The organism is Caballeronia sp. LZ008 (assembly GCF_031451435.1).
GTDB classification, from domain to species: Bacteria; Pseudomonadota; Gammaproteobacteria; order Burkholderiales; family Burkholderiaceae; genus Caballeronia; species Caballeronia zhejiangensis.
Genome location: NZ_JARUXK010000002.1, coordinates 908705 through 1024047, shown reverse-complemented (window position 1 = coordinate 1024047; position 115343 = coordinate 908705). Strand labels below are relative to the sequence as shown.

At 62.2% G+C, this 115343-nt stretch carries 97 protein-coding genes and 1 pseudogene (2 of these 98 running past the window's edge); 38 read left to right on the top strand and 60 right to left on the bottom strand.

What is annotated here, in order from left to right:
- Positions 1-887, top strand: partial view of an MFS transporter gene (locus tag QCE49_RS19000; protein WP_250441592.1) — the 3' portion only. 532 nt of this gene lie to the left of the window's left edge; the window shows 887 of its 1419 coding nt (coding positions 533-1419); its start codon lies off the left edge, out of view; the stop codon is at positions 885-887.
- A gap of 294 nt (positions 888-1181) precedes the next feature.
- On the opposite strand, the gene QCE49_RS18995 is transcribed toward QCE49_RS19000, so the two are convergent.
- From QCE49_RS18995 to QCE49_RS18930, 14 genes and pseudogenes are all read right to left on the bottom strand, one after another.
- Positions 1182-4679, bottom strand: a complete 3498-nt coding sequence (locus QCE49_RS18995) for an ImcF-related family protein (RefSeq protein WP_250457882.1) — start codon at positions 4677-4679, stop codon at positions 1182-1184.
- Entirely contained in the window at positions 4657-5946 is a 1290-nt protein-coding gene (locus tag QCE49_RS18990) for a hypothetical protein (RefSeq protein ID WP_250457855.1), read from the bottom strand. The genes QCE49_RS18995 and QCE49_RS18990 overlap by 23 nt, the downstream gene beginning before the upstream one ends.
- 13 nt (positions 5947-5959) lie before the next feature.
- The gene (locus QCE49_RS18985) at positions 5960-6217 is read right to left on the bottom strand and encodes a PAAR domain-containing protein (RefSeq protein WP_250457854.1); all 258 of its coding nucleotides are present in this window, start codon (positions 6215-6217) and stop codon (positions 5960-5962) included.
- Between the two features lie 65 nt (positions 6218-6282).
- On the bottom strand, positions 6283-6726 hold the full coding sequence (locus QCE49_RS18980; protein ID WP_250457853.1) for a hypothetical protein: 444 nt from the start codon (positions 6724-6726) through the stop codon (positions 6283-6285).
- Between the two features lies 1 nt (position 6727).
- A complete protein-coding gene (locus tag QCE49_RS18975; protein ID WP_250457852.1) occupies positions 6728-7714 on the bottom strand; it encodes a DUF2235 domain-containing protein in 987 nt (328 codons plus the stop codon).
- 93 nt (positions 7715-7807) lie between these two features.
- Positions 7808-8563 carry a hypothetical protein gene (locus QCE49_RS18970; protein WP_250457851.1) on the bottom strand — a complete coding sequence of 252 codons (756 nt, stop codon included), beginning with the start codon at positions 8561-8563 and terminating at the stop codon, positions 7808-7810.
- Positions 8556-9362 carry a DUF3304 domain-containing protein gene (locus tag QCE49_RS18965; RefSeq protein ID WP_250457850.1) on the bottom strand — a complete coding sequence of 269 codons (807 nt, stop codon included), beginning with the start codon at positions 9360-9362 and terminating at the stop codon, positions 8556-8558. Before QCE49_RS18965 ends, QCE49_RS18970 begins: the two co-directional genes overlap by 8 nt.
- Before the next feature lie 55 nt (positions 9363-9417).
- A complete protein-coding gene (locus tag QCE49_RS18960; RefSeq protein ID WP_309806291.1) occupies positions 9418-9645 on the bottom strand; it encodes a hypothetical protein in 228 nt (75 codons plus the stop codon).
- A gap of 201 nt (positions 9646-9846) precedes the next feature.
- On the bottom strand, positions 9847-10230 hold the full coding sequence (locus QCE49_RS18955; RefSeq protein ID WP_309806289.1) for a hypothetical protein: 384 nt from the start codon (positions 10228-10230) through the stop codon (positions 9847-9849).
- A gap of 28 nt (positions 10231-10258) precedes the next feature.
- Positions 10259-11239: a DUF4123 domain-containing protein gene (locus QCE49_RS18950; protein WP_250457849.1), complete on the bottom strand. Its 981-nt coding sequence runs from the start codon at positions 11237-11239 to the stop codon at positions 10259-10261.
- On the bottom strand, positions 11239-13593 hold the full coding sequence (locus QCE49_RS18945) for a type VI secretion system Vgr family protein (protein WP_250457848.1): 2355 nt from the start codon (positions 13591-13593) through the stop codon (positions 11239-11241). Before QCE49_RS18945 ends, QCE49_RS18950 begins: the two co-directional genes overlap by 1 nt.
- A gap of 991 nt (positions 13594-14584) precedes the next feature.
- Positions 14585-16136 (bottom strand): annotated as a pseudogene (gene tssC, locus QCE49_RS18940) (type VI secretion system contractile sheath large subunit).
- Positions 16137-16191: 55 nt separating this feature from the next.
- Positions 16192-16704 (bottom strand): type VI secretion system contractile sheath small subunit, encoded by a 513-nt coding sequence (gene tssB, locus QCE49_RS18935; RefSeq protein WP_250457847.1) that lies wholly within the window; start codon positions 16702-16704, stop codon positions 16192-16194.
- A gap of 195 nt (positions 16705-16899) precedes the next feature.
- Positions 16900-17043: a hypothetical protein gene (locus tag QCE49_RS18930; protein WP_160172869.1), complete on the bottom strand. Its 144-nt coding sequence runs from the start codon at positions 17041-17043 to the stop codon at positions 16900-16902.
- Positions 17044-17194: 151 nt separating this feature from the next.
- Between QCE49_RS18930 and tssK the strand changes: the two genes are divergently transcribed.
- The 6 genes from tssK to tssE all read left to right on the top strand — a co-directional run bounded on the left by tssK (position 17195) and on the right by tssE (position 24766).
- Positions 17195-18547 (top strand): type VI secretion system baseplate subunit TssK, encoded by a 1353-nt coding sequence (tssK, locus tag QCE49_RS18925; protein ID WP_250457838.1) that lies wholly within the window; start codon positions 17195-17197, stop codon positions 18545-18547.
- On the top strand, positions 18544-19272 hold the full coding sequence (gene icmH / locus QCE49_RS18920; RefSeq protein ID WP_250457837.1) for a type IVB secretion system protein IcmH/DotU: 729 nt from the start codon (positions 18544-18546) through the stop codon (positions 19270-19272). The genes tssK and icmH overlap by 4 nt, the downstream gene beginning before the upstream one ends.
- 5 nt (positions 19273-19277) lie before the next feature.
- Positions 19278-20960, top strand: coding sequence for an OmpA family protein (locus tag QCE49_RS18915; RefSeq protein ID WP_250457836.1), 1683 nt, complete (start codon positions 19278-19280; stop codon positions 20958-20960).
- A 98-nt stretch (positions 20961-21058) separates the two neighbouring features.
- The gene (locus QCE49_RS18910) at positions 21059-21544 is read left to right on the top strand and encodes an Hcp family type VI secretion system effector (protein ID WP_008346030.1); all 486 of its coding nucleotides are present in this window, start codon (positions 21059-21061) and stop codon (positions 21542-21544) included.
- 124 nt (positions 21545-21668) lie between these two features.
- Positions 21669-24329, top strand: coding sequence for a type VI secretion system ATPase TssH (gene tssH / locus QCE49_RS18905; RefSeq protein WP_250457835.1), 2661 nt, complete (start codon positions 21669-21671; stop codon positions 24327-24329).
- 11 nt (positions 24330-24340) lie between these two features.
- Positions 24341-24766, top strand: coding sequence for a type VI secretion system baseplate subunit TssE (tssE, locus tag QCE49_RS18900; RefSeq protein ID WP_250457826.1), 426 nt, complete (start codon positions 24341-24343; stop codon positions 24764-24766).
- Positions 24767-24795: 29 nt separating this feature from the next.
- On the opposite strand, the gene QCE49_RS18895 is transcribed toward tssE, so the two are convergent.
- From QCE49_RS18895 to sauS, 4 genes are all read right to left on the bottom strand, one after another.
- Positions 24796-26397, bottom strand: a complete 1602-nt coding sequence (locus QCE49_RS18895) for a tetratricopeptide repeat protein (RefSeq protein ID WP_250457815.1) — start codon at positions 26395-26397, stop codon at positions 24796-24798.
- Between the two features lie 82 nt (positions 26398-26479).
- Entirely contained in the window at positions 26480-27820 is a 1341-nt protein-coding gene (locus QCE49_RS18890) for an MFS transporter (protein WP_250457813.1), read from the bottom strand.
- Between the two features lie 50 nt (positions 27821-27870).
- Positions 27871-29484 (bottom strand): AMP-binding protein, encoded by a 1614-nt coding sequence (locus tag QCE49_RS18885; RefSeq protein ID WP_250457812.1) that lies wholly within the window; start codon positions 29482-29484, stop codon positions 27871-27873.
- A complete protein-coding gene (sauS, locus tag QCE49_RS18880; protein WP_250457799.1) occupies positions 29481-30944 on the bottom strand; it encodes an acylating sulfoacetaldehyde dehydrogenase in 1464 nt (487 codons plus the stop codon). Before sauS ends, QCE49_RS18885 begins: the two co-directional genes overlap by 4 nt.
- Positions 30945-31133: 189 nt before the next feature.
- Between sauS and QCE49_RS18875 the strand changes: the two genes are divergently transcribed.
- Positions 31134-31913: an IclR family transcriptional regulator gene (locus QCE49_RS18875; RefSeq protein WP_008346040.1), complete on the top strand. Its 780-nt coding sequence runs from the start codon at positions 31134-31136 to the stop codon at positions 31911-31913.
- Positions 31914-31955: 42 nt separating this feature from the next.
- Here QCE49_RS18875 and QCE49_RS18870 read toward each other — a convergent pair whose 3' ends face one another.
- The 5 genes from QCE49_RS18870 to QCE49_RS18850 all read right to left on the bottom strand — a co-directional run bounded on the left by QCE49_RS18870 (position 31956) and on the right by QCE49_RS18850 (position 38543).
- On the bottom strand, positions 31956-33395 hold the full coding sequence (locus tag QCE49_RS18870) for an amino acid permease (protein WP_250457793.1): 1440 nt from the start codon (positions 33393-33395) through the stop codon (positions 31956-31958).
- A gap of 84 nt (positions 33396-33479) precedes the next feature.
- Positions 33480-33869: a nuclear transport factor 2 family protein gene (locus tag QCE49_RS18865; protein WP_008346044.1), complete on the bottom strand. Its 390-nt coding sequence runs from the start codon at positions 33867-33869 to the stop codon at positions 33480-33482.
- Positions 33870-33912: 43 nt separating this feature from the next.
- A complete protein-coding gene (locus QCE49_RS18860; RefSeq protein WP_250457792.1) occupies positions 33913-35346 on the bottom strand; it encodes an FAD-binding oxidoreductase in 1434 nt (477 codons plus the stop codon).
- 483 nt (positions 35347-35829) lie between these two features.
- Positions 35830-37560 (bottom strand): cobaltochelatase CobT-related protein, encoded by a 1731-nt coding sequence (locus QCE49_RS18855; protein ID WP_250457791.1) that lies wholly within the window; start codon positions 37558-37560, stop codon positions 35830-35832.
- Entirely contained in the window at positions 37557-38543 is a 987-nt protein-coding gene (locus tag QCE49_RS18850; protein WP_250457790.1) for an AAA family ATPase, read from the bottom strand. The genes QCE49_RS18855 and QCE49_RS18850 overlap by 4 nt, the downstream gene beginning before the upstream one ends.
- A 152-nt stretch (positions 38544-38695) precedes the next feature.
- Between QCE49_RS18850 and QCE49_RS18845 the strand changes: the two genes are divergently transcribed.
- The 7 genes from QCE49_RS18845 to QCE49_RS18815 all read left to right on the top strand — a co-directional run bounded on the left by QCE49_RS18845 (position 38696) and on the right by QCE49_RS18815 (position 47652).
- Entirely contained in the window at positions 38696-39448 is a 753-nt protein-coding gene (locus QCE49_RS18845) for an IclR family transcriptional regulator (protein ID WP_250457880.1), read from the top strand.
- A 122-nt stretch (positions 39449-39570) separates the two neighbouring features.
- Complete coding sequence (locus tag QCE49_RS18840; RefSeq protein WP_250437506.1) at positions 39571-40419, top strand: IclR family transcriptional regulator; 849 nt, start codon at positions 39571-39573, stop codon at positions 40417-40419.
- A gap of 305 nt (positions 40420-40724) precedes the next feature.
- Positions 40725-42491: a sulfoacetaldehyde acetyltransferase gene (xsc, locus tag QCE49_RS18835; RefSeq protein ID WP_051078970.1), complete on the top strand. Its 1767-nt coding sequence runs from the start codon at positions 40725-40727 to the stop codon at positions 42489-42491.
- 65 nt (positions 42492-42556) lie between these two features.
- Positions 42557-43570 (top strand): phosphate acetyltransferase, encoded by a 1014-nt coding sequence (gene pta, locus QCE49_RS18830; protein WP_250457789.1) that lies wholly within the window; start codon positions 42557-42559, stop codon positions 43568-43570.
- Between the two features lie 9 nt (positions 43571-43579).
- Complete coding sequence (locus QCE49_RS18825; protein WP_250441603.1) at positions 43580-44404, top strand: IclR family transcriptional regulator; 825 nt, start codon at positions 43580-43582, stop codon at positions 44402-44404.
- Between the two features lie 218 nt (positions 44405-44622).
- The gene (locus tag QCE49_RS18820) at positions 44623-46296 is read left to right on the top strand and encodes a GMC family oxidoreductase (protein ID WP_250457788.1); all 1674 of its coding nucleotides are present in this window, start codon (positions 44623-44625) and stop codon (positions 46294-46296) included.
- Positions 46297-46338: 42 nt separating this feature from the next.
- Entirely contained in the window at positions 46339-47652 is a 1314-nt protein-coding gene (locus tag QCE49_RS18815) for an MFS transporter (RefSeq protein WP_409017316.1), read from the top strand.
- Positions 47653-47660: 8 nt separating this feature from the next.
- Here the strand turns inward: QCE49_RS18815 and QCE49_RS18810 are convergent, their stop codons facing one another.
- The 4 genes from QCE49_RS18810 to QCE49_RS18795 form a co-directional block, all read right to left on the bottom strand.
- Positions 47661-47894, bottom strand: a complete 234-nt coding sequence (locus QCE49_RS18810) for a hypothetical protein (protein WP_250457786.1) — start codon at positions 47892-47894, stop codon at positions 47661-47663.
- Between the two features lie 162 nt (positions 47895-48056).
- Positions 48057-48683: a dual specificity protein phosphatase family protein gene (locus tag QCE49_RS18805; RefSeq protein ID WP_250457785.1), complete on the bottom strand. Its 627-nt coding sequence runs from the start codon at positions 48681-48683 to the stop codon at positions 48057-48059.
- Entirely contained in the window at positions 48676-49179 is a 504-nt protein-coding gene (locus QCE49_RS18800; RefSeq protein WP_250437516.1) for a hypothetical protein, read from the bottom strand. Before QCE49_RS18800 ends, QCE49_RS18805 begins: the two co-directional genes overlap by 8 nt.
- Positions 49176-50324: an MGDG synthase family glycosyltransferase gene (locus QCE49_RS18795; RefSeq protein WP_250441607.1), complete on the bottom strand. Its 1149-nt coding sequence runs from the start codon at positions 50322-50324 to the stop codon at positions 49176-49178. Before QCE49_RS18795 ends, QCE49_RS18800 begins: the two co-directional genes overlap by 4 nt.
- Positions 50325-50623: 299 nt before the next feature.
- On the opposite strand from QCE49_RS18795, the gene QCE49_RS18790 reads away from it, so the two are divergent.
- The gene (locus tag QCE49_RS18790) at positions 50624-52141 is read left to right on the top strand and encodes a PLP-dependent aminotransferase family protein (RefSeq protein ID WP_008346070.1); all 1518 of its coding nucleotides are present in this window, start codon (positions 50624-50626) and stop codon (positions 52139-52141) included.
- A 10-nt stretch (positions 52142-52151) separates the two neighbouring features.
- Here the strand turns inward: QCE49_RS18790 and QCE49_RS18785 are convergent, their stop codons facing one another.
- The 8 genes from QCE49_RS18785 to QCE49_RS18750 form a co-directional block, all read right to left on the bottom strand.
- Positions 52152-52685: a cytochrome b gene (locus QCE49_RS18785; RefSeq protein WP_008346072.1), complete on the bottom strand. Its 534-nt coding sequence runs from the start codon at positions 52683-52685 to the stop codon at positions 52152-52154.
- Entirely contained in the window at positions 52682-53743 is a 1062-nt protein-coding gene (locus QCE49_RS18780; RefSeq protein WP_008346074.1) for a catalase family peroxidase, read from the bottom strand. Before QCE49_RS18780 ends, QCE49_RS18785 begins: the two co-directional genes overlap by 4 nt.
- 165 nt (positions 53744-53908) lie before the next feature.
- The gene (locus QCE49_RS18775) at positions 53909-54946 is read right to left on the bottom strand and encodes a hypothetical protein (protein ID WP_008346076.1); all 1038 of its coding nucleotides are present in this window, start codon (positions 54944-54946) and stop codon (positions 53909-53911) included.
- Positions 54947-54948: 2 nt separating this feature from the next.
- Positions 54949-56505 (bottom strand): MBOAT family protein, encoded by a 1557-nt coding sequence (locus tag QCE49_RS18770; protein WP_250457783.1) that lies wholly within the window; start codon positions 56503-56505, stop codon positions 54949-54951.
- Positions 56506-56700: 195 nt separating this feature from the next.
- A complete protein-coding gene (locus QCE49_RS18765; RefSeq protein WP_033536923.1) occupies positions 56701-57030 on the bottom strand; it encodes a ribbon-helix-helix domain-containing protein in 330 nt (109 codons plus the stop codon).
- A gap of 90 nt (positions 57031-57120) precedes the next feature.
- A complete protein-coding gene (locus QCE49_RS18760; RefSeq protein ID WP_008346081.1) occupies positions 57121-58704 on the bottom strand; it encodes a GMC family oxidoreductase in 1584 nt (527 codons plus the stop codon).
- A gap of 36 nt (positions 58705-58740) precedes the next feature.
- Entirely contained in the window at positions 58741-59382 is a 642-nt protein-coding gene (locus QCE49_RS18755; RefSeq protein WP_008346083.1) for a twin-arginine translocation signal domain-containing protein, read from the bottom strand.
- A gap of 73 nt (positions 59383-59455) precedes the next feature.
- Positions 59456-59854, bottom strand: a complete 399-nt coding sequence (locus QCE49_RS18750; RefSeq protein WP_250457782.1) for a VOC family protein — start codon at positions 59852-59854, stop codon at positions 59456-59458.
- Positions 59855-60158: 304 nt separating this feature from the next.
- Between QCE49_RS18750 and QCE49_RS18745 the strand changes: the two genes are divergently transcribed.
- From QCE49_RS18745 to QCE49_RS18735, 3 genes are read left to right on the top strand one after another with little or no spacing between them, the layout of a single operon-like run.
- Complete coding sequence (locus QCE49_RS18745; protein WP_008346087.1) at positions 60159-61445, top strand: MFS transporter; 1287 nt, start codon at positions 60159-60161, stop codon at positions 61443-61445.
- A gap of 24 nt (positions 61446-61469) precedes the next feature.
- On the top strand, positions 61470-63884 hold the full coding sequence (locus QCE49_RS18740) for a glycoside hydrolase family 31 protein (protein ID WP_250457781.1): 2415 nt from the start codon (positions 61470-61472) through the stop codon (positions 63882-63884).
- 31 nt (positions 63885-63915) lie between these two features.
- A complete protein-coding gene (locus QCE49_RS18735; protein WP_250457780.1) occupies positions 63916-65106 on the top strand; it encodes a porin in 1191 nt (396 codons plus the stop codon).
- Between the two features lie 11 nt (positions 65107-65117).
- Here the strand turns inward: QCE49_RS18735 and QCE49_RS18730 are convergent, their stop codons facing one another.
- On the bottom strand, positions 65118-66680 hold the full coding sequence (locus tag QCE49_RS18730) for an FAD-dependent oxidoreductase (protein WP_409017302.1): 1563 nt from the start codon (positions 66678-66680) through the stop codon (positions 65118-65120).
- 1 nt (position 66681) lies between these two features.
- Positions 66682-68205, bottom strand: a complete 1524-nt coding sequence (gene glpK, locus QCE49_RS18725) for a glycerol kinase GlpK (protein WP_175980313.1) — start codon at positions 68203-68205, stop codon at positions 66682-66684.
- 224 nt (positions 68206-68429) lie between these two features.
- On the opposite strand from glpK, the gene QCE49_RS18720 reads away from it, so the two are divergent.
- On the top strand, positions 68430-69197 hold the full coding sequence (locus tag QCE49_RS18720) for a DeoR/GlpR family DNA-binding transcription regulator (RefSeq protein ID WP_008346095.1): 768 nt from the start codon (positions 68430-68432) through the stop codon (positions 69195-69197).
- Positions 69198-69296: 99 nt separating this feature from the next.
- Positions 69297-70220, top strand: a complete 924-nt coding sequence (locus QCE49_RS18715) for a DMT family transporter (RefSeq protein ID WP_250457778.1) — start codon at positions 69297-69299, stop codon at positions 70218-70220.
- A gap of 3 nt (positions 70221-70223) precedes the next feature.
- Here QCE49_RS18715 and QCE49_RS18710 read toward each other — a convergent pair whose 3' ends face one another.
- Positions 70224-71966 carry an IlvD/Edd family dehydratase gene (locus tag QCE49_RS18710; RefSeq protein WP_008346097.1) on the bottom strand — a complete coding sequence of 581 codons (1743 nt, stop codon included), beginning with the start codon at positions 71964-71966 and terminating at the stop codon, positions 70224-70226.
- Positions 71967-72291: 325 nt separating this feature from the next.
- On the opposite strand from QCE49_RS18710, the gene QCE49_RS18705 reads away from it, so the two are divergent.
- The 4 genes from QCE49_RS18705 to QCE49_RS18690 are packed head-to-tail and all read left to right on the top strand — an operon-like array spanning position 72292 to position 75962.
- Entirely contained in the window at positions 72292-73398 is a 1107-nt protein-coding gene (locus tag QCE49_RS18705) for a sugar ABC transporter substrate-binding protein (protein ID WP_008346098.1), read from the top strand.
- A complete protein-coding gene (locus QCE49_RS18700; protein WP_008346099.1) occupies positions 73398-74408 on the top strand; it encodes an ABC transporter permease in 1011 nt (336 codons plus the stop codon). Before QCE49_RS18705 ends, QCE49_RS18700 begins: the two co-directional genes overlap by 1 nt.
- Positions 74408-75199, top strand: coding sequence for an ATP-binding cassette domain-containing protein (locus QCE49_RS18695; RefSeq protein ID WP_008346100.1), 792 nt, complete (start codon positions 74408-74410; stop codon positions 75197-75199). Before QCE49_RS18700 ends, QCE49_RS18695 begins: the two co-directional genes overlap by 1 nt.
- A gap of 19 nt (positions 75200-75218) precedes the next feature.
- Positions 75219-75962, top strand: coding sequence for a FadR/GntR family transcriptional regulator (locus tag QCE49_RS18690; RefSeq protein WP_008346102.1), 744 nt, complete (start codon positions 75219-75221; stop codon positions 75960-75962).
- 254 nt (positions 75963-76216) lie between these two features.
- Here the strand turns inward: QCE49_RS18690 and QCE49_RS18685 are convergent, their stop codons facing one another.
- Positions 76217-76630 carry a hypothetical protein gene (locus QCE49_RS18685; protein ID WP_309806273.1) on the bottom strand — a complete coding sequence of 138 codons (414 nt, stop codon included), beginning with the start codon at positions 76628-76630 and terminating at the stop codon, positions 76217-76219.
- A 40-nt stretch (positions 76631-76670) separates the two neighbouring features.
- Between QCE49_RS18685 and QCE49_RS18680 the strand changes: the two genes are divergently transcribed.
- Positions 76671-77579: a lipopolysaccharide biosynthesis protein gene (locus tag QCE49_RS18680; RefSeq protein WP_175980308.1), complete on the top strand. Its 909-nt coding sequence runs from the start codon at positions 76671-76673 to the stop codon at positions 77577-77579.
- Here the strand turns inward: QCE49_RS18680 and QCE49_RS18675 are convergent.
- The 10 genes from QCE49_RS18675 to QCE49_RS18630 all read right to left on the bottom strand — a co-directional run bounded on the left by QCE49_RS18675 (position 77572) and on the right by QCE49_RS18630 (position 86456).
- Complete coding sequence (locus tag QCE49_RS18675) at positions 77572-77892, bottom strand: Rieske 2Fe-2S domain-containing protein (protein WP_008346109.1); 321 nt, start codon at positions 77890-77892, stop codon at positions 77572-77574. The two genes, QCE49_RS18680 and QCE49_RS18675, sit on opposite strands and share 8 nt — an antisense overlap.
- Positions 77889-78707, bottom strand: a complete 819-nt coding sequence (locus QCE49_RS18670) for an intradiol ring-cleavage dioxygenase (RefSeq protein WP_250457776.1) — start codon at positions 78705-78707, stop codon at positions 77889-77891. The genes QCE49_RS18675 and QCE49_RS18670 overlap by 4 nt, the downstream gene beginning before the upstream one ends.
- The gene (locus QCE49_RS18665) at positions 78704-79759 is read right to left on the bottom strand and encodes a maleylacetate reductase (protein ID WP_250437526.1); all 1056 of its coding nucleotides are present in this window, start codon (positions 79757-79759) and stop codon (positions 78704-78706) included. The genes QCE49_RS18670 and QCE49_RS18665 overlap by 4 nt, the downstream gene beginning before the upstream one ends.
- Before the next feature lie 14 nt (positions 79760-79773).
- Positions 79774-81237, bottom strand: coding sequence for an aldehyde dehydrogenase family protein (locus tag QCE49_RS18660; RefSeq protein ID WP_250457775.1), 1464 nt, complete (start codon positions 81235-81237; stop codon positions 79774-79776).
- Positions 81238-81326: 89 nt separating this feature from the next.
- Positions 81327-82322, bottom strand: a complete 996-nt coding sequence (locus tag QCE49_RS18655; RefSeq protein ID WP_033536888.1) for a hypothetical protein — start codon at positions 82320-82322, stop codon at positions 81327-81329.
- A 38-nt stretch (positions 82323-82360) separates the two neighbouring features.
- Positions 82361-82852, bottom strand: coding sequence for a hypothetical protein (locus QCE49_RS18650; RefSeq protein ID WP_033536925.1), 492 nt, complete (start codon positions 82850-82852; stop codon positions 82361-82363).
- 137 nt (positions 82853-82989) lie between these two features.
- Positions 82990-83436 carry a nuclear transport factor 2 family protein gene (locus QCE49_RS18645; RefSeq protein WP_008346123.1) on the bottom strand — a complete coding sequence of 149 codons (447 nt, stop codon included), beginning with the start codon at positions 83434-83436 and terminating at the stop codon, positions 82990-82992.
- Positions 83437-83459: 23 nt separating this feature from the next.
- Positions 83460-83828: a cytochrome c family protein gene (locus tag QCE49_RS18640; RefSeq protein WP_250441622.1), complete on the bottom strand. Its 369-nt coding sequence runs from the start codon at positions 83826-83828 to the stop codon at positions 83460-83462.
- Positions 83829-83833: 5 nt separating this feature from the next.
- Entirely contained in the window at positions 83834-85558 is a 1725-nt protein-coding gene (locus QCE49_RS18635) for an FAD-dependent oxidoreductase (protein ID WP_250437528.1), read from the bottom strand.
- 25 nt (positions 85559-85583) lie between these two features.
- A complete protein-coding gene (locus QCE49_RS18630; protein WP_250437529.1) occupies positions 85584-86456 on the bottom strand; it encodes a transporter in 873 nt (290 codons plus the stop codon).
- A gap of 287 nt (positions 86457-86743) precedes the next feature.
- Here QCE49_RS18630 and QCE49_RS18625 point away from each other — a divergent pair, with 287 nt between their 5' ends.
- Together QCE49_RS18625 and QCE49_RS18620 are read left to right on the top strand one after the other, a co-directional pair.
- A complete protein-coding gene (locus QCE49_RS18625) occupies positions 86744-87589 on the top strand; it encodes an AraC family transcriptional regulator (RefSeq protein WP_250457774.1) in 846 nt (281 codons plus the stop codon).
- Positions 87590-87602: 13 nt separating this feature from the next.
- On the top strand, positions 87603-88568 hold the full coding sequence (locus QCE49_RS18620) for a LysR family transcriptional regulator (RefSeq protein WP_008346131.1): 966 nt from the start codon (positions 87603-87605) through the stop codon (positions 88566-88568).
- A gap of 6 nt (positions 88569-88574) precedes the next feature.
- Here QCE49_RS18620 and QCE49_RS18615 read toward each other — a convergent pair whose 3' ends face one another.
- From QCE49_RS18615 to QCE49_RS18595, 5 genes are all read right to left on the bottom strand, one after another.
- Positions 88575-89495 (bottom strand): AEC family transporter, encoded by a 921-nt coding sequence (locus tag QCE49_RS18615; protein ID WP_008346134.1) that lies wholly within the window; start codon positions 89493-89495, stop codon positions 88575-88577.
- A gap of 119 nt (positions 89496-89614) precedes the next feature.
- Positions 89615-90661 carry a catalase gene (locus QCE49_RS18610; protein WP_250457773.1) on the bottom strand — a complete coding sequence of 349 codons (1047 nt, stop codon included), beginning with the start codon at positions 90659-90661 and terminating at the stop codon, positions 89615-89617.
- A gap of 2 nt (positions 90662-90663) precedes the next feature.
- A complete protein-coding gene (locus QCE49_RS18605) occupies positions 90664-91086 on the bottom strand; it encodes a cytochrome c (RefSeq protein ID WP_008346138.1) in 423 nt (140 codons plus the stop codon).
- A complete protein-coding gene (locus QCE49_RS18600; RefSeq protein ID WP_250441626.1) occupies positions 91083-91448 on the bottom strand; it encodes a hypothetical protein in 366 nt (121 codons plus the stop codon). The genes QCE49_RS18605 and QCE49_RS18600 overlap by 4 nt, the downstream gene beginning before the upstream one ends.
- A gap of 321 nt (positions 91449-91769) precedes the next feature.
- Positions 91770-92039, bottom strand: a complete 270-nt coding sequence (locus tag QCE49_RS18595) for a hypothetical protein (RefSeq protein WP_239295284.1) — start codon at positions 92037-92039, stop codon at positions 91770-91772.
- A 375-nt stretch (positions 92040-92414) separates the two neighbouring features.
- On the opposite strand from QCE49_RS18595, the gene QCE49_RS18590 reads away from it, so the two are divergent.
- Both QCE49_RS18590 and QCE49_RS18585 read left to right on the top strand, forming a co-directional pair.
- Entirely contained in the window at positions 92415-92882 is a 468-nt protein-coding gene (locus QCE49_RS18590; RefSeq protein WP_250457772.1) for a zinc-finger-containing protein, read from the top strand.
- A gap of 31 nt (positions 92883-92913) precedes the next feature.
- The gene (locus QCE49_RS18585; RefSeq protein WP_008346145.1) at positions 92914-93387 is read left to right on the top strand and encodes a hypothetical protein; all 474 of its coding nucleotides are present in this window, start codon (positions 92914-92916) and stop codon (positions 93385-93387) included.
- A gap of 15 nt (positions 93388-93402) precedes the next feature.
- On the opposite strand, the gene QCE49_RS18580 is transcribed toward QCE49_RS18585, so the two are convergent.
- The 3 genes from QCE49_RS18580 to QCE49_RS18570 form a co-directional block, all read right to left on the bottom strand.
- Entirely contained in the window at positions 93403-95451 is a 2049-nt protein-coding gene (locus tag QCE49_RS18580; protein WP_250482053.1) for a TonB-dependent receptor, read from the bottom strand.
- Positions 95452-96908: 1457 nt separating this feature from the next.
- Complete coding sequence (locus QCE49_RS18575) at positions 96909-97886, bottom strand: ParB/RepB/Spo0J family partition protein (protein ID WP_250441628.1); 978 nt, start codon at positions 97884-97886, stop codon at positions 96909-96911.
- Positions 97883-99094, bottom strand: coding sequence for a ParA family protein (locus tag QCE49_RS18570; protein ID WP_033536892.1), 1212 nt, complete (start codon positions 99092-99094; stop codon positions 97883-97885). The genes QCE49_RS18575 and QCE49_RS18570 overlap by 4 nt, the downstream gene beginning before the upstream one ends.
- A 642-nt stretch (positions 99095-99736) precedes the next feature.
- On the opposite strand from QCE49_RS18570, the gene QCE49_RS18565 reads away from it, so the two are divergent.
- A complete protein-coding gene (locus tag QCE49_RS18565) occupies positions 99737-101143 on the top strand; it encodes a replication initiation protein (protein ID WP_008346150.1) in 1407 nt (468 codons plus the stop codon).
- Positions 101144-101167: 24 nt separating this feature from the next.
- Here QCE49_RS18565 and QCE49_RS18560 read toward each other — a convergent pair whose 3' ends face one another.
- On the bottom strand, positions 101168-102334 hold the full coding sequence (locus QCE49_RS18560; RefSeq protein ID WP_008346152.1) for a YbfB/YjiJ family MFS transporter: 1167 nt from the start codon (positions 102332-102334) through the stop codon (positions 101168-101170).
- Between the two features lie 494 nt (positions 102335-102828).
- On the opposite strand from QCE49_RS18560, the gene QCE49_RS18555 reads away from it, so the two are divergent.
- The 3 genes from QCE49_RS18555 to QCE49_RS18545 all read left to right on the top strand — a co-directional run bounded on the left by QCE49_RS18555 (position 102829) and on the right by QCE49_RS18545 (position 106054).
- A complete protein-coding gene (locus QCE49_RS18555; protein WP_175980295.1) occupies positions 102829-104940 on the top strand; it encodes a phosphocholine-specific phospholipase C in 2112 nt (703 codons plus the stop codon).
- Between the two features lie 331 nt (positions 104941-105271).
- Positions 105272-105718, top strand: coding sequence for an NUDIX domain-containing protein (locus QCE49_RS18550; protein WP_051078963.1), 447 nt, complete (start codon positions 105272-105274; stop codon positions 105716-105718).
- A 207-nt stretch (positions 105719-105925) separates the two neighbouring features.
- Positions 105926-106054, top strand: a complete 129-nt coding sequence (locus tag QCE49_RS18545; protein WP_275446092.1) for a hypothetical protein — start codon at positions 105926-105928, stop codon at positions 106052-106054.
- Positions 106055-106065: 11 nt separating this feature from the next.
- Here the strand turns inward: QCE49_RS18545 and QCE49_RS18540 are convergent, their stop codons facing one another.
- Positions 106066-106395 (bottom strand): hypothetical protein, encoded by a 330-nt coding sequence (locus QCE49_RS18540; RefSeq protein ID WP_250457770.1) that lies wholly within the window; start codon positions 106393-106395, stop codon positions 106066-106068.
- 658 nt (positions 106396-107053) lie between these two features.
- Here QCE49_RS18540 and QCE49_RS18535 point away from each other — a divergent pair.
- From QCE49_RS18535 to asnB, 3 genes are all read left to right on the top strand, one after another.
- Entirely contained in the window at positions 107054-108388 is a 1335-nt protein-coding gene (locus tag QCE49_RS18535; protein ID WP_250457769.1) for a hypothetical protein, read from the top strand.
- 215 nt (positions 108389-108603) lie between these two features.
- Positions 108604-109737 carry a glycosyltransferase gene (locus tag QCE49_RS18530; protein WP_250457768.1) on the top strand — a complete coding sequence of 378 codons (1134 nt, stop codon included), beginning with the start codon at positions 108604-108606 and terminating at the stop codon, positions 109735-109737.
- Between the two features lie 46 nt (positions 109738-109783).
- Positions 109784-111805: an asparagine synthase (glutamine-hydrolyzing) gene (asnB, locus tag QCE49_RS18525; protein ID WP_008346159.1), complete on the top strand. Its 2022-nt coding sequence runs from the start codon at positions 109784-109786 to the stop codon at positions 111803-111805.
- 211 nt (positions 111806-112016) lie between these two features.
- Here the strand turns inward: asnB and QCE49_RS18520 are convergent, their stop codons facing one another.
- Positions 112017-113150, bottom strand: coding sequence for a glycosyltransferase (locus QCE49_RS18520; RefSeq protein ID WP_033536894.1), 1134 nt, complete (start codon positions 113148-113150; stop codon positions 112017-112019).
- A gap of 781 nt (positions 113151-113931) precedes the next feature.
- Between QCE49_RS18520 and QCE49_RS18515 the strand changes: the two genes are divergently transcribed.
- Positions 113932-115343, top strand: partial view of a polysaccharide biosynthesis tyrosine autokinase gene (locus tag QCE49_RS18515; protein ID WP_033536895.1) — the 5' portion only. Its footprint extends 829 nt past the window's final position; only the first 1412 of its 2241 coding nucleotides appear in the window; it begins with the start codon at positions 113932-113934; its stop codon lies beyond the right edge, outside the window.

Sequence of the window (115343 nt, the reverse complement as noted above, 5' to 3'; positions counted from 1 at the left end):
TTCCGATCGGCCTGCTTGCATCGAATGCGCTCGGCGCGTGGATCGTGCCGCGATTCGGATGGGAAGCGATGTATTTCATCGGCGGCATTCCGCTCGTGCTGTTCTTCATGTTGCGCGCGCTGGTGCCGGAATCGCCGCGCTGGCTCGGTGAACGCGGCCGCATGAAGGAAGCGGGCGATGCGCTTTCCGCATTCGAAGCGACCGTCAAGCAGCCGTTGCCGCCGCTCGGCAATCTCGCCGAATTCGAAGCGATGGCGAATCGGCATCCGAAGCGGCGCCGTCTCGATCTGATCGGGCCGGCGTATCTGAAGCGCACGATCGCCGTCGCGCTGCTTTGGATGACGTGCGGCGTGCTGCAGTACGGTCTCTCGACGTGGTTGCCGACGATCTACAAGACGGTTTATCACGCGCCGCTGCAGCTTGCGCTGAATCTTGCGGTGGCGGCGTCGGTGCTGGGCGTGATCGGCTCGCTGACGTGCGCGCTGATCGTCGACAAGGTCGGGCGCAAGCCGGTCATCAACTGGTCGTTCGTGTTGTGCGCGGTGTCGCTGGTATGCGCGGGCGTGTTCGTCGCGCAGTCTGTGTATGTGGTTGCGACGTTCTGCGCGCTCGCGCTCGGCTTCATGGCTTGCGGGTTTATCACCGCTTATGTTTATACGCCGGAGTTATATCCGACGAGTATCCGCGCTTTCGGTTGTGGTCTCGGTGGCGCATGGCTCAAGATCGCGGCGATCTTCGCGCCGGCGCTCGTCGGCAAGACGCTGATGGGCGGGAACATGGACATCGCGTTCTATGCGCTCGCGGTCGTGCCGGTCGTCGCGGCGGCGGCGGTGCATTTCATGGGGATCGAGACGAAGGGGAAGGTGCTGGAGCAGTTGGAGGTTTGAGAGGATGGTTGCCCCGCTTTGCGCGGGGCTTTCTCTTTCCTGTTGAGCGGAGGCCAGAGGGGGCCTCGCTCGTTCGGAGGGTTTTCTGAGTTTTTTAGGTGGAACGTCCGGGGCGATCATGCTGCCGATTTAATCGCGGTTAGCGTCGCAAAGTCTGCCTCGTCCGGCGTTTGATCCGCCAGGCTCGAGTGGGGGGCCGCTTTCGGTTGCACAGTTCGATGTATTCGCCGATGGGGCGCTTCGGACCACGCACTCGCGCGTTCCAGATCGGCGTGGACTAACGCGCCGCGTGCATCAGTTCGCCCCCGGTAACGGGACGCCAACCTTCTGCGCGGCAGCCAGCGCACCAGGTGGCAAGGGCGGCGGCGGCTGCCCGGTTGCCTTCTCGGCGAGCGTCTTCGTCACGAAGATGCGCGAGGGCAGTGTGAAGTGACGCAGCGCCAGCACGTCAAGCGGACCCGCGCCCGCTTCGGCGCGCAACTGCACCGAGAGCGAGGACCCCGCGCCCTGGTCCGGCGTCCACGACAGCAGATAGCGCGCATTATCCTGCTGCGAAACTCTCGCGCGCTCGAGCAGCCGGATGAATGCGAAGCGACCCTGCGAGTACATCGTCGAACGCAAGCCGCCTTCCTCAGTCTCCCACTGAAGCTGCGCGTTGTTATCCAGCGCCTGCGCCGGCCATTCGAACGGCACCCATTGTTCCATCTGGTTGAAGTAGTGCAGTTGCTGGCCCGATGAGATCAGCTTCATGTCCGTGATGCCCGGCGTCGCCACGCCTTGCAACTCGAAGCGCACGCGCGCATCGCCCGAAGGAAACAGCACAGTCGCGACGTGGGTGAGCTTGTTGAGCGCCGTGAGGAACGCGGGATCGAGTGTCAGCGTTCCTTGGCTTGCACCTTGCGCGGGCACCCAATGATCGCCTTGAAGCTCGATCACGCCCGCAAGCTGCGTCGAGACGAATTTCGCGATTACGCCGTTGTCCATGCGCATGAAACGCGCCATATCGGGCAGCGAGGCGTCGTTGTTCGAATCCGCAAACGGATAGCGGCCGCCGAACGCGCGGTTCCAGTCGGCGAGAATCGAGGTGCGCCAGATCTCGTTCAGACTCGATGACGCCGGTTGCACAACCACCTGCCACGTTTGATCGAGCGGCGCTTCGAAGAGACGCCCGAAACCCGACCACTGTTCGCCGAGACTCGCCGCCAGACGGCTCGCGTAGTCACGACTGTCGGCGATGTCGGAGGTTTTGCCTTGCAGCACCGCTTGAGCCGCCGCGCGCGACATCGCGTCGGGGTCGGCGCTCGCCATCATCTGCTGCGTCTTCAGGCGCATGGCAGTCACACGCTCCAGATAGCGCGGCAGACTCAGCTCGCCCAAGGCAATCGTTTGCACGGGGGTCTTGCCGTTCGCGGGCGTGGGCGCTGCGAGATCAGCACCGGTCAGGCGCAGAATCGGACCGAAGGCATTGGCCAAGGGCGCCAATGGCTGCTGCGTTTGCTTCGATGGGTCGCGCTCGTCCTTGCCCGCCCATTGCTGCGCTTTCGCGATCAGACTGTCCGAAAGCGATTGCGTCGCGGAGCCCGCGCTTGCCTGGTAGACGATCGCGTTCATCAGTGCAACCAGCGGCGAGCGCTGCGGATCGCCCAACAGCGTCAGTTGATCCACCGTGCCAGACAGCGATGACGCGTTCTGCCAGCGGATGCTGTTCAGAAACTGCGCCCAGGCGCGCGCATAGTCGTCGAAGTAGCGTTGGCGCAGCTCGGCTTTGAGCGTCGAGGGAGCGGTGTTGTCGATCTTCGCGTCGGATAACACCCAGTCGCCGGTGACGGTGCGTTGCTCGCTTGCTTCATCGATCGCCTTCGGGATGCGCTCATCCCACGCGGCGCGGGTGAACACGCCGGGAACGGTGGCGGTCGTGTTGAAGAGGCCTCGGCTCGGGTGGTCGCCCAATAGCGTCGCGAGTGTGATGGGCGGGTACTTCGGCTTCGTTTCCTCGATGATCTGCTGGTAGATCGCATCGGTGGAGTTTTGCAATCCCCGCACGCCGATGATGGTCTGGCGAGTGGCCGCCACGAGCCCGGAATCGGGATCGATCGCAGGCGCCGAAGTCGACGCCCCTGCACGCGTCAGATGGTTCGCGTAGAAGGCGATCACGTGCTGACGCACGTCATCCCATGTGCCCGCGGTCACCGACGCGTTCTGCGGCCGCATCGGTGCATCGGTAGCCACCAACTGCGTGTTCAGGAATGCGGCGTCGGCATGCTCGGGATGCGCGAGCATCAAGTAGGTCTTGAGCGTATCGTAGGCGGCCTGAACCTGCGCGTTGCCGCCACTGGCGATTTCCGCGTCGGAGAGCGAGGCGAGTTGCTGGAGGCGTGCTTCGAGCTTCGCCTTGATCGGCTCGATCAGCACGCGCGAGGCAATGCGCTGATACGCGGGCCACAGGGCGTCGAAAAGTGCGGCGTCGTGGTTCAGGCCGAAACGCGTGAAGAACGGCGCGCCTTCCTTACGATGGAATTCGAGCGTGTCGAGTTGCTTGTCGAGGGCGTCGAGCGCGAGCAGCGCTTGCGTCGGGTCTTGCGTGGACAAAGCTTTGGTTATGGTGGACGCGGCCTCGTGCATGGACGCGCGGTTCGATGCGCCCGAAATTATCGATCCCGATAGCCAGACTGCGGTGGCGGCGACGATCGACCAGGCGGCCGTGGCCGACCAAGAGAACCCGACGCGGCGACCATGGACCTTGCGGCTGTGCGTGGCGATGGCGGTCCATACAGCACGACGCGGCGTTTCGGGAACGCCCCTGCCTTCGCGCGCGGCCTCACGCGGAAATCCCTCCACACTTACCGATTGAGGCAGCGGTAAAAAGAACAGTCCATGCACGTTGCTGCGAACAAAGCTCGAGCGTCTCACGCCCGTCACGAGGTCGGCCAGCGCTCCTTGGAACATCGAGATATGCTGTGAAAGCACCGCGAATGATCGGTCTCTCGGATTCCGTGATACCCGAGCCACACCGACATCTGCCAGGCTATAAGTCAGACGCTGTAACGAGGCGCGGACATCGCCGCCGCTCGGATTGGGACTGGACCACGTAAAACCGATCGCCTCGTTCAAATCGACAGCGTTCTTACCGACTTCCTCCACATTCAGAACATACACAGGTGCAGACCAGCGCAACCCGCGAGCCAATCGCGCGAGCGTTCGGGAAAGCATCTGTGCATCGAACGGTTCGTGACCGCAAGGATCGGCGCGCGTGACAGTGACCACGGCGTCCACCGGACGGCGACTGCGTAGCCGGCGAATGTCAGAAAGACGCTGAGATTCGAAATCGCCGTTCGTTTGTCGCGCATACAGAAGAATGGCTCCGCCCACGCTCGCATAGCCGAATTCAATCAGATCCGGCGCCAAACGTCCGACCAAAGCTTCATCTCCAACGAGCAAAACCCACGACTCAGGATTACGCCAACGCCGGCCGTGTCGCTCGACCAGCCATTGCTTCATCTCTGAGATATCCGCCGCGCCAGACTTCGGCATGGTCCGCGACGCGTCCATCGGCGCCCCGCCGTTCTTCAACACCCAAGTTTTGACAGCCCGATAAGCCGTCGCCGCACGCGACGATTCGTGGTAATTGAGCGCAAGCCACAACACGATAAACACACCGCACAGCGCAACGATGACCGGACCACGACTGTCTACCGAAATGCCAATCCACTGAGGCCGCAGCCAGACCAGCAGCCCCGGCAAGATAACGAGGAACAGCGTGCTGATTAAATCAAGCTTGAATTTCCGAGTCATGCAAAGATTCTTTGTTGTTCGATTCATTGTGGCTGGTCTGCACCACGGCAACACAGGCGCATTCGCCCGACTTGTGGACGATGAGCTGCGGCACGCCCGACCGATTCGCTCTATCCACGCCGCACGCGACGGCGAGCCACCCCGCCGATCGGCCTGCCCGTCCGACCGCGCGATCCAGATCAACCTCCCTCAGTGGCTCCTGCTCCTCCGTTCGCACGCCGACGTGACTGAGGGACGCGTGCAGCGGTCCGACCGACTCGCCGTCCAATCCAGTCATCCACACCGAATCCAGCGACGCAGGATCCGCATTCGCCCAACGCAATGCGTACGTCAATGCGTGATCCAGATTCCCACTCGTCGAACTAAGGGGGCGATGCACCTTTCCGTCAGGTATCAGTTGATGCTGCTCGGCGAGCGCCTGAGAACTCAGGAGCAGACCGACGCCCGCTTCAGCCGACCCATCGGCGGGACGCTCATCCAGCATGCCCTGAAGCGAAACCGAAACAAGCAGAACCGCATAGCGGTGTAACGGTCCCACCGAATCGTCAAGCCATCGATCGATCGTCGTCAGATCGATCGGCACTTTTGCGACCGTCGCTTCCGCTCGACGCAATTCGTGTCGCGCCCAGCTGGCCGTCCAGACCGTCTTGATATCCGCTTCACCGAGATAACCCGATACGTCGAGCACAATGCGCAGCGGAAATTTGTCCGGAAGCGCGTCGAGTCGTTCCGTCAGTTCGTCGAGAAGGCTATCGAAAACCCATGGCAAGAGCAGATCATGGCGCTCCTCGTCATCGGCCGCCAACAATGCCTCCGCAGGTTCGAGCCAGCGCGCCGTGATGGACGCATCCTGCGTGAAATCCGAAGCGTTCGCAGTGAGTGACAACTTCCTGGTTTCGATGTGCGCCATGAGTTCCGCTGTCTCGTCCTCCGTTACGCGAATCGCCGTGCCAAGCACGAACATGGGAATGCTTTCCCGGGCAAACGCTTCCTCACGGTGGCGCTTGCATGCAGCATTCCACGCTTGAACATCCAGACGCCGCCCTTCATACATGCTGAATCGGCGCAACACGATGAACGCGGCGATACCCGCCGGGTAGAGTGCCACGCACATCCAGAACCACGAAGTTTGAGCAGGTTCGTTGCCAGGCCACAGCGTCAGGACCGCGAAAATGCCAGCGATGGTCAAGACGAAGAAGATAACCGTCCAGACAAACCTCGAAGGAGGTTCGTCTGACTCGGGTTCTTCAGGCGGCAGCTCGTTCAAGTCAAGCGCCATTTCAACACTTGCCGCTGTTTGGCAGAGAAGAGATCAACCGGCATCCGCACTCACAACTATCGTTGTGCTGCGCGACTTCAACGCCATTGTCGAACGCGCCCGATGTTGCCGTCGCGATGCGATTGTCGCCATGCTTGGGGCATGTGACGCGATCGTGAAGGCGGGCGACGGGGCGGCCCATGAATACGCAGGTGGACGAACCTTGCGTGACCGCGCCGTCTCCCGTGTGACGGTCGCCCATTCGGATGATGCCTGACATGTCTTGTTTCTCGAGAAAATTGGCACGCGGTCATTGCTCCAGGGGCGTGCAACCACCGCACTGATTCAGATGCGCGCAGGCATTCGCGGAGCTGGGTTCAACCCACGGCTGATCCGCGAAGCGCGGTCCGCATTCTTCTCTACGCGCTCGCGTTCCCTCTCTTCGGCATCGAAGTCCGTTGAGCCGAACATATCAACACCGCGAGTCTGGAAATAAAGCGTGGGCGACAGAACATGATCGTGCCAGCTCGTGAGCATCGTGTCATGCACGAGCAGGTCGAATAACGCCATGACCTTCGGCGGAAGCGGATTCTTGCCACTCAACCCCATCTTCCACGCCTGAACCAGAAGTTCCTGCTCGGGCGTAATCATCGCGCCCATATAGCTCTCGACAAGCGAAGCGCTCAATTCCGAGTCGGCGTCATAGGGCTGCTCCGCGGCTGACGTGCCGGCACGGATTTGCTTCGCTGCACCGGTCATTCCCGCCACGTACGATTCGCGCTGCATCATGTCATCCGATTCGGCCTGGATGCGCTCCCAAACGCCCACGGAGCGGTCTGGCCCTCTCGACACTTGCGTTGCGTAGCGATTCCATCTCGGCTCTAGCCGCCGCATCCATGCGATTCTGTGCTTTGCCCAAAGTAACCGCATCAGGTGTGGGCGTTTGCTTGCGCAAAGCCAGATAGGCCGCCTCTGCGTCCTTACGTTCCTTCAACAGAGCTTCGTGTTGGGTAGCCAAAGCATCGAACTGATTCGTTACCGTGGCGCGGAATTCCGGCGACATGTATCGAACCGCCATCCAGCGCAGGAAGACTTGCATGTGATCGACAAAATTCAGGCGCGGAGCGTAGGGCACGATTTCACGGTAGGCCTTTATTAGCTCCCAGATTTTGTATGTTGTTCGACCATCGGAGATGGGGTTGGCCAAGGTGAATCGCTGGAATGTGTCCCCTTTGAAGCGCGAGAGGTCTTCCATCATATCGAGAGCGACACCATGTGAAAGCGCCTCGTTCAGCATGTCTCGCAAAACCACCCGTTGAAGTTCGGCGCGCGCACCTAACGCGCCGGGAGGCGCACCACCCATAATGTCCTCGCTCGTGCCGGGGTACAGGTATTGAACACCGCGTGTCTTCTCAAGGCTATCCAGCCGCTGGTAAAAACGCAGTTCGTGCGCAGCGGCAAAGTGGACGCAGCGCTGAACGGCCTGCGGTATCGCAAGCGTTTGATCTCCATAGTTCTGTTTGATCCCGTTCACCAACGGCACCATACTGATCAGCGCATTCTCTTCCACGAGCGATGACACCGCGTCCAGCAAGCCGACGAATACTAGTTCAATAGGAATGGTTGCTCCGTTTGGATCCTTCGGAATCCCGTACTCCAGGATCGCTTCGCTCGGGTGCTTGTAGGTCTGACTCAGGTCGTTCAGAAAAGCGCGCGCAAGTACGCAACCGCGGTCCGCACCGAACACGGATACCTTGATGCGTTGAACCTTGGGCATTTTCGATCGGGCGTCCTCAACCGCCTTCTCGAACTGACTCTTCGCCGCAGACAGGCGTGGTTCCACCCCCGTCCCCATGAAACGAGCGACTACCTAGTTATCCCGCAGAAAAGGGACGAAGTCGAAAGAGCACTTGAAAACTTCGGCTGCAATAGCCCCGGCCATTTTCCAAGGATCGCTCTTGAGATCGAAAAGGACGCGACGGCCGCTCGTCTTGAGGTCTTTCTTGATGATGCGGGCGGCGGTTCGGCCGCGATCGATCACCGTTCCCGTCTTGAAGAACCGTAAGACGCGCCCCGCGTTAGTGCGCGTCGCCTTTGCTTGCTTGACAAGTCCGTCGAACGCGTCGACGACTGGCCGATAAGAATGTTCCTCCAGCCCTTTCTTGAATCCATCGGCGATGGCGCTCTTCGGGTCGAATCGCAGCCGGTCAACACCGGCTACTTTCTCCGCAACCGCCTCCGCCTTTGAGACCTGTTCTTTCGCTGCGCTCAACACCTTGCCCTTGATTGCTAATACGATCTGTCCGTCCCTGGCTTCCTTGTTGAGGTTGGTGCCGAGGCCCGAGTAATAAAAGCGATACCAGAATTGGTTCGGTTGTTCCTTACGACGTTCATCTAAGTTGTCCCGATGTGCTTCCCAAAGACGACAGATGTTTGAATACCGCGAAGTCGAGTTGTCGTCGTAGTCGCGATGACGCCCAAACCCGTCAAAAAATAGGCCAATATGAACCACCGCTCCACACGGAATGCAACCGTCGGACGGGTAAGCCCTTGTATTTACGCCGACGGCGTCCAGTACTTCATGTGGTGTTCGATCAGCAGGATCAAGTTGATTTGAGTTAGCCATTCTTCTTTTCGCTTTTCACATGGTCAAATTTGTCGGACTTGATCTCTCGCACAAGAGAGTCCGGCAGCTTCTGCATTGCGTCACCAAAAGCCCCGGGCTTTCCGTCTGTTTCCTTCAAGATGCGCAGTACCGCCGGATGCTCGTCGAACTTCGGATTGACCAAAAACGTGTAGTAGACGTATTGCTCAAGATCGACCGGATCGGTAAAGCGATATTTCGTCCAGCCTTGAGCCGCGACCCGCGCGGTCCGACGATAGGCAGCAGCCCAATCCAAGCCGTCGGGGTTTGCTGCCTGTCCATATTTCGTTTTGAACCAATGATGTACCTCGGTATAGTCGATCCTCGTACCACTCAAATCATTGCGGAACTCAAACTCGATGTGATCGTCCGGATAGAAATGTACTGCCAGAACATCGGCGCCCGTCCTGTCTGATCGACTTACAGGAGGAAGATGCACCGTTGTCACTTTATGTATCTTCTTTACTGGTGCATAGATATCTTTAGAGAACTCCTCCATGTCGTACAGCTCCCAATCAACCGTGAAGTCGGTGCCCTTCAGCTTATAGCAGCAGCTAAGACTCCCTTCTCCAGCACTGGGAGGGAGATCTCCACCTCCGCTTGCCCGATTGCCGTATTTGTCACGAATGACAAAATTCGTGAGGTTGTAAGACGTGTAGTTGAAACCCTCCACACTCAAGCCGCCATAGGTCGGCTCGGAATCGAATGCATCACATCCCGCGATACACATCGCAGCCAGCACGGCAAACGCACCGTGTTTGAGAAACTTTGAATTAGTCATTTTTCCGTTTCTTAATGCCGTCTGTTCGTCACGCGCGGCAAGACGTGAAACCCGTTCAGCCAGTCTCTTTTCCGCTCGTCATACGGTCGAATTTATCGGACTTGATCTCTCGCAGGAGAGACGCAGGCAGCTTCTGCATCGCGCCACCAAAAGCCCCAGACTTTCCATTCGCTTCCTTCAAGATGCGCCGCACCACTGGATGCTCATCGAACTTCGGATTGACGAGCAGTGTGAAATGCACGTACTGCTCCAGATCGGCCGCATCCGTGAAGCGATACTTCATCCAGCCTTGAGCGGCGACCCGTGCGGTTCGACGATATGCGGCAGCCCAATCCAAATTGTCGGGGTTTGCTGCCCTTCCATACTTTGTCTGAAACCAATGGTCTACTGCCGTATAGTCAACCCTTGTCCCGCCTAAGTCACTCCGGAACTCAACCTCCACATGATCATCTGGATAGAAATGCAAGCCGATGATTTTTGTTCCTCATCCACCGGACACTTTCGTTGGTGGCACGTGAACTCTCGTCAACTTGTGCACGGTCTCGATTTGTTCCTGCGCATCCAGCGCCTTGATTGCATCGTCGGCGTCGTACACTTCCCATTCCACTGTGAAATCTGTTCCCTTCAACTTATAGCAACAACTTAATCGGCCTTCACCCGCGCTGGGCGGAAGATCACCTCCACCGCTCGCACGATTTCCGTATTTATCACGAATGGTGAACTCCGTGAGGTTGTAAGGCGTGTAGTTAAAGCCCTCGACACTCAACCCGCCGTAGGTCGGCTCGGAGGAGAATGCATCGCACCCAGCGAGAGAGATCGCAGCGAGCACGAGAAGCGCACGGTATTTGCATAACTTTGAATGGATCATTTTTACCTTTGGTCATCCGACACATTCGTCACGCGTTCTGCAAAGCGTGGGACTCGTCCATCTTCACCACCTCTTGAATAACTTTCCGGTCAAACCCGGTCAAAGCTTCGCGATGCGATATCTCTCCACTCAATGCCCGTCGGAGTCGCTCCTGAATCACCGGATGTTCATCGAACCGAGGCGAAAGCATGATTCCTTTCGACACGTAGTTCAAAAAGTCATCCTTGTCTTTGAGGCGATAGCGGCTTGCGCGCTCGAGTTGCGCGCTCACGCGCCGGTGGAAATCCGCCTCGTCCGGTGCGTCGAGTCGCGATCCGTACATCTCACGCAACTGCATCATGAGCTTGTCCGCGTGGCCGAGCGCGTACAGTTGCGCCTGCTGGTCAGCCGATATCTGAGGCACTTCGTCGGTGTGAGCTTGCACCGTAACCTCGTCATTGCGCCATACGCTCTCGCCGAAGTCCCGGTCGCAATACCAGAGTTCGTGACATGGCGCGATGAACGACTTGGCCTGTGCATCAGTCCATACACTGCGAAGCCGCACGAGAATCCGGTTGTCATAGAAATGCAGAAAGAACTCCCGCTTGTCGGGCGTGACATACCGCGTGTAGTACTTCAAATGGCTGTCGAGTGCTTCCAGCGAGAGAGGCGTCCAAATCCATGTGAGCATGAAGCGCGATTGCCCTTCCATCCAGATGCGCCGAAAGAGGCGACCCGCCAGTTCACGCGGCTGCTCAAGCGCCAGCGGATCCACTTGAATCAGATACGGTGCAATATCCGCATAGGCCGCAATGACGGAACCCCGCCAGAGCGATGACGACTTGACACCTGGAACTTGCATCAAGAGCTTGTCCAGCCCCGGATTGCCCCGAGCATCGGCCAGCAAATAGAGGCTCGAATCGGCTTCTCGATCCGCGAACGGCTGCCACTGGGCGAGCAGGCGAGTACGCCATTGGTCCCACGCCGCGTTTGTGTCGCGGGACACCGGAGCCACATCGATACTGTTCATCACGCCACCTCCGTCATCGCTTCAACACCGCGATGCGCGTACAGCAGGCATTCTTTGCACGGCCCGATCGGCATGTTCGGCATCGGCAGTGACACACTGCCCGGTCCGGTCCAGTTGAAGCTGCCGCACTTCAGCAGAACACTGCCCGGAGCGCCCAACTCGATGTTGCCGCCTTCGATCTTGATATAAGCGCCGCCGCTCGTGAGTGTCATCGCCCCCTTTGAATGCGCCACGATCGAGCCGCCAATGCTATTGAATTGCATATCCTTCGACGACGACAATTCCATGCCACCGGTTCGCGCATGGACCACGATGTCCTGTTTGGCCGCCGTCAGCCGCATACCCTGGGTCTGCGCAAAAAGCGAAACTTGGCGCCCCGCGGCGACGGTGAAGTTGCGCATCACACCGATGTCGGCGTTACCGCCGGCTGTCGCGATCACGTTTTGGTCGGCATTCAGTTGCAAGTGCTCGCCAGAGGTAAGCCCGATGCCTGCGGGGCCGCTCATGAGAACGACGGAGCGCTTCAATCCGTCAAGCGCGTCGCTATACAAGGACTTCTGCTTCTGCAAATCAGCGACGACCGCTTCCGCCGCTTGAACGGCCTGATTCAACGACTCGATGCGCTCGATTGCCCGTTGAAGCTGTTCTCGCGCGCTCTGCATATCCAACTGGGTGCCGGTCGCATTAACCTTGGCTTCAGCGGTGACCAGAACGCCCTTACCGCCTCTCACCGCGATATGCTCATCGCTTCGCAATTCCGCGCCACGCCCGCGCTCCTTGCGCCCCGCATCGACCATATGCCCCAGATTCAACTCACTGGTCTGAAACGGCGTCGTCAGGTGGATATGCTCGATCCCCTCCTTATCCTCCATGCGGAGTTCGTTCTTCGCCGCGGACCGGATGATGTTTCGCGTATTGTTCAGGTTGTTGACCAGGTCCGGATTCAGGCTGTCATGAAGCGATCCCGCTATGACAGGCCTATTCGGATCTTGCGCGGTAAATATCAGCGCCACCTCCGTGCCATGAATCAGCGGCATGTGATGCCCGTAGTCCGGCCCCGCGTACGGCCTCATCATGCGGATTTCACGGCTCGCGCCACCCGGACTCCACTCGTCCAGATCGAACGGCATCTTGACCACGTACAGGCCTTTTTCGCTCAAGTAGCCATAGCGATACGACCCCGGGGAATCCACCCGAGCGGGCCAAATACCCTCGGCCTTCGGCTTTTCGACAGAATCGATATTCGTGCGCCACCGGCGATCCGCCGGAATCGCCCGGAAGGTGTTCCAGTACGAAACGCCCCGACCGCCGCCGCAGCGCATCGACGTGACGAGCAGCCCATTGGGCGCATCCTTCGGATTGACATCCAGCCGGATCACCTCGCCCACTTCGAGCGAGAACGGATTGCCCCGGCCGCGATAGCTGATCTGCGTGGCGATATACGCCTCATGACGCAGACGCGCGATCTGACGACCTTCGTCCAGTGTTTCGTAATGCTCGCCCCAGGTGCCGTCCACGCCGTCGGTGGTCTTGTCAGCCCGCGCAGTGTTCTCCTCCACCAGCAGCTTGACGTCCGCCTGACGATGGTTGTAGTCGTTCAGTTGCACCGCCTCGGGCACGCGCTGCGTGATCGTGCGCAGCGACCGAATCGACTCCGCGCCCGCGCTTTCAAGGCCCGAATGGCTGCGATACGGAACCACGCGCTGCTTTCGGGCATAGGCATCCAGATCGTCTCCGAAGACGATAATCGTGCGATCAGCCTTCTGTTCGAAGCGGAACCAGATGCCGGCTTCGGCGCACAGGCGCTGAATAAAAGCGAACGTAGTCTCGTAGAACTGCGTCTCGTATTCGAAACGCCTATACGTCCCGCGCAGATTCTTGAAATCGAAATCGACGCCCAGGCGATAGTCGTAGTGACGCAAGGTGTCGGTGATAATCTCGACGACCGATTGCTTCTGGAATAATCGACACTTGCGGCCCCGTGCCAATTCCGCAATCCTCGGCACCAACGTGACGCGATACCGCGTTTCATCAGCCGACGTGCCGAGGGTCTCGAACTTGTCGATGACGCCGTGCGTGACACTCGGCGGCGGTGCCTTGCTGAATTGCGTCCAGCGATCTCCGAACATTTGCCGAAGGTACGCCATTTCTGGATCAACAGGGTCGATGGTGAACGTTGCTGGCCGGCCCACGACCTGGTCCATCGGGATGTCGGCCACCGGACTGGTGAACTCGATATGAAATTCATAAAGCTGACTGATGTCAGCTTTTCCCGAGAAGCGAAGCACTGAACAGGACGCTGGATGTGGTCGCAGTACTAAACTATATGCTTGACTTGGTAATATCATCGACACGCGAAATGCTCTCCTTGATATTCCCCACCTGCTCAACGACACGAGCGGACGGTTCAACGACCCGAGGGCTTAGTTGCACAGTTGATTGGCATTCCGAATCTGGCCAGTCTGAATATTCTGCCCCACCAAGTGGTTGCTCGATAGAATTAATCTAACAATTATGACTAGTCTTACGTGGCGCGCTCAAGTGCCCGCTGTGCCAAAATGCAATGGCTGGCGGTCCGGTGCGCGTCATCGCGTACAATTGACGCGCCGGTCGACTGCGTTTCATCAAATTTCGTGTCCGACAGACATCGGCCACCGCGCTCGGTGGCTTGTAGCACAACCCGCTCGATCGTGCGCGTGCGTGCCTTCACCGCGCATTGATGACACCATTCCCCCTTGCGCACCCGAAACCACTCGGCCCCCACACGTGACCCAATGCGCACACCCATTTCACTGGCGTTTTCTTGTCGATGTTCGCCGAGAGGTATCGCCCGCCGTGCGCTCCAACTCATCCTGCGACGGCTTCATGCGACCGACGGGCACGCGCGGCACCAATCGCCGCGTAACACCCCAACGAGAGCCGCCAGCCATGCGTGCCGATTGTCGCAGCGCCAACGCAAGCCCGCCTTGTGTTCTCGACCGTCTGAGAGAGACAAACCCCCTCTCGCTTCAGCCAGCCGACACGCGTCATCGATCGCGTAACGTCGGTGTGCCTCGAGCGCGCTGTAACCGTCGACACGTCTTTGTACCAGACTGAGGCCGCAAGATTTTCGCGCTGGAAGTGTGCGCGCGGCTTCGGCGGCGCCGGTCCATGCCGACGAGCAAGAGCGGTGTGAATCGCGTGATTGTTCTCGCGAGTTCCGCTTCCAGTTCTGCTCGTTCGTCACTCATGGCGCATTCCGGCGCTGTGATTCACGCGTATTCCAGTGCGTCCCCAGACAAAAATGCCGGGACCCCTTAAACGGGAATCCCGGCACACTCAGCACCTACTGGACGAAGCGAAGAATCAGCTCTTCGCTTTCGGCATCTGCGAAACCAGCGACAAGCCGATATCCATGCCTTCCACCTGGAAATGCGGCACGATAAAGAGCTTGATGCGGAAGAAGCCCGGGTTATCTTCGATATCCTCGACCGTCACCTTCGCCTCACGCAGCGGATGCGATGCCTGCAACTCATCGCCCGGATCCTTCATCTCTGTGACGAGACCCTTGATCCAGTTGTTGAGTTCAAGTTCGAGAAGACGCCGGTCCTTGGTCGTGCCGATGTTCTCGCGCTGAATCAGCTTCAGATAATGCGCGATGCGTGAAAGCAGAAAGATATACGGCAGACGCGCATTGATGCGGCTGTTCGCGGTCGCTTCCTTGGTCTCGTATAGCGCAGGCTTCTGCGTCGAATTCGCCGAGAAGAAGCACGCGAAATCGTGATTCTTGTAGAACGACAACGGAATGAAACCGAGGTTCGCGAATTCGAATTCACGCATCTCGGGAATCAGCACTTCGGTCGGGATCTTCGGCTGCACGCCCGTGCCGAGGTCATACAGATGCACCGGAAGATCCTCGACCTTGCCGCCTGCCTGCGGGCCGCGAATCTGCACGCACCAGCCGTTGTTCACGAAGCTGCGCGTCATGTTCGCCGCAAACGCGAACGATGCGTTCACCCACAAAACGATCGTGGTCCGGACCCTTCACCTGCTCTTCGTAGTTGAAGGCGCGCACGGGCGTCGTATCCTTGCCGTACGGCAGACGGCCGAGCACGCGCGGCATCACGAGCCCGACGTAGCGCGCGTCGTCCGTGTCGCGGAAGCTCTTCCACTTGATGTATTCCGCGCGGTCGAAGTAGTTGCCGATATCCTGAATCGCAGCGACCTCCTCCATCGACTTCTTGCCGAAGAAGGCCGGGCCCACCGAGCCGATGAACGGCATGTGCGCGGCCGCCGCCACCTTCGAAATATTGCGCAGCAATGCCACATCCTGCGGCGAGTTGGCGAACTCGAAATCGCTGACCATCGCGCTGATCGGCTGGCCGCCCGGCGTGTCGTACTCTTCGATGTACGTCAGGCGATACAGGCCGCTCTGGATCAATTCCGGCGCGTCCTCGAAGTCCCGCACGAGCGCATCCTTCGATACGTCCAGCACTTCGATGCGCGCGTTCTTGCGAAAATCCGTGCGCGACACGAGCATCTTCAGACCGCGCCAGCGGCCTTCGAGCGCTTGAAATTCGGGGTTGTGCATGACCGAATCGAGTTGCCGGCTGATCTGGCGATCCAACTGACCGATGAAGAAATCGAGCAGCGACTTGTCGAGACGATCCACCGGCTTGCTCGTCTGCGCGACGAGATCGAGAAACGCGCCCATGCCGCGCGCGAGGCGCTCGTCGGCGGATGCTTCGGAAAGCATGTCGTTGTCCCGGAATGCCTCCAGCGGACGCGCCTGCGCCACCGGACTCAGATTGATCTTGTTGCAAAGCGATGCATAGACGCTGTCGCCATACGACTCTTGCGGAGCATCGAGCACGACGGTTTCGCCTGCGGCGCTCGCGCGGACTTCTTTCTTAGTCATTGATTGTCCTGTCTGGGATTCTTGTCGATTGAAGCGTATGGAAGGGTGCCGAGGTTCAGGCGTGGCCTTCCGGCTGCGTCGCCGCGGTGGCGATTTGCGAGAGTTCCCCGCGCAGCTTGTCCGACAGTTCCTTGTTCTTCAGGATCTTTTCGAACTCGCGGCGGAAAGTGCCGTTGTCCAGCAGATTCGACTTCAGATCGCGCAGCAGATTGCGCACGGCGAGCAGTGCCTGCAGTTCCGGAATCTGACGCGCCACCTGCTCCGGCTCGAAATCCTTCATCGAACGGAAAGAAAGGTTGATCGGCAGTTCGGAGCCGTCGTTCGAGAGCGTGTTCTCGGCGGCGAACTTCAGGTCGGGCGCGTAGTCGGCGAGAACGGCGTCGAAATTGTTCTTGTCGATATTGACTTTCTTGCGTTCGGAAAGCGGCGCCTGCTCGCGTCCCGCGCTGAAATCGCCCGCGACCAGCAGCTTGAGCGGCAATTCGACCTTCTTTTGCGCGCCGCCCGTGTGCAGATCGAGCGTGATCGAAACACGGCTTTTGGGAATCTCTCTCTGGAAGCTATCCATCAATAATCCTTAATAAATTGATCAAACCCATCTCGAAACCGAGAAACCACCTTGATTCTTCTTGCGCATATCGAGCGCCGATCAGACTCACGCGCCCAATGTGCCCTTCGGATTTTCGCGGGCATATTAGAACAGGTTTCGCCGCATTCCAAAAGAATCCAACGCTTGCCTAAATAATCGGCACGACACCCGTCCTCATCCGCCATTGCCGTTGATAAACAACGGCTTCGCAGTTTCCCGGATTGACTGCGCATGCTCGCGAAGCGCGCGCGACAGGGATCGAATGAACACTAATTGACAATCGTCACCCTCGCCATCTTCTTCTTGAAAATAGTCCAAGATCCATTTCCGTACATGCAAGTGGTTGTTATCGATCGACTTTCTCCTTGCCACTCTATAAATCCACTATTCATCCAGCAGGTATACGAATCACTTGGCCGACGATAGAATCCGCCCTTACATAAACCAATCAGTATCGCGAAATACATTCATGCGGATCGATAAACCGCTTTGGCACGAAGGCCTGATTCTTACGCAGCAGCATTTTCAACAACAGGAGCGATGGGCGGAATTTGCCCTTCGTCAATTCACGACTGCGGCCCTTGCGCAACCGTGGGGAACGCTCGACGTCGAGGTCGACGAAGACGCGCTCGCCGCTGGCCGTCTCAAGCTCTCGCGCCTCAAGCTGCGTTTTCCCGACGGTACGCCCATCGATACATCGATTGCGCAGCCATTACCCCCTGCGCGCGATCTCACGCAAGGCGCGAGCGCGGATCGGCAAAGCGTGACCGTGCTGGCCGCGCTCGCGCTGCCAGACGCCAACGGCAACAACTGCCGCATGGATGAGGCGGCGCTCACGCGTCCGCGCCGCGCCTACCGCGAGTTCGTCAAGGTCGTCGACACAAACGGCACCGACGAAAGCGAAATCGCCGCGGAACGTCATGCCGTGCGTCTGCTGTTCGATTTCGAGCCGCACGCCGATGACACCGTTTGCGCCATCGCACGCCTCGTCCGTTCCACGAGCGGCCAGTTCCAGCTCGACCGGCGCTACGTGCCGCCTTGCCTGTCGCTGGGCGCGCATGAGCTTCACGTCGAGCGCATCGGCCGGATCGCCGACATCCTGCTGGCGAAGAGCCTCGCCCTCGGCGCGCGGCGCAGCGAGCGCATCGAACAGGTCGCGGAATACGGCGTCGCCGACGTGCAGTTGTTCTGGCTTCTGCATTGCATCCATGCCGCGTGGCCGCAACTCCGATTCCTCGCTTCGAATCCGAACTTGCCGCCCGAGCGCTTGTACACGGTCCTCGCCGAGCTCGCCAGCGCGTTGATGACGTTCTCCACGAGCTCGCAGCTCACGGACATTCCTGCGTACGATCACGTCCGCGCCGACGAAGTCTTTGCGGACATCGAATCGATGATCCGGAACTTGCTGGATGCGATCATCCCGTCGCGTGTCGTGCCGATCGATCTCGCGCACGAGAACGCGACGACGTGGACCGGCCAGATTCTCGACACCCGTATCGCCGATGGCGCCGCCGACTGGTATCTGTCGGTCAATTCGACGCTGCCCGCGTTCGAACTCGTCGAACGCATTCCGCGGCTGTGCAAGATCGGCGCGCCGGACGAGGTCGATCACATCGTCAATTCGGCTCTGGCAGGTATCGCGTTGAAGGCCGTTCAGCGCGTGCCGGCGGCAATTCCCGTGCGCCTCGATAACCAGTACTTCGCGCTCGATGCCGCGAGTCCCGCGCACGCGCGCATGCTGGCCGCGCGTGCATGCCAGATCTATCTGCCGACATCCGTCCCGGATGTCTCGCTCGAACTCTACGCGGTGCTGCGCTCATGAACATGCTGTCCACGTCTTCCGCACACTCGAGCCTCGTCGAGCCGGCTCCGGGCGTCGCGCCGTCGGTCATGACCGGTATCCGCGATCTGCTGCGCGACACCGCGCTCTTCGTCGCGAATCTGTCGACAGGCGGCTCCTCTGCCGAGTTCGCATCGTTGCGTGCGCACTGCAAGTCGATGACCGACGAATTCAGCGCGGCGCTCCATCTCCGAGGCTATCCGGACGAAGTACGCGAGGACGCGGTGAAGGCCCAATGCGCCTTGCTCGACGAAACGGCGCTGCATCATCTCTCCGATGAAGAGAAGCCGCTGTGGTCCGCACAGCCTTTGCAGGTCGAGAGGTTCAAGCAGCACGACGGCGGCGAACGCGTCTTCGAGCGGCTGGAGTTCCGCATGCGCGAACACTCGCCGCAAGTCGATCTGCTCGAGTGTTACGCGGCGATTCTCGGACTGGGCTTTCGCGGCCGATATTCGGGCAATGGCGAGAATCAGCGTCTGGCACTCATCGATGAGTTGAGCGCGCTGATCGCGCGCCTTCGTCCCGAAAGCGAGCGCTCGCTCGTCATCGACCAGCCGGGCCGGCGCTTCGGCAACTGGCTTCGGCGCATCTCGCCGTGGGCCGTCGCCGGAATCGGCTGCGCCGTCGCGCTCCTTACGTGGTTCATCTGGCACGTCACCCTCGACATGCAGCTCGCCGCGCTGATTCCCAACGCAGTCAAGCCGTGAGCGCCATGCAGAGACTGGGTTATCCGGCGCGCACCATCGTCGTCTTCGCGGCGCTGCTCGCGCTCGCCGTGCAGTGGTTCGTGCAGCCGTTCGGCAAGGAATGGATCTGGCTTTCGACGGCAGGCATTGTGATCGTCGCGGCGGCCCTCGTCGGCTGGCGCACGCGACGCCTGTCACGCGCGCGCCGCAGCAGCATGCATGTCCTGAACGCGCTGGGTGCGGCGACCGTCGATATTCCGCTGAACCTGCGCACGCGCATGCCGCTCGTGCTCGTCATGGGCGATGCGCTCGCCTCGCTTTTCGATCACGGCTCGGGCACGCCGCGTCTCGTGCTTATCGGCGATGGCGCGATCTGGCTGCGCGTGGATCGTCCGCAGGATCTGCCCGGCATCGCACTCGCGATGCGCCAGTGGCGCGACGGCCAGGCGCCCGACGGCGTCGTGCTGAGCATTGCGCCCGCGCTCCACGCCGACGCCGATGTGCTCTCGCAAAGCCTGCGCGTGGCGCGCCAGGCGCTCGCCGATGCCTCGCGCATCGTGAGCGTGCGCTTGCCGGGTTATGTCGCGGTGTATCAGCGCCTGACACGTATCGCGTGCAGCGACGCAAACGCGGGACGCCGATGGCACTGTGTGTCGTCGGGGACGCCGCTCGTCGACGCCCGGCGCTTCGAAGCGCTGATCCGCAATGCGGAAGACGATGCCTGCCGCCATGCGGGCGATCATTACGCGTCCGCCCATGCGGCCGCACTGGCATCCATCGTCGGCTGGACGCAGCGCATGGTGTTCGGCACGCTGACCGATCCGCGCCAGCCGGCCACGCCCTGGGCGCTCTACGGCGCAGGCTGGATCGACTGCGGGCCCGCCAGCGACGCACATAAACCGTGGGAGCAGGACGTGCAGATGCAAACGCACATCGCGCCCGCGAGCGTCGATGCAAGCCCGGCTCCGTGGCCGTTGCCGCAATCGCTGATCGAAGCAATGCCCCGCCGCATCGTGACGTCGCCGCGCGTGGCCGCCTTCGCACATGCCATCGGCATCGTGGCACTGGCGGCAGGCGCCGCGATCCTCGGCGCGGGCCGCAACAATGCGGCGCTGCTCGAGCGCCTGCAGGCGGACATGGACCGCTACGCAGCCGTCACGCCGGAGCACGACGCCGCGCGCCGCGACGCGTTGAAGGCGCTCGTCGCCGATCGCGATGAACTGGATCGCTACGCGCGCACGGGCGTGCCGCTCAGACTGTCCTTCGGGCTCTATCGCGGCGCGCAATTGCTGCCGACGTTGAATACCGCCATCGCCAGCTATCAGCCGCCTGCGCCGCCGCCCGCCGTGGTGACGCTCGACAGCATGTCGCTCTTCGACAGCGGCAAGGCGCAACTTAAACCGGGATCGACGCGCGTGCTCGTCGAAGCCGTCGAAATGATCAAGGCGCATCCGGGCAAGCGGATCCTCGTGGCGGGCCATACGGACAACGTGGGCAATGCCGCGAGCAATCTGAAGTTGTCGAACGCGCGCGCCGCGGCTCTGCGCGACTGGCTGATCGAAGCGTCCGGCATACCGGCTACGCAGTTTGCGGTTCAGGGCTACGGCGACACACGCCCCATCGTCGCGAACGACACGCCACAAGGGCGCGCGAAGAACCGTCGCGTGGAAATCACTCTCGTACCGGACACCGCGAACGTCGCGAACTGACATCGTTAATCGAATTCCCGGAGTTCTCTCTTCGGGATCTTGTCGCTCAGGAGTTGTTTTTCTGAGCATTGCTTGGCAGTACCAAAGAGGAGTAGTAAATGGCAATTCCCGCATACATGTGGCTGAAGGATGACGGCGGCGCCGACATCAAGGGTTCCGTCACCGTGCAAGGCCGCGAAGGCAGCGTCGAGATCGTCGAGTTCGGTCATGGCGTGCATATCCCGACCGATGGCAACACCGGCAAGCTCACCGGCACGCGCGTGCACGCGCCGATCACGCTGACCAAGGAAACCGATTCGTCCACGCCGTATCTGTACAAGGCGGTGACGAGCGGCCAGACGCTGAAGTCGGTCGAGATCAAGTGGTACAAGATCGACGACGCGGGCAAGGAGAAGGAATACTTCAACACCAAGCTCGACAACGTCAAGGTCGTCGCGGTCCGTCCGAAGATGCTCGACATCAAGAACCCGGCTTTCGAGAAGCACAACCATCTCGAAGAAGTCGAACTGCGCTACGAGCAGATCACCTGGTCGTTCAAGGACGGCAACATCATCCACAAGGACACGTGGAACGAGCGCGCGTAAGCGCGTGACCCAGCGGCTCATGACAACGTGAGCCGTCGAAGCCAGCCTGCTTGCGGGCTGGCTTTTCTTCTGCAATTCATCCCCACCGTACGCCCTCTTTCATTCACCTCGGCACCGACTTCATATGACAATGCGCGACTCCACTCATCTGCTTCGCCGGCTCAACCAGCACTGCGCCCGCACGCTCGAAGCGGCCGCGAGCCTGTGCCAGACGCGCCTTTCCGACGAAATCACCGTCGAGCATTGGCTGCTGAAGCTCATCGAGGCGGACGAAGGCGACATTCCCGCGATCCTGCGTCACTATGAAATCGATGTCGATGCGATCTGGAACGCACTGCTCGCCGCAATCGACCGCCTGCCGCGCAATCTGCGGGGCATGCCGTCGCTTTCCATCCAGCTCGCGAGCGTGCTTCAGGACGCGTGGCATCTCGCATCGCGCGAGGATATCGACGGTACGATCCGCTCGGCGCATCTGCTGCGCGCGCTCATCGGCGCACCGCATGTCATGCGGACGCAGGACGCGTGGCCGCTTTTTTCGCTTTCCGATGCGCAGATCGAACGGCTCGTGCCGCGTCTCGGACGCGCGTCGTGCGAGAACGCGCCCGCGCAGGAAGACGAAGGCGACGCAAGCGCACCAGTTGCAGATGCTCAAGCGCCCGTCAAGCAGGCGGCCCCGCGCTCGACCGAAGGCCAGGCGCTCGAGCGCTTCGCCATCGACCTGACGGAGAAGGCGCGTCGCGGCGAAATCGATCCGGTGTTCGGCCGCGATCGCGAGATCCAGCAGATGATCGACGTGCTCGTGCGGCGGCGCAAGAACAACCCGATCCTCGTGGGCGAGCCGGGCGTCGGCAAGACGGCACTAGTCGAAGGGCTCGCGCTGCGCATCGCCGAAGGCAGTGTGCCGTCTCTCTTGCGCGACGTGCGCATTCTCACGCTCGACCTCGGGCTGCTGCAAGCCGGTGCGGGCGTGAAAGGCGAATTCGAGCAGCGCCTGAAAAACGTGATCGATGAAGTCAAGGCATCGGCGACGCCGATCGTGCTGTTCATCGACGAAGCCCACACGCTGATCGGCGCGGGCAACTCGGCCGGCGGCTCGGACGCTGCGAACTTGCTGAAGCCTGCACTCGCGCGCGGCGAGTTGCGCACCATCGCCGCGACGACGTGGTCCGAATACAAGGAATACTTCGAGCGGGATGCGGCGCTCGAGCGGCGCTTCCAGATGGTCAAGGTGGAAGAGCCGGACGACGATGCCGCCTGTCTCATGTTGCGTGGCCTCGCGACGCGCTACGCACGGCATCACAACGTGCATATCCGCGACGAAGCGCTCGTTGCGGCAGTCAGACTGTCGCGCCGCTACATCCCCGCGCGCCAGTTGCCGGACAAGGCCGTCGATCTCATCGATACCGCCGCGGCGCGCGTGCGTATGGGTCTCGACGCGCCGCCCGCCGAACTGCAGCGCGCGCGCGCGGTCGTGGCCGCGCTGGAACTCGAAGGCGCAAGCATCGATGCCGACGAACGGGCGGGCATCGACGATACAGCCGCGCATCGCGACGCGCTCCGCGCCTCACTGGCGCAAGCGAAACAGGAACTCGCGGACGTTCAGGCGCGCTACGACCGCGAACTGTCGCTGGTGCGCGCGCTGCTGGAACAACGCGGCGACGGCAAGACGAAGCCGGATGCAGATGCGTTCGCCGCAGCGAAGCACGCCCTCACGGATGCGCAAGGCAAGTCGCCGCTGATCTTCGCCGATGTCGATGCACAGGCCATCGCGCGCGTGGTCGCCGAATGGACGGGCGTGCCGGTCGGCAATCTCGTCGAAGACGAGCTGCTCGATCTGCTCACGCTCGAAGATCAACTGGCGAAGCGCGTGGTCGCGCAAGACGACGCGCTCGGCATGCTCGCGCAAAGCCTGCGCACCGCGAAGGCGGGGCTCAAGAGCGAACATGCGCCGCTCGGCGTGTTCCTGCTGACCGGACCCTCGGGCGTCGGCAAGACGGAGACGGCGCTCGCGCTCGCCGATGTGCTGTTCGGCGGCGAGGCCGCGCTCACCACGATCAACATGTCGGAGTATCAGGAAGCGCACACGGTGTCGCAGTTGAAGGGCTCGCCGCCGGGTTACGTCGGCTATGGCCGCGGCGGCGTTCTGACCGAAGCGGTGCGTCAGCGCCCATATAGCGTCGTGCTGTTGGATGAAGTCGAGAAGGCGCATCGCGACGTGCTCGACATGTTCTATCAGGTGTTCGATCGTGGCTCGATGCGTGACGGCGAAGGTCGGGAAATCGACTTCCGCAACTGCGTGATTCTGATGACGTCCAACCTCGGCTCCGAACAGATTCACGATGCGACCACGGACACGCCCGGCATCGCGCACGCCGCGTTGCTCGACGCCATCCATGATCCGCTCGTGAAGCATTTCCAGCCGGCGCTGCTCGCGCGTTTCCAGACGCTCGTGTTCCGCCCGCTCGACGTAAGCGCGCTCGGCGATATCGTGCGCCTCAAGATCGCGAAGATCGCCGATCGCCTGAAGCGTCAGCACGATGTGACGCTCGCCTGCGAGGAATCGCTGATCGCATCGCTCGCTCAGATGTGCCTGTCGCGCGATTCGGGCGCTCGCAATATCGACGCTTTCCTCGACCAGCGCATTCTGCCGACTGTCTCGCGCGAACTCCTGACGCGCATGGCGAGCGGCGCCGCACCCGCGGAGATTCGTCTCGCCTATTCAGAGGAAGGCAATCTGACGATCGAGTTCATCGATCGCGACTCGTCCGTGCCCGCAACCGCCTGAAGCGAGAAAAGATGCCAGGCCCGTCCCTATATGAAATGCTGCTCGGTCAGATCGACGGCGAACCGCTCAGCGATTTCGATGACCGCACGCTCGAAGTCCTGAGCGTGCAGCAGAACGTGCGACGCATCCTGAACACGCGCGCCGGTGCCCTCAAGCATCTGCCGGACTACGGGCTGCCCGATCTGACCAACCTCTACAAGGCGCTGCCGGCTTCTTCACAGGCGCTGAAGGAGCAGATGGAAGTCGCGCTGCTGAAGTACGAGCCGCGCATCCGCGCGATCGACGTCGCGATGGTCGATACGTCCGAGCCGGGCCTGCAAGTGAGCTTCGAAATGACCTGTCATCTGAAGCGCGCGGGCCTTGTGCGCTTCGGAACGTACTTCGTGCCGCCCGGCGTTTTCCGGCTGGAGCGGCGCGTGCGCGAGGGCAGGATTTGACTCAGCTTGCGCGCGGGCTGATTCGCGCGCTACACCGAAGCCCCCCGCTCGCCGACCAACTCGCGAAGATCGTCCGCGATCCGGCCGATGACCGGCTCCCAGTCATGCAGCTTCTTCTGTCGATACAGACGCACGGTGGGATACCATTCGGTTCGCTCGCCCTGCAGTCCCCAGCGCCACTCCGGCGCGGACGGCAAGATTCCCCACGTCGGCTTGCCGAGCGCGCCAGCGAGATGCAACGGCGAAGAGTCCACCGATATCACGAGATCGAGATGATCGATGAAGCCGGCGGTATCTGCAAAGTCCGTCCACTGAGACGACACGTCGTGCGCGCGAATGCCCGACTGCCTCGTCAAACTGGCGTTCGCCTGGTTCTTCTGCAAAACGAACCATTCGATACCCTCGATCTCCGACAGCGGCTTCAATGCGCGCGCAGGCACGAAGCGGTCAATGCCGCTGAAGTTGTGCGGCCCGCTATACCAGCACAGTCCCACCTTCAGCTTGCCCGCATACGGCTGCATGAAGCTGTCCCAGCGAGCGCGGGCATCAGCTGGCGCCTCGATGTATCCGCGTCGACTGTCGGAGATGGCCGCTGCTGTCTCGTGCACGTATGCGGGCAGCAAGTAGTCGAAGACCCAGTAATCGTAATTCGCGAGTTCGTCCGGCCGCCAGCCAGATGCAACGCTTTGCGCGCCGTCGAGATCGCGAAACAGCCGGTGCAGTTCCGGCCGGCAAACGAAGTGAACCGACGCGCCCGCCGCTGCCAGCCGGCTCGCGTAACGCGCGAGCATCAGATTGTCGCCGACGCCCGCATGGTAGGCGACCAAGATACGCTTGCCTTGCAGCGATTGACCCCGCCACCATTTTGAAAGATACGGGGCAATATCCGGATCAAGCGCAAGAACATACTCATCGCTCGACACCCCTTCGAGCTTGCGCCATCCCTCGCGCTCGCGTCCGAGCAGAATGAGCACGTCCCCAAGCGGACCGAAGGCATCCACTCGGTGCGGTGCAATCTCTTCGGCTCGGCTAAATGCATCCAACGCTTCGAGATAACGGCTCTGCATGTACAGCGCTTTCCCCAACATCAGCCAGATGTCGACGTCGTCGGGAGTCTGCGCGAGCAGCGCGCCCGCACGTTCGATGACCCCGGCATAATCGGAGAGGAATCGTCCGCGAAGATGCAGCGCGCTCTTCTCGTCGGCCCGGATAAGCGCCTGCTTCGCATGGAACCGCATCAGTTCCGGTCGACCAGCGAACAGGTAAATCTGCGCGAGGGCGGAATGTGCGTCGCAGTTGTCGGGATCGAATTCGAGCGCCTCGACAAAGCACTCGATCGCGCTTTCCCGATCCCCGCATTCGTTCAGATAGATGATGCCGCGCTGAACTCGGACGATCGCGTTGTCGGGGTTCCGCGCGATCCATCGCGTACACATTTCCAGCGCGAGAAGCGGCTCACCTAATCGGATGAGGCCATTGGTGGCCTCGATCGCGTAATGAGCCTCGTGAGGTTCGATATCGAACGTCCCGTGCCACAAGGCGATTGCCTGGTCGCGTTTGCCACGCTCGATTGCAGCCTGAGCAGCGCTGGCGAGCGCCGTCGCTCGCTCCCTGATGTCATGCTCCACCATCGCTCTTCCGTCGTTCAATAAGGATGCCGGAGCGTAACAGAGCCGAGCGTCTCAACCGTAACAATGCGACGCGCGAACGCCGCTACTCATGCCACTGCCCCGCCCCTCCCGCGAACGCCGGCACGCCCATTTCCTCGCGACTGCGCGCCGCACGCGCTTCATCGGCTTCCACGGTCTTGCTCGTATCGATGAAAAGCGCCGCGACCGCACCGACCGCGAGCAATCCCGCTGAAATCGTGAACGGCACGTTATAGCTTCCTGTCTGCTGGATCAGATAACCGAACGCGACCGGCGACACCATTCCCGCGATGCCGAAGCCCGTGTTCATCATGCCGCCCGCCGTGCCCGCATACTTGCCCGCGATATCGAGCGGCAACGTCCACAGCACCGGATTCGTGATCTCGAGGAAGAAGAACGATGCCGTCAGGAACCACACCGCCATGATCGGGCTCGGCGCATTGACCATCGGCAGAAGGAAGGCGAGCGACCCGCCCATGCCCACCACGAGAATGCTGCAGCGCGCGAGCCGCAGTTTTCCCGTCATCCTGTAGATGCGGTCCGACAGCACGCCGCCGAGCGTATCGCCGATCACGCCGGCAAGCAGCGGCAATGCGGTGAACAGCGCGAGATGCTTCAAATCGAAGCCGCGCGATTCCTTCAGATACGAAGGCAGCCACGTCAGATACACCCACAGCAGCCAGCCATAGCAAAAGTCGACGAAGGTCACGAGCCACATGCGATGAATCAGCATGCGCCACGGCGTCGGCTGCTTTCTCGAGCGCGCGCATTCTCCCGCGCGATAGCCGATCTCAGCGGTTTCCTCGGGCGTCACGCGGCGGTTTTCATCGGGTGAATTGGTGAAGACGAAGAGATACAGCACCGTCCACGCAAGGCTCGCGATGCCCAGCAGAACGAATGCCTCGCGCCAGCCGCTCGCTGCGACCACGGCAAGCACGAGCGGCGGCGTCACCGCGCCGCCGAGCCGCGCGAAACTATGCGTGATGCCTTGTGCAAAGCCGCGTTCGCGCACCGGCATCCAGAACGTGAAGGCGCGCGTGGCGGTCGGAAACGCGCCGCCCTCGCCGATGCCCAACGCAAGGCGCAACAGCACGAGCATGCCGATGCTGCCCGCGAAGCCCGTCGCGAGCGTCGCCGCGCCCCATATCAACGAGAGCACGGTCAATACGAGCTTCGGGCCGAATCGATCGGCAAGCCATCCGCCGACGATCTGCATCACCGCATACGGATACGCGAACGCGGAGAACACGAGCCCGAGCTGCACGGACGTGAGGCCCATCTCCTGCCGGATCAACGGTCCTGCCACGGCGATGTTCACCCGATCGATGTACGAGATGAAGTACATCAGACACATCACGCCGAGAATGATATGGCGCGTCTTCACGCGCTGACGTTGCTTGTTCACAGTGTCTCCTTCCTTTGGTCCATCTGATGTGCAATATCGAGCCGTGTCAGCTATACGAGCTTCAGGCGCTGCACCTTGCCCGAAGGTCCGCGCGGCAATGCATCGGTGAAGCGGAATTCACGCGGCGTCTTGTAACGGCCGAGTTCGCGCAGACAGTGCGCGCGCAAGTCGGCCACATCGAGCGATGCCGCGCCGCCGTTCGGCACGATGTACGCGACGATGTCCTGGCCATACGCCGCATCGGGCACGCCGACGGCCGCTGCTTCGAGCACGCCGGGATGACGCAGCAGCGCTTCGTCGATCTCGCGCGGCGCGATGTTCTCGCCGCCCTTGATGATCAGTTCCTTCGCGCGTCCATTGATGTAGAAGAAGCCCGCCTCGTCGCGATAACCGAGATCGCCGCTGCGCAGCCATCCGTCTTCCGTGAACGCGTTGCGCGTTTCTTCCGGACGCTTGTAGTAGCCGCTCATCAATTGCTCGCCGCGCAGCACGAGCTCGCCGGTTTCGTTGGGCGCGCACTCACGTCCATCGATGTCGACGATCTTCGCTTCGCCGCCCGAAGGCAAGCCGATACTGCCGATTCGCCTTAACGTTTTGTCATACGGATTACTGAATATCGGCGCGGCGGTCTCCGTCATGCCCATCGTTTCAATGACGCCGATGCGAAAGCGCTTCTCGAACGCCCGATGATGATCGGCCGGTAACGCTGCCGACGCGCTGCGGCAAAATTTCAGCGCCGACAGATCGCAGCCCTCAGCGCCCTCGCCGTTCAGCAGATAAGCGACGATGGTCGGCACCACGTTGATCCATGTGCATCCGAACTGCGATGCCTCGTTCCAGAACGTGCGCGCCGAGAAACGCGGCGTCATCACCGCCGATCCGCCGTGCCACAGTGGCGACAGCAGCGCGACGACGAGACCGTTGATGTGATAGAGCGGCAACGATACGAGCACGCGATCATCATCGGATAGCCGATGTTCGTCGCTGATGTTGCGCATGTTGGCGAGCAGGCTGCGATGACTCAGCAGCACGCCTTTGGGCGCGCCCGTCGTGCCCGACGTGTACATGAGCAGCGCCGTATCGCCGGGATTCATCGCGCCCGCATCGCTCGCGACGATATGCGCGCCGGGCGTTTCGTCGCGCACGAGTCCGATCGTGCGTGACGGAAGCGTCGGGATATCGGGCAAAGCGTTCGCATCGGGCGACGTACGCACCACAGCGACGTCACGGTCCATGCCTTCGCGACGCAACACGTCGATCGCTTCGACGATGGTGTCGTGCGTGTCATCGGCGACGAAGATCGCGCGCGTCTCCGAATGCTCGACGATATAGCGCACCTGCGAAGGCTGACACAACAGATTCAGCGGATTCGCCACCAGGCCGCTATACATCGCCGCCAGCAGCAGCCGCGCGGTCTGAATGCCGTTGCCCATGAAGACGGACACGACATCGCCCGCACGCAGGCCCGCAGCATGAAAACGCTCTTCCAGCGCGAGACATGCTTCGCGCAACGCGCCGAAGGTCAGCATGTCGTCTCCGACCGCGGAGAGCAGGAAGGGTTTGTCCGGCGCGCGTCCGGCGCGAGCGTCGATCAATGCGCGCAACGTGAATGCAACGACCGGCGCACGATCGGAAGGAACGATTCGATCCGCTAGCGCGCTCATCGCCCGATCCTCCTGAAGTAAACGCCGAGCAACGCGTCGACTTCCGGCACGCGCTCCGCAATCCGATACGCGATGCGCGTCACGTTCAGGTATTGCCGATAGCCGAGATTCGCCGAAAAGTTGTTGCCGCCCCAGGTGCCGCATCCCATCGACAGCGAGAACGGCAGGCCGTTGTCGAAGTTGCCGCCGGTCGCGAGGCAGTGCGCCTGATCGACGATCACGCGCGCCACCGGCAATTCAGTGCCGAGCCGGACGGCGAGGGCATCGTCCGCGCCGTGCACGCCGACCGAATGTCCCGCGCCCATGTATTGGTAGATGCCGCGCACGATGCCGATTGCGGCGTCGATGTCGCGCGCGCGATAGACCGTCAGCACGGGCGAGAGCTTTTCGCCGGAGAACGGATACTCGGCGCCGTAGCCGCTCTCCTCGACCATCAAGAACTTCGGCTCGCGCGCCGCGATATCGTCGAGGCCCGCTTCGCGCGCAATGGCCGTCGCCGAGCGCGCGGTGCAGCGCGCCGAGAGCTTGCCGTCGTGCCACATCGCCGCCTGCAACCGCGCCTTCTGCGCAGCGTCGAGCAGCACGCCGCCCTGCCTCGTCAACGCATCGAGCATGCGTGCATGGATCGCGTCTTCGATCACGACACTGTTCTCCGATGAACAACTCGTCGCGTTGTCGAACGTCTTGGACGCGGCAATCTTGCGCGCTGCATCATCGGGAATCGCGCTCGCCGTGACGATCGATGCGACGTTGCCCGCGCCCACGCCGAACGCGGGCGTGCCGCTCGTATGGGCCATGCGGACGTTCGCCTGCGAGCCCGTCGCGACGACGAGATCCGCGAGCTTCATCAACGCGGCGGTCGCGGCCTTGCCGATCGGATGCGGCAACATCTGCACGAGATCGCGATCGAGACCGGCCTTCGCGAACTCCGCATGAATGAACTCGATGAGCAACGCGCACGACGAATAGCCCTTCGGTGAGGGCGCGACGATGACCGCGTTGCCGCACTTGAGCGCGTTGATGATCTTGTTGGCGGGCGTCGCGGCCGGATTCGTCGATGGCGTGATCGCCGCCACGACGCCGACCGCGCGCGCAATTTCGACGATGCCGTGTTCCTCGTCGCGCGCGATCACGCCCGTCGTCGCGACGCCGTGAAGATCGCGCAGCAGGCCGAGCGTCTTGCGATGGTTCTTGCGGAATTTGTCGTCGGCGTTGCCGAGGCCCGTATCGCGCACGGCCAGGTCCGCGAGTTGCCGGTTGCGCTGCGGCTCCATGATGGCCCACGCAGCGGCCGATGCAGCTAAGTCGAGCGTCTCCTGGCCCGCTTGTTCGAAGCGTCGTTGCGCGGCGCGCGCTCGCGTCACGAGCGCGGCAACGATGCGCTCCACATCGGGTTCTGGTTGATTCGGCGCATCGTCGTGAGGACGTGCGAGCGTCGCGCCGCTTGCCATGTGATTCATGCGATAAACCTCGGCTGTTGGAAGATTGAAGGTGCTCTCCAATCTAGTCAGCCGCGTCCGTCGCGCGGTCCCGTTTTCTGGACTAACGCGTGCAGCGATAGCGCGAGCATCGGAAATTCAGCTTTTCGGGACTTTTTAGAGTCCCGAAAACCGGTGTTTTCGACGCACAATGAAATAAAACCGAAAAGTATGCAGACGGAGACAAGCGTGACTTCGAATCAATCGAATGCCGCCGCCGTGCGAGCGTTTCGCGTGCTCGAAACGCTCGCCGAGGCGAATCGCCCGCTTTCCATGACCGAGCTCGTCGATGCATTGGGTCTGCCCAAACAGACCGTGCATCGCATCCTGGTGCAGTTGATGGACGCATGGCTCGTCACGCGCGGCGCAAGCGACAAGCTTTATGAATGCTCGGCGCGCGTGCGTACGCTCGCCATCAACGTGCTGATGCACGCGGGTCCCGCTGCGGCGCGTCATGCGCTATTGGAACAGCTCGTCATGCGCGTCGGCGAAACATGCAATCTGACGATGCTCGCGGGCAACGACGTCGTCTATGTGGATCGCGTCGAAACGGGATGGCCGCTGCGCATGCATCTGCAGCCAGGTTCGCATGTGCCGTTGCATTGCTCCGCAAGCGGCAAGCTGCTGCTGAGCTTTTTGCCGAAGGATCGGCGCGAACGCATGATCGAACGCTTGCCGTTGCGTTCGTATTCGGAGCGCACGATCACCGATCGCGACGCACTGCGCAAGGAGCTCGCATTGACACGCCGCCGCATGCTCGCCATCAACAATCAGGAGCATTTGCAGGGACTCGTTGCGATCGCGGTGCCGGTGATGCTCGATCGCAATCGCGCGTGTGCGGCGATTGCGATTCAGGCGCCGGTGGGGCGCGTGGCGCTCGATCAGTTGCTTGCGTTCGAACCCGATCTGCGCCGTGCTGCGGAAGAAACCGCGAAGACGTTCAAGGATTGAAGGCCGGTTTTCGATTCGGCAAACCGGCCTTTGCTTCAGTGCTTATCGTTCGCTGGTCTGGAGATGCCGCGTCGAGTGATGTTCGTCTTCGACCTCGACTTCCTTGCGGCCGCGCTTGAACACGACATACGCGACGATCAGAATGCCGAGACTCGCGACGCCCAGCCACAGCGGCTTGCGTTGATCGGGAATGAAGGCCATCGCGACGAGAATCGCCATCATCCCGAAGATCGCGAGCCACGTGAGATAGGGAAATCCCCACATGCGTACGCGCAGGTCGCTTACTTCGAAGCTCGTCATACGGCCGCGCAAGCGCAGTTGCGAAAACGCGATCAGCAGATACACGAAGATCGCCACCGTGCCATACGAATTCACGAGGAACGCGAACACCGTATCCGGCGATACATACGACATCACCACCGACACATACCCGAAAACCGTGCCGAGCAGAATGGCGCGCGTCGGCACGCCGCGCTTGTTGACCTTCGCGAGTCCGAGCGGCGCATCGCCGTGACGCGTCAACGCGAACAGCATGCGCGATGCCGCATAGAGGCCCGAGTTCAGCGCGGACAGCACGGCGGTGAGGACGATCGCGTTCATCACGTTGGCTGCGGCGGGCATGCCCATTACTTCGAGCGCGCTGACATAAGGCGTCGCCATCTGATGCGAATTCCACGGCACCAGCGCGACGACGAGCGCCACCGATCCGACATAGAACACGAGCACTCGCGTGATGACGGAATTAGTTGCCTTCGCAACTGCCTTCGCAGGCTCCTTCGCTTCGGCCGCCGCGATCGTGACGATTTCCGCTCCGAAGTAGAAGCCGGTCGCCGCGACCGCGCCTGTCATCACGGGCCCGATGCCCTCCGGCATGAAGCCGCCATGGCCGAGGAACGTCGCGGCGACATCGGTCGTGTGCATCGATGCGGGCCAGAAGCCGCAGACGTACAGGCCGCCGAGAAACAGGAACACGATGATCGCGCCGACCTTGATCGACGAAAACCAGAACTCGAATTCGCCATAACTGCCGACCGAAATGAGATTGGTCAGCGTGAGCACGACGAGCAACACCAGGCTGATCATCCATGCAGGCACATCCGGTATCCAGAACTGCACGAGCTTCGCGCCCGCGACTGCTTCGAGCGCGATCACGATGACCCAGAAGTACCAGTACATCCAGCCCGTCAGGAACCCGGCGAGACGGCCCGGCCCGCGCTGCGTCTTGAACGCGAGCCGCGCATATTCGTAGAACGAGCCGACGGCGGGCATCGCGCAGGCCATCTCGCCGAGCATACGCATGACGAGAACCACGAGGCCGCCCGTGATGAGAAACGAGAGAATCGCCGCGGGTCCGGCCTGCTGGATCACCACGCCGCTCCCGACGAATAGTCCGGCGCCTATGACGCCGCCCAATGCGATCATCGTCATGTGGCGCTGCTTGAGGCCACACTTGAGATCGCTCTGCTCCGTACTCGATTGCATGTCGTCTCCTGATTTGCTTGTATCGATTCGGCGCTCGCCCGCGGGTTCGTTGCCGGCGGGTCGAGGCGTTCGTTCAATGACGCTTCAAAGCGCCGGACGATCCTTTCGATAGGCGTTCTTCACCGCGATCCTGCCATCGCTGAACGTGAAGACGTCCACCATGCGCGCCTCGATGCGCGAGCCGTCCGCCTTCGTGCCGCGAAACGTCGATTCCGATACGCCGCGATTGCCGCTCACGAAGTGCTCGCCGTCATTCCACGATGCATCGGGAAAGGTTTCCCACGCAAGCGTGAAGCCCTTGCGCACTTCGTCCCGGCCCTTGAACGTGCGGCCCAGCGCATCGGGTCCGGCCACGCCGTGAAAAACGCATTCGTCCGCCATGCAGTTCATCAGCGCGTCGATGTCGTGGCGGTTCCATGCATCGTTGAACGTCTGCAAGAGGCGAATGTAATCCTGATTCGTTTGTGTGCTCATGTGTCGATGTTTTCAGTGCGTTGCGAAAGAGACCAAAATGCGTTCAGCGCTTCTCGTCCTGCGTCAGATACTTGTGATACAGAAACCGTTGGCCGACGCGGCGGAACGGCGCGAAGCCTTTCCACTTCACCATGCCCATCACGTTCGGATATTCGAGCGCGGAGTCGTAGATCGGCAGATCGTCGCGGCTGTGCTGCCACTTTCCCGCGACGCGCTCGGCCATGCGCCGCCCCGCATGCGCGGAGAACGACACACCGTTTCCGCCATAACCGACTGCATAAAAAATGCTCTGTTGCGGATCGGGTTGCGCGACGCGCGGCATCATGTCGTGACTCACATCGACCCAGCCCCACCAGGAGTAATCGATGCGAAGGCCTTTGAGCGATGGAAACTTGCGATGCAAGCCCTCGATGAGCACGTCCATATGGCGAGGGTTTGCCGCATCGGCGCCGGTGATCGCGCTGCGGCTGCCGATCTGCACGCGGTTATCCGGCAACAGCCGATAGTAGAAGCGCAGCGTGCGCGTATCGGTAATGACCTGGCGCGAGAGGAAATTGGTCGATGCGAGTTCTTCCTGCGTAAGCGGCCGCGTAACGAGCGAGTTCGAGAGTATCGGCATGATCTTCGCGGATAGCGCGCGATGCATGTCGTTGCGCGTATAGCCGCCGGTCGCGAACGCGATCGCCTTCGCGCGAATCACGCCGCGCGGCGTGCGGACATGATGCACGCCGCGAATCGTCTCGACGTTGAGGACCGGCGTGCCCGGATGCACCTTCACGCCGAGCGAGCGCGCCATACGCATATAGCCGAACGCGAGCTTCAACGGATGTACGCCGATGCCATCGGGCTCCAGCAGCGCGCCGCAATTCTCGCGATCGTCGACATACGATTGGGCGACTTCCTTCGCGCTCAGCATGCGCGCGTCGTAGCCGAATACGTCGCGCATCACTTTGCATTCGTTCGCGAGAAAGTCCATCTTGCGCGCGCGATGCGCGATGTACAGATGCCCGCCCGGCTGCGGATCGCATGTGAACTCGCCGATCAATTGCTTGAAGGTGTCGAAACCTTCGCGGATCTCGGCATCGAGCCTGAGCGCCGTCTGCTTGCCCCAGCGTTCGATCCATTGCGAGCGATAGAGGCGTCCGCTCGCGTTCTGCCCTTGCCCGCCGTTGCGGCTCGTGCAGCCCCATGCCGTGCGATTCGCATCGACGATGGTCGCGCGGATGCCATGTTCGCGCGCCAGAAAGAGCGCCGTCGAAAGGCCGGTGAATCCCGCGCCGACGATCAGCACGTCGACGTCGGCATCGCCGGGCAAGGGGCCGTCGTCTTCGGGCGGCTCGCCTGCGGTCGCGACCCAGTAGGTGGGCGCGTAATCCATCGGCTGACGGCCGATGGGCGAAACGAGCGGGTCGTAGAGCGGATCGTATGGGGCGCACGCGCCACGAAAGGCCGGCGCAACGTAGTCGAGAGTAGCCACCGATGACTCCTTGGAAAGTACCCTCATACTGCACCGAACTCGACGTACCGCTTAGAGCCACGCCGAAACCATCGTTAGTGCCAGGATGCCGCCGCCGCTGGCCCCAGCGATTGGTCGCGTCTGGCACTACGACGCGCGCTTTTTGTCTGGTCATACTGGGCCGAATCCCTTCTCTCTCGCACCGAATGTCTCGGGAGGCCAATGATCATGCGGAGTGACCCATGCCGAAGCGCTCTCAGGCATCGAAGGGCAAGCATTCATGCCTTCGAGTCATCTTCCCGCCGATCTGCGCAGCCTTGCCTTTCGCTCCGATGAGCGTTTCGATCGCCTCTTGCGCGCGAAGAGCATCGCGCGGCTCGTGATGGAACGTGTGCCGAGATTCACGTCGTCGGCAAGCGCTGGCAAGTCATCCCATGCCGCGATGTCGACGAAACCGCCATCGTCTTCATCGGCCTGTTCGAAACCGACGACATACATCGCGCGTTAAGTCGTGCCTCTGCGCCGCGCACCGAGCCATGCGGCGAGCTTCGCGAATAGCGTCATGTCCGGCGCAACGCTCAGATCCACTGCGAAGTGATGCCGATAGTACGTGCTCAAATCGAGGCCGACGCCAAGGCCGAGCACTTCCACAGCGCGCGATGCTTCGTGCTTCTCGACGACCTCTCTCAAGTGCTGATCGAGATAGTTCGGATCGTTGGCTTGCGCGGTCGCGCTGTCCATCGGGCTTCCATCGGAGATGACAACGAGGATGCGGCGCGCTTCGTCACGCGCGATGAGCCGCGAGCATGCCCAATCCAACGCTTCGCCGTCGATACCTTCGCGGAACAAATCGGCCTTGAACAGCGCCGCGATATCGCGTCGCGCGGCACGCCAGCCTGCCTCCCCTTCCTTGAAAATCATGTTGCAGGCTTCGTTGAGCCGGCCCGGATACTTCGGCCGGCCCTTCGCGAGCCAGTCGAGCTTCGCGCGCCCGCCATTCCATGCGCCGGTCGTGAAGCCGAGCACTTCCGTCGTGACGCCCGCCATGCCAAGCGCTCGCACGAGCACGTCGATCATCACCGTGACCGGCTCGATGCTCGCCTTCATCGAGCCCGAGCAGTCGATGAGAAAGCTCACCGCACAGTCCGCGTGCGGACGTTCGCGCTCGCGTCTGAAGACACGCCGCTCATCCGGCGATGCCACCACTTGCGCGAGCCGCCGGCCGTCGATGCGCCCGTCTTCCTCGCCGAACGACCAGCCATCGCGACGCGGCACGGTGATCGATGCCTGCAACATGCGCGCGAGACGCGGCACGTTGATATGCCGCGCGGCAATCAGAGCGTCCAGCCGCTCGCGATATTCGCGCAACAACGCGGCCCGGATCAGCGTCGATGGGCGAACGGTCTTGTCGTAACGCGTGGTGAAGATGCGATACGCCTCGCCCGTCGCCTCGCGCGCGCTGCTGTCGCCACTCGCAGCGAGCGCCAGCCGTTCGAGTTCGCCATGTTCGTCGTCGGTATCGAACCAGGTGCCGAGCATGGTGCGCGCGGCATCTTCTTCTTCGTCGTCGGATGAATCGCTCTCGACGAACGTGTGCCGCACTTCCTGCACCATTTCGCCTATCGTTCGCGCGATTTCCAGCGCATGGACCGCATACGCGCGCTGGTCGTGACGATGGCGGCGCATGCCCGCAAGCGCATTGCCGAGCGATGGCGCGAGCGCCGCACGGGTCGCTTCGATGAGCCCTTCGGTTTCTTCGAGCACGGCGCGGCCCGAAAGACGCGACTGCGCCATTTGCGCGGCCGTGTAAATCAACAAGCCGATTTCGCTGTCGAGCAAGCCCGATTCGTAGCACGCGAGCGACCACGCATCGAAGCGATGCCGCACATTGCGCTTCACGCCTTCCATGCCGGAAGGCACGCGCGTTTCGCAGCGCAACTGTTCGAGCATGTCGAAGACCATGCGCGCGACGGGTTCACCGGGAGCGAGTTCGCGATGCAGCGCGGCATCCGAATGCGCGATGCGCAACGCGGACGCATCGGCCGCGCCGCGCGTCGAATCGGCGTCATCTTCCTCTCTGTGCTCGCCGCGCAAATGTGGCGCATGCAACGGCACCGGCCGCAGATGCCGATACAACTTGCCACCGCGGTAATGCAATGCGTCGTCGCCGGTCAGGGCTCGCACGGTGGCCGCGCACAGCGCATCGCGTCGCGCGCGTTCGCGCGAGTCGTTCATCGCGCCGACTCGTCGTGCCACTGCGATGGCGTATCGAGTTCCTCGCCGAACGCGCGCTGAAAATATTCCGCGACGATCGGCCGTTCCGCTTCATCGCATTTGTTCAGGAAAGTGAGACGCAGCGCGAGCTTCGTATCGCGGAAAACTTCGCGGTTTTCCGCCCAGCTAATGACGGTGCGCGGCGACATCAGCGTCGAAAGATCACCCGCCGCGAAGCCGCGCCGCGTGAGGCCCGCCATGCTCACCATCGAATCGACGAGCGCGCGGCCCGCGTCGTCATCGAGCTGCGGCACGCGCGCGAGCACGATGCGGGCCTCTTCCTCGCGCGACAGATAGTTGAGCGTCGCGACGACGTTCCAGCGATCGATCTGCGCGTGATTCAACATCTGCGTGCCGTGATACATACCGTTCAGGTTTCCGAGGCCGATCGTGTTGGTCGTCGCGAACAGCCGAAAAAAACGATGCGGCTGGATCACGCGGTTCTGGTCGAGCAGCGTAAAACTGCCGTCGCGTTCCAGAATTCGTTGAATCACGAACATCACGTCGGGACGGCCGGCGTCGTATTCGTCGAACACGAGCGCAACCGGCCGTTGCAGCGCCCAAGGCACGATGCCTTCCTGAAACTCGGTGATCTGCACGTCGTCGCGCACCACGATCGCGTCCTTGCCGACGAGATCGAGGCGGCTCACGTGGCCATCGAGATTGACGCGCATGCAAGGCCAGTTGAGCCGTGCCGCCACCTGTTCGATGTGAGTCGACTTGCCGGTGCCGTGCAGCCCCTGCACCATCACGCGCCGGTTGAATGCAAAGCCGGCGAGAATCGCCAGCGTGACCTCGGGATTGAAGCGGTACGCCTCGTCGATTTCCGGAACGTGCGGATCGCGCGTGCTGAACGCAGGAACGTCCAGATCGGTGTCGATTCCGAAAAGCGAGCGCACGGGCACCTTCCGATCCGGCTCGTCCATCCATGTGTCGCGCATCATGAGGCTTCGTCTCCCGTAGCAGAGACTTCAGCATAGCAACTATTCTTTTTCGGAACAATTCATTTCGTTTATTTTTATCCGAACGGCATATGAGGCGGCGATCGGCACCTCATTTAAAATAATGTCGACAAATTGATATGGAAATCATGCCGATGGACAAGCCCGACACGCCCACGCTGCGCGCCTTCGCGCTGCTGGAATATCTGGTCCAGGCGGGCAACCCCGTGTCGCTGACGGACATGGCCGACGACATGGGTATGCCGAAGCCTTCGCTGCATCGCATGCTCGCGTCGCTCGAAGCGGGCGGACTCGTGATTCGCGAGCCCGGCGACCGAAACGCGTATGTCGTCGGCCCGCGTCTCGCGCAACTCGGTCTCAACCTGATGACGCACGCGGGCGCACGGCGTTTGCGTCATGCGATCCTCACCCGGCTCGTCTCCGATCTCGGCGAGACCTGCAATCTGACGATGCTGCATGAAAACGAAGTGCTGTATCTGGATCGCGTGGAAGCGCCGTGGCCGCTCAGGCTCGACCTCAAGCCCGGCTCGCATGTACCCGTCTGGTGCAGCGCGAGCGGCAAGCTGCTACTCGCGCTGCAACCGCGCGAGGAACGCAATGCGCTCGTGCGCGCGATGAAACTCGAGCGCTACACCGCAAACACGATCACCGACACGGAAATGCTGGAAGCGGAATTGGACCGCATCGCGAAGAAGGGCGTGGCGATCGACAACGAGGAGTTCGTGCAGGGCATCGTGTGCGCGGCCGCGCCCATCGCCGACGCGCACGGCACATGTATCGCGGCGATCGCCGTTCACGCGCCTGTGTCGCGCACGCCGCTCTCGCGCGCGCTGGAAATGGTGCCGCGTCTGAAGGAAGCCGCGGTGGAGTTGGGCAAGACATTCTGAAGGCCCGTTCCGGATCAGCCGTATAAAAAAACGCAACCGAGCGTTCTGAAAATTGTGGCGTCGCCGCCGCTTCCCGGCGTAAAGTAGTCGTAATCCGAAACCCACCGTTCCGTTTCCGATTCATGCGCGACGTCACACATCTCGATCCTTCCGAACACGCCGGCGATGAAGCACGGACGCTTCGCCCGCTTGCCGTGCTCGAACAACTGGCGGCCGCCGGCCACGCCTACACGCTGTCGCAACTGGCGGCGCGCGTACGCATTCCCAAGGCGACATTGCTCCGGCTGATCGATTCGCTCGAAGCGCAGGGCTATGTCACGCACATGCCCGACTCGCGCGGCACCGATCGCGGCATCGCGCTCGGGCCGCGCGCCGCCCAGCTTGCACTCGCCACGCTCGCCAACAATTCGTTCACGCGCGCATGCCGGTCGATCCTGCGCTCGCTCGTCGACGTGATCGGCGAAAGCTGCAATCTCACCGCGCTCGACGGCGATACCGTCCTTTACATCGAGCGCGTCGAAACGGCCGAGCCGCTGCGCTTGCACATGCAGGCCGGCATGCGCGTGCCGCTGCATTGCACGGCGAGCGGCAAGCTGTTTCTTTCGCAGATGCCGCTGGCCGAGCGCCGCCAGATTCTCGGACGCCTCACGCTCACCAAGAAGACGCATCGCACGCTGACTGACCGGTCGTTGCTCGAAGCCGAGCTCGACCGGCTCGCGGCGCGCGGGATCGGCATCGATAACGAGGAGTTCGTGCTCGGCATGGTCGCGGTCGCGGTGCCCATCACCGACCCCTCCACCGGGCGCGCGCTCGCGTGCCTCGCCGCGCATGCGCCGACCGCGCGCGCGAATCTGAACGATCTGCTGCAGGCGGTTCCGCAGTTGCGCGAAACCGCCGTGAAGCTCGCAACGCTCATCGATACGTCCGACGGACTGACGCTCATGACGCGTCAACGCCCCGCCGCACGCTGACTCCGCTTTTCGCCGAACTTCCCGCCGAACTTCCCGCCGAAGCCCGCCGCACGGGCATCGGCGGCGATTCGCCCTTCTTTTGAACGACTACATTCCGATTTTTTTAGAGACGAATCATTCCATTTATTCGAAAAACAGGTTGACCACGGAATCGGCCTGTCCTACGATGTCTTCACGATACGAATTCCGGAACCGAACGTTCCGTTTTATTTCACCCGGAGACATTCATGAGCGAGCACGACCAAGCACGTCCGTCCAAGACCACCCTCGCCGCCACCGGCGCGGCGCCCAGCGGTCCGCAGGCGATGACCCCGTCCGAAGCATTCGTCGAAACGCTCGCCGCCAATGGCGTGACCGAGATGTTCGGCATCATGGGTTCGGCATTCATGGACGCGATGGACATCTTCGCGCCCGCCGGCATCCGTCTCATTCCGGTCGTGCACGAGCAGGGCGCGGGTCATATGGCCGACGGCTATTCGCGCGTGTCCGGTCGTCACGGCGTCGTCATTGGTCAGAATGGTCCGGGCATCAGCAATGCGGTGACGGCCATCGCTGCGGCGTACTGGGCGCACAGCCCGGTCGTGATCGTCACGCCGGAAGCCGGCACGATGGGCATCGGCCTCGGCGGTTTCCAGGAAGCGAAGCAACTGCCGATGTTCCAGGAATTCACGAAGTATCAGGGCCACGTCACGCATCCGGCGCGGATGGCCGAATTCACCGCGCGCTGCTTCGATCGCGCGATGTCCGAAATGGGACCGACGCAGCTCAATATTCCGCGCGACTATTTTTACGGCCAGGTGAAGGTCGAGATTCCGAAGCCGCAGCGTCTCGATCGCGGCCCCGGTGGCGACCAGAGCCTGAACGAAGCGGCCGATCTGCTCGCGCAAGCGAAATTTCCCGTCATCATCTCGGGCGGCGGCGTGGTGATGTCCGATGCCATCGAAGAGTGCAAGGCGCTCGCCGAACGTCTGGGCGCGCCGGTCGTCAACAGCTATCTGCATAACGACTCGTTCCCGGCGAATCATCCGTTGTGGTGCGGCCCGCTCGGTTATCAAGGCTCGAAGGCGGCGATGAAGCTGCTCAGTCAGGCCGATGTCGTCATCGCGCTCGGTTCGCGCCTCGGACCGTTCGGCACGCTGCCGCAGCACGGTCTCGACTACTGGCCGAAGGAAGCGAAGGTCATCCAGATCGATGCGGATCACAAGATGCTCGGCCTCGTGAAGAAGATTTCCGTCGGCATTTGCGGCGATGCGAAGGCGACTGCCATCGCGCTCACGCAACGTCTCGCGGACCGCAAGCTCGATTGCGATGCGACGAAGGATGCCCGCGCGAAAACCATCGCTTCTGAAAAAGCCGCGTGGGAGAAGGAGCTCGACGAGTGGACGCACGAGCGCGATCCGTACAGCCTCGACATGATCGAAGAGCAGAAGGGCGAGAAGCCCTTCAGCGGCGGCCAATATCTGCATCCGCGTCAGGTGTTGCGCGAACTCGAAAAGGCGATGCCGGAAGACGTGATGGTCTCGACGGACATCGGCAACATCAACTCGGTTGCAAACAGCTATCTGCGCTTCAACAAACCGCGCAGCTTCTTCGCGGCGATGAGCTGGGGTAATTGCGGCTATGCGTTCCCGACGATCATCGGCGCGAAGGTCGCGGCGCCGCATCGTCCGGCCGTGTCGTATGCGGGCGATGGCGCCTGGGGCATGAGCCTGATGGAGACCATGACATGCGTGCGCCACAACATTCCGGTGACGGCCGTCGTCTTCCATAACCGTCAATGGGGCGCGGAGAAGAAGAATCAGGTGGACTTCTATAACCGCCGCTTCGTCGCGGGCGAGCTCGACAATCAAAGCTTCGCCGAGATCGCGAAGGCGATGGGCGCGGAAGGCATCGTCGTCGACAAGCTGGAGGATGTGGGCCCGGCGCTGAAGAAGGCCATCGATCTGCAGATGAATCATGGCAAGACGACGATCATCGAAATCATGTGCACGCGTGAGCTCGGCGATCCGTTCCGCCGCGATGCGCTCTCGAAGCCGGTACGCATGCTGGACAAGTACAAGGACTACGTCTAAGTCCTGCCTCACGCCGCTGCGCGCCCGCGCAGCGGCGCTTTCCGACCGACCATCGAGAACCCGCCATGAAAGCCATGCATCGCATCATCGATCAGGCTCGCGACCTGCCGATGCGCGTCGTCCTCTCCGAAGCCGAAGACACGCGCGTCCTTCAGGCGGCGCAACGCGCGCACAGGGAAGGTATCGCGCGCATCGTGCTCGCGGGTGCGAAAGCGCGCGCGTATCAGGTCGCGGATGGCGCGGGCATCGATCTCGAAGGCATCGAGGTGATCGATCCTTCTCAATCATCGCTTGGCGAGCGCTTTGCGGAAGAGCTTTTCGCGTTGCGCGAGAAAAAGGGCATGACGCCCGATCAGGCGCGCGCCGCCGTGCGCGATCCGCTGTGCTTCGCGAACCTCATGGTGCGTATGGGCGAGGCCGACGGATCGGTCTCCGGCGCGGTCAACACGACGGCGGATGTCGTGCGTAACGCGATTCAGATCATCGGCGTTCGGCCTTCATTCAAGCTCGTTTCCAGCTTCTTTCTGATGATGCTCTGCGAGCCCTTTCATACGATGAAAGGCGGCCTCGTCTTTTCCGATTGCGCGCTCGTCGTCGAGCCGAATGCGGAGCAACTCGCCGAAATCGCGATGGCCGCGGCCGACAGCGCACGCAGTCTTCTGATGGAAGACCCGCGCGTCGCGATGCTGTCGTTTTCGACGAGCGGCAGCGCGCATCATGCGGCCGTCGACAAGGTCATCGAAGCGACGCGGCGCGTGAAGGAAGCGCGCCCCGGCCTCGCCATCGATGGCGACGTGCAGCTCGACGCCGCGATCGTCGCCGAAATCGCGATGCGCAAGGTGCATCACTCGCAGATCGAAGGACACGCCAACACGCTGATCTTCCCGAGTCTGGAAGCGGGCAACATCGGCTACAAGCTCGCGGAGCGCATCGGCGGTGCGAAGGCTATCGGCCCGTTGTTGCAAGGGCTGGCGAAGCCCGCCAACGATCTGTCGCGCGGCTGCAGCGCGGACGATATCTTTCACGTAATCGCCGTGACTTGCGTGCAGGCGCGGGCAGCGCGGCATCACCCGGCGTGAGCGCGCATCATGGACACGCGAGCCGATACGGAAGCCTTCGCTCACCCTGAATCGACGGATAGCGCGCCGCTCGCCGAAAGCGCCGCGCGCAACGAAACGCCTACGCTGCGCGCATTCAGCGTGCTCGAACATCTGGTCGCGGCGAAGGGCGCGCTGTCGCTCGCGGAGCTGGCGAACATCATCGAGCAACCGAAGGCATCGCTGCATCGCATGTTGCAATCGCTCGAAGCGGGCGGCTTCGTCGCGCGCGAGCCGGGCCAGAAGAACGCTTACGTGATCGGCCCGCGCCTCGAACGGCTCGGCGTCGACGTGATGATGCACAGCGGCGCGCGGCGCCAGCGTCATGCGATTCTGGAGCGTCTCGTCGCCGATCTCGGCGAAACGTGCAACCTGAGCACGCTGCACGACACGCAAGTGCTTTATCTCGACCGCTGCGAATCGCCGTGGGCGCTGCGACTGGAGCTCAAGCCCGGATCGCATGTTCCCGCGCATTGCAGCGCGAGCGGCAAGCTGCTTCTTTCGATGATGCCGCGCGACGAACGCAGCGCGCTCGTTCGCGCGATGCGGCTCGAACGCTTCACGCCCAACACGCTCGACGATCCGAACCTGCTCGAAGCGGAACTGGATCGCATCGCGAACAAGGGCATCGCCGTCGATAACGAAGAGTTCGTGTTGGGCATCGCCTGCGTCGCCGTGCCGGTTTTCGACTCGCGCGGCAAGTGCATCGCGGCCATCGCCGTGCATGGGCCGGTCTCGCGCATGGCGCTGTCCCGTGCGCTGACGTTCGTGCCGCGCCTGCAGGAAGCCGCCGCCGAGCTCACGGCCACTTTCTGACGCGCCGCAGCATCGTTACTTCGGATGGCGAATCAATAAATCGCGGCTCAGGGACAACCCCAATCCCCCTTCCGCTTCTGAATCGGAATTCGCACTTTCCGTTTCACTTTCGCGAGCTTCCGCGCTTTTCTCTTGGCTTCCTTGCCCGCTTCTTCCACATTGAACGAAACGCAAGCGAAACGATTCGTTCCAAAAGAAGACCTCAGGAGACAGGTGTCATGCAGCAGGAAGTCGATTACGTCATCGTCGGTGCGGGCTCGGCAGGTTGCGTGCTCGCCAACCGTCTGAGCGCCGATCCGTCCAACACCGTGCTGCTGCTCGAAGCGGGCGGGCCCGATGCGAGCCCGTGGATTCATATCCCCGTCGGCTACTTCAAGACCATGCACGATCCCGAGCTCGACTGGTGCTATCGCACGGAACCGGACGATGCCGTCGCAGGACGCAGCATCGACTGGCCGCGCGGCAAGGTGCTGGGCGGCTGCAGTTCGCTCAACGGGCTGCTCTATGTGCGCGGTCAGCGCGAGGACTACGATCGCTGGGCCGAACTCGGCAACGCGGGATGGAGTTACAAGGACGTGCTGCCCTACTTCAGGAAATCGGAAGATCAGGAGCACGGCGCGAGCGAATATCACGGCGCGGGCGGGCCGTTGAAAGTATCGGATTTGCGCTTGCGCCGTCCGATCGCCGATCACTTCATCGCGGCGGCGCAGGAAATCGGCATCCCGTTCAACGAGGATTACAACGGCGCGACGCAAGAAGGCGTCGGCTATTTTCAGCAGACGGCCTACAAGGGCTTTCGTTGGAGCACCGCGAAGGGCTTTCTCAAGCCGGTGCGCGACCGGCGCAATCTTATCGTCGAGACGCGGGCGCAAACGCGCAGGGTACTGTGCAACGGCAAGGAAGCGGTCGGCATCGAGTACATGCATGAAGGCGTCGTGAAGAAAGTTCGCGCGCGTGTCGAAGTGATTCTCGCGGCTGGCGCGATCGGCTCGCCGCAGATTCTGCAGAACTCGGGCGTCGGGCCTTCGAGCGTGTTGAACGGCGCAGGCGTGCAAGTGAGGCACGAACTGCCGGGCGTGGGCCGGAATCTGCAGGATCATCTGCAAGTGCGGCTTGTGTTCAAGACGCGCGAGCGGACGTTGAACGACGAGGTCAACAATCCGCTGAAGAAAGCGCTCATCGGCTTGCAATACGTTATCTCGCGCACCGGACCGCTGACGCTCGCGGCGAGCCAGGTCGCGATCTTCACGCGTTCGTCGCCGGATGTCGCGCGTCCCGACATCCAGTTTCACATGCAACCACTTTCCGCCGACAAGCCCGGACAAGGCGCGCATCCGTTCTCGGCGTTCACGTCTTCGGTGTGTCAGTTGCGGCCGTACAGCCGCGGCAGCGTCGAGATTCGCTCGAACGATCCGCTGCAATATCCCGCGATTCATGCGAATTATCTTTCCGACGAACGCGATCGTCCCGTCGTGATCGGCGGCATCAAGGTGGCGCGACGCATCGCGGCGGCGCCTTCGCTCGCGAAGCACATCGTGTCGGAGTTCATTCCTGGTTCGGAGTATCGAACCGATGCCGATCTGCTCGACGTCGCGCGCAAGTTCAGTCAGTCGATCTATCACCCGGCGGGCACCTGCAAGATGGGCAACGATGCATCCGCGGTCGTCGATGAGCGCCTGAAGGTGCGCGGCATCGGACGACTGCGTGTGGTCGATGCGTCGATCATGCCGGAGCTCGTATCGGGCAACACGAATGCGCCTGTCATCATGATCGCGGAGAAGGCGGCCGACATGATTCTCGAAGACCAGCGCTATCAGCACGTCACGCATGTGGAAGACGTAACCCAGGTCGTTGCGGAAAAGCCCATGGCCCATGCAGGCCAAAGAGACTGAGCACAAGTCTCGAACCCATCACGGAGACAAACCATGAACGCACTGCCCCGAACCGATGGCAAACAGATGAGAAAGGTCGTCGTCGCAAGTCTGATCGGCGCGACGATCGAGTGGTACGACTTCTTTCTATACGGCGTGGTCGCCGGCATCGTCTTCAACAAGCTCTATTTTCCAGGCAGCGATCCGCTCATCTCGACGATGCTCGCTTACGGCACCTTCGCCGTCGGCTTTCTCAGCCGGCCGCTGGGCGGCGTGATCTTCGGGCACTTCGGCGACCGCGTCGGCAGAAAGAGCATGCTCGTGATGACGCTGACGATCATGGGCGTCGCGACGGTGTTGATCGGCATGGTGCCGACGTATGCGCAGATCGGCATATGGGCGCCATCGCTGCTGCTGTTTCTGCGCGTGCTGCAAGGCATCGGTCTCGGCGGCGAATGGGGCGGCGCCGTGCTGATGGCGTTCGAATACGCACCCGAGAACAAGCGCGGCTTCTATGCGAGCATTCCGCAGATCGGCCTCGCGCTCGGCTTGTGTCTGTCGTCGGGCGTCGTCGCGGGGCTCTCGCTCATGCTGACCGACGCGCAGTTCCTCGCGTGGGGCTGGCGTATCGCGTTCTTCCTGTCGTTCGCGCTTGTGCTCATCGGCATGTATATCCGCCTGAACGTGATGGAAACGCCGGAGTTCGCGCGCATCCAGAAGACGGGCAGCGAAGCGCGCATGCCGATCGTCGATGTCATCACGAAGTATCCCGGCAATACGCTTGCGGGCATGGGCGCACGCTGCATCGATGGCGTGTTCTTCAACGTGTTCGGCGTGTTTTCGATTTCTTATCTCACCGGCACGCTGCATCTGCAACGCACGGACGCGCTGCTCGGCGTAATGGTCGCCGCGTTCGTGATGATCTTCACGATTCCGTTCTTCGGACGGCTGTCGGATCGCGTTGGGCGTGCGCGCATTTACTTCTGGGGATCGCTTGCGACCGGGCTTTCCGCGTTCCTCGGCTTCTGGCTCATGAAGAATAGCGGCGGCAATACGATGCTCGCGTGGCTCGCGGTCGTGCTTCCGCTCGGCGTGGTTTATGCATCGATCTATGGTCCGGAAGCCGCGCTCTTCTCCGAACTCTTCGATGCGAAAGTGCGCTACTCGGGCATCTCGTTCGTGTATCAGTTCTCGGGGATCTTCGCGAGCGGCATCAGCCCGATCATCGCGACGTGGCTCTTGCAACGCAACGGCGGCGATCCGTGGATGATCGCGGGATACTGCCTCGCAGCGGGCATCGTCAGTGCGATGTCGGCGGCGTGGGTCGGGTTGCGGCAGAGAAGGGAGATGGCGTTTTCGGTGCGGGGCGCGAGTTGACTTGCAGCTCAGAAGAAGAGACTCATCAAAAACTTCACCGGCCTGAACGACACCGGCTCGGCGTGCTCGTCGAGCGAGAGCCGGGCGAAATAGACGGCGTATGCGGGCACTTCGCGCCAAATCGAATACGCGTCCATCGCCCTGACTTCACGCGAAAACGCACCCGGCAAGACCGTTGCGCCAAGGCTCTCGAACGCGAGCTGCGCTCGTGGAAGGTGGAAATAGCGAGCAAAGACCCGCACGATGACACTTCAAGGCGGTCTCGAGCCGCGCCGCGAGAATGGGCTTTGGCGTGCCGTCATCTTGGAGCGCATTTCGGAAGACCACGGCGACGTCGGCGCGTTCGAAAGGCACGGTGATACGTCGCAGGCAGATCAGCACCATGCGAATCATGGAGGCGCGCATCACGCGGGACTCCCCGCAACGCCAACCTGCCGCCTCAACCATTCGACATCGACGTGCTGCAGATAGCTTCTGATGTTTCCCCACACCGGATGAAATCCATAGCCGCCATGCAGCAACTCATCTTCGGCCTGTTGCCTGGTCCACCCTTGATACACCACGCGATACAGCGCCGATACCAGCCCCGTGCGATCCGCGCCATGCTGACAGTGAATGAGGATCGGACCATCGCGGTCGACATCGCGCAGCGCCTTGAGCGCGGCGATCATGTCCTCGTCCTCGATGTTCCATGTGTTGATACGGATGCGCTGCAGCGCGATGCCGCTGCCTTCGAGAACATCCTCATCGGAATGAAACGAACGGAAGCTGACGATCTTGCGGATACCCAGTGCGCGCAGTTGCACGATATCGGCCGCCGATATCTGCGCGCTCCGATAAAGCGAAGGCGTGATGCGATGAAGATTGTCGACGCCTGCGTACACGATCGGTTCGGCCCAGTTCAGCGGGCGTTCGACCGTCATGGATGCAGACGTGGCCGGAGCGGGCGCTGCCGCCATCTTCGACTGCAGGACGTATGCCGCAGCCATGAAGCCCGCGCCGTAAAACAAAATGCGGAAGACTTTATTCATGCGACGACCGCCCCGTGCCAGGCTCACGCGACAGATGAAACAACACGAGCGCTGCAATGCTCATGGTCCAGTAATCGGTTGGTGCGAACCCGATCCAGTGCTTGTGCCAGGGCACATGAAGCGCATCGAAGCGATCGATGCCGAACGCGGGATTGAGAACGAACCAGAGAAAGTCTTCGATCAGCCAGAACGTCATGACGCATGCGACGATGCGCGCCTCGATGCGCCATGACCATCGAGCGAAAAAGATCACGGGCAGATGAAAGAACAACGCGACGAATGGAAAGACCCACGCGTGATACCCCGTCATCGGTCTGCCGCCCCAGAAGATGTCGAGCAACCAGTGATGTTCGATGCGCCATGTCGGCAAGCTCGCGGCCCAACCTGCGTTGCCTTCGATCTGTATTTCGACGTTGGCGAACAAGAAGCCCAGCAGCGCGACCCAGCCGACGAGCGCGAGCGTGCGCCCGCCAGGCACGAGGGCACGTGCGTTCATGCCGCCACCTTTGTATCCGGATTGCCGAGCGCATCGCACACCGTATCCAGAACGAAACGTGCTGCATACGGACGCGAGAGCGGCGCGATTCGCTCGCGCATCGCATCGAGCCGGGCCGGATCGTCCAGCAGCGCGCGAACGCGATACTCCAGCGCCACTGCATCGACGGCTTTCAGCGCGACGCCGTGTTCGAGCAGGTAATCCGCATTGCGCTCTTCCTGCCCCGGGATCGGCGAGGTGACGATCATCGGCAGTTTCATTGCGAGGCACTCGGACGTGGTCAGCCCGCCGGGCTTCGTGATGACGAGATCGGAACACGCCATCAGGCGCTCGACGTTGGGCGTGAAGCCGGAAACGTGCAAACGTGCTGGATGGAACGCGCACAGTTTTCGCAACGCGGCGCGCATCGCTTCGTTGCGACCCGCCAAAGCGATCAACTGAAAATCGCCGTCCATGTTCAGCAGACGTTCGGCGAGTGCGTCGAGCGCGCCAAGACCTTCGCCGCCGGACATCATCAACAGAGTCATGCGCGCAGGGTCCAGGCCGCATTGCGCCGCGCACGCCGCGCGGTCGAGAGGCTCGCTGAAGGCAGGCATGACAGGTATCCCGCCGATGTGAACCGATGCCGATGAAACGCCGCGGTTCGTCATGCGCCAGGCGACTTCGTCGTTTGCGGCGAAATATCCCTGCATGCCCGGCACGACCCACATGCGATGAAGATCGAAGTCCGTGACTTGCACCCACACCGGCGTATGAATGTTGCCGAGACGACGTTCACGCGAAAGCAACTCGGCAGGCAGGAAATGCGTGCAAATGATCGCATCGGCGCGATGCCGCTCGATCTCCGTTATCAGCGCGCGGCAGTTGAGCCGCTCGACCGCGCGTCGAAGACGTTCGCCGAATGATCGTGGCGAAGCGTTGTCCGTCTTCTGATAGAGATAACTCCAGAGGGCCGGCTGGCGAGCGACCAGTTTGATGTAGAACTCTGCGTAAAGCGCCTTGAAACTTGCGGGAACGAAGTCCATGACATCGAGATGCACGGCTTCGACACTTGCGGGATGAGTCTTTGCATACGCGCACAGCGCCTCTGCTGCGCGAACGTGGCCGGCGCCCGCGCTCACGCTTAGAACAAGAACCTTGGGCATACTTATCGGAAAGCTCGATGGGGTGACTGTTCGATTCGGCTTGGAGATTGCGCCAGCGCGCCGCCGATATCGTCAATAGAACCAACTTACGAAGTCGTCATCCGTGAGAAAACGCAGGCGATTCTATTCAATCGTCGCGCCGCATCCGCTATCCGGGATCATTTTTTACTTCAGCGTCATCGCGCGAACGGATTCGCGGCTAACAGCTCGTCTGCCTTCGGGCTATTTTTCAACTGGCGCGACAGGCAAGCCCCACGTAATATCGACACATCCAATAAACGTTCCACAAGGAGACATGCATGCCCATCCGTCCTACCGCGATGCTTTGGGCGCAGCTCTTCGAGCGCTCGCGGGTCTCGGGGATGAGCCTGCAAAACCAGATCCGCCAGATGATCGTCAATGCGATTCTGAGCGGTCATATCGCGCCCGATTCCGCCTTGCCTTCGAGCCGCGAACTCGCCGATCAGCTCAACGTGTCGCGCAACACCGTCGTGCTCGCGTATCAGCAACTCGTCGAGGAAGGCTACCTCGTCTCGCGCGAACGCAGCGGCCATTTCGTGAATCCTGCGACCGACGAGTTGCAACGCGGCTTCACCGCAGCGGGCGTCGCGGAAACATCGAGCATCGAGACGCAGCAAGGTCATCCCGACTGGAGCGCGCGCATCCGGCACGCCCCGTCGCATCAACGCAATATCGTCAAGCCGTCGAACTGGCAGAGTTACGAATATCCCTTTATTTACGGGCAATTCGACACCGAACTCTTCCCGACGAGCGACTGGCGCGAGAGCTGCATGCACGGCTTGTCGGTGATGGAAATCCGCAACTGGGCGCCCGATCTCATCGAACGCGACGACGAAACGCTCGTCGAACAAATACGCACGCGCGTGCTGCCGCGTCGCGGTGTCTTCGCGATGCCCGAAGAGATCGTCGTCACGAACGGCTGCCAGCAGGCGCTCTATCTCATCGGCGCGTTGTTGTGCGGCACGCAGACGAAAGTCGGCATGGAGAACCCCGGCTATCCCGATGCGCGCAACATCTTCCAGCATCACAACGCGCAAATCGTGCCGCTCGAGGTGGACGGAGACGGCGCCGTCATCGACGATGAAAGCGTGATCGCGGCTTGCGATTACGTGTATGTCACGCCGAGCCATCAATGTCCGACGACCGTCACGATGCCCATCGAGCGGCGACGCAAGTTGCTCGACCTGTCGGTGAAGCATGATTTCATCGTCGTGGAGGATGACTACGAGAGCGAGAACACGTTCTCGGGCACGCCGCATCCCGCGTTGAAGAGCCTCGATACGGCAGAGCGCGTCGTCTATATCGGTTCGCTGTCGAAGACGCTCGCGCCAGGACTGCGGCTCGGTTATATCGTCGCGCCGCGCGAGCTGATACGCGAGCTGCGCGCGCTGCGCCGTCTGATGATTCGTCATCCGGCCGCGTACATCCAGCGCGCATTCGCGACCTTTCTCGCGCTCGGTCATCACGACACGCTATTGCGCAAGCTCGGGCGCGTCTACAAGGAACGCGCCGAAGTGCTGATGGATGCGCTCGCCACGCATCTGCCGGAATTGCGCGCATCGAACGTGACGGGCGGCGCTTCGTGCTGGGTCGAAGGTCCGCCGTGGCTCGACGCGACGCGTCTCGCGAAAGACGCGCAAGCGCTCGGCGTGCTCATCGAACCGGGCAGCGTGTTCTTCGCCGATCCCGCCGATGGTCAGCGATGCTTCCGCATGGGTTTTTCAGCGATACGCGCGGAGCTGATCGAGCCGGGCGTGCGGGCGCTCGCCCAAGTCGTGCAGCAGCGGCGCCCCTGAACGTGCGCGTCTATTTCCACGGCGCCATCGCGTGAAAGACGCCATCGCGACGCACGAGCGCATGAAACAGCGCCGCCGCGAGATGCACGACGATCAGCGCGAAGAAGCACAACGCGAGGAACCGATGCGCGTTCCAGAGCAGCGTGTGCAACGAATTGCTATGCGGTAAAAGTGACGGCAGGCGATAGCCGCCTATCACGACCGGATAATCCGCCGCCGACAACATGCCATAGCCGAGCAATGGCAGCGCGATCATCAACGCATAGAACGCATAGTGCGATAGATGCGCGGCGAGCTTCATCGGCTCGGGCATGTTCGCGGGCAGCGGCGGCGCACCGCGCGCGATTCGCACGGCGAGACGGATCAGCGCGAGCACGAGTATCGCGATGCCGAGCGGCTTGTGTATCGACACGAGCGTCAGATAGTCCGGCCTCACCGTCGACACCATGCCGACGCCGATGAACAGCATCGACAGAATGCAGATCGCCATGATCCAGTGCAGGGCGCGTTGCAGCGGCGAGAACCGCTCGTTGATCGCGTTCATTGCTGCGCTCCTTGCGAAGGCGTGTGCGGATAGGCCTTGTCCTCGGCGGTGCGTCGATTGAACGATACGGAATAGGCAGCCGAGCGCGCGGCAGGAAACGGATCGTCCGATACGCGCATGCCCGAGGGCAGCACGGTCGGATCGAAGTTGAGATCGCGGCAAGGACCGTCCGGCTCCGGTTCGATGGCTTTCACGACGAGCGTGCCCACTTCGACCGTATGCCGGTCTTCCGGCCACGCCTTGCTCGGGTCCGCGGTCGGATCGCCGGGATTCGCGACGGTGACGACCATCGCCCAGCGTTGCGGCGCGCCTTGCACGCGCTGCGTGATCTCGGCATCGAGAAAATTCGCGCCCTTCTGCTTCAATTCGTCCGGCGTCAGCGTCTCGGGCTTCGCGGCGGGAACGAAGGACCAGCGCACCGTCTGATCCTGTCCCTCCGCGTTCGTGAAGACGAAGCTGTTGAGGCTGTTGTAACGCTCGTCCGCATACGATGCCGTCCACGGCGCACTGCCGGCCCACGCGCCGAACGCAGCGATCTCCGGGTGCGCGGCGGCGAACTTCTGCATCGACTCGGGATCGCTCTTGTTCGCGAGCGCGCGTTGCAGGTCGAAAAAGGCCTGCGGTGTCGCAACGGGGAAGAACGGCGCATCGATCATCGCGGAGCGCCACTCGCTGCCGTCGGGCATCACGATGCGCAGGCTCAGGCCGCGCACGCGCGCCATCGCATCCGATGCTTTCGGGTCCGGCGTCGCGAGATTGAAGCGCCCCGTGACGGGATACGTACCCGGCATGAACATCCTTGCTTTGGAGATTGCCGCGCCCGAGCCGTTGGATTCGAAATCGCCGCTGAAGCAGATGCCCTTCGCATGATTGCGTCTGAAGCCCGGCACCGCGCCGCCCGGTGGCGCGAGGCTGCCCACGATCTTCGCCGGTGTGAGGCGATTCGGCGTGAGCCAGCCCGCCGTGTAGGCGAAGGCCGCGACCAGCACGGCGACGATGGCCGCGATGAGGATCAGCGCGGGAAGAGGCGAACGCGGGGAAGCGGATTTGTCAGGCATCGTAGTCTCTCGATCAACGATTCTGTTGCACGGTAATCTAGCAGCGTGACGGAAATCGTGCCAGCAACGCGCAAAATTCGCAGATACCCCCGCTTCGCATTGTCTCCTGGTTCGAAATGGAAGGAAGTTATGGCCTGCCGATAGCCGCTCGCGACAACTTCGCGTTCATCGCAAGTCGAGCCATTGCTTCAATGCGGGATGGCTTTTGATCGAGTCTTCGAGCAATCCGGTTCTCAATGTCCTGCCTTCGGTGTTCATGTGGAGGTCGGTGTTCAGAAACAGTTTGCGGTTGAAAAGAAGCTGGTTCCGGTCGTCGAGCACGGTTCCGAGCGGAGAAATGGCGCTGGCGAATTGCTTCGATGCCTCTTCGACCCGATCCGCGCGCGTCGTGCTCGTCTGCACATAGGGCGTATTGGCGAAGTAGACCGACACGCCCTTGTCGTGCATCGCATGGACGAATCGCTTCAGCACGAGAAAGCTATCCGGACAGATTTCCGTTTCCTGTTCCGCCGATTCCGGACGTCCCGTGTAATTCGAGCCATCGATCTGCTGCATGTTGCCCAGGCCGTCGAGGTGATACGCGGAATAGGCGAATGATGTCGGCGGCGGCGCATCGATGAATCTCGTCACGATTTCCTGATCGTGAAATGCGCGAAGCCTGTCTTCGATGGATTTCGGAAACCATGTCTCGCGAATTCGAGCCTGCGCGAGTTCGAAGATGAGTCCAGGACCCATCGATGTAATTGCGTCCAGCCGCCGGAATATCGACCACGTCCGCCAGCGGTCGTGATCCCAGGCGATGGCGTTTCGCGCTCTCCAGGTGGCATTCTCCTTGTTGGCATCGTCGCAATAGTATTCGCGCTCCAGTGCGAGAATCACGGTGTCGTCGTTCTCGGCGACGGACGTCACTTCGCCAAGGATTTCATCGAGCGCGAGTCCCGCGTGAAATCCGTAATTCAAAACCGGAATGCCGAGATCCTTGCTCAGTTGCGTCGTGTCCACGCTGAAAAGCACGTTCGATCCGGCCGCTACGATCAGCTTTCGCTGTCCCTTGTAATGCTGCGCGATGCTCCGCTTCACGACCGTCATTTCCCGTACCCAATACTCGCCGGCAATTGGCGCGGGCGCGAGCATCAATGCCGCCGAGAACCAGGCGATCGCGATAATGGCCAGCGACGTCGCGAAGATTTTCAAGTACGTCATGGTCAGAACTCGAAATAGAGAAACTCCGATGGACCCGCTGATCCAATAGCCAGAACCACGACGAAAAAGAGCAACGCCGAAAGACTTGCGGCCAATAACGTGGCGTCGACCCGGCGCGGCAATATCCGGTTCCGGACGCGCGTGAATGAAAGTTCAGCCGACCTGTAGCGCTCCAGCAAACGCTGCAGGTTCGGAAATCCCCACACGAGAACGAAGCCGAACAGCAGCGTGACGAACACCATCGACGGAATGCCGACGGATGGCAGAAAGCCGTCGAAACGCAGCTTCGAACCGAGAACGGGAACGATATGCCGTTCCAAAGACGCGGGTAGCGAAACACCGTGAAAACCCGCCATGCCCGCGAGCATGTTCCAGGCGGTCTGAAAGTTCTCGGCCCTGAAGAAAACCCATCCCACGACGACGGCTAAAAAGGTCAGCGCTACGCCTGCGATTCGCGCGAACCGGCTCGAACCATCTATTCCCAGACGCGGAGACACGGCGCGCCAGCCGTGATTCACGATCAGATACGCGCCATGCAATCCGCCCCACGCGATGAACGTCCATCCGGCGCCGTGCCACAAGCCGCCCAATAGCATCGTTATCATCAGATTGACGTAGCGGCGCAGCGGGCCGCCGTGTTTGCTTCCGCCGAGCGGTATATACAGGTAATCCCGCAGAAACGCGGATAACGTCATGTGCCAGCGCCGCCAGAAGTCGATGATGCTGGCCGCCTTATAGGGCGAATCGAAATTGATCGGAAGTTTGACGTTGAAGAGCAGTGAGATGCCCACGGCCATATCGCAATAGCCGGAAAAGTCGAAATACAACTGGAGCGTGTACGCGAGCGCGCCCGTCCAGGCTTCGAAAAAAGTCAGCGGCACGCCCGCACTCGCCGCGCTGAAAAGCGGCACGGCGCCTTTGGCTAGCGTGTCTGCAATCAGAACTTTCTTCGCGAGACCCAGCACGAAAACCGTCAATCCGGCGGATATGTTCTCCGGATTCATCCGGAAGGTTTTCGGATTGCCGAACTGCGGCATCATCTGACTGTGATGCAGCACCGGTCCTGCGATCAGATGCGGGAAATACGTGACGAACAGTAAGTAGTTGACGAAGTTATATTCGCGCGCGATGCCGCGATAGACATCGACGAGAAAGGCGATCTGCGTGAACGTAAAGAACGAGATTCCCAACGGCAGAATGATGTCGAGCGCCGCAAGATTCATCCCCAGCAGATGATTCGATGAATCGATGAGAAAGTTGGCGTATTTATAGTAGCCGAGCAGACCCAGATCGATTGTTATGGCGCCGATAAGAATCAGCTTCGGATGGCCGCTTTTCCTTTCGCTTTCCCTGCCGATCCACCACGCGGCGGCATAGTTGAACAGGATGGAACCGAGCAAGAGCACGACAAAGCGTGGCGTCCATATTGCATAAAACCAAAGCGACGCCAGCCCGAGCCAGAGCGCAGCGAGCCGATGGCTATAGCGCCCGAGCAGAAACGCGCCGACGAAAACCACGGGAAGAAACGCGAAGATGAACGAATAGGAATTGAAAAGCATGCTCGAGACTCCGCGGCAAACGGCGTCCGGGCGTGCATCACCGCGGATGCGTCGTCGTTCGTTGTCGGTCGAACAGGATGCTAGATGCTGAATGGGACGGCGGGCGGCGCTTGGCCGATGTCACCATCGCTTTGGCTGACGGAAAGGGGCACGCCGAAGCCCGGCGCGCTCGCGTTCAATGAGGAATGCGTCGAACTAGCCCGCTTTCAGCACACGCAGGGCCACCGCGCCCGCCGCCTCGCCTTCGGCCGCCTGCTTCGCCTCGCGCATCGACAGATAGCGCAAACAGCACACGCGCAGAAACGACGCGAAGTTGGTCGGCGCTTCGCCGCGCAGCGCGATCAGTTCGTCGTAGAGCTTGACGGCGAACTGGCTCGTCGTGAGATTTTCGCGCCCGGCGATTTCGTGCAGCACGTCCCAGAAGAGATTTTCGAGCCGGACGGTAGTGATCACACCATGAATGCGCAGCGAACGCGTGCGCGATTCATAGAGGATCGGATCGGCGTTGATGTACACCCGACACATGACGTTGATCTCCAGGAAACGGGCCGCCATGCTCGTCGCACGACGGCCGACCGAACAAACTACTCCGCTACGCAATCACCGGCAATCACGTCAAACCCTGCGCTGCTTCATCTGGCCGGCGATGTAGTCGGCCTGACGGATCGCCAGCGTGACGATCGTGAGCGTCGGGTTTTCCGCCGCGCCCGTCGTGAACTGGCTGCCATCGGAGATGAACAGGTTCGCCACTTCGTGCGTCTGGCCATGCGAATTGCAGACGCCGTCGGCGGCTTTCGCGCTCATGCGCGCGGTGCCGAGATTGTGCGTCGACGGATACGGCGGCACGAGATACGTCGCCTTCGCGCCCGCCGCTTCGTACACCGCGCTGCCCTGCTTGTACGCGTGCTGGCGCATCGCTTCGTCATTCGGATGATCGTCGAAGTGGACGTTCGGCACCGGCAAGCCGTACTGATCCTTCACGTCGGTGTTGAGCGTGATGCGGTTCTGTTCGCGCGGCATGTCCTCGCCGACGATCCACATGCCCGCCGTGTACTGATACTGATCCATCGCCGCCGCGAAGTTCGGCCCCCACGAGCCGGGGTCGAGAAACGCCGCATAGAAGGGCAGCCCGAGCGAAAGCGTCTCCATGTGATAGCCGCCCGCGAAGCCGCGCTTCGGATCGAACACGGATTCATCCTCGATGATGCCGGCCATCGTCGTGCCCTTGAACATCTCGACCTTGTCGTTGAACACGCCGTAGACCGAGCCTGTCGTGTGCCGCATGTAGTTGCGGCCGACCTGGCCCGAGCCGTTCGCGAGGCCATCGGGGAACTTGCTGGACTGCGAGTTGAGCAGGAGCCGCGGCGTCTCGATCGCATTGCCCGCCACCGCGACGACGCGCGCCCTCTGCCGTTGCAGCTTGCCGTCCTTGTCGTAATAGACGACGCCCGTCGCCTTGCCGCGCGCATCGTGCTCGATCTTCACGACATGCGATTGCGGGCGCAATTCCATGCGGCCCGTCGCCTGCGCGCGCGGCAGTTCGGTATAGAGCGTCGACCACTTCGCGCCCATGCGGCAGCCCTGAAAGCAGAAGCCGCGCTGAAAGCAGTGCGTGCGATCGTCGCGGACCGTGCTGTTGATCGCCATATGGCCGGTGTTGCACTCCTTGTAGCCGAGCTTCGCCGCGCCCGCCGACATCACTTTGAAGTTGTTGTTGCCCGGCAGGCCCGGATTGCCGTTCGTGCGCGTGACGCCCATCTTCTTTTCGGCGCGGTCGTAGTAGGGATCGAGCTCCGCGCGCGTCACCGGCCAGTCGAGCAGATTGGCGCCCTGCACGTCGCCGTAAGTCGTCTTGGCCTTGAACTCGTGCGGCTGAATGCGCAGGCTCGCGCCCGCCCAGTGGACCGTCGTGCCGCCCACGGTCTTGCAGATCCACGCGGGCAGGTTGGGGAAATCTTTCGCGACGCGCCAGTTGCCCGATGTCGTGCGATTGTCGAGCCATGAAAGCTGCTTGAACGCGCTCCACTCTTCCGTCGCGAAATCGCCTTGCGTGTGCATCGCGCCTGCTTCGAGCACGACCACGTCGACGCCCTTCTGCGCGAGTTCGTTGGCGAGCGTCCCGCCGCCCGCGCCCGATCCGATGATCACCACGACGTGATCGTCGTTGTGCCTGAACTGCACCTTGTTGTCCGTGTACATGTCTGTCTCCGTTTTCCGTCGGATCGCTCGAATGGGTTAGCTGTCTTTCGGAATCGGACCGCTGTTCGCGAGAGGCGGATCGGGCAGCCATGACAGGTTGTTGAAACCCTGATAGAGATAGCCGCCATCGCCCTTCGATGCGCCATAGCCGAAGTGCTGATACGCCAGCGCGTTGCTGTACAGGGACACGACGGCCGTGCTGCGTACGGTGTTGAAGAACGGCGTGCCCGCGAGCGCGGCGACGTCCTGCGCCTTGTCGTTCGCGCCGCGCCTCGTCCAGTCGGAGCCGGCTTTGGCGTCGAGCTGCGCGACGCCGTCGGCGAGTTGCTGGCGCACGGCGGGATCGGCTTTCGCCTTGGCGTCGAGATCCTTGACGACGAGCGCGTAGACGGCGTCATCGAGTGTTGCGTGCGGATAGATCTGTCGCGTGACTTGCAGCAGCACTTCGCCCTGATGCGTGTCGAGCCCCTGCATTTCGAGCGCCCAGACGCGGCTCGGCGCGAGGCTCGCGAAGATCGAGGTCGCCGCGATGGTGCCGACCAGCACGCCGGTGCCGCGCAGAAATTCGCGTCGCGTCAGTGCGATGTTCGGTGGCGCGGCGATGTCGTCGTGGTCGTGATGCTCTTCACCGTCGTGCGCGCGCCGCTGCGCGACGATCGGGATGATCGTGTCTCGCATGTCTCTCTCCTTGTGGGGCACTGCAACAACTTATTTATGTGTGTGGTCCCGCGTGATGCCGCTGACTATCTGACTATTCGTAATGTCCATGCCGTTCGAGAACTTCGATCTTGTAGCCGTCCGGATCCTGAATGAAGAAGTAACGCGCGATGAGCGAGCCGTCGTCGTTCTTGAATTCGCGCACGTCGTTGGGTGAGAGACCGAGGCCGATCAGACGCTCGCGCTCCGCCTTCGCATCCGGCACGCTCACCGCGACGTGGCCGTAGCCGTCGCCATGTGTGTATGGCTCGGCGCGTCCCTTGTTCCAGGTGAGTTCGAGCTCGGCGTTGGTTTCGTCGTTGCGCAGATAGGCGAGCGTGAAGTCCGGAAAGTCCAGCCGGTGCGCGACGCCGAGATCGAAAGCCTTCTCGTAGAAATCGAGCGAGCGTTGCAGGTCTCGCACGCGAATCATCGTGTGAATGAGCTTTGACATGAGCGCCTCCCCCTTTTTAGTGAAGTTTAGGAAGCCGCGCGCGCAAAGGGTAATGGCCGGTTAAATCGGGCGTAGGCGTTTGCCCGGGGCTTGCGCATTGGCTCGACGCCACATGATCGCAAACGAACATTCGATCGATGAAACGAAACTATTTGTCGCAATTGAGATAAATTTCGGTCGCCGAGAGTAGGATTGAACCGGCTTTTCGATGTCGAACGTTCGAATTCGATCATCGCGATAGCCGAACAGAAAGGGCACGGCGCGCCGCCGCTCATCGCCCGTCGAGAACAACGGAGACTCAATCTTGAAAACAGTCATCGGCTTGCGCTGGTGGATCATCGCGCTCGTCTGCGCGGGCACGATCGTCAACTATCTTTCGCGCAACGCGCTCGGCGTCATGGCCGCCGAGCTGAAAACGCTCATGAACATGAGCACGCAGCAGTATTCCTATGTCGTCGCCGCGTTTCAGGTCGGCTATACGATCATGCAGCCGGTGTGCGGACTCATCATCGATGTAATCGGGCTGCGGCTCGGCTTCGCGCTGTTCGCGTGCCTCTGGTCCGCGACCGGCATGGCGCACGCGCTCGCCGGCGGCTGGGTGTCGCTCGCGGCGCTGCGCGGACTCATGGGCCTCTCGGAAGCCGTCGCGATTCCGGCGGGGATGAAGGTCGTCGCAGAATGGTTTCCGAATCGCGAGAAGTCGGTCGCGGTCGGCTACTTCAACGCCGGCACGTCGCTCGGCTCGCTGTTCGCGCCGCCGCTCGTCGTCTTTCTTTCGCTGCGCTACGGATGGCAAAGCGCGTTCGTCGTGACCGGCGCGATGGGCTTCGTTTGGGCCGCGTTCTGGTACTGGCTGTATCGCGGGCCGCGCGAGCATCCGAAGATTGGCGAGCAGGAGAAGAACGCGATCATCGAAGGGCAAACGCCCGTGACGAACCGCCCGGGCGAGCAACGCCGCATCCGCGAAGTGCTCGGCACGCGCCGCTTTTGGGCCATCGCGCAGGCGCGCTTTTTCGCCGAACCCGCGTGGCAAACCTTCAGCTTCTGGATTCCGCTCTATCTCGCGACCGAGCGTCACATGGATCTCAAGCAGATCGCCATGTTCGCGTGGCTGCCGTTTCTCGCCGCCGATCTCGGCGGGCTGTTCGGCGGCTATCTTTCGCCGTTTCTGATGAAGCGTTTCCGCGTGCCGCTCATCGCGTCGCGCATCGCGGGCGTCGTGCTCGGCGCGTTCATGATGATCGGGCCCGCGTGCATCGGGCTCGTCGCGTCGCCGTATGAAGCCATCGCGCTGTTCTGCGTCGGCGGCTTCGCGCATCAGATGATCTCGGCGCTCGTCAACACGCTCGCCGCCGATGTCTTCGAGCCCGGCGAAGTCGGCACCGCCGCGGGCTTCGCGGGCATGGCGGCGTGGATCGGCGGACTGGGCTTTTCGCTCGTCGTCGGCGCGCTCGCGGATTCGGTGGGCTTCACGCCGCTCTTCGCCGCGCTCGGCGCGTTCGACCTGATCGGCGCGGCGCTGCTCGTCGTGCTGATGCGCGGCGTGACGAGCGACGCGAATCCGCCCGGCGCGGCGCATCGGGCCGCCTGAGATCGAATGAACGGGAGACACATCATGGCCAACTTGAAGAATCGTCCGCGTTTCGCGATTTCGGAGCGAACGGACAACCGCGTCGCGCTGAGTTCCGCCGATGGCGCGCGCATCGAACTGTTCGTCCTCGCCGATGACATCATCCGCGTGCTGGTCTTGCCGCACGGCGAGCTGCGCGGGCCGCGCACCTGGGCAATCGCGCCCGGACAGGACGACGTGCCGCTCGAAGGACGCGACCGCTACGATACGAGCGGCTTCGCGAGCGCACCGTTCACGATGTCGGACGATGAGCAACACGTCGTCATCGAGACAGCGATGATCCGCTTGACGATTGCGCTCGACGGCGGCTTCTGCTCGTGGCAAATCGTGCGCGACCGCCAGTGGCATCACGTCATGAACGATCGCAAGACGCAGGCGTACAACTTCGGCTGGTGGGACGAGCGCGTGTATCACTACATCGCGCGCAAGCCGGGCGAAATGTACGTGGGACTCGGCGAACGCGCGGGTTCGCTCGACCGCGCGAATCAAAGCTACGAGATGCGCAACGTCGATGCGATGGGCTACAACGCCCGCACGACCGATCCGCTCTACAAGCACATTCCGTTCTACGTGACGTGGCAGCCGGAGACATCGACGGGCTTCGGTCTCTTCTACGACACGCTCGCCGATTGCCGCTTCGACATGGGCCGCGAGCTCGACAACTATCACGGGCACTATCGGCACTTCATCGCGGAGCACGGCGATCTCGACTATTACTTCATCGCGTCGCCCGACACGCCGCTTCACGCCGTGCGCCGCTTTACATGGCTGACGGGTCGTCCCGCGTGGATGCCGAAGTGGGGCCTCGGCTACTCCGGCTCGACGATGAGCTACACCGACGCCCCCGACGCGCAAAAGCGCATGGCCGAATTCATCGACCGATGCCGCGAGCACGACATCCTGTGCGATTCGTTCCATCTTTCGTCGGGCTATACGTCGATTGGCGGCAAGCGCTACGTGTTCAACTGGAATCGCGACAAGTTTCCCGATATCGACGGTTTCGTGACGAGCTATCTGCGCGAAGGCGTGCGGCTGTGTCCGAACATCAAGCCGTGTCTGCTGCGGGATCACCCGCTGTTCGATTCCGTCGCCGATGCCGGTCTCCTGATCGAAACGCGCGACGGCGAACCGGCGTGGGTGCAGTTCTGGGACGAAGTCGGCGCGTATCTCGACTTCACGAATCCGCGGACCATCGACTGGTGGAAAGCGCGCGTGAAGGAAAGCCTGCTCGCGCACGGCATCGCCGCGACGTGGAACGACAACAACGAGTTCGAAATCTGGAGCGCGGATGCAATCGCGCGCGGCTTCGGCGAGCCGTTTCCGGCGCGCGAGGCCAAGGTCCTGCAGACGCAACTGATGATGCGCGCCTCGCGCGACGCGCAGCGCGAACATGCGCCCGGCGTGCGGCCGTTTCTCGTATCGCGCTCGGGCGGCGTCGGCATGCATCGATATGTGCAGACGTGGTCGGGCGACAACTACACGTCGTGGGACACGCTGCGCTTCAATCTCAAGATGGGCCTCGGTCTCGCGATGTCGGGCGTGTCGAACAGCGGACATGACATCGGCGGCTTCGCGGGGCCCGCGCCGGATCCTGAACTGCTGTCGCGCTGGGTCGCGTTCGGCATCTTTCTGCCGCGCTTTTCCATCCACTCATGGAACGACGACGGCACCGTCAACGAGCCTTGGATGTATCCGCAAACTACCAATCTCATCGCCGGTCTCATCAAGCTGCGTTACCGGCTGATTCCGTACCTGTACCAACTGCTCTGGCGATCGCATCGCGCGTACGAACCGGTGCTCCGTCCGATGTTCGCCGAATTCCCCGACGATCCGCTCTGCCTCGAAGACGGCGACGACATGATGCTCGGCTCGTCGCTGCTCGTCGCGCCGGTCGTCGAGGCGGCGCAAAGCGAGCGACGCATCCATCTGCCGAAGGGCGCGCGCTGGTCGTCCTACTGGAGCGGCGAAGTCTTCGACGGCGGCCAAACGGTCACGCTGCCCGCGCCGCACGATCGCCCTGTCATGCTGATCCGCGAAGGCCATGTGATTCCGCTGAACATCGCGGAGCAGCACTTCGCGCGTCCCGCCGATGAACGCGCGTTCATCGCGTTGCCTTGCGCGGGCGCCGGCGTCGCGCGCGGCGATTGCATCGAAGACGACGGCGAATCTGAAGCGTGGCGCGACGGCGTGCACGGGCGCTGGCGCGTCGTCATCGAAAGCGATGCGCGAAGCCTGCGCATCGCGATAGAACGCCACGGCGCGATGCCGCGCGTGCAGAACGAAGTCCGCGTGAGCGTGCCCGCATCGGATACGCGCGTCGCGACCTGCGCGACGGGCGAGCTGGCCGGCGAGCGCATCGCGGACGGCTGGCGTCATATCACGCTGCGTCTTGCAGACTGAGCCTCAACACTTCACGGGAAAGTAATCAGCAATGAAGTCCTTGAATCGCGCACGGACGCGCGCAGGCGTCCTCACGTCCATTTCTCTCGCCGTCGCCCTGTTCAGCGGCACGGCGACGGCCCAAAGCAGCGTCACGCTCTACGGCGTCGTCGATAACGCGTTCGCGTATGTCAGCAACCAGCGCGGGCAGTCCAACGTCTACATGAGCCAGGGCAATCTGCAGGCGAGCAAGTTCGGGCTTCTCGGCGCGGAAGACCTCGGCGGCGGCACGAAGGCGATCTTCCGGCTCGAAAGCGGCTTCAATTCGCTGACGGGCGCGCAAGCCAGCGCAAACGCGATGTTCAATCGTCAAGCCTATGCGGGCTTGAGCCACGAGCGTTACGGCACGCTGACGCTCGGCCGCCAGTACACGCCTTACTTCAGCATGGTCGGCGCACTCGGACCGACGGGCGTGCTGACCGGCGCGACCGGCGCGCATCCCGGCGACGTCGATGCCCTCGACACCACGCTGCGCTTCAACAACGCGGTCACGTATGCGTCGCCGGTGATCGCGGGTCTCGCGTTCACCGTTCAATACGCGCTCGGCGGCGTGCCGGGCAGCATCGCGAGCGGCAGCAACTTCAGTGCCGCGCTTCGCTACGACTACAAGCCTTTCGCGATCGCGGCGGGCTACGTGAAGCTGAAAGACATCGCGACCAGCCCGGCGCTCGGGAGCTTCGCGATCAACTCGCCGGTGAACAACGGCTACGCGAGCGCACAAAGCGCGCAACTGATCGCGGCGGCGGCGCGCTACACGTACAACGATCTGATGCTCGGCCTCAACTATTCCAACGTGCACTATGCGCCGGGCTCGCGCTCGCTTTTCGCCGATGAAGCCGTGTTCAACAGCTACGGCGCCATCGCCACTTACCGGTTCATGCCCGCGGTGAATGTCGCGGCGGGCTACAGCTACACGCGCGCGAGCAGGGCCAACGGCATCGGCGATGCGGCGCAGTATCACCAGATTTCGTTCGAGGAAACGTACAGCCTGTCGGCGCGCACTACGTTCTATGCGCTGCAGGCGTATCAGCACGCGCGGGGTCAGTCGCTCATCGCGTCGGGCGGAACGGGCGGCGTGGCGATTGCGAATGCCGTGGCGGTCGTCGGCGATTCGCAGAACGCGTCGCCTTCGTCGGGACCGTCGCAGTTCGTCGCGATGGTCGGCATCCGGCACGCGTTCTGATCGACGCGCCGCTACGACAGCATCCAGGTTCGCGCGAACGCATCGAAACGCGCGATTTCTTCCGCTTGCCATTGCGCGCCGTGCCCGAGTTCTTCGGCCATGATTCTGGCGACTTCGGGCGCGGCATCGCGGGCGGCGGCGGCATCGAGAAACAACGCGCGATTGCGCCGCGCGAGCACATCCTCGACACAGCGCGCGAGTTCGGCCCGCGCCGCGAAGCGCGTCTGCGCCTCGGTCAGGCCGCTCGCCTTCACCAGAACGTTTTGCGCGCCCGGCAGACGATCGATGATTGCCCCATCGGAACCGTAGTAGCCGCGTTGCTCCGCCGTCGATCCATGCAGCGGCAACGACGCCGTTCGGCACGGCGCAGCGCTCAGCAGTTGCTTCGAGACGGCGAGATCGATCACCTGCTGCGCCATCAGACGGTACGTGGTCCACTTGCCGCCCGTCACGGTGATCATGCCGGTCGCGTTCATTTCGATGGTATGTTCGCGCGACAACGACGCGGTCGATGCCGCGCCGTCACTCTTCACGAGCGGACGCAGCCCCGCCCATACGCTCAGGACATCGTCGCGCGTCGGCTTGACGGACAGATAATCGGCAGCCGTCGCGAGAATGAAATCGATGTCCTCGTCGCTCGCGCGCGGATCGAGCGGCAAGTCGTGACGCGGCGTGTCGGTCGTACCGACTATCGCGTGACCGTGCCACGGCACGATGAACAGCACGCGCCCGTCCTGCGTCTTGGGCACGAGGATCGCGCTATCGCTGCGCAGGAAGCGGCCGGGCAAGGTCAGATGCACGCCCTGGCTCGGCGCGACGATCGGGCGCGCGCCGGGCTCGGCCATCGCGCGGATCGAATCGACCCAGACGCCCGTCGCATTGACGACGCAGCGCGCGCTCACCGCGAACCGGTCGCCGCTTTCGACGTCCTCCACCTCCAGCCGATGACGCCCCGCCGCGCGATCGAACTGCACGCCGCGCACCGCCGCATTGTTCAGCGCGACGCCACCGAGATCGAAGAGCGTGCGCATCAGCGTGATGGCGAGACGCGCGTCGTCGAACTGGCCGTCGAAATAAAGCGTGCCGCCGCGCAGCGCGTGACCGTGCAGCGATTCGGCGAGCATCGGCGATTTCGCGCGGGTTTCGGCGAGATCGAGGCTGCGGCTCGCGCGCAGGTTGAGCGAGCCCGCGAGCCAGTCGTAGATCTTGAGGCCCGCGCCGTACGTCAGCTTGTCGCCGAGCCGGTACGCGGGAACGATGAAACCGAGCGCGTGCACGAGATGCGACGCATTGCGCGCGAGCAGTCCGCGCTCTCGCAACGCTTCGCGAACGAGCGGGATGTTGCCCTGCGCGAGATAGCGCACGCCGCCGTGCACGAGCTTGGTGGCCTTGCTCGATGTGCCCTTCGCGAAGTCGCGCGCTTCGAGCAGCAAGGTCCGATAACCGCGCGACGCCGCATCGACGGCCGTGCCGAGACCGCTCGCGCCGCCGCCGATCACGACGACATCGAAGAACGGCGTCTGATCTGTTTCGCGCAAGAGCGCCGCGCGTCCGGATGGCATGTTCGTTTTCATGTCAGACCGTGGAAAGCGGTTCTTCGGCGGGATGTTCCCAGGCGCGGGCGCGATCGATCGCGCGATGCCAGCGCTCGATGTGCATCGCGCGTTCCGCCGACGCCATCGCGGGTTCGAACCGGCGCGCGGGCGGCCACGCGCTCGCGATTTCGTCGCGGCTCGACCAGAAGCCCGATCCGAGTCCGGCGAGGCAGGCCGCGCCGAGCGCGGTCGATTCCGTGACGCTCGGGCGCACGACGGGACGGCCGAGCAGATCGGCCTGAATCTGCATCAGCAGGTCGCTCTGCGACGCGCCGCCGTCCGCGCGCAGCTCGCTCACGGCGATGCCGGCATCGGCTTCCATCGCGTCGAGGACATCGACCGTCTGGAACGCGATGGCTTCGAGCGCGGCCCGCGCGATATGCGCGCGATTCGTCCCGCGCGTCATGCCGAGCAGCGTGCCGCGCGCGTAGGGATCCCAATACGGCGCGCCCAGACCCGCGAATGCGGGCGCGAGCACGACGCCTTCGCTCGACGAACATTGCGCGGCGAGCGCGCTGATTTCCGCCGCGCTTTCGATGAACCCGAGACCGTCGCGCAGCCACTGGACGATCGCGCCGCCCATGAAAACCGCGCCTTCCAGCGCGTAGGTGCGCTGCCCGCCGAATTCCCAGCCGATCGTGGTCAACAGCCGATGCCGCGATGCGACCGGCTGCGCGCCTGTGTTCATCAGCATGAAAAGGCCGGTGCCGTAGGTATTCTTGACGAGGCCCGGCTCGACGCAGCCCTGCCCGAAGGTCGCGGCCTGCTGGTCGCCGGCGACGCCTGTGATCGGAATCGGCGCGCCGAACAACGCGGCGTCGGTATGGGCGATCGCTCCGCTCGATGCCACGACTTCGGGAAGCACGGCGCGCGGGATATCGAAGAGCGCCAGCAGCCCGTCGTCCCATGCGCCTGCGCGGATGTCGAAGAGCGCGGTGCGCGCGGCATTCGATACATCGGTTACGTGGCGGCGGCCTGCGCTCAGTTGCCAGAGGAGCCAGCTATCGACGGTGCCGAACGCCAATTCGCCGCGGCACGCGCGCGCGCGCAGGCCGGGCGCGCTGTCGAGCAGCCACGCGAGCTTGGTCGCGGAAAAGTATGGATCGATGCGCAAGCCCGTCTTTTCTTCGATGAGCGATTCCGCGCCGGATTCGATCAGACGGGCGCAATGCGCGGCGGTGCGGCGGTCCTGCCAGACGATCGCGGGTCCGACGGGCGCGCCCGTTTGCCGGTCCCAGAGCAGCGTGGTTTCGCGCTGATTCGCGATGCCGATGGCGGCGATATCCGAAGCCCGCGCGCCGGCCTTCTGCATCGCTTCGTGCGCGACGGCGAGTTGCGACTGCCAGATGTCGGCGGGATCGTGCTCGACCCGCCCCGGCTGCGGATAATGCTGCGCGAACTCCCGCTGCGCGCTCGCTATCACGCTGCCCGAATGGGCGAACAGCATCGCGCGGGAACTGGTCGTGCCCTGGTCGAGGGCAAGGATAAAACGTCGCTGGCTCATGCGGCCACTCCAGACAGCCGGTTCGGAGAATGTTCGAATACGAATCTGAATATTCGTTTTCAACCATCGTAGCATCGCGTGGCGTCGACGGAAAGATGGCGGACGCACTGTTCGAGCGCATGTGAACCGGCAATTTCAGAGCCGGCGTTGGTCGGCGGCGGCTTTCGTCGTACACTGCGCGCATCCGATAATTTTCATTTTTTTGCGATTCCGAGCAGCTTTCGATGACATCCGACCAAGCACTGAACGGCAGGCAGCGCGCGCTGCTGGATCGCGTCGCCCGAGACGGCTTCGCGACCATCGAAGACCTCGCGGCGCAATTCGACGTCACACCGCAGACGATCCGGCGCGACGTCAACTGGCTGTCCGATCGGAACCTGCTGCGCCGATATCACGGCGGCGCGAGCGCGCTGACGAGCTCCGAGAACGCCGCGTACACGGCGCGTCAGCAGATGTTTCTCGACGAGAAGCGTCGCATCGCGAGGCGGGTCGCGGCGGAGATTCCGAATCACGCGACGCTCTTCATCAATCTCGGCACGACGACCGAGGAAGTGGCGCGCGCGCTGCGCCAGCATACGGGCCTGCGCGTCATCACGAATAACCTGAACGTGGCGAACATTCTCGCGGACGAGTCCGACGCGGACCTGATGGTCGCGGGCGGCAAAGTGCGCGCGCGCGACAAGGGCGTCGTGGGCGAGCAGGCCGTCGACTTCATCCGGATGTTCAAGGTGGACTTCGGGATCATCGGCATTTCGAGCATCGAGGAAGACGGCACGCTCCGGGACTTCGACATCGCGGAAGTGCGCGTGGCGCAGGCGATCATCGAGCAGTCGCGCACGGTGTTTCTCGTTGCGGATCATTCGAAGTTCGGCCGCGCCGCGCTCGTGAAACTCGGGCATCTCAGCCAGATCGACGCGCTCTTCACCGACGCCCCGCCGCCCGAATGGATCGCGGAAAGTCTCGCCGATGTCGCCGTGCATGTCGCGGATTAAGGCGACGCGATCGGCGAACGGTCCTTGTCGCCCGCAGCGTCGCGGACACTACAATCGGGTACTTTGACAGCATCCGCTTACAAGCACGGGGACGCGAACATGGCGCAAGCGCCGCACATCGGCCGGAAGGAAGACCGCAGCACGCACAACGAACGCCGCTGGCTCACGACCGGCGGTCCGATTCTCTTTCTGCTGCTCTGGTCCGCCGGCTTTCCGATTGCGAAAACCGGCCTGCATTACGCGTCGCCGCTGACGTTTCTCGCAATACGCTTCGCATTGAGCGTCGGCGTGCTGCTCGCGGTATGCGCCGTGAAGCGTCCGCAATGGCCGCGCAACGCGCGCGCGTGGCTGCATCTCGGCGTCGTCGGCTTTCTCGTGCAGGTGATGTACTTCGGACTGAGTTATCTGTCGATGACCGCGGGCATCGCGACGTCCGTGCTCGCGCTGATCGTGTCGTTGCAGCCGATTCTCGTCGGCGTGCTCGCGCCGAAGTTCGTCGGCGAACGCATCGGCGTGCGCAGATGGATCGGCTTGCTGCTCGGGCTCGCGGGCGCGGCCGGCGTGATCGTCGCGCGCGGGCCGCTGCATGCGGAATCGCTCGGTCCGGTGCTGATGGCGATCGGCGCGCTCGTCGGCATCACGGCCGCGATGCTCTATGAAAAGCGCCTGGGGACCGCGCAAGATCCGGTGACATCGAATCTCGTGCAATACAGCGTCGGCTTCGTGTTTTGCGCGCCGATGGCCTTGCTCTTCGAGCACACGCAAGTGCAATGGACGCCGGCATTCATCGCGACGCTCGCGTATCTCGTCGTCGGCAATTCGCTGATCGCGATCACGCTGCTGCTCGCGATGACGCGTGCGGGCAAGGTCTCGCAAGTCGCGTCGCTGTTCTTCTTCGTGCCGCCGGCAGCCGCCGTGCTGTCGTACTTCTTTCTCGGCGAAGTGCTGCCGGGGACCGCATGGTATGCGATGGGCGTCGCCGTGCTCGGCGTCGCCATCGCCACATGGAAGCCGCGCAGATAGCGGCTAGTGCGAATGCTTCGGCACTTCCGCGCCACGGCATCCGACGAGAAAGTCGAAGTCGCAACCTTCATCGGCCTGAAGAACGTGCTCGACGTACAGCTTGCGATAACCCGTTTTATCCTCGGGAATCTCGCTCTTCGCCGCGTTCCACGCATCGAGGCGCGCGCGGATTTCATCGTCGCCGATGTCGATGCGTAGCACGCCGTTGTCGCAATCGAGCTCGATCCAGTCGCCATCGCGCACGATCGCAAGCGGCCCGCCCGCGCGTGCCTCGGGCGCGACGTGCAGCACGACGGTGCCATACGCCGTGCCGCTCATGCGCGCATCCGACACGCGCACCATGTCCGTCACGCCTTGCGCGAGCAGCTTCGGCGGCAAGCCCATGTTGCCGACTTCCGCCATGCCCGGATAACCCTTCGGCCCGCAATTCTTCATGACGAGCACGGAGTCCGCCGTGACATCGAGATCGGGATCGGCGATACGGTGCTTGTAGTCGTCGAAGTTCTCGAACACGACCGCGCGCCCGCGATGCTTCAGCAACGCAGCCGTCGCCGCCGACGGCTTCAGCACCGCGCCATTCGGCGCGAGATTGCCGCGCAGCACGCACAATCCGCCATCGGCGACGAGCGGCTTGTCGAGCGGCCGAATCACTTCGTCGTTGTAGAGCGGCGCTTCCTTCACGTTCTCCCACAGCGTGTGGCCGTTCGCGGTGAGTGCATCCGGATGCGGAATCAGGTTCGCTTCGCCGAGACGCCGCAAGACGGCGGGCAAGCCCCCGGCGTAGTAGAACTCTTCCATCAGGAAGCGGCCCGAAGGCTGCAAATCGACGAGCGTGGGCGTGCCGCGACCGATGCGCGTCCAGTCGTCGAGTTCGAGCTTCACGCCGATGCGCCCCGCGATCGCCTTCAAATGAATCGCCGCATTCGTCGATCCGCCGATCGCCGCGTTCGCACGAATCGCGTTTTCGAAGGCCTCGCGCGTGAGCAGCTTGGACAGACGCAAATCCTCGAGCGCCATTTCGACGATACGCATGCCCGACAGATGCGCGAGCACATAGCGACGCGAATCGACCGCCGGAATCGCGGCGTTGTGCGGCAGCGTGACGCCGAGCGCTTCGGCCATGCACGCCATCGTCGATGCAGTGCCCATCGTGTTGCAGGTGCCCGTCGAGCGCGACATGCCCGCTTCCGCCGACATGAACTCGTGAATCGAAATCTTGCCCGCCTTCACCTGCTCGCTGAGTTGCCATACGACCGTGCCCGAGCCGATGTCGCGTCCTTCGTGCTTGCCGTTCAACATCGGTCCGCCCGAGACGACGATCGCGGGCACGTCGCAGCTCGCCGCGCCCATCAGCAACGCGGGCGTCGTCTTGTCACAGCCGACGAGCAGCACGACCGCATCGACGGGATTGCCGCGTATCGCTTCCTCGACGTCCATGCTCGCGAGATTGCGCGTGAACATCGCGGTGGGACGCAAATTCGATTCGCCGTTGGAGAACACCGGAAACTCGACGGGGAACCCGCCCGCTTCGAACACGCCGCGCTTCACGTGCTCGGCGAGCTTGCGGAAGTGCGAATTGCACGGCGTTAGTTCGGACCACGTATTACATATGCCGATGATCGGCTTGCCCGCGAACTCGTGGTCCGGAATGCCCTGGTTTTTCATCCAGCTCCGGTACATGAACCCGTTCTTGTCGGCGGTGCCGAACCACGCGGCCGAACGGAGCTTGGCTTTTGGGGCGCTCATGGCTTTGATCACTTGATGGGAAAGACCTATAAATAGCATGACTATATCGATGGGGCGTACCGGGAAAACGCTAATCGCCACGTCAAAACACTCTGCATATAGTTTGTCTATTGAAGTCAGCGCGCGGGCTTCGTCGTCCCAATTACTAGTTCAAAACGCCGCGCTCTCGAATCGCCCTCTCGCACTGTTCGCATGGTCATCCGCAACGCTTCGTTCTTTCATCGATGAAAGCCGCGTGTGTATGACGTGCCGTGAAACCCAGTATCTGACAGCGATCGACGATGAGTCGACCCATCGACCAACGAAGAAGAGACCGGAGGAACACATGGCGCAGAATCGGGATGACGACGCAAACGACAGCAAGCTCATCAGCGCGGGCCGGCGCGGCATCATGCAGGGCGCGGGACTCGGCGCGGCGCTGTCGCTCCTGGGCGGCGTGACCGGTGGCGGCGGTTTGATCTCGTCCGCGCAAGCGGCCGAAGCGGCGTTTCCGCAGCACAAGAAATGGAAGATCGTGTTCGTCAATCATGTGACGACGAACCCGTTCTTCGTGCCGACGCAATACGGCATTCAGGATGCGTGCTCCATGTTCGGCATGGACTATCAGTGGACCGGCTCGGCCACGTCCGACGCGGGCGAAATGGTGCGCGCGGTGAATTCTGCGATCGCTGCGAAAGCCGATGCGATCGCCGTGCCGATCGTCGATCCGAACGCATTCGACAAGCCCATTCAGGCCGCGCTCGACGCCGGCATTCCCGTATTCGCTTACAACGCCGATGCGCCGCGCGGCAAGACGAATCCGCGGCTCGCTTACATCGGACAGGATCTGTATCTGTCGGGTTATCAGATGGGCGAGCGAATCGCCAGCATGATCGACAGCGGCATGGTCGCGCTTTTCATCGCGACGCCGGGACAGTTGAACATTCAGCCGCGTCTCGACGGCGCGAGCGATGCGATCAAGAAATCCGGCAAGAAGATCGACATTCAGACCGTTGCGACGGGCGCGACCGTCAACGAAGAACTGTCGAAGATCAAGTCGTTCTATCTCGGGCATCAGGACCTGAAAGGCATGTTCGCAGTCGATGCCGGCAGCACGCAAGGCGTCGCGCAAGTGATGAAGGAATCGAACCTGCCTTCGAAGGGCGTGCATGGCGGCGGCTTCGATCTGTTGCCGCAGACGATCCAGCTCATCCACGAAGGCTTCCTCGATTTCACCATCGACCAGCAGCCGTACGTGCAGGGCTTCTACACGGTGATGGAAGCGTTCGTGTTCCTCGCGTCGGGCGGGCTCGTCGGGCCGGCGAACATCAATACCGGTCTCAAGTTCGTGACGAAGGATACGGTCGAGCCGTATCTCAACACGTCGACGCGTTATGAAGGCAAGACCACCAAGCCGCAAATCGTGCCGATGAAAGGGGCCATCAAGTCCTGATGAACACAGTGAACGAACCCCGTAAAGCAACGACGCCCGCGCGGATCGCCAGTCCGCGCGGTGCGTGGGCGTCGCATTGGGCGCCGGAGTTGCGCATCCTCCTCGTGGCCGTGCTGCTCGCGGCTTACTTCCAGTTCATCAACCACGACTTCCTGTTCAGCAACGCGAGCCTCGTCAACCTTTCGCAGTATGTCGCGCCGGTCGCGATCATCGCGTTCGGCGAGATCATGCTGATGATCGGCGGCGACATCGATCTGTCGGCGGGCATGGTCTTCGCATTCGCGCCGTTCATGATGGTGTTCGCGAACGAAGCGGGCGCGCCGATGTGGCTCGCGGTGATCGCGGGGCTCATCGCCGCGGCGATCATCGGCTTCGTGAACGGCGCGGTGACGGTCTTTCTGCGCCTGCCTTCGTTCGTGACGACGCTCGGCACGCTCTTTCTCATCAACGGCATCACGCTGACCGTCTCGCGGGGCACGCCCGCCGCGACGCCGGGCTCGCCGGAATTCGCCGCCGTGATGGGCGCGTGGGGCTATAGCGAGATCATCTGGACCGTTGCGATTGCGTTCGTCATGCATGTGCTGTTGCGGCATACGCGCTGGGGTCTGCACACGCAGGCGGCGGGCGCGAATCCGCTCGGCGCGAGCGAAGCGGGCATTCATGTGAACCGGCTGCGGCTCGGCAATTTCGTGCTCGCGGCGGTGCTCGCCGGATTCACGGGCATTCTCGAAAGCTTTCGCATTACGTCGATCGATCCGCAAGCGGGCGGCAATCAGATCATGTTCCTCGCCGTGGCCGCTGCCGTGATCGGCGGGACGCCCTTGACGGGCGGCTCGGGCACGATTGTCGGCGGACTGCTCGGCGCGGCGGTGCTCGGCATTCTGAGCGATGGCTTCACGCTCATCGGCATCAACGCGTTCACGTTCAACATCATTCTCGGCGCCGCGATTCTCGCCGCGATGATCTTCAATATCCACATCGGCCGCATTCGCCGCAAGGGAGCACGGTGATGGCAGACCCGCAAGCAGCAGCCGCCACCGATCTCGCGCTGCGCGGCGACAAGCTCGTCAAACGCTTCGGCGCGGTGACGGCGCTCGACGGCGTGTCGCTTACGCTCGGCCGTGGCGAGATTCTCGGCATTCTCGGCGACAACGGCGCGGGCAAGTCGACGCTCGTGAAGATTCTCACGGGCTTTCATCAGCAGACGAGCGGCACGCTGCATGTGCACGGCGAGGAAACGCTGCTGAAGTCCGTCGATCATGCGCGCGCGCTCGGCATCGAATGCGTGTATCAGGACCTTGCGCTCGCGAATTCGCTGTCGATTTATCACAACATGTTCCTCAATCGCGAGATCGTGCGGCGCGGTCCGTTCAGGCTCGTCGACCACAAGCAGATGCGCGAGCGCGCGGCGCAATGTCTCGAGGATATCGGCGTACATGTGCCTTCGGTCGATCTGCCGGTCGAGCGTCTGTCGGGCGGTCAGCGTCAGGCGATCGCGGTCGCGCGCGCGGTGCATTCGAACGCGAAAATCCTGTTGCTCGACGAGCCGCTCGCCGCGATGGGCGCGCGCGAGGCCGCGCTCATCATCGATCTCGTGATGCGTTTGAAGGAAAAGGGCGGCCTCTCGATCATCATGATCATGCACAACTATGCGCAGACGCTGGACATCGCGGATCGCATCATGTTGATGCAGCGCGGCCGCGTGACTTACGAGCAGCGCAGCGCGAACACATCGGTCGCGGAACTGATGGATATCGTGAGACGGGAATATCGGGCGATGCGCGCGACGACCGCTCAATAGCCGTTTCGAGCTGCGCGTCATGGATTACCGCAACCCCAAGCAACGCAAGAGCATGCACGGACGCATCGTGCAGGAGCTCGGCATGCAGATCGTCAGCGGGCGCATTGCGCCGGGCGAGCGTCTGCCCGCCGAGCCCACGCTCTGCGAAAGCTACGGCGTGAGCCGTCCCGTGCTGCGCGAAGCGACGCGCGTGCTCGTCGCGAAGGGGCTCGTCGTATCGAAGCCGCGCGTGGGCAGCGTCGTGCGCGCGCGCGACGAATGGCACATGCTCGACCCGGACGTGCTCGTCTGGACCATCAGCCATCTTCCCGAAGGCGAGTTCTTCCGCTCGCTGATGACAGTCCGCCAGATCATCGAACCGGCCGCCGCCGCGCTCGCGGCCATCTCCGCGACGGATGACGACATCGCGCGCATCGGCGCTGCGTATGAGCGCATGGAAGGTGCGCAGACCGCCGCCGATCTGCTCGTTCCGGACCTCGAGTTTCATCGCTCGATCATGGCGGCGACACACAACGACATGCTCGCGTATATCGGCAACATGCTGTCGCTCGCGCTCAGCGAGTCGATCAAGCTCACGAGCCGCCACCCGAATACGCACGCGCTGTCACTACCGCGTCACAAGGCGATCTTCACCGCGATCGCGAACCGCGATGCGCTCGCGGCGCGTCAGGCGAGCGTCGTGCAGCTCGACAACGCACGCGCCGACGCCACGTCCATCCTCGGCGGCGCGGCGCTCGAACCGGACCGTCCCCTCTCCGGGTAAGTTTTCCCGATCTTTCGCGTCGTAACGTTTGCATCGGACGAAATTCGTTCAAGTCCCGTTCATCCCTGCCGTAAACCCTATTGAGACCGGCTTCGACGCGGTCTCCTCTTCGCCCCACGTGTCCGGCAGCGCCCTCTTCCGGACGGCTCACCGGGGTTAATCGACAAGCATTCCACCGTTCCTGCGTCCGACGCGGGACGAAGGTCCGTTACCGGTCCGTCCGCGTTCGTCCGGACGACTCGCGCAACGTACGCCTACTTCGTGGAGATGGATGTCAGCCACTTAGTAATCCGTATTGAAATGACGAACTTCGCTCCGGCCTTCCGCTTCATCCGATTCAAGTCTATCGCGCTCGTTGCAGCGGTGAGCGTGTTGGTCGCCGCATGCGGCGGCGGCGGTGGCGGCAGCAGCGACAACGCATCATCGAGTAGCGCCGCGCAGAGCGGCAGCGCGTCGGCTTCTTCCGCGAGCGTGACGGGATCGGATACATCGCCATCGGGCACGGGGACGACCAAGCTCACGACGAGCCCGCCCGCCACCGCGAGCGACACCTCCGACGACGCCGCGTCGAGCGGCACATCTTCGCCCACGGCCAGCGCGCCCGCTCCCGCGTCGAGCACGGATAGCACGAGCACCGATAACGCGAGCACCGGCAACACAGGCACCACGACGCCGACGCCGACGCCGTCCGCGCGACTCTTCTACGGCGTGAACGGTCACAACAATGAAGGCGGCGCCTACGATATCTCCAGCCCCGCGCTGCAGCTTTCGCAATTGCAGGATCTCGGCGCGAAGCTGTATCGCAACGAGGTCTATAGCCAGGGCACCGCGAACAAGCTCGCGGGCATCGCCGACATCATGGCGGCAGGCGGCGTGACCGTGTATCCGGTGATCCTGATGGATATCGCCACGTTCATCAACGAAACCGACGGCTACAACGCCGGTTTCGCGCTCGGCCAACAGACGGCGAGTTCGCGCCGCTATGCGTACTACGAGGTCACGAACGAGATGGAATCGGCGCTGCTGCTCGGCAATGTCGATGGCGTGCTTCCGTCGCAATACGATGCCGTCAAGTTCAGGATCCTGCGCGGCGTCATTCGCGGGATGATCGCGGGCATCAAGTCGGTCGATACGTCGGGGAAGATCATTCTGGGCGGCGGCACCTGGCTGCACTACGGCTTCGCGCAAATGCTCGCGGCCGGCACGGAGCCGGATGGCAGCACGGGGCATGAGGTCGTGAATTGGGACATCACCGCGTGGCACTGGTACTCGGACATGAACGACATCACCAACGCGTGCGGCGGCACGGGCTGTCACAACGTGCTCGCGGCGCTTCAGGCGCTCGGCAAGCCGATCTGGATCAACGAGGCCGGCGTGCGCCCGAACTTCGGCACCGATCAGCAGATCGCGGCATATCTCGTCGGCAACAAGATGTTGGCGCAGTTCGTCGCGCTCGCATCGACCTACGGCATCGAATCGGTTCAGACGTACCAACTCTACGACGATCCGGCGGGTCTTCCGGGCGGCGGCGCATACGGCTTGCTCGAGAACGACGGCCACACGCAGAAGGACGCCTATGCCGCGTACAAGAACTTCGTCGCGGCGCATCCTATGTGATGCTTTCGCCTTCGATCAGCACGCGGCCATTGTCGATGCGGATGGGTATGTGCCTGAGGCTCGCGCCAAGGCATGGACCATCGACGCACACGCCGTCTTCGAAGCGAAACATCGCGCTGTGATGCGCGCACATCAGCAGCGCGCCTTCATAGGTCCAGAACGCGTCGGGCTCGTAGTTGAGCGGTATCGAGAAATGCGGGCAAACGTTGCGATACGCCCACGCATCGCCGCCGCGTCGCAGAACGAGAACCGATGGCGCGGCTTCGAAGCCGCCGCCATCGGGAATGTCGTCGAGCGCGCAAAGAACGTTCACGCGCGCTCCTTCATGAGCAGCGTGAAATCGCGCGCCACCTCGTAACCGCCCTCCTTCGCCACATACTCGATGACGAGCGAGCGCTTCACGCCGAACACTGCATCGGAGTTCACATACGGATCGTCGGACGAGTAGAGCGCGGTTGTCAGCGGCTCGTAGCCGGGTGCGTCGATACGAAAGTGGATGTGCGCGGGACGCATCGGATGACGTCCCGTAGCGACGAGCATCTGGCCGACGGGACCATCGGTCGGAATCGGATAGCTCGTCGGCTTGATCGAATGGAACGCGTACGCGCCGTCGGCATTCGTGCGAAAGCGCCCGCGCAGATTGCCTTCCGGCTGATCCGGGTCTTGCCCTTCGTACATGCCGTTCGGCGCGGTCTGCCAGACTTCGATCAGCGCATCGGCGACGGGCTTGCCGTTCACGTCGCCGACCGTGCCATAAAAGAAAACCGGCTCGCCATCGCTTTGCGCGATGTTCGCGCCGAACGCCGATTCCTGCACGCCATCGCGATAGAACGGGCCGAGCAAACTGCTTTCGGTCGCGGCTTCATCGTGATGCTGATTGATGTCGTCGAGCACGATGGAAAGCCCCAGCGTATCCGACAGCAGAATGAACTCCTGCCGGATGCCGTCGCACTTCTTGCCCGTCGCCGTGAGGAACTCGATGCCGCGTCGCCATTCGTCGTGCGTGAGGTTCACTTCGCGCGCGAACGCATGCAGATGACGCACCAGCGCGACGACGATCTCCTTCGTGCGCGCATCGGCGCATTGGCCGAAGGCGTCGGCGACGGATTGCGTGAGGTGTTCGTTCATGGTCGTCGTCCTTCGTAGGCCGCTTCGATCAGCGCACGCAGCGGCGCGCGTTCGACCGGACGCGGATTCCAGTACGGGCTTTTCAACGCGATATCGACGGCGATGTCGATATCGCTCTCCTTCATGCCGATGTCCTTGAGCGCGGTCGGCGCGCCGTTCGTTCGTGCGAGTTCGAATGTGCCTTGCGCGGCATCGTCGGCGTCCAATGCGCGAGCGATGCGCTTCATGGCGCCGGGCGCGGCATCGCGGTTATAGGCGAGCGCGTGCGGCAGCACGATGGTATGCGTTTCCGCGTGCGGCAGATTGAACGTACCGCCGAGCGTATGACACAGCTTGTGATGCAACGACATGCCTACGCTTCCGAGCACCGCGCCGCACAGCCACGCGCCGTAGAGACAATCGCTGCGCGCATTCATATCTTCAGGATTCCGGACGACCTTGCCGATGCCTTGCGCGAGCGCGCGAATGCCTTCTTCGGCCATCAGGCTCACGATGGGATTCGCGTCCTGCGCGTACAGTCCTTCGGCAGCGTGCGCGATCGCGTTGATGCCGCTCGTCACCGAAAGCGACGCGGGCAGCGAGACCGTGAGTTGCGGATCGTAGATCACGGTTTTCGGCAGCACGCGCATGTCGCGGCCGGTCCTCTTCGAGCCGGCTTCGGTGAGGCCGTAGATCGGCGTCATTTCCGAGCCTGCGTAAGTGGTCGGCACGGCGAGTATCGGCAATGACGATGTCAACGCGATCGCCTTGCCGAGACCGGTCGTCGAGCCGCCGCCGATGGCGATCGCGCAATCCGCGCCGATGCGCTCCGCATACTCCCGCGCCGCGCGCGCCGTTTCGACGGGAACGTGCATCACCGCTTCGGCGAACACGCCCGCCGCGCGATGTCCGATGCGTTCGGCGAGCGCTTCGGCCTGATCGCGTTGCGGAGGCGTCGAGAGAATGAGCGCGCGCCTTGCGCCCAGACGTTCGATCTCGCGTTCGACGTGTTCGATGCTTCCCGCACCGAACACGACGCGCGACGGCATGCCCTGATAAACGAACGATTGCATGATTTCGGGTGCGCTCAACGTGGATAGTAAGGCGGAATATTGGCGTCGACATTCACCCACACCGACTTTGCCTGAGTATATTCGCGCATCACTTCGAAGCCCATCTCGCGTCCGTATCCGCTCGCGCCGACGCCACCGAAAGGCGATCCCGGACTCACGCGCTTGTAGCAGTTGATCCACACCATGCCGCTCTTCAGTTGCCGCGCGAAGAGATGCGCGCGTTGCAGATCGCGCGTCCAGAGTCCCGCGCCCAGGCCGTATTCGGTGCCGTTGGCAATCGCCAGGCCTTCTTCATCCGATCTGAACGTGCTGACGGTGACGAACGGGCCGAACACTTCCTCCTGCGCGACGCGATCGGTCGGCTTCGCCTGCACGATGGTCGGTTCGACATAGCAGCCTTTCGCGAGCCCCGCGGCGTCCGGCGACTTGCCGCCCGCGAGCACGCGACCGCCCTGCTCCCGCGCGACATCGACATACGAAAGCACGCGATCGCGATGCATCTGCGATGTGAGCGGACCCATTTCCGTGGACGGATCGAGCGGATCGCCGATGCGGATCGAGCGCGCGAGCGACGTAAAGCGTTCGAGCAAGTCATCGGCGATGGATTCGTGCACGATCAGCCGCGACGCCGCAATGCACGCCTGCCCTTGATTATGAAAGATGCCGAACGCGGAACCTTGCACGACAGCATTGAGATTCGCGTCGCCGAACACGACGTTCGCCCCTTTGCCGCCGAGTTCGAGCTGCACTTTCTTCAGATTGCCGCTCGATGCCTGCACGATCTTGCGGCCCACCGCCGTCGATCCAGTGAACGCCACCTTGCCGATCTCGGGGTGCTCCGCGATGTATTGACCCGCGACGTGACCGAAACCCGGCAGCACGTTCACGACGCCCGCCGGAAAGCCGACCTCGGCCATCAACTGCGCGATCGCGAGGCTCGACAAGGGCGTGAGTTCGGCGGGCTTCATCACGACGCAATTGCCCGCCGCGAGCGCGGGCGCCATCTTCCAGCTCGTGAACATCAGCGGAAAATTCCACGGCACCACTTGTCCGACAATGCCGACCGGTTCGCGCGTCAGATAGTTGAGAAAGCCGGCTTCGACAGGAATCACCGAGCCTTCGAACTTGTCGGCCATGCCGCCGAAATAACGAAACGTCGCGGCCGTGCGCGGCACGTCGAGATTGCGCGTATCGCGAATCGGATGGCCGGTGTCCATCGATTCGAGGCGCGCGAGTTCATCGGCGTTCGCTTCGATCGCGTCGGCGAGTTTCAGGAGCAGGCGTCCGCGATCCGCCGCCGCCATCGCGCTCCACGCCGGGAATGCCTTTTTTGCGGCTTGAACCGCGCGATCGACATCCTCGCGGCCGGCCATCGAGACTTGCGCGATCTCGCTGTTGTCGTGCGGATTCAGTGTCGCGAGCGTTTCGCCGGACAGGGCGGCCACGAAGCGGCCGTCGATGAAGAGTTGCGTTTGCATGTCTTGCTCGTGTCGAAGATTGAAGACGAAGCGTTCCCCGCGACGCCTTTTCAAGGCATCGTTCTTGTCGAAGGGAAACCGTAGGCGGCTTAGAACGCGACCGGATACGGCGGCAGTTCGCCGCTTTCGTAGCGCCTCGGCAGATCGGGCGTCGCGTTCTCCCAGACGAGAAGCATCGAGCGTTTCTGCGAATAACCCTTGTGGCGGATGTCGGCGGGCATCGCGGCGATATCGCCGGCGTTCATCGTGATGCGCGCGCGCGGCTCGCCGGTGTCCTTGTCGGCCACATCCCAGATGATCTGATCCGACAGTTGCAGGAACCACTCGACGCGATCGTTGCCGTGAAAAACCGGCAGCACGAATTCCTCGGTCGTCGGGCAAAAGAGGCTTTGCTTGCACACGGACGTGACCGATGGATTCCACGTCACGTCCGAACGCGACAGATACTTGAAGAGGCTGAACGCGTGCAATTGCCCTTCGAATTCAGGCTCCGCGTGAATCTCCGGCTCGTCTTGCGATACATCCGCGAACTGGCGATTCACCGGGAAGTCGTCGCGCAACGGCGAATCGCCTTCGAGGCCCGGCATGCGCTTCGTCGCGATGCGCGTGCGGTCGATCGCCGCGATGTTGTCGCCGTGCTTGGCGCCGAATGCCGAGCCGGTTTCCTCGGGAGCCGCGAACGGATCGAAGCCTTCGTTCACCCAGTCCTTCAGGATTGCCTTGAACGTCGCCATGATGATCGGCGTTTCGAATTGCTGCGTGTAATCGACGCCCGCTTCGCGGAAGCTCGCGTTGTACGCGCCGGCATACATGTCGACCTTGCCGTAGTGATTGCGCGTGCCGATCACTTCATCGAAATTGACCCAGCCGTAGAAGAAACCCCACGCGACGTCGCGCATCATCGCGCGCAGGAAGTCGTCGGCGTGCATCTGATGCGAGCGCGTCTGTCCTTCTGCCGGCCACTTCACGGTGACGAAATACGCGTCGCGGCTGAACTCGAACTCGCCGAGCTTGAACGTGCGATAGCCGGTGGACGCATCGGGGTCGGTGGCGACGACGCTTTGCAGGAAAATGGCTTGATCCATGATGTTTTTGCTCCGAAAGATGAGAGTTCGCGGCGGCGTTACTGGATGCAGATGTCGGCCCATTTCTCGACCGATTCCGCGCCGGCAATCGTCTGCACGAGCAGCACGCCGGTCTTTCTCGCTTCGAAGCGATACGCCGCGCCCGCAGGCAGCAGCGCCTGATGTCCGCGACGCAAGCGCACGAAGCCCATCTTCTGGCCGGAGGGTTCGCCTTCGAGTTTCACCGAGCCTTCGATATCGGCGCTTACGAGCGCGCCATCTGAAGGCTTGATGAAGTGCACGTCGATCTCGCCATCGAGCGCGACGACGAATTCATCGTGCGATGCCGTGAACCACGCCGACACGCCTTCCGCGCGCAGCGTTTCGATCACGTACTTGAGGTTCTTGCCGACGACCACTTTTTCGTACGGCGCGGACTGGCTCGCCACGTCGAACACGTTGGACATCACGTAATGCGATGCCTGTCCCTTGATGATTTCGATATTGCCTTTGCGATAGTTATCGAGGCTGCCGAGTCGGGTCTGTTGCATGTCTGTCTCCATGTCCGCGGTCACGTTCGCGGTGTCGCGCTGGAATCAAGATTAGGGCGGCGAGCGCTGCGAGGCAATGAATCGAGGTTCGCGTTTGCCGAACGATGCGTGCTCGATCGCAGCCCTAGGGAAAGTACTTACTTTTGCGCGTTTTTATCCGCGAGCCACGGATAGCGCTGCGTGTCCGCGCTTTCGTAATCCGGGTCGAGATAGATGAAGCAGCGCTGGATCTTGAAGTCGCGGATCTCGAAGACATCGATCCAGCGGCCCGCGTGCGTGACGCCCGCGCGCCAGTCGACGCCGCTTTGCGTCGTGCCGTAACTCGTGCCTTCGATGACCACCGTATCGCCCTGCTGGATCACGTTCAGATACGCGAGGTCGTGCTTGAACTTCGCGACGATCGAGCCGAGGTCCGCGAAGAGTTGTTCAAAGGCCGCGCGGCCTGTCGCGATGCCCCATTTGGGGAAATAGACTTCGGCGTGATCGTCGAAGAGATCGAAGAATGCTGCGCCGCGATCGAGCCTGCGCAGATATTCGAGCGCGATGGTCTTGCGCTGTTCGTCGCTCATGGTGATGGGGTTCATGCTTTAGTCTCCTGATGTCGGATTCAATGCAGCGTGCGCAGATACGCGATGATTTTTTGCCGCCGTGCTTCGTCGCCTTCGAAATAGGTCATCGCGTTGCCGGGCGCGACGGCTTGCGTGTCGGTGAGCCACGCGTCGAGCAGCTTGTCGTCCCAGACCTTGCCCGACGCGGCCGCCTTCATGCCCGCCGAATACTTGAATCCGGGCTCCGATGCCATCGGCTTGCCGACGATGCCGAAGAGATTCGGCCCTTGTCCGTTGGGTTCGCCCTTGCCGAAGGTGTGGCACACGGCGCAGTTGTTCGTCGTGAGTTTCTTGCCGATCGCGACGCTGTCCTGCTGCGCATGTGCCGCAGAACTGGCGAGCGCGAATATCGTAATTAAGTTAGCCATCCGAATCATGATTGACCTCCATTGGCTGATTGCGCCGCGCGATACGCGAACGCGATGATCGGTCCGAGCGTGCCGCCGCCCGCCCAGTAAGCACGCGCGGACGCCGACGCCACGCAATTGCCCACGCCGTACAAACCCTTGATCGGCTCGCCGCGCGTATCGAGCACTTGCCCATGCGAATTGGTCTTCGGACCGCCTTTGGTATCGAGATTGCCTGCGACGATGAGCGCCGCGTAATACGGTCCTTTGGCCGAGAGCGGATACATCGTCTCGTTCTTCTGATCGGCTTTCTTCGATACGGGTCCGTTGAAAAGCTTCTCGACGATGCGCTCGCCGCGATGGAAGTCCTGATCCACGCCCGTCTTCGCGAAGCCGTTGAAACGCTTGATCGTCGCGTCGAGACTGCGCACGAAGTCGTCGCTCAACGTGGCGCTACCGAGCGCGCTCTGGTACTTCGCCATGCGTTCGCGAATCGCGCCCGCCAGTTCCGCAAGCGTGTTGCCGCGCAGTACGTGCCGGTCGTTCGATCCCTTGGGAACGATGAGGCTGCCGTAGTCATCGCTTGCGCAATGCTCCTGCGCCTGCTGATCCCAGATGGAAACGAGCGTGAGATTCGGATACTCGCCCTTCGCGCCGTCCCATTCGGAGAACGCCGCACAGACCTCGTTGTATGCGAGCTTCTCGTTCACGACGCGCTTGCCGTACTTGTTCACGTAGAGCATCGAATCGCCCGTGGGCGTGAAGATGCCGGACAGCGAGCCATCCTTCGCGATGGCCTTGTCGAGCGAGATCGGCGCCATCCACGAGTAGTTCATGTTGCGCAACTGCACGTCGAGCGCGCTGGAAATCCGCACGAAATCGCCTTCGTTGGTTGGCGCTGCACAACCGCCATACACCGCGCCGTGCAGGAAGTTCTTGCGCAACTCGGGATCGTGCGTGAAGCCGCCGGTCGCGAAGATCACCGCCTTCTTTGCGCGCACGCGAAAGAGCGTGCCCTCTTCCGTCAGCGATTCGACGCCGATCACCGCGCCCGTTTCATCGACGAGCACTTTCTGCACGCGATAACCCGTCTTGATGTCGATGCCGTCTCGGCGTGCTGCCGCGCTCATCGTGCGGATCGCGACGCGGCCGCCGTCCGACATGCTCGGCAAGCCGTCTTTAGGAAACAGCACGCGGCCGCGCGGCGCCTTGTCTTCGGGCAACTCGGCCCAGTAATCCGGCACCGCGCCTTCATGCCGATACGGCAGCGCGCCCTTGCTCGCGAGCAACTCCGCCGCCGGCGATGCGCTGTCGTAGATCGCCTCGCACATCTCGTACTCCCAGTCGGACAGACCGAGCTTCGGCAACGACGGATCGTATTGCTCGGGCCGCGACAGACGCGCGACATAGCGCATGTAATCAGGCTTCGGATCGGCGATGCCCGCGCGGCGCATCGGCTGGTTGTTCGGCACCCAGTACCAGAACGCGGCCTTCGCGGCCGTGCCGCCGACGCTGCCTGCCTTCTCGAGAATCACCACGCGGTTTCCCAGCCAGCGCGAGAACAGCGCGCACGGCAATCCGCCGCCACCGCCGCCGCACACGACCACGTCATACTCCGCGTCGAACTTGACATCGCTCGCCGCGCGCGCCGTGAGCGATACCGCGCCGAACGCGGCCGCCGCCGTTCCTGCGCCAGCGGCCTTGATGAAGCTGCGTCGCGATGCGGCAGAAAGCTTGTTCGTCTCACTCATGTTTGTCTCCATCGTTTGAATGTGCTCACCAGTAGTGCCACGCCTGCACGAGAATTCCGTTGGTGAGCGTGGTGTTGCGGCCCGAAACCGAGTGTTGGTATTGGATCGAAAGCTGGTCGTACATCTTCTGGTGCAGGAACGGCAGGCTATTCGGCTTGAACTGGAACAGCACGCCGAGTCCCACGGTCGTTTCGCGGCTCGCGCTGTTGGAAAGCGGCATCCCCGCCGTCTGATTGAAGGTGCCCCCGCTCGTCTGATAGTCGAGGCCGACGAAAGGAATCGCGAAGGGGTTGTCGGGCGGCGAGATGCTGTAGCCGACACGCAAATTCAGATGGAACGTGTTGCCCGGGCTCAGATCGTCCTGACCCGAGCGCAGCGTGCGTCCGCGCAGAATGCCGCCGAGCAGGAGGTCTACGTTCAGGTGTCCGTACCAGTCGTCATAGAAGACTGACGGCCAGAACGACCACGTATTCGTCGATACCGCGTTCTGCCCGACGGGCACTTGTACATAGGTCTGAAAGCCGAGCGTCGTCGCGGGCGCGGGGTTGTACCAGACGAGCCCGCCGACGAGCGGATCGCCAATGCCGCTTGCCGAGAATTGCGAGCCCTGCGTGCGGATCGCGGGCACCGTGATGCTCGCGTTGAAGCCGACATGCGGCAGCGACGGCACTTTCCAGTAGTGGATCAACGTCGATAGCCCGACGAAGGTGTTCGTGCCCGGACCCGCGACCTGATTGCCGTGTGAATCGAATGCGCGGCTGTCGTGATTCCATTCGAGGTTCTGGCCGAAGGAATCATAAGTGCCTTCGAAGTCGCTGCTGAACTGCCACGTTTGCGGACGGTCCGTCGCGAAGGGAATGCCCGACGCGTGGGCCATCGTGCAGGTTGCGCCAAGCATGGCGAGCGCGCATGCGTGACGTCGTCGTATCTTTGATTTCGGGTGCCGCATTTGCATCGTCGTCTCCGGTCGTTCGTGTCGTATGAGCGAACGTTACGAAGGCGCGGCGTATCGGTCTTTCAGGTTTCGGAAATTACAGATTCCGGCGGATGCGGGTTTACACCACGCACAAAGCACGCACGCGGCGTTCGCAAACGGCGACCCATCGCGCGTGCAAGAGCTTTGCGCTCGCATCTATACTCGCGTGGACAGCGGCATCGAAAGCCGCGAGAAAAGGAGACGTAACGATGAGCGCCATTGCAGCGCCCGCTCGCATCGACCGCTTCAGCAAGCTCGCGGGCGTTCCGGGACTCGAATACTGCATCTCGGGCCCGCAACCTTATTCGCTGGAATTGAGCAATTCGTCAGACATGATCTGCCTGCTGCTCGGCACGATCGTCTCCGATACGCGCTACGACGACGGCCCCGCCGCGCCCTTCACGTTTCGCGCGGAAACGGCCGCGTATCATCCGCGCGGCGGCAGCATGCGTATCGACGCGCACGATGTGCGGCATGGCTTCATCGCGTTTCGATATGCCGATGCGTTCGTGGACCGCATCGCCGATCGCAACGCGGAACCGTTGCGTTGCGCGGGCAGCCGCAGCAATCTCGACGCCGATCCGATCCGTCATCTCGTGCGCTATGCGCGTCAGAAAGCGCATGACGGATCGGGCAAGATCGATCCGTGGGAACTGCAGTGCGTCGCTACGCTCGCGTGGATCGAAACGACGCGTCATCTCGAACGCGCCGCGCGCGAACGTAAATCGGCGCTGACGGACGCTACATTCGCAACGCTCGCAGCCTATGTCGCCGACAACATCGATCAGAACCTGTCCTGCGCGGATATCGCCGCCGAGCTCGATCTGCCCGTGCGCGCGGTCTTCGATGGCGTGAAGGCGCGTACCGGTTATTCGCTCTATCGCTATGTGCTGGAGAAGCGCATCGGCGCCGCTGCGCGCATGTTGCGCGCGGACGATGCGCCGCTTGTCGATATCGCCGCCGCGTGCGGATTTTCGTCGCAGCAACACATGACGGCGCTCTTTTCGAAACGGCTCGGAACCACGCCACTGCGCTATAGAAAAGCCGCGGGATAAGCCAGGAGGAAGCATGGACCTCTTCATGTCGATGGAGGCCTTCGTTCGCGCAGCCGAAGCGCAGAGTTTCGCGAGCGCGGCGCGGCAGCTCGGCGTGGCGAAATCGGTTGTCACGTCGCGTGTGAAGCAACTCGAGGAGCACTTCGGCGTCGCGCTGTTTCATCGCTCGACGCGTGCCGTGCGGCTTTCGGAAGTCGGCGAATCCTACTATCAGGATTGCCTGCTGCTCGTGTCGAAAGTGAACGAGCTGTCGGGACGCGCGATTCCCGAAACGCAATCGCTCTGTGGCACGCTCAACGTTCATGTCTTGCCCGGCTTCGCGCTCGGACACTTTTCGCAGGCGCTGATCGCGTTTCGCGAGGCGCATCCGCGCATCGAGTTCGTCGTGACGGTGAACGATCGCGTGATCGATCCCGTGCAGGAAGGCTTCGATCTCGCTCTGCAGATTTATCCGCCCGCGTCGAATCTGCTCGTCGAGCGCAAGCTCTTTCCGGTGCGCGGCGTATTGTGCGCGACGCCCGCGTATCTCAAGGAAGAGCCTGCGATCGAGACGCCGCTCGATTTGCTGCGTCACGATTTCGCGCGTTACGCGCACTATCCGTGGGGCGACAACTGGCCGCTCATGAAGGGCAACGAGTGCTATGAGATCGCGCTCAACGCGGTGCTTAAAACCAATAGCGTGCATCTGCTGCTCGAGTTCGCGCGCGCGGGCGCGGGCGTCGTCTATCTGCCGACGATGGTCGCCGCGAGCGATCTGCTCGAACGCCGTCTCGTGCGCGTGCTGCCCGATTACGCTGCGCCGCCGTTGTGGCTGTCCGCGGTGTATCCGACTTCGCATCGTTCGACGACCAAGGTGAAAGCGTTCGTCGACTTCCTGCGCGAGCGCTATCTGAGCGAGCCGCAATGGGACAAGGCACTCGGCATTTCGCCGCCCGATGACGAAGAGCGCAACGTCGACGAAGAACTCGGCGACGTGTGATCGCAACTAGAGCACGTAGAGCCACGCGAGCAAGGTGACGATCGAAAAGAGCGTGGTCATCGAGATGACCGCGCCGACCACGCCCTTCTCGACGTCGTATTCCGAAGCAAGCACGTATGCGCTTTTCGCGGTCGGCACGGCGGCGCACACGACCGCGGCGATGGTCGCGTCGTGACCGAGTCTTGTCGCGAGGCACAGCGCGTACACGACGAGCGGCACGATCGCGAGCTTGAGCGCGGTCAACAGCGCGTAGAGATTGACGCGTCCGCGCAACTCGTCGAGCGTGAGATCGAGACCGATCGCGAAGAGCGCGCATGGCGTCAGTGCTTCGCCGAGTATCGTGAGAAACGATGCGACAGGAACCGGCAGCGTCAATCCGACGACGGACCACAGCAGTCCGCAAATCGTCGCGAGAATGACGGGATTGGTCGCGATCTGCCGAACGAGCGCGGTGACATCGATCTTGCGCGATGCATCCATCCGGCCGATCTCGACCAGCACGACAAGCACAGGAAACATGATCGCGCCGACGAACACCGTCGCGACCGCCGCCGCGAGCACGCCGGGCTTGCCGTAGAGCGTCTTCAGGATCGGCAGCGCGACGAAGCCGGTGTTGGTCATCGCGACGGCAGCGGCGAGCATCGCAGCGGATGCGAGACTCGCGCCGCGCACGATGCGCGCGACGAGCAACACGGCGGCGAAGCAGATCATCGAGCCGCCGCCGAACGCCGCGAGAAAGCGCCATTCGAGCAGCGAGCGAAGCGACTCGTCGGCGATGGTCAGAAAAACCAGCGCGGGCATCGCGACGTAATAAGCGAAGCGCATCAGGGAAGGCGCGAGCGCATGCGGCATGTAGCCCGACACGCGCGCCACCCATCCGGTGAGAATGATGGCAAAGATCGGAAGGATCATGCCGGCAAGATGCATGGCGGACTCCGATATCGATGCAGCGCCCGGCGCGAGCGCTCGCTGCTGAAATGGGCATCATTATCGGAGAAAAACGACGCGCGACGTGCGATCTTGCGCAGCCGCGCGACGCTCGTCCGCTAGCGTGCGGCCAGCAACGCTCTCGCTTCCTCGCTCGACAGCACACCTCGCTCCTCGCGATTCGCGGCGCTCGCCGCGTAGACATCCTTGCGTGCGTGCGTGATGCCGAGCGGCGCGAAGCCGTTGGCCGGATTGAACGCGAGCCGTTCGATACGCGCTTCGTCGTCGACGGATGGCGGTGCATCGATTTCGAGTTCGCCGATGGTCACTACATCCGACTTCCACGCGATGGATGCATCGTTGACGGGCGTCGTTTCTTCATCGACGAAGAATTGCACGCCGAGTCGCCACTTGACCGGACCTTGCTCCAGACGATTGCAGATATCGGCGCGCAGATAGTTGTCGCCATGACGCTCGGCGTTCGTCCCCGAGGACGTCGACGGATGCGGATGCAGCGAATACTTGATCGCCGCCTGCCCCAGTTGCACGACCGATCCCCAGTAATGCTCCGTCGCCAGGCTGTCGACGTGATGCACTCTGGTTTCCTTGAAAAGGATCGCCAGAATGCGCGCGCCCTCGACGGGCCCGAGTCTTGCCATCATCATCTCGCGCAAGCCCTGCGCGATCCCGCTCACCGTGCCTTCCGCAAGCAACGCGACGATGATATCGGCGACCGCCATGAACTGAGCGGCGTCGCGCGCATGTGAGCGACCGCCTTCGTTGGTCATCAGCAGATCGGTTTCGGCGCCCTCTTCCGTGAAGAACTTGAGCGCGATGCCGCGAACGTCCGGCGACGTGTCCGGCTGCGGACACGGCTGTCCGTTGGAGATGCGGCATGCGGCGCGATACGTCGCCGGGTGCTTCGCGAAGGGGCCGAATCGCGCGGCATCCGGAATATCATCAGCTATCCGAAGCAATCCGAAAGCGCCGAGCAATGACTTCTGATGTTGCGCTCGATCGACCTGTCCGTTCAGCCCCGTGTGTTTGCTCGCGGCCAGCTTCGTCTGCTGCGCGCCGATCGCCGTGACGAGCATCGCCAGCGTGGCGGCGTCATCGAGCTTGTCGGTCCAGCCGGCGCCGTCGCCGGCGGATTGAGGGGAGTTCACGATCAACCTCCGTTCGCGCCTGGAGTGATAGCGCGCTGTTTAAGTGTAGGTGCGTCAGCTGACTCGTCTGACTCACGCGCCGGCACCGCGCCTGCCGCAATGCTGCCGTCGGCGCGCGCCGCGAAGTAGCGATAGATCGCGTCGATGTGATTCTCGATCAGCGCGTTGCCGCGATAGGCCGGCATACCCAACGGCGGATTGCCGTCGAGAATCGCGGCGATGAAGCGCTCGCGGCTCTGCGTGCGCGCAAAGCCGACGATCGACGGCGCGGCGAGTCCTTCATGATCCTTGCCATGGCAGCGCGCGCAGTCGGCGACGCGCACGGCCCGCCATGCATCGATCAGCGAGTTGTCGGCTGCGGCCGCTGCGTGAGCATGGGCGACCAGCCAAACGCCGACGATGCCGGCAAGCGCTGCGCGAATCAATGATTGCGTCCTGAGATTCGGCCGACGTACTTCCATCCCTGATCGCGTATCCATACGTAAGTGAAGCCCGTTGGACCGTCGATGAACACGGTCATCGGCCGCTCGCCCGCCGACGCTTCCTTTTGCGGTTCCGTCGACGCCTGCGTGATGCGCGCTTCCGTCGGCTTCAGATTCGCATCGCGATCGTCGAGGCGCCAGCCGTCGTCATCGGCGTAAATGAGGCGTGACGTTCCGCCCGTTGGCGTCTGAACCGTGAACGCGAGCGGATCGGCGTCGGTCGCGGCAGTCGCGGCGAAGGTGCTGGCGCACGTGAGCATCGTGATCGCGAGGAACGTCGCACGCTTTGTCTGTTGGGATCTCATTTCGGGTACCTCCTTACGGGCCGCGCGGTCGCGGCTGTCCAGATGGGCTTATGCATAGAGAACGAACGTGGCCTCGACGAATGTGAAGCCCGGAGATCCGCGTGGCTGACTATTTGATTTCGCTGCGGACAAGAGTCTGTCGTGTGGAAGCATCGCCACGCGGGGCCGATGAGCGGCCGTCTTTTGATGGGCTCAACTATCGACCGAACGATCGTCTGGAAAAACCATGCATCGGGAGGGATTCAGCCCCTCCGTTGGGGGACTGCGAAATGGAACGAGGATCGAATTCGTCGAAGGCGTCCCCGCCGCCTTCGCACATTGCTACTGGCCGCTATAGATGTTGCAGCTCAGGCCCGGCGTGCAGAGTTGCATCGTGCTGCCCGTCCAGGCATCGCGCGATGCGCTGCCGGACTTGCTCGTCGACATCGCTCCGCCATAGCTGGAATCGTTCGTTGCCGTGCTGCCGTCTTGCGCATTCTGCTGCGCGGTGCTGCCTTGGGCCGGCGCCATCTGCATGTTCTGCGTTTGCGCGACGGCGCTCATCGCGAAGACGCTTGCGGCCGATGCGGCCAATAGAAGAGTTGCTCTCATCGCCATCACCTTCTTGAGTCAAGAAACCGATTGAGGACTGCAAGCCTGCGACGAACTCGCGGGCACGCATGCTGGGACCCGGTTTCGAGCGCGAAACGCCGCGCCTTCCGGGCTTCTGATCGAACTTGAGGATGGGGCTTGTAAGCCCCGAAAGCGCGTGGCGGGTAGCACGCACTCCTACCCTATACCGCGGATCGGAAAAGTAAATTCCCGATCCGCGGTTTCCTTGACCGGCGCGCATGGCAGCATCTGCGCGAACGCGCTTGCTTAAGCAGATTGCGATATCGCGGCATGCATCGAGCTTTCAATCGCGTGGCGTTTCGAAGACGATGCACGGTTTTGCTATATTGGATTTCCCGCCCGGGATTTTCGACGATGCGTGTCGGCCGACCTGTCAAACCTCTGCCTCATCCGAATTGCGATTACTGCGGCGCGCCCGCGACCCTGACGCGCGCGGGCGACGAGGCCTATCCGTATCGCGAAGACCACGGCCCGCACTGGTTGTGCGCCGATTGTCAGGCGTGGATCGGCATCTTTCCACGCAGCACGCGTAATGTCCCGCTCGGCCGTCTCGCCGATGCCCGCTTGCGCGATCTCAAAGTGAAACTGCACGCCGTTCTCGAACCGCTCGTGCAGGCGAAGGTCCGGCGCGACGGCTGCAATGTTTTCGAGGCGCGCTCCAAGGGCATGAAGTGGCTCGCGCAGGCGATCGGCGTCGAGCCGGAGAAATGCAGCATCCACACGCTGGACGCCGATCAATGCGAGCGCGCGATCGCCGTCGTCGAACATTTTGAACAGGAACGCGCCCGGCACCCTTCAGATTCGACGATCGATGAACGTTAACCTGAAAAGGTCAACGTTCATCGGTCCTCGCATGTCACGCACTATTCCTTTTCAGCGCTCGCCGCAAGCGACGCGCGCGCGGCTCAGCAAAGCGCAGCTGCTTCCCATCCCGCGCGCAGTGGCGGACGAGCTCGCACTCGTGGCGCATATGTCGCTGACGGCGTTGCGCTCGGGTTCGTCGGACGTCGCGCCGGCGCAGCATGTCACCGAGGCGATTTATCTCGCCAAGTTCCTCGCCGAAGCGGGACACGGCGATTTCTCGCATGAAGAACTGCTGCTCGCGGATCAGTCGATGGCCGCCGTCTTCGACATTGGCCGCACGTCCGGTTCGTGGATCCTCGCGCCCGAGGACTTCGAGCGGATCGCGGCGATCGTGTCGCTCTACGATCATCAGTTGCGGCGCGCGTCGCTCGCGGCCTTGTCGGTTGCGAGCGAACGGCTCGAACGCTTCAAGGCCGGCGAGCCGTATCAGTCGACGCAAGCCCGCAAGTCGGCGCGCGTTTGACGCTCGCGTTCGCCGTCAAAAGGCGGTACGCAAGCCGATCATCACGCTGCGGCCGCCTTCCGGCGCGATGTCCCGCACGACCGAGCTCGCGTAGCGCACTTCCTGATTAGTCAGGTTCTGGCCGCGCAGAAAGGCGAGCCAGTTCGTCGCGCCGACGCGAAATTTGTACGTCAGGATGACGCCGAGCGTGGTGTAGCTCGCGGTCGGCAGTTCGTTTTCCGGCACGCGATGCTGCGCCCACGCGTGAACCAGTTCGGTTCTCGCGCCGTACGGCCCATACGCGTAGTCGAGCGCGAGCGTCGCGCGCAGCGGCGAGATGCGTGGCAATGCCTCGCCGGTATCGATGTTGCGCGCGTGCGTGTAGTCCGCGACGATTTCGACATCGAGACGTTGCGCGCCCTTGTCGAAGACGCGCCAGGTTCCGTCCAGTTCGACGCCGTAGAACTCCGCGCGCACGCCGCGATAGACGGCTTCGTTGAGCGCATCGTCGGTGCCGGGCGCGACGGGTTCATCGTCGTCGTTGACGAGCCGGCCGGTGTTGAATTCCGTCAGATAGTTGCGAAAGCGGCTGTAGAAGACGCCCGCGCTCGCCTTGTTCGCGCCGCTCGCGAAGCGCATCGACAAATCGGTCGAGATCGCTTTTTCTTTTTGCGCGTCAGGGTTGCCGATCAGATATTGGCCGGTCGCATCGTGCGGACCGTTCGAGTAAAGCTCGTAGTACGTGGGCGCGCGTTCCGTGTACGCGACATTGCCGGCGAGGCTCCACGCCGAGTTCAGCTTGAACAGCGCGCCGGCCGAGACGCTGCCTGCGTTGAAATCGCGCTTCGGGGAATCGGCGAATTTTTCGTTTCCACCCGACGTCGGATCGATGTTCACGTGTTCGTAGCGTGCGCCGATGCTCAACTTCAGCGCATCCGTGACCGTCCACTCTTCCAGACCGAAAAGCGCCGCGTTCGTCGTCTGCGATGTCGGCACGAGCGCTTCATCGCCGAGCGCGGAGAACGTGTTCTGGCCGAGTTGCACGCCGATCGCGCCATCGAGCGGACCGATCTTCCGGTGCCGCGCCTCGATGCGCGCCTCGTATCCGTGATTGCGGAAAATCGTGCCGGTCTCGCCGTCGTCGATCTCCTTGTGCTCGTAGTCGGTGTAGGCGAAGTCGAGCTTCAACCGGCTGAAGGGGCCTTGCAGATTGCGTATCTCCGACGACCCCGCGATGTGATCCTGATGCATGCGAAGACGCACATCGTCCTCGGCGACCGAGCCATAGTTCGCCTCGTATCCGTTGTAGCTGATGCCCGCGTAACCGTCCGTCCACGTGTAGGACGAGCCGACGGCGCCGCCGTGCCAGCGGCCGTCACTGTTCGGGATGCTGCCGTAGGGTTGCGCGACATCGGGGCCGTCGAGCGCGCGTTGACCATCCGAGTGCGCGAATCCGGGGATGCGCTCGTTACTCGTCTCGCGATCGAAGGCATCGACGTGGAAGGCGAATCGGCCATTTCCGCCTTCGACTTGGGCGGCGCCGGCGCGGGCATCGTTGGCGCCGCCGTAGCTGGCATCGACTTGTCCCGACACGCCTTTGATCGGGTCGCGCGGGATGCGGTTGTCGATCGTATTCACTACTCCGCCGATCGCGTTGCCGCCGTAGAGCAACGCCGCCGGCCCACGCACGATTTCCACCCGTTCCACTGAGAGCGATTCTTGGGGCACGGCGTGGTCGTAGGACAACGACGATGCGTCGTAAGCCGCGACGCCGTTCTGCAGCAAGCGGATTCGGTCCCCGTCCATGCCGCGGATGATCGGCCTTCCGACCATCGGACCGTAGGTTGTCGTCGAAACTCCGGGCAGTCCGTTCAGGGTTTCGCCGAGGGAGTCGGCGCGTCGCAGTGTGAGGGCAGTGCCGTCGAGGACGCTTGTCGGGGATGCCAAAGCGTTTGAGCCTAGCGGGTTCGCGGTTACGAAGATCGGTTGGAGCGATGTGTCGTTTATCGGTTGAGATTGGGCGCTGGCCGCAGTTGTGATTAGGAGCGCCGTCCAAGGCAGGACGTTGAGGGCGCGGGCGGGCATTGATGTTGGGTTTGGATTGAACACGGTCGCTGGATGTGATGTTATAACGTTTCGTTTGGTCGGCGCGGTCCGGGCATGGAGGCGGCGCATCGCTGTGAACGGCGAAATGATATAACGTATCGCGTGATTTGGCTCGGTCGGATTATGGTGATTTTCAATGGTCGCCGACTTGAACTTTACGGATTATGTAGTGTTTGATACGGACGGCGAGTTGCGGGTGTCTTTCGGGCGCTCAGATTTGGCGACCGGGCTGCTTCGCGATGATTCGGACTGTTCGGTGGGCCTCTTTTCGTGAAACAAGTTGAGTTTGTTTATCTAAGCGATTGATTTTTAATTAGTTTTTTGAATGCTATTGTGGTTCGCTTTGTTCCACGCACGAGTAGAAGTTTCGATACCCGTCACGTTGGCGCATTGGTCTTTGGCTAGCCACGAATGATCGGCCGGCCGCACCCGAGCACCGATTTTATTCGCCTTGCGATTGTCCTGACCTACCGTACAGTCAGTCCGCAGACATTCGTTATCCGTGCAATACAAGGTATGGCGTGGCGAATAGACCAGCGTCGATAGCGTCGTATGGTCCGCTCTTGATTTCGGCGGCAACGACAAAGAATCACCACATCCTCCTTGACCTTCGCCATTCGCTTCAGCTAATGGCAATCGGACGCCAAGGGGTTGCAGGTTCGACAATGGTAACGGCGTCGGCACGCCTCACTGGCGAGTCAGGGGCGTACTCAGCGTTTTTCATTTTGGAGTGCCGTCCAACACTTCCGCTTTCCGCGGTCGCAAGTAGAAGGTCGCGATCCGCCGGCTTGGAGTTGCGAGTGAAGATGGCGGTGTTCGCGAACGGACGCGAGGAGCGCAGGCGCGGGCAGCGCATTTTTTCATGCGTAACGATCGCCGGACATTCGTCGTCGCATGCTGTCCAATCGATGTGCTCAGTGCGTGCGTTTTGATGCTCTCGTCTCCCACTGAGTGTCCGAATTCGGACACTCAGCGTGCAACCGCTTCCGCTGGTGAGAAGCGAAGTGATCGGTGGCCTCGAGTCCCGAACACGGCTGAGCAGCGTCGCGCCTTCCCGGATTCGGATCGCTCGGTACGGTCGCGCTGTCGGAGCGGAAGACATTTTTCGGCTGGTGCGCTCCGTCATGCGATCGAGGCCCGTTAGCGAAGGCCTCGCCTGCAGCCCACGGCGGGCAAGCCGGCCATACATGTCCGAATTCGGACACTGAGGTCGCTGGCAACGATGGTCTCGCATCCTGCCTACGCCGTCGAACCGGGGCATGTGTCCGAATTCGGACACCAAGGTCGTTGGAAACAATGGTCGCGCATCGTGCCTACGCGCTCGAACCCGGACATGTGTCCGAATTCGGACGCATGCCACTCTCGCCCTTGATCTTTCGTCACGCGAAACTTGGTTTGTCGCCCATAAAGAAACCCGCCGAGGCGGGTTCAAAAAATCACTCAGACCGAATCGAGAACATCTTCCCTATGTGTTCTCTAAGTTGACTTTCCTGCTCCTCTGTCATCACTCCGGCTTTGAACTTGAAGGTCAGTCCCTTGACATCCTTCGTGATGCTCCCGGCTTGGACCTTTCCGGCGAAGATCTTCAGGATGCTCCGCCCACCGGCATCCGTCGCCAATTCTCCACGGCTGGCCTGTGCATTCAAACTCGGCGCAACCTTCGTCTGAACCAGGTCGCCCGACAGCACCATCGGCCACAATTCTTGCAGCACCTTGAGTCCATGTTCGCCCGTCTTCTTCAGTGCGTTCGCGATATCCTGAGCCGACGATGCTCCGAGCACGGACGGGTTCAAATCCAGATCCCGCTTCACGAAGTCCGGGAGCGCATCATATGCAAGAAACCGATACAGGTCGCTACGAGTAATGCCCATAGCTTCCGCGAGCCGCGTTCGGTTCGGAAATTCCGCTTCCGCACGACGAATCGCGATGGCGATTTCATAATCAGACAGATCATCGCGCGTCACGTTTTCCATCAACGCCAAAGCCGCCATGTCCTGATCCGTGCAGTCGATCACAACTGCGCGAACAGTCGCCTTGTTGATCAGCTTATGTGCGCGCCAGCGTCGTTCGCCCGCAACGAGTTGGAACGATTCTCCGACTCGTCGAACCGTTACCGCCTGCAACAGCCCAACCTCACCGATCGACCGCGCCAACTCGGAAAGCTTGCCTTCGTTGAATTGACGACGCGGTTGCCATGGATTCGGCACGATCGCATCGACCGAGATTTCTGTGTCGACACCTCGGGCTTCGAGTTCCTGGATCCGAAGCTGTGCAGCAGCTAGCGCACTCGTGATTCCCGGCATCGTCTGCGGGCCACGAGTGGTCTTATCCTTTTTGTTCTCGCCTTTGAAATCCGCGGGCTTCGGCAGGTTGGCCGTCTTGGCCATGAGTTGTTCTCGGATGTTATTACTCATGCCGACTCCCTCCACGATTTGACGAACATATCATCCAGCCATTTGGCATATTGCATCATGGGCTGCCGCACTCGCTGAAGCGACTTCGCCGTTGAATGCGTGCTGACCACGTCGAGTGCCGTCGAGAAGGAAAGCGCGCCTCCGCTCATGACCGAGCTGGCCGGAATCTCGAACGGGTCGAGCCAGCGCCCGTATGCGCTTTGCGCCCATTGCCGAACAACCGGCGCGGACGACGTCTTGCCGTAATCCACCTTCGACAACAAAATAGAGATGAAGTCGTAGACCTTATCCTCCTCGTAAGGAAGGAAGTCTTCGGCAACGTCCGAGAAGAGTCGCCAGAACGCGAGCGAACTAATGAAGTCGAGATTCTCGGGAATCATCGGCATGACGAGCGCGTCGGCGGCGAGCAGCGCGTTCAAATTCATATACGACAGCGACGGTGACGTATCGATCAGGATGTAGTCGTACTGCGAGCGCAATGGCTCGAGACCCTCGCGCAAGACTGCCCAGAATCGATAGCCCTGAATGGTCTTCTGGCGAGCCGGCAGCAAGAACTCCGCTCCATATAAGAATGTATGGCCGGGGATGATGTCGAGCCCATCCCAATACGTCGATTGCACGCTTGCGCCGAGACCGCCCTCTACGTTTTGATCGTATATATAGGGCAGCACGGTGTCGTCGCCGGAGATTTCCTTTTCGGCATAGAGACCGCACAACTCCGAAGCCGAAGCTTGCGGATCGAGGTCGATGAGCAATACTTTGCGGCCAAGAAGCGTCAGCGCCTGTGCGAGGCAAACCGTCGTTGTGGTTTTAGCGGAGCCGCCCTTCAACTGAGCCGTTGTCAGCACCTTGCCTCTGAAGGTGCCGTTGCTGTCGTCGAGCCGGGTCTGGTAGATATCGGAAGCCATCTTCACCCAGACGCGCACTTCAGGCAGAGTAAATGTCCGGCTGCGGCCGCTGCCGTTCAGCGTGCCTGTCGGAAGCCCGCCTTCGCCTTTCGTGACCAGATATTGAATCTGCTGCCGAGTCAGATTGCACATCTCGGCCAGCTCGCTAATCGTATAGAACGGCGCGAGCTTACGCGGACGCGGCGCCAGAATCTGTTCACGAAGGTTATCCGAGAAGGGTTCCAGGTTATCCGCGAACTCAGCAACTTCGCGGAGCGTAACCTTCCGGTCTTCCATAGGTAGCGTGCCTACGTTTGCCATTCTGCGCTTTCTCCAAGTATTGACGTCGAAGCGCAGAATACACGAATACGCGTAAACAAGGTTGTATTGCGTCGAGTTTTAATCGATCGGCCAGCGGTGTATATCCAACCCCTTGATTTTTCGTTCTTTTCTAAATAGGCCGCTCGGTGCCCTGAATTGAGTAGACGGCGAAGAACGAGTTGAATCCTTAGCATCGTGAACTCACTGCGGCGTCCGCACAAAAACCACCCCGGGGGCGGTTTTTGTGCGGTTCGCTCTCATCCGCTTTTCTATATTAGATTCAACGACTTAACGAAATTCATTCGCCGCGGCGAGCGTAAACTCAGTCGATGTCAGTTCAGTCTTTTTGTAAACCTAGACCCACCCACCAACAAACAGCGCCACCCATTTCCTTAAAAATCAACACGCAACCCTGTGGATAGAGGCGCTTTTTGTGACGCCTAGGGCGCTTTTTGTGCGGACGGGACCGCAATTTGGGCCGCACGAGGCGGAAATTGTGGCGACCGGGGTGGAAATTGTGATCCGCCTCAGCGAGCGGGGCGATTTTTGTGCGGATAGCGTCAAGCAGGAGCGGGGTGGTTTTTGTGTTGACACCCCTCGCTCGCCTGATAGAGTGCCGGGGATCGAAGCCGAATCGGAAGCATGGAAAACCAAGACCTCACTGTCACACCGCAGCAGTTGGCGCTGGACATCTACGAAGACATGTCCGCGCAGGGATCGGCGATCTGCGAGTCGACGAGGGACATCGGTTTCCTGCGCAACAACATCTTCACGCGGGTCGGCGGATTGGGCATCGCCGCGCGGCGCGTGCTCGATGCGGCGTACTTCATCGTTGCGACGAAGGCGCCCGAAGAACTCATCGACGACAAGGTCTATACGTTCACGGCCGACGTCAACTACTTCAAGTGGTTGATGCGCTACGACAGCCGCAACCACAGTCATCTGATCGCGCAGATGCGAGCCGCGGCCCGGGCGCGCGTCGAAATCATGACCGCGCCGTCGATCGAGGAACTGACCGAGAAGGACTCGTGGGGCACCATCAGTTTGCTGGGTGACTGCTACATCGAGCGCAACGTCGTGTGCGTCCTGCTTGCCGGGCGGGTCATCAAATATCTGATCAGCCCGTACAAGGCGCATTGGCTGAGCCTGCGCGCATCGACGGCTTTTTCGCTTTCGCTCGCCCGCGCGATTTACGACCGCCTCATTCCGTGCGAAGGCCACGGCGTGACCGAGTGGTTCGCATTCGAAGACGTGCTCGAATGGCCCGGCAAGGTCGGCGAATCGCGCAAGGAAGTGAAGGAATTCAAGAAGCGGTTCCTCGAGCCCGCCATCGACCAGCTCAACGAAGTCTCCGATTTCGATGTCAGCTGGGAGCCCAATGCCGATCGCGTTCCGGCGGACAAGCTGAAAATCCGTTTCCGCTTCACGAAGAAGCAGGGCGCCGACGCGGCGCGCGCCGGCATTCAGGATTCGATGTATCTGCTTCTGCACAACGAATTCGCTTTCGATACCCCCGACTTCGAGCGCCTCGCGAAGCGGCGCGACGTGTGGACCGACGAGCGGCTCGAACAGGCGATCGAATACACGCGATACAAGCTCAACGAAGGCAAGGTGACGGTCAGCCCGCGCGGCTATCTGTTCAAGGCGCTGGAAGGGAATTACCGCATCGGCGAAGCGGACCGGAAGATGGCGTCGATCAAGGCGAAGCAACTCGAGGACGACAAGAAGGACCGCCGTTCGCGCGATACGGCGCAGGCGCATCTTGAAGCCAGCATTCAGGTTCAGAACGATACGGCCAAAGCCAAGATGAGCGAGGAGATCCGCGCCGGCCGCGAGTACTTCGAATCCGTCGATGCGCCGGCACGCAAGGAACTGTGTCACTCGTTCGTGAGCCAGCTGATTCCGCAGCGGCTCATCGAGAAGCAGGGCGTTTCACGCGAGAGCCTGAGCGCCGACAACATTCTCACCGTCAATCGCGTGGTCGCCGACGCCTTCTGCTCGCATGTCTACGCGAAGATGAAGAAGGCGCGTGCGGGCAACCGAATCTGATCTGCGCGAAGGGTCGAGAATTTCTCAGGCATCCTGTCTATTCAGCAAGGTTTTCTGACAGCCCGCGAGCACCGCGCCGGCAGCCAGCACGAGCGCCGAATAAACGAGTCCGCGAGTGAGCCCGGCGCTGTCCGACACCCGTCCGATCACGACCGGACCGACGATCTGCCCCAGCGCGAACACGATCGTGAACGCGTTGATCCCACGCGGCCACTGATTCGCCGGCAGATTGTGCCGCACGAAAGCCGTCGTCGATGCCACCGCCGATAAAAACGTCGCGCCGAACAACGTACCCGAGACGAACGCCGCCAGCGGATGCGCGAACATCGCGGGAATGAGCGTTGCGGCGGCGAGCAGTCCGTTGAGGATCGCGAGCGCCTGACCGCCGCGCATGCGATCGAGCAGCCCGGACCACATCCGCGCCGATACGACCGTCGCCACGCCCAGCAGGATATAAAAGCCGATCACGACCGCCGCGCTCATGCCTGCGTTGCGAAGCAGGGCGACGATGAACGTCATGTAGCCGATATAGCCGATACCGAAGCACCCGTATCCGGCGAGCGCGAGCGCGAAACGCCGCCGCCGAACCGGCGCGCCCGCGGCGCTGTCCGTACCTTGACGCGTCGCCGAAACAGGCTGCGCGGATTCGATACGCCGCGCGGCCCAGACGGCGGCGCCGGAACACGCCGCGCAACCCGCGGCGAGCGCGAACCACGCGACGCGCCAGCCGTGCGCGACCGGCAGGACCGTCAGCGGAACGAGTATCGACGAGATCACGATGCCCCAGCCCGTGCCGCCGTAATACAAGCCGATGACGAGTCCGGCGTCGCGCGGCGACATCGATGCGAGCCGTGCCGCCAGCACGCCGCCGCTCACGAAGACGAGCGCGCTGCCGATTCCCGTCGCGACGCGTAACGCGAGCAGGGCGTCGGTATCGGTCGTCGTGCCGCTCGCCGCCATCAGGACGACGGTGAGCGCGCAGCCCGCGACGAACAGCGTGCGCGACGGCGCGCGCATCGACAATCGTGAGAACGCGAGTGCGCCGAGCAGGTAGCCGAACGCATTCGCCGTATTCATCGCGCCAGCCTGGGCGAAGTTCCACGCGAGGTCGAGCCGCATCGGCGGAAGCAGCAGCGCGTAGGAGAAGCGCGCGAGCCCGAGCGCGATGGCGCTGCCGAGCGATAGCGCCATCGCGAGCAGAAGCGCCTGTCTGCGAAGTTCCCCGCTTGCATCGTCACGCTGTATCACGCTCTTTTCGTCCTGTTGTCGATACGCGGCCTATGGTATCGCGGACCGGTCATATTGCTTACACAAGCCGTGGCTAAGCTTCGCAGCGCTGTATCGATCTGCGACCGAAGCCGGAGAAACCGATGTCCACTGTTGCATGCCGTCACGCGCTCGTGGCGTGTCTCGTCGTTTGCGCCAGTGCAATCGTTTGCGGTTGCGGCGAGCGAGACACGGAATCATCGGCCTCCGCCGGGCTCACGCGCGACGTATCGTCCGAAACATCCGCGACATCCGGCCCATCCGCGACGAGCGAGCTTCAGAATTGGGCGAAACAGGCCACAGGAGGCGCATCCGATGAAGCGGCGCAGCCCGCGATAGCGCGAGCCGCGTCGGAACCGCTCGCGACACCGGTGATTCACACGGTTGACTGACCCATCCATTTACTTCCCGCAAAACGAATGAAAAACACGAACCGTCGTGACTTTCTGCGCGCGGCCGCCCAGGCGGCAGGCGCGACCGCCGCACTGAACGTGATGCCGCTCGGCATTCGCCAGGCGCTCGCGATTCCCGCGAACAACCGTCATGGATCGATCGAGGACATCGAGCACATCGTCGTGCTGATGCAGGAGAACCGCTCGTTCGATCACTACTTCGGCACCATGCGCGGCGTGCGCGGCTTCGGCGACAAGACCGCCGTGACGCTGCCCAACGGCAAGCCGGTGTTCAATCAGCCGATCGCGTCCGGTGCGGGCGAAGTGCTGCCGTTCCACCCGGACGCCGCGAATCTCGGCCTGCAGTTCCTGCAGGATTTGCCGCACGGATGGACGGACGGGAAGGGCGCGTTCCACGACGGCCGCTATGACCAATGGGTGCCGTTCAAGGGCACGACGACGATGGCGTATCTGCAGCGCGACGACATCCCGTTCCACTATCAGCTCGCCGACGCCTTCACGATCTGCGACGCGTATCACTGCTCGACGAACACATCGACCGATCCGAACCGCTACTACATGTGGACGGGCTATGTCGGCAACGACGGCACCGGCGGCGGCCCGGTCGTCGATAACGCGGAAGCCGGCTACGGCTGGTCCACGTTCCCCGAAGTGCTGGAGCGCGCGGGCATCTCGTGGAAGATCTATCAGGACATCGGCACGGGGCTCGACGCGAAGAATTCGTGGGGCTGGACCGACGACGCGTACATCGGCAACTATGGCGACAATTCGCTGCTGTACTTCAAGCAGTATCAGAATGCGCAGCCCGGCAGTCCGCTGTATGAAAAGGCGCGTCGCGGCACGAACGCGGTCGCCGGCGACGACTACTTTTCGATCCTGAAGCGCGATGTGGCGGCGGGCACGCTGCCGCAAGTCTCGTGGATCGTCGCGCCCGAGGCGTTTTCCGAGCACCCGAACTGGCCCGCGAACTACGGCGCCTGGTATATCGATCAGGTGTTGCAGGTGCTGACGTCGAATCCGGATTTGTGGAGCAAAACGGCGCTGCTCATCAACTACGACGAAAACGACGGCTTCTTCGATCACCTCGTCCCGCCGTTTCCGCCGACGTCGAGCGCGAACGGTCTTTCGACGGTCGATACCAGCGCGGAGATCTTTCCGGGCAGCGCGAAATACGCGAGCGGCCCCTACGGCCTGGGCGCGCGCGTGCCGATGCTCGTCGTGTCGCCTTGGTCCAAAGGCGGCTGGGTATGCTCCGAAACCTTCGACCATACCTCGGTGATCCGCTTCATCCAGAAACGCTTCGGGCGCGCGCACAACCTCGCCGAGCCGAACATCTCGCCGTGGCGTCGCGCGATTTGCGGCGATCTGACGTCCGCGTTCGACTTCCGCAATCCGAATAGCGCGATGCCGACGCTGCCGGCGACGAGCGGCTACGTTCCGCCCGACAAGCAGCGCCATCCCGACTATGTGCCTGTCCCGCCCGCCGCGCAGGCGCTGCCGAAGCAGGAGTCCGGCGTGCGCGCCGCGCGCGCGTTGCCGTACGAGCTTTTCGTGCGCGCGCGCCCGGATGCGTCGAAGGACGCCGTCTCGTTCGACTTCGTCAACACCGGACGCGCGGGCGCGGTCTTTCTGCTGTATCGCAATGCGAGCGCGGATGCGCCTCGCACCTATACGGTCGAAGCGCGCAAGCGTCTCGCGGACAGCGTCGCGGCGAACGCGGACGGCAGCTTCGATTTCGTCGTGCACGGCCCGAACGGCTTTCTGCGGCGGATCGCGGGCAAGGCGAGCGCGCAGTCGCACTGGTGGTCGCGCGAGCAGGCCGCGCCGGATGTCGCCGAAGGCTACGACGTCGCCAACGGCAACCTGCAACTGCGGCTCGCGAACCGCGGAACCGCGGCATGCACCTTCAGCGTGAAGAATGCCTACGATCCGTCGAAGACGATCACGCGGCGCGTGCGGGGCGGCGACACGGAGCAGCTCTACGTCGATCTGCGCGACGCGCACGGCTGGTATGACATCGAAATCACGGTCGACACCGATTCCGCGTTCCTGCGCCGTCTCGCGGGTCACGTCGAAACCGGGCGCGACAGCATGAGCGATCCGGCGTTCGGCGCCTGACGCGATCGCGTCGAGCATTGCCGGCCGCGCGCATCGACCCGCGCGGCCGCGTCGACTTTTCCTCCGCCATCCGCCAGTCCAGCGGAACTCCGCAGCTCGAGTCCACTCCCAAAGTCTCGCAAAGGCGGGCATTTTTTGCCGGCCAGCCTCGTCGTGCAGCGCACATACGTGGGACATCACGCATTGCGAAGCGCGACAAAGCCTGTGAAGATCGAACGTGCACGTCAATTCACGCTCAGGTTCGACGCGACGGTGAAATCAAAATGGCACGCCGCGCGCCGTATCGCAGCATCGATCCAATAACGAATTGGGGTGCAACACGGAGACGGGGATGAGAGAACGAGCAACCGTGCTGCTGGTTCGTCGCCAGTCAGTGCTGCTGGTCCGGGAGCGTGGCGGACCGTGGCTTCTGCCGGGCGGAGCGGTGGCATACGACGAATTGACGATTGTTGCAGCGATCCGAGCGCTGCACGAAGACACCGGCGTCGAGGCGAGCGCTGCGGCGTTTCTGTTTCAGCAGGCGTCGGCGCATCATCTGCATCATGTTTTTCGCATTGCGATACCGGACGAGGTGCATCTGCGGCCGAAAGCCGGCGCGCGATTCCATGAGTTGCTGTGGATCGATGCGCCTCAACTCGCGCAAGTCAGTGCGACGCCTGGCACACGCGCGATCCTGACCCGCGCGATGGGCGGCAGCCGGGAGCCGGCGCGGCACGCGTGGAAAAACGGCGACGCCGATGCGGCCATGACGGCCGGCGCCGGCAGGCGCGGGCGCTGAAACGGGTCGCCGATCGGTCGCATCGAGGCTTTTTTCGTCTGCGCAAATCGCGAAGGCACCTGTTTCGCCACGAAATGAATACTTTTCCGGCGAACTTATGCCTATGCTAGCGTTGGGACGGTTGCCAGGCGCACCGGCGAGTATCGTCGGACGCGAGCGGCAGCTTGAGCAACGGAAGCATTCGCCCTTTGACTGGCGGAGGAAACCATGAAGCTCGTCAGCCTATTCGCCGGAACCGTCGGGTTCGTGGCGGTGGTCGGCCTTTCCTTATTGGCGGTAGCGGACATTCTCTTGACAACGTCCGACAAACCCGCGGAAAAAGAGGGGCTCGCGTGAAACGCGCTTTCTTACTTGCTGAAATGATCGGTTAATCGTCGGTCAAATAGGCGAGACGACTGGCGGCAAATCGGGAATATCGACGCGCGCATTCGAATGACGCGCTGTTGTCTTTCGAAATCCGCATCTCGACGTGTACTACGCTCTGCATCGGTCTCCGAATAAATCGCGCCGGCCTTCGCGTCGCAGCGGTCGATGCGCATCCCCGGCCCGCGCCGCACCATGCCGTTCGTCCGCCCGCGCGGCCGCGCTGCCCGGCGAGCGGTCCACGGAAAAGATGCGCTTTCACCCTTTTGTTCAGGGATTTGCGCGGGCCGCATCCGTCCGAAAATCATCCACATAGGTCCGTCACGCGGAAATTGGCCGATTTCCGATGTGATATAATCCGCGAATAAATCAAAATTTCATTCGGCCAAAACTTTCAGCGGCAGGTTTTATCTAATGCTTGATTCAACGCGTACGAGCGCGGAGGAAGCATGTCTGTAGGCGGTGTTATAGGCGCAATTGTTTTTTTCGCAATAATCGGCCTCGCTTTGCTGGCCGTGTTCGAAATTATCTTTTCGCCTTCTTCCAAACATAAGGCAGATGAAATGAGCAAGCCGGCTCATAAGCGGCCTACGTGGTATCGCAGGCGCGAGGTCGCCGTGCGCCGCGACGAGCCTTGATCCGCGACAAAATTTCCTGATCCGCCAACAAGTTAGGTCTCCCTCCGTATCGGCCCGTGGCCAGCGCCAGGCGTGCCGGCCATCGCACCGCGGAGCCATTCCGGCACAGCCGTTCAAAATCCCTCGCATTATTTAGCTGTCGCAACTGTGTGCGATAGCGCACCGCAGTCACGTTCCCCAGACTCTAGTCTTTCTTCGCCGGCATCATCATGAAATGTAGGTTCATCATTTCGAAAGCGCCGGAACACAACACATATAAAAGACAGTTAAGCGCTTAGCTAAAGATTTCAATTCTATCGACTGGCGAATCCGCTGCTGTCTGAGGGAAAAGAAAATGGCGCAACCCGCATATCCTTCCGTGCTTGAATGGTGGACGCGCATCGAGAAGCGGCTCTACGGCGACCCCGAAGAGACACCGCGACGCGCTCACGTTCGTGCTCCAATCACCGTCCTGTACGACGGCCACGAGAACATCGAGGCGCTGTGGAAAGCGCTGCTTCAGTGCCGAACGCCACATATCCAGGCCGTCTGGAAGTCCCCCGACTCCGGCGAAATGCGACTGCTCGCCGAGTCGTATGTCGCGATACCGGAGAAGCTTTTCTTCCTGAAGTCGTTGCAGACGAGCCTGCAGCGCGTCGCCGTTCTCGTCGACCGGGCGCAGAAGCGGCTCGACGCGAACCCGCCGCTGCGCGATCTTCCGCTCGTCAAGCCGAAGGCTCGGCCCGCGCGTCTGTCGGGTTTCACTTCGGCGTGCTTCGCGCTGCGCCATCTCGGCCGCAAAGTGCTGAATCAGCCGCTCAAGCTGCTGGTTCAGCGCGGACACTGGGTCCTGGCGTATCGGCGCACCGATGCCCCGTCCGCGGACGGCGACGAAAGCCGCAACTGGGTGACGCTTCCCGGCATGACGTCGCAGTTCCATGCCGATCCGTTCCTCTGGCGCGGCAAGAACGGCGACTATCACCTGTTCTTCGAAAGCCTGCCCTACGACACGAATCGCGGCACGATCAGCCATATCGCGTTCGATCCGACCACGCAGACTTGGCAAGAGACGCCGCGCGTCGTGCTCGACAAGAACTATCACCTGTCGTATCCGTTCCTCTTCGAGCATGAGGGCGAGGTCTTCATGATTCCGGAGACCTGTGGCAACCGCACGATCGAGATGTACCGCGCGGCGTCGTTCCCGACGGAATGGGTGCTGCACAAGGTGATCATGCGCGATGTCGTCGCCGCCGATACGACGCTCCATCACGACGGCAAGACATGGTGGATGTTCACGAGCATGACGGAGGACGGCGGATCGAACTGGGACGAACTGTCGATTTTCTATTCCGACAGCCCGTTCGGCGAATGGACCGCGCATCCGATGAACCCGGTCGTTTCCGACTGCCGCCTCGCGCGCATGGCGGGCAACCTGTTCAAGGACGGCCAGAACCGCCTGATTCGCCCCGCGCAGAATTGCGAGCGCGAATACGGCGCGGCGCTGACGTTCCGCGAGATCACCGAGCTCACGACGACGACCTATGCCGAGCGCACGGTGTCGGTTCGCACGCCGCCGCGCGGTCATCAGGGGTTGCATACGTGGAATGCGGTCGGCGGGATCACGGTCATCGATCTCAAGACGCAGCTTCGCAAATGGAATCCGTGGCGCGGTGCGATGAGGCGCGCCTGACGCCCGCAGGACGCGCGCGGACAGGAGAACCGGCGTGTGGCACGTCGCACAGTGCGTGCCACCGCGCCGGCTTACATTGATGACTCGCCGGAGCGTGCCCCGGCGAGGCAGCCCATCGTCATAAAACACACCCGTCAGCACAAGCATTGCCGCCAGCGACGCGCGCGTCGGTTGCCTGGAGACGGGCCCATCGTAGAAAAACGGCAGCCGGGACCATGAAGCTTCTCCATGTCATCGTTGCGCTCAATGCGGACGGCGCTGAACGTATGCTTCAGCGCCTCATCGAGTCGCACATCGAAGATCCGCGATTTCGTCACGTCGTCTGCTCGCTGACGACCACCGGCAAGATCGGCGAAGAACTCGCCGCGCGCGGCATCGACGTTCATAGCCTCGGCATGAAATCCCCGCTCGGCTTTCCGCGCGCGTTGATGCGCCTCGTGAAACTGATCCGCGAAGAACGCCCCGACATCATTCAGACGTGGATGTATCACGCCGACTTTCTCGGCGGGCTCGCCGGACGGATCGCGGCGCACAAGCGCATCGTCTGGGGCGTGCGCACCACCGATGTCCGATCGGGCGGCTCGCGCGTGACCGTGCTGCTGCGCAAGATCTGCGCGTGGCTGTCGTACTACGTGCCGCAGACGATCGTCTGCGCGGCCGAGGCGTCGCGCCGCGCGCATGTGTCGGTCGGCTACGACGCGAGCCGCATGATGGTCGTGCCGAACGGCTTCGACGTCGCGCGCCTGTGCGCCACGCCGGAGCAACGCAGCGCGATCCGCGAGCAATGCGGATTCGGCGAGCGCGACGTCGTCGTCGGCGTGCTCGGACGCTTTCATCCGGTGAAGGATCACCAGAATTTCGTGCGCGCGGCGGGCATGTTGGCCGCGCGTCATCCCGATGTGCGCTTCATGCTCGTCGGCCGCGATCTCGACGCGAATAATCGCGAGCTCGCGGACTGGATCGCGCAGACGGGATTCGCATCGCGCTTCGTGCTGCTCGGCGAGCGGCGCGACGTGCCCGCGTGCCTGTCGGCGATGGATGTGTTCTGCCTGTCGTCGCGCACCGAAGGATTTCCGAATGTCGTCGGCGAAGCGATGGCGATGGCGCTTCCGTGCGTCGTCACCGACGTGGGCGACGCGGCCATGCTCGTCGCGAATACGGGCGTGGTCGTCGAGAAGGAAAACAGCGACGCGCTCGCGGCGGGACTCGATCGCATCGTCGACATGAAACCCCACGAGCGCCTTCGTCTCGGTCAGATGGCGAAAGCGCGCATCCACGCCGAATTCACGATGATGCGCGCGCGCGAGCGTTTCGAAGATATCTACCTGCGGCTCGTCGAAGAGAAATGAGCATCGCATAAGCGCGGCCTATGGCCGGATCGTAAGGAGAACCAATATGTGCGGTATCGTCGGCTTTCTGGGTGGACGCGGCTTCGGCGCGGGCGACTCGAAGACAACGGTGCGGAAGATGGCGCTCGCCATCGCCTATCGCGGCCCCGACGACGCGGGCGACTGGACCGATGATTTGCGCGGCATCGCGCTGGGTCATCGGCGGCTGGCGATCATCGATCTGTCGTCGGCGGGACATCAGCCGATGGCGTCGGGCAGCGGGCGATATGTCATCGCGTTCAATGGCGAGATCTACAACCATCTCGATCTGCGCGACGAGCTCGAAGACACGCAACGCGCACCCGCGTGGCGCGGCAGCTCCGACACCGAGACGCTCGTCGCGGGCTTCGATGCGTGGGGCATCCAGGCGACGATAGAGCGCGCGGTCGGCATGTTCGCGTTCGCGGTGTGGGACCGGCAGGAATGCCAGCTCACGCTCGCGCGCGACCGGCTCGGCGAAAAGCCGCTCTACTACGGCTGGCAAGGGCAGGGCGAGGAAGCCGCGTTCCTGTTCGGCTCCGAGCTCAAAGGGCTGCGCGAGCATCCCGCGTTCGAGAACAACGTCGATCGCGGCGCGTTGACGCTGCAAATCCGCCACGGCTGCGTGCCGTCGCCGTATTCCATTTTCGAGGGCATCCGCAAGCTCGAACCGGGCAAGATGCTCACCGTCTCGCTCGAACGGCGCGAGCCGCGCGTGTGGTCGTACTGGTCGGGCGTCGATGCGGCGGTCAACGGATCCGCACGCGGTTTCGCGGGCAGCGCCGAAGACGCCGTCGATGAACTCGAGCATCTGCTCACGGACGCGATCCGTCAGCAGATGCTTTCCGACGTGCCCCTCGGCGCGTTTCTGTCGGGCGGCGTGGATTCGTCCACGATCGTCGCGCTGATGCAGAAGCAGTCGTCGCGTCCGGTGAAGACCTTCACCATCGGCTTCAACGAAAGCGATTTCGACGAAGCCAAGCTCGCGAAGGCCGTCTCCAGGCATCTCGGCACGGAGCACACCGAGATGTACGTGACGGCGCGCCAGGCGCTCGATGTGATCCCGCGTCTGCCGGAGCTATACGACGAACCGTTCGCTGATTCGTCGCAGGTGCCGACGTTCCTCGTCTCGCAACTCGCGCGGCAGCACGTCACGGTCTCGCTGTCCGGCGATGCCGGCGACGAGCTTTTCTGCGGCTATCAGCGTTACAAGACCGCGCCGGGCATGTGGGACAAGATGACGATGATGCCGGCGCCGTTGCGCAAGCTGGCGGCATCGGGCATAGCCGGAATCTCGCCGAAGCGCTGGAACAGCATGGCGGGCCTGATGGAGCCGATTCTGCCGTCGTCGCTGCGCGGCGTGAAGGTCGGCGACAAGCTGCACAAGGGCGCGGAACTGCTGTCGTGCCAGTCGCGCGACGAGGTGTATCTGCATCTCATGTCGCAATGGAACGACCCCGCCGCGCTCGTGATCGGCGGATACCAGCCGCCCACGCTGATGACCGGCAATGCGCCGGCCTTCACCGGCCTCGACGACGTGCAGCGCATGATGGCGCTCGACATGATTACCTATCTACCCGACGACATTCTCACGAAAGTCGATCGCGCCGCGATGGGCGTGTCGCTCGAAACGCGCGTGCCGTTCCTCGATCATCGCGTCGTGGAGTTCGCGTGGCGTCTGCCGCAATCGATGAAAGTGCGCGACGGACAGACCAAATGGGCGCTGCGCCAGGTGCTCTATCGCCATGTGCCGCGTGCGATGATCGAGCGCCCCAAGCAGGGCTTCGGCGTGCCGATCACGCACTGGCTGCGCGGCGAGCTGCGCGACTGGGCGGAGGCCTTGCTCGATGCGTCGCGGCTGCGTCGCGAGGGCTTCTTCGACGCCGCCACGGTGCGCGCGAAATGGCAGCAGCATCTGTCGGGCGAGCAGAACTGGCATCGTCAGTTGTGGAACGTGCTGATGTTCCAGCAGTGGCTCGAGCACCAGCAGGCATCGTCGATCCCGCTCTTCGCGTCGCACACGGCGGATCTCGCGAGCGTCGCAAGCTGATATCGAATGCGCCGCGCTCGACGCGGTTCGAATGACGAAGGCCTTGATCGGAAGCGATCAAGGCCTTTTTTTATGCGTCGATTGCACGCGCCTCACTGCTCAGGCTTCAGTGCATCGCTGCTTCACCGCTTGACTGCATCGCTAAAACTAAAAGGCCCCGGTCGATTCGACCGGGGCCTTTCGTGATTACGTTCCTACGAACTGCTCAGGATCACTTGTGATGTGTCGTCTGCTCGGCAACCGCGCTGGCAACGACGCTGCGCCGCTGACTGCCGAGGAGCCATCGCGGCGTCTTGAACCGCACGATCGCCGTGTAGAGCCAGACGTACGCCACCGCGAACACGACCGCCGTCACCGCGAGCACCACCGGGTTGTGCCAGAAGAGCGACGCGGGCACGATGCCGATCATGCTCAGCACCCACAGATACGGCGACGTGCGCGCGTTTCTGCGCTGACGCTGACGCGGGTCCGTTCCTTTGCGCACGACTCGCTTGAAGATGAGCGTGTGCAGATGGATGCCGTCGGGCGCGCCGACCGGACGCCCGCGCACGATCCGGCGGCGGTAGATCGAGAAGAGCGTTTCGAAAAGCGGATAAATCGCGACGACCATTGCATACCACGCACAGACGTTCGGATGCCGCGCGACCAGCAGCACGAGCAATTCGGCGATCGTGAAGCCGATGAAATACGCACCGCCGTCACCGAGAAAAATCGACGCAGCCGGATAGTTCCAGATCGCGAAGCCGCCGATCGCGCCGATCATCGTGAGCGCGGTGCTCATCACGAGCAGATCGCCGACTTCATGCGCGACATAGCCGATCGAACCGAAGATCAGAATCGCCACGACGGCGGCGAGTCCGTTGAAACCGTCGATGATATTGACCGCGTTGGTGAGGCCGGCGACCGCGAGCACGGTGAGTCCGATCGCAATGGGCGTGACGGCGAGGATCGGATCGACGAGCGGCAGATCCACACGGCCGACGACGCCGTTGAGAATGAACGCGCCGAGCAGCGCGGCCAGCATCGCGCTCAGGAGCCGCGCCCGCACGCTCACGCGCTTGGTCAGGTCTTCGATCACGCCGCTTCCGAATGCGGGCGCTGCGCAAAGCAGCAGCAAAAGGGACTCGTCGCGCGGATTGCCGCCGAAGATCGCGGCGATGGGAAACGTCACGCAGGCCGCGACCATCAATGCGATGCCGCCGACCCGCGGAACCGGATGAGAATGGTTCTTTTGAACCCCGTTCAAATCATGATCCAGGGAAAGCGCCCCGTAGCGTCCCGCGAATCGAACTATAAGTAGCGTCATGCAGAAAGAACTGATGAAGCCAAGCGCAAGGTTTAACATTTTTTTCACTCACGAAGAGGGCGCATCTCTTTTCGAATATCAATACCCGAAAGCCTATGGTAGGTACAACCCCTGCCATTGTCCACGCATTTATGGCGCTTTAATGTGTGAAACCGAGCCTACTGCGATTTTATTGGGGCTTCCCCCGATTATTCATACAAACCCGAAATTAATAGCGCGTTAAAACACGGATTTCATATAAAGGACTTAATGCGCGCTTTTGAAATTCGCGCCTTGTCCGTACGCAAGCCCACCTTCGCGCGCATATTCTTGTCAGGGCCGGTACGTTTTTCCCTGCGTTAGAGCCCAGCGGGCCGGCGCTGCCGGCACAACAGGCCCGACGAGCCCGTCCCGGGAGGCGAAAAAATGTCCGCAAATCGAACCCAGGCTAAACCGGTTTTCTTCATAGAATTAGCAGTTCGATTAATAGCGATTATATGTGCGGTGCCGCGCATACAACAAGGCGGCCTATGCTACTTTTCGATTTGCTCAAATGGCCCGCATACTCGTTAAATTCTTAAAAGCGGGAAAGCGAACACTCGGTCGCTCTGAAAGGTTCGATAAACAACAAAAATCGTCTGTGGGAATTTCTCTTTTTTTGGGTCGTGTGTTTCAATACGACTGCAATGCCGGGGCGGGATTTTAACGGCCCTGAATGCAGGCCTGAATTCAAGAATAAGGAAATGATGTTTGCGCCCTTAGGGGTGCGCCGCAGGTGTTTCGATCCGCATCCGGTGCGCTTGCCGCGCCGGTCCCATAAGAGCCTGTAACGAGACGTTCTATGAAAGTTAAAAATCAGGCGTCAGCCGTAATGGCCGAGAGCGAGAAAGAGATCGAGCTAACGTCGATTCTCGAAACGCTGGGCCGTCACTGGAAGATGATCGCGGCGACCGTGGCGGTCGTCTTCAGCATCGGGGTGGTGTACGCGTATTTCTCGGCCCCGATTTATCAGGCCGGCATGCTCGTCAGAGTCGACGACTCGAGCAATGGACAGCCGGCCGACTCACGCGACATGGTTCGGACCGCGGCCACGCTGTTCGATCAGCGTGCGACGGCCGAAGGCGAGATCCAGGTCATCGGATCGAAGTTCGTGCTCGGTCCCGTCGTCGATGCGCTCAAGCTGTACATCCAGGCAGCGCCGCATCGCTTCCCGATCATCGGGGGCATGGTCGCCCGCATGAACGATGAAACGTCGACTCCCGGTCTCTTCGGCCGCGGCGGTTACGCATGGGGCGCCGAATCGATCGACGTGTCCGCGTTCGACGTGCCGAAGAAATACGAAGGCAAGGAATACACGCTGCGCTATCTCGGCAACGGCCAGTATCAGGTGCGCGGCCCGGGCGTCGAAACGGGCGTCGGCGGCCAGGTCGGCAGCGTGCAGCGTTTCGACACCGACGCCGGTCCCATCTCGCTGCTCGTGGGCTTCATCCACGGCGAGAAGGGCGTCGAATTCGATCTGACGCGTAACTCGCGCGTGTCCGCCATCGATCGTCTGCAGAATTCGCTGGCGATCGCCGAGCAGGGCAACAAGTCGGGCGTCATCAGCACGACACTGGAAGGCAAGGACCCGGTGCTCGTGGCGGCGACGATCAACGAACTGTCGCGCATGTACGTGAAGCAGAACGCCGATCGTCGCGGGATCAACGCCGAGAAGTCGCTCGAATATCTCGAGCAGCAGCTTCCCGACGCCAAGCGTCAGATGGAAACGGCCGAAGACAACTACAACGCGTATCGCAACAGCCGCACGCTGTTCAATCCGGACGAAGAAGGCCGCATCGTGATGCAGCAGGCTTCGCAAGCGGATGCGCAGTTGCTCGACCTGAAGCGCCGTCGCGCCGACCTGGCCGTGCACTTCTCGCCCTCGCACCCGAGCGTGGTGGTGATCGACCAGCAGATCGCGGCGACCGAGAAGTACATCAACGACCTGGCAGCGCGCGTCAAGGCGATGCCGCAGGCCGAGCAGGGCGCGCTTCGTTTGCAACGCGACGTGCGCATGAGCACCGACGTCTATTCGGCATTGCGCAACAACATTGAAACGATGCGCCTCATCAAAGCCGGCCGCACGCCGACGGTGGAGCTGCTCGACCACGCCGAAGTGCCCGAGCGTCCCGTCAAGCCGGTCAAGGCGCTGGTGCTCGTGATCGCGGCTGGTATCGGTCTGTTCCTCGGCATCGTGATGGCGTTCGCTCGCGA

What these genes read in the sequence shown, in the direction of transcription:
- QCE49_RS18580 (WP_250482053.1), bottom strand. Translation starts at nt 95,451, where the DNA reads ATGCCCGCCCGCGCCCTCAACGTCCTGCCTTGGACGGCGCTCCTAATC.
- QCE49_RS18665 (WP_250437526.1), bottom strand. Translation starts at nt 79,759, where the DNA reads ATGCAATCGTTCGTTTATCAGGGCATGCCGTCGCGCGTCGTGTTCGGT.
- QCE49_RS18645 (WP_008346123.1), bottom strand. Translation starts at nt 83,436, where the DNA reads ATGAACCCCATCACCATGAGCGACGAACAGCGCAAGACCATCGCGCTC.
- QCE49_RS18670 (WP_250457776.1), bottom strand. Translation starts at nt 78,707, where the DNA reads ATGAACGAACACCTCACGCAATCCGTCGCCGACGCCTTCGGCCAATGC.
- QCE49_RS18630 (WP_250437529.1), bottom strand. Translation starts at nt 86,456, where the DNA reads ATGCTTGGCGCAACCTGCACGATGGCCCACGCGTCGGGCATTCCCTTC.
- QCE49_RS18750 (WP_250457782.1), bottom strand. Translation starts at nt 59,854, where the DNA reads ATGTCAAAGCTCATTCACACGATGATTCGCGTGCGAGACCTGCAACGC.
- QCE49_RS18555 (WP_175980295.1), top strand. Translation starts at nt 102,829, where the DNA reads ATGAAAAACACGAACCGTCGTGACTTTCTGCGCGCGGCCGCCCAGGCG.
- QCE49_RS18625 (WP_250457774.1), top strand. Translation starts at nt 86,744, where the DNA reads ATGAGCGCCATTGCAGCGCCCGCTCGCATCGACCGCTTCAGCAAGCTC.
- tssK (WP_250457838.1), top strand. Translation starts at nt 17,195, where the DNA reads ATGCGGATCGATAAACCGCTTTGGCACGAAGGCCTGATTCTTACGCAG.
- QCE49_RS18540 (WP_250457770.1), bottom strand. Translation starts at nt 106,395, where the DNA reads ATGTGGATGATTTTCGGACGGATGCGGCCCGCGCAAATCCCTGAACAA.
- QCE49_RS18590 (WP_250457772.1), top strand. Translation starts at nt 92,415, where the DNA reads ATGCGTGTCGGCCGACCTGTCAAACCTCTGCCTCATCCGAATTGCGAT.
- QCE49_RS18775 (WP_008346076.1), bottom strand. Translation starts at nt 54,946, where the DNA reads ATGACGTACTTGAAAATCTTCGCGACGTCGCTGGCCATTATCGCGATC.
- QCE49_RS18780 (WP_008346074.1), bottom strand. Translation starts at nt 53,743, where the DNA reads ATGCCTGACAAATCCGCTTCCCCGCGTTCGCCTCTTCCCGCGCTGATC.
- sauS (WP_250457799.1), bottom strand. Translation starts at nt 30,944, where the DNA reads ATGAATCACATGGCAAGCGGCGCGACGCTCGCACGTCCTCACGACGAT.
- QCE49_RS18965 (WP_250457850.1), bottom strand. Translation starts at nt 9,362, where the DNA reads ATGACTAATTCAAAGTTTCTCAAACACGGTGCGTTTGCCGTGCTGGCT.
- QCE49_RS18720 (WP_008346095.1), top strand. Translation starts at nt 68,430, where the DNA reads ATGACATCCGACCAAGCACTGAACGGCAGGCAGCGCGCGCTGCTGGAT.
- glpK (WP_175980313.1), bottom strand. Translation starts at nt 68,205, where the DNA reads ATGAGCCAGCGACGTTTTATCCTTGCCCTCGACCAGGGCACGACCAGT.
- QCE49_RS18600 (WP_250441626.1), bottom strand. Translation starts at nt 91,448, where the DNA reads ATGAGATCCCAACAGACAAAGCGTGCGACGTTCCTCGCGATCACGATG.
- QCE49_RS18690 (WP_008346102.1), top strand. Translation starts at nt 75,219, where the DNA reads ATGGATTACCGCAACCCCAAGCAACGCAAGAGCATGCACGGACGCATC.
- QCE49_RS18735 (WP_250457780.1), top strand. Translation starts at nt 63,916, where the DNA reads ATGAAGTCCTTGAATCGCGCACGGACGCGCGCAGGCGTCCTCACGTCC.
- QCE49_RS18765 (WP_033536923.1), bottom strand. Translation starts at nt 57,030, where the DNA reads ATGTGTCGGGTGTACATCAACGCCGATCCGATCCTCTATGAATCGCGC.
- QCE49_RS18705 (WP_008346098.1), top strand. Translation starts at nt 72,292, where the DNA reads ATGGCGCAGAATCGGGATGACGACGCAAACGACAGCAAGCTCATCAGC.
- QCE49_RS18770 (WP_250457783.1), bottom strand. Translation starts at nt 56,505, where the DNA reads ATGCTTTTCAATTCCTATTCGTTCATCTTCGCGTTTCTTCCCGTGGTT.
- QCE49_RS18885 (WP_250457812.1), bottom strand. Translation starts at nt 29,484, where the DNA reads ATGAGCGCGCTAGCGGATCGAATCGTTCCTTCCGATCGTGCGCCGGTC.
- QCE49_RS18895 (WP_250457815.1), bottom strand. Translation starts at nt 26,397, where the DNA reads ATGGTGGAGCATGACATCAGGGAGCGAGCGACGGCGCTCGCCAGCGCT.
- QCE49_RS18655 (WP_033536888.1), bottom strand. Translation starts at nt 82,322, where the DNA reads ATGGATCAAGCCATTTTCCTGCAAAGCGTCGTCGCCACCGACCCCGAT.
- QCE49_RS18545 (WP_275446092.1), top strand. Translation starts at nt 105,926, where the DNA reads ATGAAGCTCGTCAGCCTATTCGCCGGAACCGTCGGGTTCGTGGCGGTG.
- QCE49_RS18975 (WP_250457852.1), bottom strand. Translation starts at nt 7,714, where the DNA reads ATGCCCAAGGTTCAACGCATCAAGGTATCCGTGTTCGGTGCGGACCGC.
- QCE49_RS18875 (WP_008346040.1), top strand. Translation starts at nt 31,134, where the DNA reads ATGCAGACGGAGACAAGCGTGACTTCGAATCAATCGAATGCCGCCGCC.
- QCE49_RS18985 (WP_250457854.1), bottom strand. Translation starts at nt 6,217, where the DNA reads ATGTCAGGCATCATCCGAATGGGCGACCGTCACACGGGAGACGGCGCG.
- QCE49_RS18595 (WP_239295284.1), bottom strand. Translation starts at nt 92,039, where the DNA reads ATGAGAGCAACTCTTCTATTGGCCGCATCGGCCGCAAGCGTCTTCGCG.
- QCE49_RS18950 (WP_250457849.1), bottom strand. Translation starts at nt 11,239, where the DNA reads ATGAACAGTATCGATGTGGCTCCGGTGTCCCGCGACACAAACGCGGCG.
- QCE49_RS18550 (WP_051078963.1), top strand. Translation starts at nt 105,272, where the DNA reads ATGAGAGAACGAGCAACCGTGCTGCTGGTTCGTCGCCAGTCAGTGCTG.
- QCE49_RS18635 (WP_250437528.1), bottom strand. Translation starts at nt 85,558, where the DNA reads ATGAGTGAGACGAACAAGCTTTCTGCCGCATCGCGACGCAGCTTCATC.
- QCE49_RS18650 (WP_033536925.1), bottom strand. Translation starts at nt 82,852, where the DNA reads ATGCAACAGACCCGACTCGGCAGCCTCGATAACTATCGCAAAGGCAAT.
- QCE49_RS18795 (WP_250441607.1), bottom strand. Translation starts at nt 50,324, where the DNA reads ATGCCCAAGGTTCTTGTTCTAAGCGTGAGCGCGGGCGCCGGCCACGTT.
- QCE49_RS18760 (WP_008346081.1), bottom strand. Translation starts at nt 58,704, where the DNA reads ATGTACACGGACAACAAGGTGCAGTTCAGGCACAACGACGATCACGTC.
- QCE49_RS18640 (WP_250441622.1), bottom strand. Translation starts at nt 83,828, where the DNA reads ATGGCTAACTTAATTACGATATTCGCGCTCGCCAGTTCTGCGGCACAT.
- QCE49_RS18820 (WP_250457788.1), top strand. Translation starts at nt 44,623, where the DNA reads ATGCAGCAGGAAGTCGATTACGTCATCGTCGGTGCGGGCTCGGCAGGT.
- QCE49_RS18980 (WP_250457853.1), bottom strand. Translation starts at nt 6,726, where the DNA reads ATGATGCAGCGCGAATCGTACGTGGCGGGAATGACCGGTGCAGCGAAG.
- QCE49_RS18955 (WP_309806289.1), bottom strand. Translation starts at nt 10,230, where the DNA reads ATGATCCATTCAAAGTTATGCAAATACCGTGCGCTTCTCGTGCTCGCT.
- QCE49_RS18715 (WP_250457778.1), top strand. Translation starts at nt 69,297, where the DNA reads ATGGCGCAAGCGCCGCACATCGGCCGGAAGGAAGACCGCAGCACGCAC.
- QCE49_RS18585 (WP_008346145.1), top strand. Translation starts at nt 92,914, where the DNA reads ATGTCACGCACTATTCCTTTTCAGCGCTCGCCGCAAGCGACGCGCGCG.
- QCE49_RS18730 (WP_409017302.1), bottom strand. Translation starts at nt 66,680, where the DNA reads ATGAAAACGAACATGCCATCCGGACGCGCGGCGCTCTTGCGCGAAACA.
- QCE49_RS18535 (WP_250457769.1), top strand. Translation starts at nt 107,054, where the DNA reads ATGGCGCAACCCGCATATCCTTCCGTGCTTGAATGGTGGACGCGCATC.
- QCE49_RS18575 (WP_250441628.1), bottom strand. Translation starts at nt 97,886, where the DNA reads ATGAGTAATAACATCCGAGAACAACTCATGGCCAAGACGGCCAACCTG.
- QCE49_RS18710 (WP_008346097.1), bottom strand. Translation starts at nt 71,966, where the DNA reads ATGAGCGCCCCAAAAGCCAAGCTCCGTTCGGCCGCGTGGTTCGGCACC.
- QCE49_RS18870 (WP_250457793.1), bottom strand. Translation starts at nt 33,395, where the DNA reads ATGCAATCGAGTACGGAGCAGAGCGATCTCAAGTGTGGCCTCAAGCAG.
- QCE49_RS18845 (WP_250457880.1), top strand. Translation starts at nt 38,696, where the DNA reads ATGGACAAGCCCGACACGCCCACGCTGCGCGCCTTCGCGCTGCTGGAA.
- QCE49_RS18755 (WP_008346083.1), bottom strand. Translation starts at nt 59,382, where the DNA reads ATGCGAGACACGATCATCCCGATCGTCGCGCAGCGGCGCGCGCACGAC.
- QCE49_RS18805 (WP_250457785.1), bottom strand. Translation starts at nt 48,683, where the DNA reads ATGAATAAAGTCTTCCGCATTTTGTTTTACGGCGCGGGCTTCATGGCT.
- QCE49_RS18790 (WP_008346070.1), top strand. Translation starts at nt 50,624, where the DNA reads ATGCCCATCCGTCCTACCGCGATGCTTTGGGCGCAGCTCTTCGAGCGC.
- asnB (WP_008346159.1), top strand. Translation starts at nt 109,784, where the DNA reads ATGTGCGGTATCGTCGGCTTTCTGGGTGGACGCGGCTTCGGCGCGGGC.
- QCE49_RS18620 (WP_008346131.1), top strand. Translation starts at nt 87,603, where the DNA reads ATGGACCTCTTCATGTCGATGGAGGCCTTCGTTCGCGCAGCCGAAGCG.
- QCE49_RS18840 (WP_250437506.1), top strand. Translation starts at nt 39,571, where the DNA reads ATGCGCGACGTCACACATCTCGATCCTTCCGAACACGCCGGCGATGAA.
- QCE49_RS18565 (WP_008346150.1), top strand. Translation starts at nt 99,737, where the DNA reads ATGGAAAACCAAGACCTCACTGTCACACCGCAGCAGTTGGCGCTGGAC.
- tssB (WP_250457847.1), bottom strand. Translation starts at nt 16,704, where the DNA reads ATGGATAGCTTCCAGAGAGAGATTCCCAAAAGCCGTGTTTCGATCACG.
- QCE49_RS18960 (WP_309806291.1), bottom strand. Translation starts at nt 9,645, where the DNA reads ATGAAGTATCGCTTCACGGATGCGGCCGATCTGGAGCAGTACGTGCAT.
- QCE49_RS18700 (WP_008346099.1), top strand. Translation starts at nt 73,398, where the DNA reads ATGAACACAGTGAACGAACCCCGTAAAGCAACGACGCCCGCGCGGATC.
- QCE49_RS18785 (WP_008346072.1), bottom strand. Translation starts at nt 52,685, where the DNA reads ATGAACGCGATCAACGAGCGGTTCTCGCCGCTGCAACGCGCCCTGCAC.
- QCE49_RS18910 (WP_008346030.1), top strand. Translation starts at nt 21,059, where the DNA reads ATGGCAATTCCCGCATACATGTGGCTGAAGGATGACGGCGGCGCCGAC.
- QCE49_RS18520 (WP_033536894.1), bottom strand. Translation starts at nt 113,150, where the DNA reads ATGTTAAACCTTGCGCTTGGCTTCATCAGTTCTTTCTGCATGACGCTA.
- tssE (WP_250457826.1), top strand. Translation starts at nt 24,341, where the DNA reads ATGCCAGGCCCGTCCCTATATGAAATGCTGCTCGGTCAGATCGACGGC.
- QCE49_RS18850 (WP_250457790.1), bottom strand. Translation starts at nt 38,543, where the DNA reads ATGATGCGCGACACATGGATGGACGAGCCGGATCGGAAGGTGCCCGTG.
- QCE49_RS18865 (WP_008346044.1), bottom strand. Translation starts at nt 33,869, where the DNA reads ATGAGCACACAAACGAATCAGGATTACATTCGCCTCTTGCAGACGTTC.
- QCE49_RS18695 (WP_008346100.1), top strand. Translation starts at nt 74,408, where the DNA reads ATGGCAGACCCGCAAGCAGCAGCCGCCACCGATCTCGCGCTGCGCGGC.
- QCE49_RS18560 (WP_008346152.1), bottom strand. Translation starts at nt 102,334, where the DNA reads ATGGCGCTATCGCTCGGCAGCGCCATCGCGCTCGGGCTCGCGCGCTTC.
- QCE49_RS18825 (WP_250441603.1), top strand. Translation starts at nt 43,580, where the DNA reads ATGGACACGCGAGCCGATACGGAAGCCTTCGCTCACCCTGAATCGACG.
- QCE49_RS18570 (WP_033536892.1), bottom strand. Translation starts at nt 99,094, where the DNA reads ATGGCAAACGTAGGCACGCTACCTATGGAAGACCGGAAGGTTACGCTC.
- QCE49_RS18530 (WP_250457768.1), top strand. Translation starts at nt 108,604, where the DNA reads ATGAAGCTTCTCCATGTCATCGTTGCGCTCAATGCGGACGGCGCTGAA.
- icmH (WP_250457837.1), top strand. Translation starts at nt 18,544, where the DNA reads ATGAACATGCTGTCCACGTCTTCCGCACACTCGAGCCTCGTCGAGCCG.
- xsc (WP_051078970.1), top strand. Translation starts at nt 40,725, where the DNA reads ATGACCCCGTCCGAAGCATTCGTCGAAACGCTCGCCGCCAATGGCGTG.
- tssH (WP_250457835.1), top strand. Translation starts at nt 21,669, where the DNA reads ATGACAATGCGCGACTCCACTCATCTGCTTCGCCGGCTCAACCAGCAC.
- pta (WP_250457789.1), top strand. Translation starts at nt 42,557, where the DNA reads ATGAAAGCCATGCATCGCATCATCGATCAGGCTCGCGACCTGCCGATG.
- QCE49_RS18995 (WP_250457882.1), bottom strand. Translation starts at nt 4,679, where the DNA reads ATGACTCGGAAATTCAAGCTTGATTTAATCAGCACGCTGTTCCTCGTT.
- QCE49_RS18660 (WP_250457775.1), bottom strand. Translation starts at nt 81,237, where the DNA reads ATGCAAACGCAACTCTTCATCGACGGCCGCTTCGTGGCCGCCCTGTCC.
- QCE49_RS18615 (WP_008346134.1), bottom strand. Translation starts at nt 89,495, where the DNA reads ATGCATCTTGCCGGCATGATCCTTCCGATCTTTGCCATCATTCTCACC.
- QCE49_RS18855 (WP_250457791.1), bottom strand. Translation starts at nt 37,560, where the DNA reads ATGAACGACTCGCGCGAACGCGCGCGACGCGATGCGCTGTGCGCGGCC.
- QCE49_RS18970 (WP_250457851.1), bottom strand. Translation starts at nt 8,563, where the DNA reads ATGGCTAACTCAAATCAACTTGATCCTGCTGATCGAACACCACATGAA.
- QCE49_RS18800 (WP_250437516.1), bottom strand. Translation starts at nt 49,179, where the DNA reads ATGAACGCACGTGCCCTCGTGCCTGGCGGGCGCACGCTCGCGCTCGTC.
- QCE49_RS18915 (WP_250457836.1), top strand. Translation starts at nt 19,278, where the DNA reads ATGCAGAGACTGGGTTATCCGGCGCGCACCATCGTCGTCTTCGCGGCG.
- QCE49_RS18740 (WP_250457781.1), top strand. Translation starts at nt 61,470, where the DNA reads ATGGCCAACTTGAAGAATCGTCCGCGTTTCGCGATTTCGGAGCGAACG.